The organism is Streptomyces sp. NPDC028711, from assembly GCF_055565415.1.
The window spans coordinates 285,021-369,463 of the sequence record NZ_JBVHUJ010000009.1; the positions used below are offsets into that span (position 1 = coordinate 285,021).

General features: G+C 69.0%; 74 protein-coding genes (1 of these 74 only partly in view). 42 read left to right on the top strand and 32 right to left on the bottom strand.

Annotation, left to right across the window (positions count from 1 at the left end):
- The 7 genes from ACZ4VK_RS26870 to ACZ4VK_RS26900 all read right to left on the bottom strand — a co-directional run.
- Positions 1-1,965: the 5' portion of a B12-binding domain-containing radical SAM protein gene (locus ACZ4VK_RS26870; RefSeq protein ID WP_468357041.1), read on the bottom strand. Its footprint begins 201 nt before the window's first position; only the first 1,965 of its 2,166 coding nucleotides appear in the window; the start codon lies at positions 1,963-1,965; the stop codon falls past the left edge of the window.
- 340 nt (positions 1,966-2,305) lie between these two features.
- Positions 2,306-2,938, bottom strand: coding sequence for an HAD family hydrolase (locus tag ACZ4VK_RS26875; protein WP_468357044.1), 633 nt, complete (start codon positions 2,936-2,938; stop codon positions 2,306-2,308).
- Positions 2,938-4,896 carry a phosphoribosyltransferase gene (locus tag ACZ4VK_RS26880; protein WP_468357047.1) on the bottom strand — a complete coding sequence of 653 codons (1,959 nt, stop codon included), beginning with the start codon at positions 4,894-4,896 and terminating at the stop codon, positions 2,938-2,940. The genes ACZ4VK_RS26875 and ACZ4VK_RS26880 overlap by 1 nt, the downstream gene beginning before the upstream one ends.
- Complete coding sequence (locus ACZ4VK_RS26885) at positions 4,893-5,678, bottom strand: class I SAM-dependent methyltransferase (RefSeq protein ID WP_468357050.1); 786 nt, start codon at positions 5,676-5,678, stop codon at positions 4,893-4,895. The genes ACZ4VK_RS26880 and ACZ4VK_RS26885 overlap by 4 nt, the downstream gene beginning before the upstream one ends.
- Positions 5,675-6,142 (bottom strand): hypothetical protein, encoded by a 468-nt coding sequence (locus ACZ4VK_RS26890; RefSeq protein ID WP_468357053.1) that lies wholly within the window; start codon positions 6,140-6,142, stop codon positions 5,675-5,677. Before ACZ4VK_RS26890 ends, ACZ4VK_RS26885 begins: the two co-directional genes overlap by 4 nt.
- Positions 6,135-7,640: an NAD(P)-dependent oxidoreductase gene (locus tag ACZ4VK_RS26895; RefSeq protein ID WP_468357056.1), complete on the bottom strand. Its 1,506-nt coding sequence runs from the start codon at positions 7,638-7,640 to the stop codon at positions 6,135-6,137. The genes ACZ4VK_RS26890 and ACZ4VK_RS26895 overlap by 8 nt, the downstream gene beginning before the upstream one ends.
- Before the next feature lie 45 nt (positions 7,641-7,685).
- The gene (locus ACZ4VK_RS26900; RefSeq protein WP_468357059.1) at positions 7,686-8,561 is read right to left on the bottom strand and encodes a GNAT family N-acetyltransferase; all 876 of its coding nucleotides are present in this window, start codon (positions 8,559-8,561) and stop codon (positions 7,686-7,688) included.
- Between the two features lie 211 nt (positions 8,562-8,772).
- Here ACZ4VK_RS26900 and ACZ4VK_RS26905 point away from each other — a divergent pair, with 211 nt between their 5' ends.
- Positions 8,773-9,867, top strand: coding sequence for a helix-turn-helix domain-containing protein (locus ACZ4VK_RS26905; protein WP_468357062.1), 1,095 nt, complete (start codon positions 8,773-8,775; stop codon positions 9,865-9,867).
- Between the two features lie 21 nt (positions 9,868-9,888).
- Complete coding sequence (locus ACZ4VK_RS26910; RefSeq protein ID WP_468357065.1) at positions 9,889-10,494, top strand: HD domain-containing protein; 606 nt, start codon at positions 9,889-9,891, stop codon at positions 10,492-10,494.
- A gap of 70 nt (positions 10,495-10,564) precedes the next feature.
- Here the strand turns inward: ACZ4VK_RS26910 and ACZ4VK_RS26915 are convergent, their stop codons facing one another.
- From ACZ4VK_RS26915 to ACZ4VK_RS27000, 18 genes are all read right to left on the bottom strand, one after another.
- Entirely contained in the window at positions 10,565-11,470 is a 906-nt protein-coding gene (locus tag ACZ4VK_RS26915) for an endonuclease/exonuclease/phosphatase family protein (protein WP_468357068.1), read from the bottom strand.
- Positions 11,467-12,375 carry an endonuclease/exonuclease/phosphatase family protein gene (locus tag ACZ4VK_RS26920; RefSeq protein ID WP_468357071.1) on the bottom strand — a complete coding sequence of 303 codons (909 nt, stop codon included), beginning with the start codon at positions 12,373-12,375 and terminating at the stop codon, positions 11,467-11,469. The genes ACZ4VK_RS26915 and ACZ4VK_RS26920 overlap by 4 nt, the downstream gene beginning before the upstream one ends.
- Positions 12,372-12,974: a DUF6624 domain-containing protein gene (locus ACZ4VK_RS26925; protein ID WP_468357074.1), complete on the bottom strand. Its 603-nt coding sequence runs from the start codon at positions 12,972-12,974 to the stop codon at positions 12,372-12,374. Before ACZ4VK_RS26925 ends, ACZ4VK_RS26920 begins: the two co-directional genes overlap by 4 nt.
- Positions 12,971-13,273 (bottom strand): helix-turn-helix domain-containing protein, encoded by a 303-nt coding sequence (locus ACZ4VK_RS26930; RefSeq protein ID WP_468357077.1) that lies wholly within the window; start codon positions 13,271-13,273, stop codon positions 12,971-12,973. Before ACZ4VK_RS26930 ends, ACZ4VK_RS26925 begins: the two co-directional genes overlap by 4 nt.
- A gap of 21 nt (positions 13,274-13,294) precedes the next feature.
- The gene (locus tag ACZ4VK_RS26935; protein ID WP_468357080.1) at positions 13,295-13,720 is read right to left on the bottom strand and encodes a hypothetical protein; all 426 of its coding nucleotides are present in this window, start codon (positions 13,718-13,720) and stop codon (positions 13,295-13,297) included.
- Positions 13,721-13,812: 92 nt separating this feature from the next.
- On the bottom strand, positions 13,813-14,001 hold the full coding sequence (locus ACZ4VK_RS26940; RefSeq protein ID WP_468357083.1) for a hypothetical protein: 189 nt from the start codon (positions 13,999-14,001) through the stop codon (positions 13,813-13,815).
- Complete coding sequence (locus ACZ4VK_RS26945; RefSeq protein WP_468357086.1) at positions 13,998-15,860, bottom strand: glycoside hydrolase family 15 protein; 1,863 nt, start codon at positions 15,858-15,860, stop codon at positions 13,998-14,000. The genes ACZ4VK_RS26940 and ACZ4VK_RS26945 overlap by 4 nt, the downstream gene beginning before the upstream one ends.
- A 60-nt stretch (positions 15,861-15,920) precedes the next feature.
- On the bottom strand, positions 15,921-19,043 hold the full coding sequence (locus tag ACZ4VK_RS26950; RefSeq protein ID WP_468357089.1) for a lantibiotic dehydratase: 3,123 nt from the start codon (positions 19,041-19,043) through the stop codon (positions 15,921-15,923).
- A 60-nt stretch (positions 19,044-19,103) separates the two neighbouring features.
- Positions 19,104-19,301: a hypothetical protein gene (locus ACZ4VK_RS26955; protein ID WP_468357091.1), complete on the bottom strand. Its 198-nt coding sequence runs from the start codon at positions 19,299-19,301 to the stop codon at positions 19,104-19,106.
- A gap of 80 nt (positions 19,302-19,381) precedes the next feature.
- Positions 19,382-20,590 carry an acyl-CoA dehydrogenase family protein gene (locus tag ACZ4VK_RS26960; protein ID WP_468357093.1) on the bottom strand — a complete coding sequence of 403 codons (1,209 nt, stop codon included), beginning with the start codon at positions 20,588-20,590 and terminating at the stop codon, positions 19,382-19,384.
- Between the two features lie 52 nt (positions 20,591-20,642).
- A complete protein-coding gene (locus tag ACZ4VK_RS26965) occupies positions 20,643-21,170 on the bottom strand; it encodes a GAF domain-containing protein (RefSeq protein ID WP_468357096.1) in 528 nt (175 codons plus the stop codon).
- Complete coding sequence (locus tag ACZ4VK_RS26970; protein ID WP_468357098.1) at positions 21,167-21,784, bottom strand: GTP-binding protein; 618 nt, start codon at positions 21,782-21,784, stop codon at positions 21,167-21,169. Before ACZ4VK_RS26970 ends, ACZ4VK_RS26965 begins: the two co-directional genes overlap by 4 nt.
- Entirely contained in the window at positions 21,762-22,127 is a 366-nt protein-coding gene (locus ACZ4VK_RS26975) for a DUF742 domain-containing protein (RefSeq protein WP_468357101.1), read from the bottom strand. Before ACZ4VK_RS26975 ends, ACZ4VK_RS26970 begins: the two co-directional genes overlap by 23 nt.
- A 1-nt stretch (position 22,128) precedes the next feature.
- Positions 22,129-22,590, bottom strand: coding sequence for a roadblock/LC7 domain-containing protein (locus ACZ4VK_RS26980; RefSeq protein WP_468357103.1), 462 nt, complete (start codon positions 22,588-22,590; stop codon positions 22,129-22,131).
- A gap of 36 nt (positions 22,591-22,626) precedes the next feature.
- Positions 22,627-24,084 carry an ATP-binding protein gene (locus ACZ4VK_RS26985; RefSeq protein ID WP_468357106.1) on the bottom strand — a complete coding sequence of 486 codons (1,458 nt, stop codon included), beginning with the start codon at positions 24,082-24,084 and terminating at the stop codon, positions 22,627-22,629.
- Between the two features lie 671 nt (positions 24,085-24,755).
- Positions 24,756-25,268, bottom strand: coding sequence for a DUF6302 family protein (locus ACZ4VK_RS26990; protein ID WP_468357109.1), 513 nt, complete (start codon positions 25,266-25,268; stop codon positions 24,756-24,758).
- Complete coding sequence (locus ACZ4VK_RS26995) at positions 25,265-25,762, bottom strand: DUF5999 family protein (protein ID WP_468357112.1); 498 nt, start codon at positions 25,760-25,762, stop codon at positions 25,265-25,267. Before ACZ4VK_RS26995 ends, ACZ4VK_RS26990 begins: the two co-directional genes overlap by 4 nt.
- An 89-nt stretch (positions 25,763-25,851) precedes the next feature.
- Positions 25,852-26,340: an ATP-binding protein gene (locus ACZ4VK_RS27000; protein ID WP_468357115.1), complete on the bottom strand. Its 489-nt coding sequence runs from the start codon at positions 26,338-26,340 to the stop codon at positions 25,852-25,854.
- 282 nt (positions 26,341-26,622) lie between these two features.
- On the opposite strand from ACZ4VK_RS27000, the gene ACZ4VK_RS27005 reads away from it, so the two are divergent.
- Positions 26,623-28,002, top strand: a complete 1,380-nt coding sequence (locus ACZ4VK_RS27005; RefSeq protein WP_468357118.1) for a Tat pathway signal protein — start codon at positions 26,623-26,625, stop codon at positions 28,000-28,002.
- Positions 28,003-28,200: 198 nt separating this feature from the next.
- Positions 28,201-28,680, top strand: a complete 480-nt coding sequence (locus ACZ4VK_RS27010; protein ID WP_468357122.1) for a TrmO family methyltransferase domain-containing protein — start codon at positions 28,201-28,203, stop codon at positions 28,678-28,680.
- Between the two features lie 59 nt (positions 28,681-28,739).
- Here ACZ4VK_RS27010 and ACZ4VK_RS27015 read toward each other — a convergent pair whose 3' ends face one another.
- The gene (locus ACZ4VK_RS27015) at positions 28,740-29,105 is read right to left on the bottom strand and encodes an ATP-binding protein (protein ID WP_468357125.1); all 366 of its coding nucleotides are present in this window, start codon (positions 29,103-29,105) and stop codon (positions 28,740-28,742) included.
- Positions 29,106-29,682: 577 nt separating this feature from the next.
- Here ACZ4VK_RS27015 and ACZ4VK_RS27020 point away from each other — a divergent pair.
- Positions 29,683-30,543 (top strand): helix-turn-helix domain-containing protein, encoded by an 861-nt coding sequence (locus ACZ4VK_RS27020; protein WP_468357128.1) that lies wholly within the window; start codon positions 29,683-29,685, stop codon positions 30,541-30,543.
- A 20-nt stretch (positions 30,544-30,563) separates the two neighbouring features.
- Complete coding sequence (locus tag ACZ4VK_RS27025) at positions 30,564-30,767, top strand: DUF397 domain-containing protein (protein WP_399453992.1); 204 nt, start codon at positions 30,564-30,566, stop codon at positions 30,765-30,767.
- A 657-nt stretch (positions 30,768-31,424) separates the two neighbouring features.
- Here ACZ4VK_RS27025 and ACZ4VK_RS27030 read toward each other — a convergent pair.
- On the bottom strand, positions 31,425-32,192 hold the full coding sequence (locus tag ACZ4VK_RS27030) for a transposase (protein ID WP_468357131.1): 768 nt from the start codon (positions 32,190-32,192) through the stop codon (positions 31,425-31,427).
- Between the two features lie 870 nt (positions 32,193-33,062).
- Here ACZ4VK_RS27030 and ACZ4VK_RS27035 point away from each other — a divergent pair.
- From ACZ4VK_RS27035 to ACZ4VK_RS27060, 6 genes are all read left to right on the top strand, one after another.
- Positions 33,063-33,761 (top strand): hypothetical protein, encoded by a 699-nt coding sequence (locus ACZ4VK_RS27035; protein ID WP_468357134.1) that lies wholly within the window; start codon positions 33,063-33,065, stop codon positions 33,759-33,761.
- A gap of 1,527 nt (positions 33,762-35,288) precedes the next feature.
- Positions 35,289-49,529 (top strand): hypothetical protein, encoded by a 14,241-nt coding sequence (locus tag ACZ4VK_RS27040; protein ID WP_468357137.1) that lies wholly within the window; start codon positions 35,289-35,291, stop codon positions 49,527-49,529.
- 268 nt (positions 49,530-49,797) lie between these two features.
- A complete protein-coding gene (locus ACZ4VK_RS27045; RefSeq protein ID WP_468357140.1) occupies positions 49,798-50,919 on the top strand; it encodes a hypothetical protein in 1,122 nt (373 codons plus the stop codon).
- Between the two features lie 863 nt (positions 50,920-51,782).
- Entirely contained in the window at positions 51,783-53,861 is a 2,079-nt protein-coding gene (locus ACZ4VK_RS27050) for an ATP-binding protein (RefSeq protein WP_468357143.1), read from the top strand.
- 203 nt (positions 53,862-54,064) lie between these two features.
- Entirely contained in the window at positions 54,065-54,988 is a 924-nt protein-coding gene (locus tag ACZ4VK_RS27055; protein ID WP_468357146.1) for a Mom family adenine methylcarbamoylation protein, read from the top strand.
- Positions 54,989-55,114: 126 nt separating this feature from the next.
- Positions 55,115-56,572 (top strand): hypothetical protein, encoded by a 1,458-nt coding sequence (locus ACZ4VK_RS27060; RefSeq protein WP_468357149.1) that lies wholly within the window; start codon positions 55,115-55,117, stop codon positions 56,570-56,572.
- A gap of 75 nt (positions 56,573-56,647) precedes the next feature.
- Here ACZ4VK_RS27060 and ACZ4VK_RS27065 read toward each other — a convergent pair whose 3' ends face one another.
- Positions 56,648-57,925 carry an MFS transporter gene (locus ACZ4VK_RS27065; protein ID WP_468357152.1) on the bottom strand — a complete coding sequence of 426 codons (1,278 nt, stop codon included), beginning with the start codon at positions 57,923-57,925 and terminating at the stop codon, positions 56,648-56,650.
- Between the two features lie 325 nt (positions 57,926-58,250).
- On the opposite strand from ACZ4VK_RS27065, the gene ACZ4VK_RS27070 reads away from it, so the two are divergent.
- The 4 genes from ACZ4VK_RS27070 (at position 58,251) to ACZ4VK_RS27085 (ending at position 61,169) form a co-directional block, all read left to right on the top strand.
- Positions 58,251-59,357, top strand: a complete 1,107-nt coding sequence (locus ACZ4VK_RS27070; RefSeq protein WP_468357155.1) for an adenine nucleotide alpha hydrolase family protein — start codon at positions 58,251-58,253, stop codon at positions 59,355-59,357.
- A 214-nt stretch (positions 59,358-59,571) separates the two neighbouring features.
- Positions 59,572-60,105, top strand: coding sequence for a hypothetical protein (locus ACZ4VK_RS27075; RefSeq protein ID WP_468357158.1), 534 nt, complete (start codon positions 59,572-59,574; stop codon positions 60,103-60,105).
- Positions 60,106-60,195: 90 nt separating this feature from the next.
- On the top strand, positions 60,196-60,735 hold the full coding sequence (locus ACZ4VK_RS27080) for a hypothetical protein (protein ID WP_468357161.1): 540 nt from the start codon (positions 60,196-60,198) through the stop codon (positions 60,733-60,735).
- Between the two features lie 101 nt (positions 60,736-60,836).
- Positions 60,837-61,169 (top strand): hypothetical protein, encoded by a 333-nt coding sequence (locus ACZ4VK_RS27085; protein WP_468357163.1) that lies wholly within the window; start codon positions 60,837-60,839, stop codon positions 61,167-61,169.
- Here ACZ4VK_RS27085 and ACZ4VK_RS27090 read toward each other — a convergent pair.
- Positions 61,157-61,393 (bottom strand): hypothetical protein, encoded by a 237-nt coding sequence (locus ACZ4VK_RS27090; RefSeq protein ID WP_468357165.1) that lies wholly within the window; start codon positions 61,391-61,393, stop codon positions 61,157-61,159. The two genes, ACZ4VK_RS27085 and ACZ4VK_RS27090, sit on opposite strands and share 13 nt — an antisense overlap.
- Positions 61,394-61,910: 517 nt before the next feature.
- On the opposite strand from ACZ4VK_RS27090, the gene ACZ4VK_RS27095 reads away from it, so the two are divergent.
- Positions 61,911-62,237 carry a hypothetical protein gene (locus ACZ4VK_RS27095; protein ID WP_468357168.1) on the top strand — a complete coding sequence of 109 codons (327 nt, stop codon included), beginning with the start codon at positions 61,911-61,913 and terminating at the stop codon, positions 62,235-62,237.
- Positions 62,238-62,388: 151 nt separating this feature from the next.
- Here the strand turns inward: ACZ4VK_RS27095 and ACZ4VK_RS27100 are convergent, their stop codons facing one another.
- Complete coding sequence (locus ACZ4VK_RS27100; protein WP_468357171.1) at positions 62,389-62,601, bottom strand: hypothetical protein; 213 nt, start codon at positions 62,599-62,601, stop codon at positions 62,389-62,391.
- Positions 62,602-62,770: 169 nt separating this feature from the next.
- On the opposite strand from ACZ4VK_RS27100, the gene ACZ4VK_RS27105 reads away from it, so the two are divergent.
- Both ACZ4VK_RS27105 and ACZ4VK_RS27110 read left to right on the top strand, forming a co-directional pair.
- On the top strand, positions 62,771-63,022 hold the full coding sequence (locus tag ACZ4VK_RS27105) for a hypothetical protein (protein ID WP_468357174.1): 252 nt from the start codon (positions 62,771-62,773) through the stop codon (positions 63,020-63,022).
- Between the two features lie 521 nt (positions 63,023-63,543).
- The gene (locus ACZ4VK_RS27110; protein ID WP_468357177.1) at positions 63,544-63,918 is read left to right on the top strand and encodes a hypothetical protein; all 375 of its coding nucleotides are present in this window, start codon (positions 63,544-63,546) and stop codon (positions 63,916-63,918) included.
- Between the two features lie 40 nt (positions 63,919-63,958).
- Here the strand turns inward: ACZ4VK_RS27110 and ACZ4VK_RS27115 are convergent, their stop codons facing one another.
- Positions 63,959-64,081: a hypothetical protein gene (locus ACZ4VK_RS27115; protein ID WP_468357180.1), complete on the bottom strand. Its 123-nt coding sequence runs from the start codon at positions 64,079-64,081 to the stop codon at positions 63,959-63,961.
- A 331-nt stretch (positions 64,082-64,412) separates the two neighbouring features.
- Here ACZ4VK_RS27115 and ACZ4VK_RS27120 point away from each other — a divergent pair, with 331 nt between their 5' ends.
- The 18 genes from ACZ4VK_RS27120 (at position 64,413) to ACZ4VK_RS27205 (ending at position 79,310) form a co-directional block, all read left to right on the top strand.
- Positions 64,413-65,270 (top strand): hypothetical protein, encoded by an 858-nt coding sequence (locus ACZ4VK_RS27120; RefSeq protein WP_468357183.1) that lies wholly within the window; start codon positions 64,413-64,415, stop codon positions 65,268-65,270.
- 254 nt (positions 65,271-65,524) lie between these two features.
- On the top strand, positions 65,525-66,370 hold the full coding sequence (locus ACZ4VK_RS27125; RefSeq protein ID WP_468357186.1) for a hypothetical protein: 846 nt from the start codon (positions 65,525-65,527) through the stop codon (positions 66,368-66,370).
- Between the two features lie 163 nt (positions 66,371-66,533).
- The gene (locus tag ACZ4VK_RS27130; RefSeq protein ID WP_468357189.1) at positions 66,534-66,944 is read left to right on the top strand and encodes an SsgA family sporulation/cell division regulator; all 411 of its coding nucleotides are present in this window, start codon (positions 66,534-66,536) and stop codon (positions 66,942-66,944) included.
- Positions 66,945-67,547: 603 nt separating this feature from the next.
- Positions 67,548-68,006, top strand: a complete 459-nt coding sequence (locus tag ACZ4VK_RS27135) for a hypothetical protein (protein ID WP_468357192.1) — start codon at positions 67,548-67,550, stop codon at positions 68,004-68,006.
- Between the two features lie 114 nt (positions 68,007-68,120).
- On the top strand, positions 68,121-68,750 hold the full coding sequence (locus ACZ4VK_RS27140) for a hypothetical protein (protein WP_468357195.1): 630 nt from the start codon (positions 68,121-68,123) through the stop codon (positions 68,748-68,750).
- A 556-nt stretch (positions 68,751-69,306) separates the two neighbouring features.
- The gene (locus ACZ4VK_RS27145; protein WP_468357198.1) at positions 69,307-70,365 is read left to right on the top strand and encodes a hypothetical protein; all 1,059 of its coding nucleotides are present in this window, start codon (positions 69,307-69,309) and stop codon (positions 70,363-70,365) included.
- 95 nt (positions 70,366-70,460) lie between these two features.
- A complete protein-coding gene (locus ACZ4VK_RS27150) occupies positions 70,461-70,844 on the top strand; it encodes a hypothetical protein (RefSeq protein ID WP_468357201.1) in 384 nt (127 codons plus the stop codon).
- Positions 70,845-71,583: 739 nt separating this feature from the next.
- The gene (locus tag ACZ4VK_RS27155) at positions 71,584-71,955 is read left to right on the top strand and encodes a hypothetical protein (RefSeq protein WP_468357204.1); all 372 of its coding nucleotides are present in this window, start codon (positions 71,584-71,586) and stop codon (positions 71,953-71,955) included.
- A 281-nt stretch (positions 71,956-72,236) separates the two neighbouring features.
- Positions 72,237-73,046 carry a hypothetical protein gene (locus tag ACZ4VK_RS27160; protein WP_468357207.1) on the top strand — a complete coding sequence of 270 codons (810 nt, stop codon included), beginning with the start codon at positions 72,237-72,239 and terminating at the stop codon, positions 73,044-73,046.
- Positions 73,047-73,192: 146 nt separating this feature from the next.
- Positions 73,193-73,597, top strand: coding sequence for a hypothetical protein (locus ACZ4VK_RS27165; protein WP_468357210.1), 405 nt, complete (start codon positions 73,193-73,195; stop codon positions 73,595-73,597).
- A 656-nt stretch (positions 73,598-74,253) separates the two neighbouring features.
- Positions 74,254-75,096: a hypothetical protein gene (locus ACZ4VK_RS27170; RefSeq protein WP_468357213.1), complete on the top strand. Its 843-nt coding sequence runs from the start codon at positions 74,254-74,256 to the stop codon at positions 75,094-75,096.
- A 376-nt stretch (positions 75,097-75,472) separates the two neighbouring features.
- Complete coding sequence (locus tag ACZ4VK_RS27175; protein WP_468357216.1) at positions 75,473-76,159, top strand: hypothetical protein; 687 nt, start codon at positions 75,473-75,475, stop codon at positions 76,157-76,159.
- Between the two features lie 121 nt (positions 76,160-76,280).
- Entirely contained in the window at positions 76,281-76,739 is a 459-nt protein-coding gene (locus tag ACZ4VK_RS27180; protein ID WP_468357219.1) for a hypothetical protein, read from the top strand.
- Between the two features lie 68 nt (positions 76,740-76,807).
- Positions 76,808-77,386 (top strand): hypothetical protein, encoded by a 579-nt coding sequence (locus ACZ4VK_RS27185; protein ID WP_468357222.1) that lies wholly within the window; start codon positions 76,808-76,810, stop codon positions 77,384-77,386.
- On the top strand, positions 77,386-77,580 hold the full coding sequence (locus ACZ4VK_RS27190; protein WP_468357224.1) for a hypothetical protein: 195 nt from the start codon (positions 77,386-77,388) through the stop codon (positions 77,578-77,580). The genes ACZ4VK_RS27185 and ACZ4VK_RS27190 overlap by 1 nt, the downstream gene beginning before the upstream one ends.
- Positions 77,581-77,650: 70 nt before the next feature.
- Positions 77,651-77,986, top strand: a complete 336-nt coding sequence (locus tag ACZ4VK_RS27195) for a hypothetical protein (RefSeq protein ID WP_468357227.1) — start codon at positions 77,651-77,653, stop codon at positions 77,984-77,986.
- A gap of 107 nt (positions 77,987-78,093) precedes the next feature.
- Positions 78,094-78,651 carry a hypothetical protein gene (locus ACZ4VK_RS27200; protein WP_468357230.1) on the top strand — a complete coding sequence of 186 codons (558 nt, stop codon included), beginning with the start codon at positions 78,094-78,096 and terminating at the stop codon, positions 78,649-78,651.
- Between the two features lie 197 nt (positions 78,652-78,848).
- A complete protein-coding gene (locus ACZ4VK_RS27205; protein WP_468357233.1) occupies positions 78,849-79,310 on the top strand; it encodes a hypothetical protein in 462 nt (153 codons plus the stop codon).
- On the opposite strand, the gene ACZ4VK_RS27210 is transcribed toward ACZ4VK_RS27205, so the two are convergent.
- Positions 79,275-80,834: an ISL3 family transposase gene (locus tag ACZ4VK_RS27210; protein WP_468357236.1), complete on the bottom strand. Its 1,560-nt coding sequence runs from the start codon at positions 80,832-80,834 to the stop codon at positions 79,275-79,277. The two genes, ACZ4VK_RS27205 and ACZ4VK_RS27210, sit on opposite strands and share 36 nt — an antisense overlap.
- A 95-nt stretch (positions 80,835-80,929) precedes the next feature.
- On the opposite strand from ACZ4VK_RS27210, the gene ACZ4VK_RS27215 reads away from it, so the two are divergent.
- The 5 genes from ACZ4VK_RS27215 (at position 80,930) to ACZ4VK_RS27235 (ending at position 84,285) form a co-directional block, all read left to right on the top strand.
- Positions 80,930-81,703: a hypothetical protein gene (locus tag ACZ4VK_RS27215; protein WP_468357239.1), complete on the top strand. Its 774-nt coding sequence runs from the start codon at positions 80,930-80,932 to the stop codon at positions 81,701-81,703.
- 313 nt (positions 81,704-82,016) lie between these two features.
- Entirely contained in the window at positions 82,017-82,304 is a 288-nt protein-coding gene (locus ACZ4VK_RS27220; RefSeq protein WP_468357242.1) for a hypothetical protein, read from the top strand.
- Positions 82,305-82,533: 229 nt separating this feature from the next.
- A complete protein-coding gene (locus tag ACZ4VK_RS27225) occupies positions 82,534-83,289 on the top strand; it encodes a hypothetical protein (RefSeq protein WP_468357245.1) in 756 nt (251 codons plus the stop codon).
- A 129-nt stretch (positions 83,290-83,418) separates the two neighbouring features.
- Positions 83,419-83,853: a hypothetical protein gene (locus ACZ4VK_RS27230; protein ID WP_468357248.1), complete on the top strand. Its 435-nt coding sequence runs from the start codon at positions 83,419-83,421 to the stop codon at positions 83,851-83,853.
- Between the two features lie 186 nt (positions 83,854-84,039).
- Complete coding sequence (locus ACZ4VK_RS27235) at positions 84,040-84,285, top strand: hypothetical protein (protein ID WP_468357251.1); 246 nt, start codon at positions 84,040-84,042, stop codon at positions 84,283-84,285.
- The last annotated feature ends 158 nt before the right edge of the window (positions 84,286-84,443 follow it).

Sequence of the window (84,443 nt, forward strand, 5' to 3'; positions counted from 1 at the left end):
CTGCTCCGGTTGCTCCAGGTCGTGCTGCTCGATCGCGGCGATCAGGTCGCCCAGCACCTGGTAGGCGGCGTCCTTCAGCACGACGCGGGCCCGCCGGACGGCATGCCGGGGTGCGTTGTCGAGGACCTTCTCCAGGCTCTTGAAGGTGTAGTCGAGGGAGAAGTGGCGGTCCACCCAGCGTTGCGCCCAGTTGCTGGCCACACCGATGCGCCAGTCCAGGTACCGGCAGGCGACCCGGCCCATCAGCGGCTCTTCCGCCCCGGTGAGGCCCTCGGCGGCGGCCATCCGGGTGTAGGCGGCGCCGATGAGGGACTCCATGCTGACGAGCATGTAGCTGATCCCGGTGTGCAGCGGCCGGCCGGTGGTGTGCTCGGCGACCCACCCGTCGTCGCGGACTCCGCGCACGATGTCGGCAGCCGGCAGTCCGGGCTGCGGCCGCAGCAGCAGATCGGTGCGGCCCTGGAAGGCGTGCGTCTCCTTCAGCTCCTCCAGCGTCATCAACGGGTCGAAGGTGATGTAGGTGTAGCGGGTGGGCACGTCCAGCGCGGACAGGGTGCGGATCGCGACCGCGTTCTGCTCGGCGGTGTTCTCCTTGTTGAACCGGTCCAGGATGGAGTCCACGCCCGACTCCACGCCGAAGAGCATCCGGCGCAGCCCCAGGTCCATCAGCGTGCGCCACATGGCGACCCGCTCGATGTGCCAGGTCTCGTCCATGTCGGGGTGCGTGACCTGGTCGATGCGGCAGCTCGACTCCCAGCGGAAGCCCGCCCGGTGGAACGCGGCGGCCAGGGCCAGGATGCGGGGCACGACCTGTTCGCCGCGGCCGATGATCTCCTCGTCGACCAGGTACGCGGTCCGTGAGACCTGGGGGAACTCGTCGAAGACGCGGCGGATCCAGGCCAGGATCCAGCAGCCGGCCAGCGGGTCGGGGCCGTTCCAGATGCCCTTGTGCCCCCGCGGGCAGAAGGAGCAGGTGTTGGTGCAGCCCCGGCTCATCTCCAGCTGGGCCACCCCGTGCAGCTGAAGGGTGAGGCGCAGGAGGTCGAGCTCGGGCAGGATGTCGGCGGCGGCGACGGCGGCGCGGAGCTTGGCCGTCCGGCGGGCGGCGATGCCGATTCCGCCTCCGCGTGGGGCGCCGTTGTAGCCGAGCCCGGGTATGTCGGTGAGGGCGATCTCGCCGTGCCAGTAGGCCAGGAGGCCCTGCATGGTGGGCTCGCCGGCCGACCGTGCGATGAGGAGCTTGGGGTACTTCGCCAGGAGCAGGCCCTCGTTGCGGGCCACCAGACTGCCCCCGGCGATCACCAGGGGCGGCTCGGGTAACGCGTAGGCCGCGTCGAGGACTTCTTCGAGGAGGTCGTGCTGGCCGAAGGTAGCGCTGATGCCGAGGATGTCCGGGGGCGCGGCCGCGACCTGCTTGAGGAGGTCCTCCCGGGTGGTGCCCAGCTGCATGTCGACCAGGGAGACGGTGCCGGTCATGGCGGCACGCGCGGCTCGGGCCACGTCGCTGATGCCGAGCGGGAAGCGGGGCAGGGGGAAGTTCTCGGGGTGGTAGAGCGCCGCGAGCAGCACGTTGGGCTTGCTGAGGCGTTCCACCGCGCTCTCGTCGAGCACGGCGGCCGAGAGCCAGGAGTCCGGCTGGTCGATCAGGAGCCGGGAGTCGGTCCACGCCGGCCAGGTCCTGTCGGAGTGCGGCCGGCCGGACAAGTCGGCCAGGGTCCACCCGCCACCGCCGGTCTCCAGAAGCACGAGCCGCCGGTCGAGGGTGCCGGTGGCACGGACCCGCAGGGCGTGCTCGGCGTAGCGGTTCTCGATGAAGGTGCGAAGGTCGTTGGGGGTCAGGAGCAGGAGCTCCAGAGCACCGATCTCCTGGGTGTCGCCGGGGTCGATCGGCGGCGCTGAGGGGAAGGCGTGCTCCAGGACGGTGGCCAACCGTACGGCCTGTTCCCGGACCGGGGAGTCATTCATCAGGAGTGCCCTTCAGAGAGTGCGGATCGTGGGCCGGTGCGCTCAGCTCCAGGTCGGGGGCTGCTTGTCGCGGCGGACCGGAGGGGCTGACGTTGCGGCGCCTGTTTCTCGTTGCGGCGCCGGCCCGGGCAGCGGCCCACGGCGAAGTCGCCGGGCGCGAGGGAGGCTCCGACCGCGTTGGTCAGCGGGCGGCCGCCGGAGGGCGTCGTGGTGAACGGGCAGGCCGGGCGGTTGACGGTGGTTATGACGGCCATGCGCAAGGTCCTTCAGGGCAGGGCCCACTAGCCCCGGGACATCAGGAGATCCCCAGGGGGTGGGCGGGCGCTTTGGGGTATACGGGTCAGGTGGTGCGGGCCTGGCAGAAGGCGGCCAGGTCGCCCGCGGTGGACAGGATCCGGTCCGGTGCGGCGACCGCGAGGTCCTCGCGGCTCGCGTAGCCGTAGGCGACGGCGATCGCCGTCAGGCCGGCGGCGTGGGCGTGGCGGACATCGCTGCCGGTATCACCGACGTACGCGGTGGCTCCGTGCCGGGCGCGCAGGAGACGGAGCTTGTCGGTCTTGCTGCCCGGCTCGTCTCGGGAGAGCAGTATGCGGGGCATCGACTCGGCAGACAGGTCACGGGCGAGCAGGCCATCAACAGTGGTGTGGTGGCTTCCGGTGACCACGGCGTACCCGGGCCCGGCGGCCAGTTCGGCCAGCGGGCCGACCATCTCCCCGATGACGCCGTGCGGCTCGTCGGCGGCGGATCGGGCAGTCAGTTCGGCGTGCCGCTTCCAGAACCGCTCGGCGGTCTCGAAGTCGATCCAGCGGGTCAGCGAGGCGCTCAGCACGCCCTGGTACACGACGGGCAGGTCGTCCGGCCCGGCCAGGTCGGGCAGCTTCCACAGCTCCATCTCCTGTCGGGCGTCCTGGTAGCAGCGCCAGGCCCGGGCGCGGGAGTCGTGCAGGACTCCGTCGAAGTCGAAGGCCAGCATCAGCCCACCTCGCTCAGGGCCACCATGGACACGCCGCACCAGCCCAGCAGCCCGGGCCGGGGCAGCAGCCGGGCAAGCTCCCCCAGCGCCTCCCCGGCGCGCGGCCAGGTGGACGGTGCGCCCAGCGGGGCGAGCAGCAACGTGTTCCCCTCCCGGACCGGGTGGAAGATGCCGCCTTCGGTCCACTGCGTGACGGCTTTCAGCGTCAACTCCGTCTCCTCGCCCGTCGGGCGGGGTTCAAGTGCGGCGGCAGGGGTTCCGCCGAAAGGCAACCGCGGCTCCACCAGCGCGCCGGGCGGCTGCGCCCACCGGTGGACGACACCCGGTGCGGCCGCCTCACGGTCGGCCACCGTGCCGGTCAGCATGTGCTGGACAACGGCGGCGGCCTGGGACATGCCGCGTTGAAGCCGGTACGCCTCCACGGCGGTCTCGGCCGCGCGCTGGGTGTTGTAGGTGCGCGGGAGCTGGCCGCCGCGGGCCGTTCCGTAGCACAGCAGCGCCACCGCGAGCGTCGAGTACCAGAACTGGTGGCCACCGAGCAGGCGCCGGGCGAGGCTCTGGGTGACGGCTTCCAGGCCGCCGCCGAACGCGACGGCGAGAGCCGCCAGGTCGAGCAGCGGGGTGAGCAGCTCGTTGTCGCGTCGGTAGGGGTGAGCGAGGTGACCAGTCTTGCGCAGGCGTCCGCCGTGGTCGAGGAACCACTTCTCCGCCTCGCACCGGTTGTCGGGCAGCGCCGGGGCGAGGACGGCCAGCAGACGGTGCAGCAGCGCGGCGGAGGCTTCCTCGTCCGCTCCGGTCAGGGCCTGGACCACCGTGCGCACGACCGTGGGGATCGGCCTGCCGGGCCGGGCGGGCTCCACCGGGAGCTGCTGGGCGCGGGCGAGAACGTAGTCCATCGCCTCTTCCAGCAGGCGCGGTACCGACTCCGGGCTCAGTGCAGCCGTGGGGAGAAGGTCCTCGCTGACCACCAGCGAGGGGGCCACGGCGAGCGTAGCCGGAGGAAGGGGACTGCTCAGTGCGATGGCCGCGGCGCGGGCCGCATCGCCGAAGATCCCCGGCGGCACCCACCCGGCGACCGCGTGCCGGATGCCGCCGGAGGTGCGCAGCCGGATGGCGGCCCGGGCCGGCGAGCGCCGCCGGACACCCGGCCACGGGATCAAGGCGGAGTTCTCCCGCCCGGGCACGAGGCCGTCCACAACCGGCGCCCCCTCCGCCCTCGGCCAGTCGGCTTCGGCCGTCAGGTAGGCGGAAAGGGCATCGGGCTCCAGTCGGCGAGTGGACTGCCACCCCTCGCGCGGCAGCACGGTGACCGCGATCCCCGCCTGGCGCAGTCCCTCCACGTCCGCGGCGTCGAAGACCGGCACCAGCACCTCGGCCCCAGCCGCTCCCGGAACCTCTCGGGCGAGAGCCAGCAGCGTCCGGCCGGTCAGCGGCGGGTCGTCCACCAGCAGCACCCGCCGCTCGCCGACCTCGGGCTTCTCACCGGGCCGCACGCTCGTCACCCGCACATCCACGCCCGCGGTCTCCAGGCAGGCGGCGACCAGCGGCGCCAGGTACGCCCCGCCGGTCCGCACACCCGCCACGAGGACCGGGCCGGACCAGTCCCGGCTCTCCAGCCACCTCCGGGCCAGCCGGACCGCGTCCTGCCACTCCACTCCCTGGACGGCCAGGGACGCTGGCATCCGCACGAATGACTCGTCCCTCGCCAGCACGCGGGGGATGCGGTCGACCTTGGGCGCGATGAGGGTGTCCTCCCCGGCCGCGAGCCGTCGGCCCGCGCGCAGGGTCGCGTCCCGCAGGGCCCCCGCTCCCGGGAGGCCGGTGTCGCACGAGCGGATCCACAGGGCGGCCAGTGACTCGTAACAGCGCAGGGCCGGCATGGGCTGCCCCGCCCGGGACGCGAGGTCCCGGGCGAGGTGGCCGATCGTCAGCGGCGGGATGGCCGATGGCGTGTTCATGCGGTGGCTTCGCGGCGGGCCACGGCGTGCACCAGGCGGCCCAGCTCCCGGTACGGACTGCGGGTGGACGCGGCCCACTCCGTCTCGAGCGCTGCCTGGTACTCGTTCTCGGTGGGCTTCCAGTCGGTGCGGTGGTCGTGGAAGATCCGCACGCCCTGCCAGGGCAGGGGGGTGAGTCCGTTCGCGCGGGTGAGGTCGTCGAGGTGGTCGGGGTTGTCGCCGCGGGTGGTGATGCCGAGGTTGCCGACGCTGGCGGCCTGCCCGGTCTCGATCTGCGACCGGGCCGCCGTGTAGTCGCCGGAGAGGGCCTCGCGCACGCCCACGGCGAGCTGGTTCTTCGTCAGGACGCTGAGGATGCCGCCGTCGGCGACGAGCCGGGCGAGGTGGGCGACAGGTTCGGCGGAGTCGGGCAGGTACATCACGACGCCGTGGCAGACGACCGCGTCGAAGGAGGCGTCGTCGAACGGCAGGTGGTAGATGTCGCCCTCGGACAAGGTCACCCGCTCGGCAATCCCCGGGTCGGCGGTGATCCGCTTGGCGGCGGCCTCGAGCATGCCGGACGACTTCTCCATGCCGGTCACGTAATGTCCGGCGGCCGCGAGGCGCAGCACCATCTCGCCGTCGCCGCAGCCGACGTCCAGGATGCGGGCGGGGCGCTCGCCGAGCTCGGCGAGGACCCGGCGCGCGGTGATGTCGTGGCGCAGCCGGCCGCGGCCGCCGTTGGAGTACGCGGCGTAGCCGGTGCCGACGGCCGCGAAGTCGGAGGAGGGCGCTGTGTTCATGAGGTGAACTCCTTGTTGAGGGTGGGCCAGTGTTCGACGAGGAAGCGGAACGAGGGGTAACGGCCTCCGGTGGACAAGGCTTCGCCGACTGCTCCGGAGGGGGTGAAGGCGCCGGTGCGGAGGGCCTGGCGGATACGGACCAGGCGCGGGATCCGGGCGGCCAGCTGCGGCACCCGGGCCCGGGCGTCGGCGGCCGGCAGCCAGGCGGTCAGCTGCTGCGGGCGCATCTCCTCCCACACCACGACGTCCGCGATCCCCTCGCCCAGGCGTACGGCGAGGAAGTGCGGCACCGCAGTCGTCCCGGGCGAGGGGCCGCGGTGGCCGAGAGTGGTGACGGGGCCGGGGTAGCCGGTGCGCAGGGCGGTGAGGTGGTTGGCGAACACGGCGCTGAGGTTGCAGGCCAGGCAGCCGCACACCGACCGGACGCCGGTGAGGTCGTCGAGGGTGAAGATCCGCTCATCCACGTGCGCCGCCGCAGGCCGGGCCGTAGAGGCGGTAGTAGTCCTCGACGATGCCTGCCTCGGCGAGGATCGTGTTGGTCGCAGCGACGTTGTGCCCGGGCCGCAGCCGCTCGTCGGCGCGGGCCAGGGCCACCGCGCCGACCGCGAGCCCGGCCAGGACCAGGTCGACGTAGCGGTTGGACAGGGACTCGGCGTAGTGAAAGTTGATCGGCATGCCGTGCCCGAGGACGACGATCTCGGGGCCGCCGGCAAGCTGGTAACCGGTGCCGAGTACGCCCCGGTCCGTCACCGCGGTGCTGCTGGCGCGCAGCTCGTCGAGGTCGAACTCGAAGTTGCGGCTGGTGGTGCTGACCAGATACGACCGCTCAGGCAGAAGCCGGGCCTCGCGCGCGCCGAAGCTGCGGCTGCCGACGCAGCCGATGACCAGCCTCGGCCGGTGCGTACGCACCAGCTGCTCCAGCGACCGGTCGGTGAGGAACCCTTCCTCGTGGGCTGCGACCAGGCGGGTGATGTCGGAGTCGTACACCGCGACCCGCATCCGCCGGTTCTCCAGGACGCGGGCGACCTCGTGGCCGATCCGGCCGAAGCCGAGCACGAGCGCCGCCTGGCCCTCCAGCTTCTCGTCCGGCACCAGCCTCAGGGTGTTGCGGACGGCCGCGTCGGCGATGCCGTACGACTCGATCATGGACTTCATGTCGCTCTCGGCCACGCTGAACAGCGGCAGCGGCAGGTCGAGCCCTTCCACCTTGCGGATGCCGGAGGTGGTCTGCTCCACCAGCCCGACGAAGTGCCCCGCCTGTTCGGGAAGTTCGCGAAGGACGGTGGGCATCACGTAGCCGCCGTCGTCCATGACCACGGTGCGCTTGCCCGCGGCGGTGACCCGTTCGATGTGGTCCTCGATTCCCGCGCGCAGGTCCCGGTAGCGCCATACCGCGATGCCGTGCCGCTGCACCAGGTGCGCGTCCACCCGGTCGGTGTGCGCGTAGGGGTACTCCTTGTCGATCACGGTCATGTGCCCCGGGTCGACGCCGAGGCCGAGCAGGCTGTCGACCAGGACGAGGAAGTCCCGCATGTGGTGGATCGTCAGCAGCACGCCGACGTCGGCCAGCGGCTTGTCGGGCCACCGGTCGGCCAGCCGGCTCGTCAGCGGCAGCTCGGACACGGCCGCAGCGACCTCGGTGGCAGTGAACGGCATCTGCCGTGCGGCCGCGAAGAACGCCTCAGCTACGGCCGGGGTGCCTTGCTCGAAGGTCGCGACGAGCCGGTAGGAGTGCGCGGCGGCTGCGGCCGGGTCCGCAGGGGCGGCCAGCGTCAGCCGGCCACGGCCGCCGTCGGCGAGAGTGCACTGCCACGACGCCGACGCCTCGTCCCAGTGCATGCCCTGCACGCCGGGGCTTACGGCGAGGCGGGCGGCGAGTTCACCGGCCAGATGGCGGGCCTCGGCCTGGGTGGCAACGACGTCGGCCGTGTGCACGAGCGGCGACTTCACGGATGCGGGCATGAATGCCCTCCTGTCAGGCGGTTACGGGTCGGGGAAGTCCGGGGCTTAGCGCGCACCGGGAAGGGTGAAGGTGCGGCAGTGGCCGGTAGGGCGCATGCCGCAGGCAACGAAATCGGCGGGATCCTGCCGGGTCACGGCGCGGACGGTCCCCAGGCGCTGGCGGGCGGCTGCGGTGTGCGCCGCGGTGATCAGCCGTCGGCGGACCTCTGCTTCGGCCGCCCACACCTCCGCCAGCAGAAGTTCACTGCCCGCCGTACTGCGCTGCGCCAGCGCAAGCAGCAGCGACCCGGTCCTGGTGTCCAGCAGCAGATTTCCAGGCCTGAACCGGGCATCGTCCTGCCACCGCCTCAAGGTGGCCTCGGCGAACGACGCCTCGTGCGGGCCGTGCCGCCGTGCTGCCGCCGCAACATAGGCCGCCAGCTCCATCGCTTCTTCGTGGCCTGTGACAACGTCGAATCCGCCCAGGGCAGGGACGCCGTGCAGCACGGTGATGGTGTCCAGCACTTGCCAGCCGGCCCCGGTGAAGAACGCATCGGCGCCGTCGCGGTCGGCCGGCACGTCCGTGGTCACCAGCGGCCCCTGGACCGCGTCAACCACCATCTGCAGCAGCCGCGTTCCCAGCCCCGTCCGGCGGGCCGACGGGGCGACGACCGGTCCCCATACCCGTGCCCGCGTTTCGCCGGGCTCCGGGCGGCGCACAGCACACCAGCCGATCATCACCTCCTGCCCGTCCCGGGCCACGGCCAGCACAGGAGGCGCCCCGGTCAGCGCGTTCGTCAGCCGGGAACGTACCAGCGAAGCGTTGGCCGGCCGGTCGTCACTGAATCCAGCGATACACCGCTGGGCCAGGGCGGCGAGCTCCTGGCACAGGCCCTCCTCCAGAGAGTCCATGAAGCTGATCGTGCGTACACCGTTATCCATGGATGTGCCCCTTATGGGATAGGTGACGCGTAAGGGTGGATACCGACTGCGCGCCTAGCGCCTCTCGGCCGATGCCTTCGAATCGCCACGGGGGTCCGGATCGTCGAACTAGCCTAGAAATTCGGCGTGCTGAAGAAGACTCACTCCCGGTACGGGTTTGCCCGCGCGGCCGGGCACGGTGCACAGCCGGGGTCGACCGGAAGGAACCGCCATGGGGACCGGGAGCCGAAGCCGGGCGGACATCGGCGTGGTCTCGGGGTTCGTCCTGCGAATCCTGAGGGAGAGCATCCCCCGCCCGCAGACCGCCCTGGCCGAGCATCTGGGCATCGACCTCGGTACCCTCCAGGGCTGGGAGAGCGGGCGCCGGCCGCTCGGCAACGTCCGCACGATGGACGTTCTGCATCTGCGCCGGACCTTGGCGCTCCTCGGCGCCGACGGGGCCCTGCTCGGCTGGCTGGATGCTGCGTTGGACGCCGACCGGATCCTCACCGCCGTTCTGCGCCCGCCGGGCGACCCCGCCACCCATCCTCTGGCGGGCTGGGTGCAGTCCCGCGAGACCGCGCACCTCGTCGCCTGGGCGGTGCGCGGCATCACCCCGCCTGCCCTGCAGACACGCGCCGTCCGCTCGCGCCGCGGGCCGGTCCCCGCCGGACCCCAGCTCGCGGCATCCGACCGGACAGACTTCTTCACTCACCTTCGCCGAACCGTGGAGAGCGCGAGCCGAGCAGGGGAGCGCGGACTGCTGCTGCGCCGCCAGAGCCTCTACCTGGCGTCCTACGACCCGGCTCCCGACGCCGAGGCCTGGGCCGAACAGGCGCTGCGTACCATGCGCCCGGCTCTGGCCCTGCGCGCATACACCCCGCGGTGGATCGAGGCCCGCACCGCCGCGACGGTCGCCGCCCGCCAGGGCGACCCCGCACCCCTGCACGATTTCGTCGACGCCCTGGCCGGCGACCAGCACAGCGAGCTCGCCAACCTTGCCTACTGGGGGTACTGGCTGGGCTCCATGCCGCCCAACCAACCCAATGACGGGTACCTCCACCAGCCGGACACGGCCACGTGGAATCCCTTGCACCTGTTCCAGCAGCTGGTCGGCTCGCTCCACGAGGCTCCCGGCACGGTCGATCTCTACGTGCACTCCCTCTACACCCTGCTCCGCCTCCACCCCTGGCTGCCGCTGGCCGACACCGCCGCGGCACAGCATCTGCGGGAGCGGGCCGCCGGGCTTCTCGACACCCGGCTCCTGTCCCCGGTATCGCGGCGCGACCTCGAATCGGTCCACTACCGTCTCCAGCAGACGAACTGACGCACCGCCAGGAGTAGCCACGTGAACGAACAGCCCTCCGTCGCCGCCGAGGTTGCCGCCACGGCCGCCCTCCTCTTCGAGGTCGGCGCCCTGCGGAACCAGCCACGCACCGGCTGGCCCTACGACGGCGTGCCCGTCTCTGCCACCGAGACCGTCGCCGAGCACAGCCACCGCACCACCGTCATCGGCGTCGCACTGGCTGCGATGGAAGGCGCCGACCCCGCCCGCACCGCCCTGCTGTGTGCGCTCCACGACCTGCACGAGACCCGTGTCGGCGACCAGACGCCGGTCACCCGCCGCTATGTCACGACCGCCGACCCGCGCAAAGTGACAGCCGACCAGGTGGCCGGTACGCACCCGGCCGTCGGGAATGCCGTGGCGGCGGCCGTTGAGGAGTTCGAAGCCGGCGAGAGCCCCGAAGCCAGGTGTGCCCGGGACGCAGACAAGCTGGACTGCCTGTACCGGGCTCTGGAGTACCGGACAAGCGGTTACCGCACTGACGGCAAGATCGAAAGATGCAAGGCCGACCTGAGGACCCCCTCCGCACGCAGTCTGGCGGACGCCGCCTCCGCGATGAATCCGGCCCAGTGGCAGCGCACACTGCTTGGCACACCACGCGCACACTGATCCACCCGCAGCCGGCACCGGACCGAGATCGTTGGAACTGCGGCTTAGTCCTTCCGACGCTTGGCGCATATCAAGCACTCATGGAGTGGGCGAGAACATCGCTGAGTAGGTCGCCGTCGAAGGTCAGGCGGAGGATGTGGTGGTCCGAGAGCTCCTCGTCGACCTCGATCACCTCGAACCCGGTCATGGCAGCGAGCAGGTCAGGGGCGAGGTAGGCGCGGTCGACTCGGCTGTCGGGGCCGTGACTCTCACAGCCGTTGACGGTGCGGGTCAGCGCGCTCGGGTCTCCTTGGGGGGCGGTCGCCCAGTACCGCGCGGCATCCTCGAGACCGGCGGTGCGGAAGGCAGCGTCGGGCCGAGTGTCGGGCAGACGTTCGCCGGACGGGCCCGCGTACGAGCGGTGCAGGCGGTGCGGCTCGTTCTTCACCGTGGCGAGGTCCGGCAGCGGAAGGTCACCCGGCGAGGGCGCGGGGTAGGAGTTGTTGTCGCCGGCGAGGATCGCGGGAAGGGTGTCGCGAGACCCGTTGGGCGTGGTCCAGCTCTTGTCGGCCCAGGTGGTCAGCCACTCGGCTTCCAGCAGGCGTTGCTCGGCGCTGGCGTAGTTGAGGTGGTACGAGACCGCGTTGAAGGGCAGGGAGTCGGGCGCGGCGTCCTGGAAGCGGAGCGTGAGAGCGGTCGGTGGGAGGACGAAGTGCGGGCCCCGGCCCTGTGCCCAGTCCCGGACGACGGAGAACCTCCCCGGGTTGTAGAAGACGGCGGTGCAGGACTCTGCGCCGAGTACGCCCTGCAGGCCGAGCGCGCGGGTCTGCTCGTTGAAGATCTGTTGCCCGTGGGCGTCCGCGTCCCAGAGCTCCTGCCGGAGGACGATGTCCGGGGCCAGACGTCGGAGCAGATCGGCGCCGGCGGCCCGGCGGGCAGGATCGCCCTTGCCGTTGTTCTCGAAGTTCCAGCAGGCGACGGTGAGAGAGGTACTCATGCGCGGGGTGCTCCTTCGCGGTGGGTGCTGTCGTCGGTGGGGTGGTACATCGCGGGAGTGGCGTGGAGGACGTCGCGCAGGCGGGCGAGGTCGAAGGTGGCGCGCAGGGGGAGGTGGTCGGACCAGCGGCGCAGCTGCGGGCTGTCGCAGACGACGTAGCTGGTCAGGGCGGGGGCGAGTTCGGCGCTGAGGTAGCCGCGGTCGATGCAGTGCCGGGGCCCGGAGGGCCGGCCGGGGTGGTCGCGGTAGCCGGAGCTGGGGGCCAGGGCCTCGGGATGGCCGAGGTGCTCGGCGGCGTGGCGGGCCATCTCGACGTAGCCGGCCGCCAGCAGTTCACGGTCGGGGCGCACGTCGGTGTGCCGGCGGCCGTCGTACTCGTAGGTGCGGTTGGCGACGAAGGCGTGGTCGGTGTAGTCGTCCCAGCGGATGTCCGTTGTGCCGACGCGGTAGCTGTTCCAGTCGCCGAAGATCATGGCCAGCCATCCGGGCTTGGCGAGCGTGGAGCACCACCGGGCCTCGGTCAGACGGTGCTCGGGTGACCAGTAGCAGGTGTGCATGCTGACGGCGCTGATCTGCCGGGGGCTGAGGGTGCCGTCGGCGGCGCGGAACCGGACGGCGATGTTCGCCGGCGCGTGCCAGGGCGCCCACGCCTGCGGGTACTCCTCCGTGCACACCAGCGGCCCGCCGCAGCGTACGAAGATCGCGTTGTCATTGGAGCTGCCCGGCCGCGGGACGGCGATGTGGCCGTCCATCTCCAGCAGCTCCGACAGCCGGGCGAGCTGGTCGGGCTGTACTTCCTGCTGGAAGAAGAGGTCGGGGCGCTGCTCACGGACCCAGCGGGCGCCATCTTCCAGATTGATGCCCTTCTCCAGGTTCCAGTTCAGGACAGCGATCGTCTTGGTCATGCTGCGAACCTTTCGCGGGTGACCGGTGCCGGGCCGATGGACGCGGTCGCCACCGGGCCAGGGCCGGCGAGGTGGCGCCGCTCCAGCAGAACGGCCTGTTCACGCTGAGGCGGCAGTCCGACGTCCGCCCGCCGTTTGTCCAGGCCGCCGGGGTCGACGACGGGGCACAGCTCGATCCGCCCGTCGCGCAGCCAGTACTGCGTGCCGTACTCCTGCGGGCCGCCGGAGACGAGACACCGGTCGTGCAGGTGAGCCCACTGGGCCGACGTGGCGTCCCCGCGGCGGACGGCCTCGGCGAGCATCGTCAGCAAGGTGGTCTGGAAGGCGGGGTCGTGATCGGCCTGCAGTGCGATGGCGAGGGCCGCTTCGGAGCCCTCGTCGCCCACCAGACGGCGGCCGGGCCAGCCGAACTTGGTGACGAGCCGGCGTAGGGCCTGGGTGTCCGCGAGGCCAGCGTGGTGAGCGGCCTGGATGTCATCCGTCGTGGCTGCCTCGCGGATGTGCGCCGGTGCTCGCCACGTCCGGCGGGCGGCCTCGACCCGGCCGATGAGGTCCTGGGCGATGTCGGACCGGGCGGGGGACATAGTCTCGTCGTTCATGAGGTGCCTGCCGAACCGGCCGGCGTCCTGCGCTGGTAACCCTTGGGCCGCATGGTGACGTGATTGGTCTTCAGCAGGTGGTGGATGGCCCCGTAGGAGCGGCCTGTCTCCTCGCAAATGCTGCGGATGGACCGGGTCTTGTAGGCCGCGATGACGTCCTTGGTGAACCGTTCGGCCTCCTCGCCTGTCAGTTGCTGGCCCCTCGGGATCCGGCGCAAGCCGGGGCCGGCGCTCATCGACGGGTCGGCCGGCTCGACCGCTGGCTGGGCCGCGGCGGCGGCAGTGGTTGGCGTGCTCATGGGTGGCTCCCCCCGGAGTGGTCAGATGCTGGTCTCGTTGCGGGCCAGGGCGAGAAAGCCGCGGCGGGCCCGAAGGATGCTGAGGGTGTGGGCGTAGGCGTCGTGGAAGGGGCTGATGTCGACCTGGGAGACCGCGACGATGCCGTGGATCTCTCCGGCGTCCAGCGCTGCGAAGAGCCGGGCCAGTTGCGGGCGCAGCACCGGGCTGTCCACCTCGGTGGTGTCGAAGGTGGTGATGGCGGTCGTCCAGTGGCGGCGGTGGATCACGGCCTGGGCTTCGGCGAGGCGGTCGGCGGGGTCCTGCCACGGCTCGACCAGGATGTATCGGCCGACCTGTACGTCCGTGCCGGCGTCGGCGAGCCGGGCGAGCGCACGGTGGAGATCGGCCTCTCGCATCGCGCGCAGATCTGCCGAACCGGTCTTGGGTTGTGCGGGTTCCTTGTCCATGAGCACAGGCGGCCGCCTGCCGGTTGCCCGGGGGCCGAGTCGGGGCGGCAACTGATGGCCGGTCGGAGCGAACAGGGTCCGTACAGCGGTCCTCATGCCGCGCCCTCCACCGTGATGAGATCGCCACGAGCGAAGCCGTGTCGGGTGTCGACCCGGGACGGGCCGTGGAAACCGGCGAACGGTCCCGCGTCGGTGAACCCCGGAAGGGGCATGCGGCATGCCACGAGGAGGTGCGCCACCACCATGGATATGCGCAGCAGGAGATTGTTGAGGGCGGTCACAGTTCGCTCCCTGCGGTGTCCAGCGTGAGCGCGCTGTCGCGCGACGGCGGCCTTTCGGTGCTCGCCAGGGCGCGGTCCAGGGCGATGGCCGAGTCGATGAGCGGGACATGGCTGAAGGCCTGCGGGAAGTTCCCGACCTGGCGTTGGAGGCGCGAGTCCCACTCCTCGGCGAGGAGCCCGACGTCGTTGCGAAGGGCGAGCAGCTTCTCGAAGAGCTGGAGGGCCTCGTCGACGCGGCCGATCATCGCCAGGTCGTCGGCGAGCCAGAATGAGCACGCGAGGAAGGCCCCCTCGTCGCCCTGAAGGCCGTCGACGCCCGCCTCGTCGCCTTCGGTGGGGTAGCGCAGGATGAAGCCGTCCTCCGTGGACAGTTCCCGCTGGATCGCCTCGATCGTGCCGATGACCCGCTTGTCGTCTGGCGGCAGGAAGCCCATCTGCGGGATGAGCAGCAGTGAGGCGTCCAGCTCCCGGGAGCCGTACGACTGCGTGAACGTGTTCCGTGTGCGGTCGTAGCCCTGCTCGCACACCTCCCGGTGGATGGTGTCGCGCAGCGCGCGCCACCGCTCCAGGGGCCCGTCCGCCGCCCCGGACTCGATCAGCTTGACCGTCCGGTCAACGGCCACCCACGCCATCACCTTGGAGTGCACGAAGTGCCGGCGTGGCCCGCGGACCTCCCAGATCCCCTCGTCCGGCTCGTGCCAGTGCTCTTCGAGCCACGCGACCAGGTCGATCTGGAGGTCGGCGGCCGTCTCGTCCACCCCGAGGCCGGCCTGTCGGGCCCGGTCGAGGGTCTCGGTGACCTCGCCGTACACGTCCAGCTGGAGCTGGTGCGCGGCCTCGTTGCCGACGCGTACGGGCCGGGAGCCCATATAGCCGGGCAGGTGCCGCAGTTCGGACTCCGGCAGGCGCCGCTTGCCGGTGATCCCGTACATGATCTGCAGCCTGTCGGGGTCTCCAGCGACGGTGCGCAGAAGCCAACCGGCCCATTCGCGTGCTTCCTGCCGGTAGCCGGTGCGCAGCAGCGAGGAGAGGGTGATGGCCGAGTCCCTCAGCCAGCAGTAGCGGTAATCCCAGTTCCGGGCTCCGCCGATGTCCTCGGGCAGTGACGTCGTCGGCGCCGCGACGATCCCGCCGGTGGGCGCGTACGTCAGGGCCTTGAGAGTGATCAGTGAGCGGATCACCGCCTCGCGGTACGCGCCGCGGTAGGTGCACTGGGCCGCCCACTGCTCCCAGTAGGCGAGCGTCCTGGCCAGCGCTGTCTCGGGGGAGATGACGGCGGGGGGCGCCTGGTGGGAGTCGCGGTAGGTGAGGGTGAAGGTGATCCGGTCGCCCTCGGACACGGTGAAGTCTGAGCGAAGGTCGCCGTCGACCACGGCGGTGGGCGCCGTCGTGTCGAGCCACAGGGCGTCCGGGCCGGCGACCAGCACGTAGCGTTCGCCGACGGGCACGATCCGGGGGCGAACGAGGCCGTAGTCGAATCGCGGGCGCAGACGGGAGCGAACGGCGACCCGGCCGCTGACTGCTTCGACGATCCGGACGACGTGCGGGGTGTGGGTCTGGTCCTCGGACGGGGGCATGAGGTCGGTGATCCGCAGGGTGCCGCCGGAGGTGACCCAGGTCGATTCCAGGGCCAGGGTGTCGCCGACGTAGCGGCGGCGGGTCGCCGGTGCGGGTGTGGTTCCGTCGCCGAGCGGGCCGAGTTGCCACGAGCCGTGCGTCTCGTCCCCCAGGATCGCGGCGAATGCTGCGGAGGAGTCGAAGCGCGGGAAACAGCTCCAGTCCAGGGAGCCGGTCCTGCTGATCAGGGCGGCGGTGTGGAGGTCGCCGATGAGGGCGTAGTCCTCGATACGCTGAGACATAAGTGGCAAATCCGTCCGTTTTGGGCGTGGTGCGGCTCGTCGTGCGGATGGTCGGGGTGCTTAGGTCGCCTGGCGGTGGGCCCGCGTGCGGGCCAGGGCGACTGCTCGGGCGAGTCGCCAGGCTGTTCCGTCGGCGGTCTCGCCGACGAGGCGCAGATGTGTGGTCAGGAGCGCGCGCAGTACGGCGTCGGCGTCCGTGTGCGACGCGGTGTCGATCGTGGCGCGGAACTGGCCCAGAGCCGTTCCCCGTGCCGCCCACTGGTTCTCGACCAGGCCTGTTCCGGCGGGGATTCGGCGTAGTCCAGTCCAGTCGCCTTCCGGGGCGGCGAGCATGCGGGCCTGCTGCAGCAGCGGACGGGGCAGTGACACGGCAGCGGCCGGCTTGGGCTGTGCGGCCAGCCACTCCATCCCCTCGGTGACGTCTTGGTGGAAGGCGGCCGTGATGGCGATGACGTTGGCCGCCGCCAGCACCGGTTGAAGGGTCGCGAAGTTCGGGCGAGCCAGCTGGTAGGCGATGACCGCCGTGTCGGCGCTGAACGTGTTCTCCGCGGCGGCCAACGTGTTCCCCCTGCCCCACAGGCCCAGGTGCGGGCGGTACGGGACGAGGGTGATGTCGCCGACGACTCCGGCATCGGTCAGGTAGGCGGTCCACTGCCCGAGCCGGGACAGAGCGTCAGCCGCGTCGGCCGGATGGGGCAGGCGAAGGGTCAACTCGGTGTATGGACGGTCGCCTTCGTCGTGGGCGGTGACCCACCACACGCAGTGGGGAAGGGCGGTGGCAAGTGGAGGGAGGTGATCGGTGAGCAGCGCGCGCCTCACTTGGGGCTGGCAGTGCAGGCGAACGGAGAGGTAACGGGAGGCACCTGGCATATGGGCATCGTCGCGGCGGACGATCGGCGCACCGTGCACGACTGGCGCCGGCCGGGAGGGCGCTGCGGATGCCAGGTACGTGACGAACTCGTGGGGCCGCCCGCCGCACCAGCCGTACGCTTCGTCCGGCTCGGCCTCGGCGAGGGTGAGCTGGCCGAACTGCTTCCGATCCATGTGGGAGCGCAGCAGTGCACGGTGTGCCGGGTGCTCAAGGTCCAGGCGGAGCCGGTGGTCGAAGCGCTCCAGGTAGACGTGGTGTGGCAGCCTCCACTGTTCGCGCAGTGCGGCGAAGGACTCGTCCCATTCGGCGGTCGAGGCGCTCGCGGCGGGGAGGCCAGTGTGGGCCAGGCGCCAGGTGGCCGGGCTCAGGATGCTGCGACCGGCCCGGACGCGCGGCTGGAACGCCAGGTGCTGGGCCGCGCCCCAGTCCCATGCGTCGAGGTTGCCGATGCTGCCGATGAGCCGGCTGCTCTGGCCGCGCTGGAGTTCGTCGAGGAATCGCGCGACTGTGGGTGTCTGGCATTCGAGCTGGAGGGGATGGGGGATCGCGGCCTCCAGCACGCGCCCGCGCGACAGGGAGACGAGGTGCAGCCGCTGCCCGTGGCAGGTCACCGCGAGGTCGCTCAGCGGGATGAGGTCAGGGTCTGCGGGCCGGTACTCGGACAGGGAGATCAGGGGGGCGATCAGGCGGGGTGTGCGCGTGATGTAGGACGCTCTCGGCATCAGCGAGGGGAAAGACACCTGAACGGGCAAGGCGCCATTTACCGCCGTCGGCCGACGGGCCAGCATTCCCAGCAGATCGTTGGGAGAGTCGTCCTCCGCGAGCAGCGCGGCGAGCCGGCCGCCGCTGAAGTGTCCCCACCCGCGGCCGGTGCGGCGCACTGCGAGGCTGAAGTCACCGGCGTCCAGGCTTTCCAGGCTGGCGGCATACACCGAGGCGGTCATCTCCACGTGCGCCGGCACGTCCTGCGCGGCCGTGGGTGCCTGCCCGGTGGTGAGCTGGTGGATGAGGTCCTCGTCGAGGACGAGGTCTTCCCCCGCTGCCCAGGCGCGCTGGGCGAGTGCTATCAGCAGTCGATCACGGTGCTGGGTGTCGGGCTTAGGGGCTCGCGCGGTGCCGTGGAAGTCCTCGGGCAGGCCGATGCCGCGGTTTGGGTCGAGCAGGTCGGTCAGCGCGACCAGCGTGCCTTCCCCGTACCGGTCGCGGAAGCGCTCCCGGTAGCGGATCCACGCCTGTGTCCCGCGCGGCTCAGGGGTGACCCGGGCCAGGACACCGGCGGCCGCCTCCGCCTCCCAGGCCACCGCCCTCGGAAGAACCACCTCCGCGTCCAGGCGGGTGTCCACGGCGAGAGGTGAGGTCTCGTCGGCGATCCGCCGCATCCGGGTGACGATCGCGGTCCGCTGCCGGTCGGCCGTCGCCGACAGCGGGTCGTGGTCGTCGAGTTCACGCATCTGTGCGTGGGTCTCCCGCAGGGCGAGGGCCATCTCCGCAGCCGGGCCGCTGTGCATGGCGCCCACCCGGTCGAGTTCACCGACCACGCACCCCAAGGTGTCCGTCTCGGTGCCCGAAGGCTGCAGGCTGGTCAGCAGTATCCGCTTGGCGATGAGAACGTCCAGCAGCTCCTCGGCACCGCCGGTGCCGAGATCGGGGTGGACGGTACCGAGTTCGCGCACGATCCCCTCGTACGGCACGGGAGTGTGCGCCAGCTGGACCAGCGTTCTGACTGCGGGGGTGTGCCGGACCGACACCTCACGCACGGCCGTGCCCGTCTCCTCCAGCTCGCGTGGCTGCCAGGGCAGGGCCAGTCGCTCGCCGCGTACACGCACCGCGTTGTTGGCGATCAGCCGCAGACGCCGCCGGACCTCGGGAACGGCTTCCAGCTGCTGCACGACCGTGGCGAACCACATCCCGGCGGCCCGGGTGAGGGTCCGGTGCTCGTTCCCCCAGCGGACGCCGGCACGTTCCCCGAAGTGCCCGTCAGTGATGCCGGCGTAGAGGCCGAAAGGGGTGGCCCGGTGGGTGAGACGCAGGACGTAGCTGAGCAGGGTCAGGGCGATGCGCCGCATGGCTTCGGCGTCGGCAGGCGCATCCTTCAGGCTGTCGAGCTCGCGGGAGAGGTCTGGACTCGCGTGCCGGACGGCGGACGCGATCTGCTGGACGTCCCAGATCTCGAGCGCCCAGCACCGCCATGACGCCGTAGCTGCCCGCGTTGCCGTGGACAGGTTCGGCGCCGGGGGGATGGGGAGGTCGTGGAGGAGCACGGACCGCACCATGATGCCGGGCTGGGCGCGGAACAGTGGGCGGGAGCCCATGGCGTCGTGGCCTTCCTGTTGGAGTTAGCTGTCGTAGTGGTCAGGGCCGGGGTGCGGCGGTCAGGCGTCCGGGAAGAAATGCCGCAGCGCGTCCGCGGTGCGGGGGACTTCGCTCTCCTGGAGGTCAAGGGCCTCGGCGAGGTTGGGGCGCGTGGCCTGGTCGTGCGCGTAGGGAGCGGTGAGGAGCAGGGATTCCGACGGACCACGGTCAGCGGCGGGGGGCCTGCGGGTGGCTGCGGGAAGGGCGAGATGCGGCACGTGCTTCTCCTGGAAGACTCGAAGACCACCGGCCGAGGGAATCTCGACTCGACCAGGGCGGCGGATTGCTGCGGGCTCTATCAGGTCAGGGCCGTGGGGGTAGGGCCGGGAGAAAGCACGGCCGAGAGACGCTGCGACCACTGGCCTTTGCTCTGACCGAGCGCGACCTCGGCAAGGCGCAGCAGCTGAATGTCCGAGGTGCCAGCGGGGGCAAAGATGTGGTGGGCGTCGCGCAGGTAGCGGCCGATGGGGACAGCGGCCAGCAGTCCGGCTGCGGCGTGGATTTCCATCGCGGCCCGGGCGGAGTCCAGGGCCAGTTCCACGTTGATGAGCTTGGCGTTCATCAGCTCGGCGTCGCAGGCCACACCGGTGTCCAGGAGGCGAGCGGCGTGATAGGCGGCGAGCCTGGCTGTCATCACGCGCGACTGGATCTGTCCGATCTTGATCTTGATGTTGGGCAGGTGGTGCAGCTGGTTGTCGTAGCGGACGCGTTCGCTGGCGAAGGCCGTGGTCTGCTCCAAGATCGCCTGGTGGATGCCCAGGGCGACCGCGGTGAGGTTGGGGCGCCCGTACAGGACGCTGGAGGAGTAGGCGACATCTCGGCCCTCTCCCTCGCGGCCGAGACGGTTGCCGACCGGTATTCGGCAGTCGTTGAAGTGCAACTCACCGAAGCTGAAGCCGTGGAGCCCAAGGGTCTGGCCCGGTGGGGGCAGGGTCAGGCCGGGGCGGTCCGCTTCGACGAGGAACGCAGTGAGTCCCTGGGAGCCGTCCCCGGTACGGGCGACGACTCCGTGGAGGTGCCCAATGTGAGAGTTGCCGATGTAGATCTTGCGGCCGCTGAGGACGTAGTGACGCCCCTCGCGGCGTGCCGTCATCTGCATGCCCAGCACATGGCTGCCGGCTTCGGGCTCAGTGACGGCGATGGTCGGCAGGCACGACCCGTCGGCGATCTTGGGGAGCCAGTCGCGTTTTTGCCGGTCACTGCCGAAATGGATGATCTTCGCGACGCCGAGCTGGGATGCCTGGACCATGGCTCCCATGGCGCCGCTGATCCTGGACAGCTCCTCGATGATGATGGTCTTGGCCAGATGACCGGCGCCCATGCCACCGTGGGCCTTGTCGATGGTGACGCCGATCCACCCCTGCCGGGCGATGGACGCCGCGAGCTCTGTTTCCACCGCTCCGGTGCGCTCCATGTCCGCCACGCGCGGTGCAACCTTGGATTCCGCGAAGTCGCGTACTTGTGCGCGGAGTTGATGGTGGCGCTCTTCGAGATAGGCATCGGACACTGTGGGCTCCCCCCTGTTGATCGCTCGAGACGTTCGGTGGCGCAGGTGCCTGCTACGGCTGGATGCCAGCGCGCTGGTAGAGGAAGTTCATGACGTCGTCGCGGCGCTGCTTGATCAGGGCGAGGGAATCCCGTCCAGTGCTCAGGTCCCGCTCCACAGGGCCCACGAAGCACACGGTGCCGAGCACCGTGTCGCCGTGGAGAAGGGGAGCGCCGGCGTAGGTGCGAATTCCGATCTGGTCGACGACGGTGTTCCCGGCAAACCGCGGGGACGAGAAGACGTCGGGCAGGACCAGGGCTTTCTTCCGGTCGACGACCTCGGGGCAGAAGCCGTGGTCGAGGGGCATGCTGCGGCCGACGGTCGGCAGCTCGCTGTCGTCGCCGGGCGTGTGGAGTCCGAAGAACTGCTGCTGGTCTCCGAAGATGTTGACCATGGCGTAGGGGACGCCCGCCTCCTGGGCCAGCTGCGCGGCGAAGGCGTCGAGTTCCGGCTCGGGGCCGGTCAGGCCGAAGGCGCGCAGCGCGGCGTCACGCTCGGTCTGCGTCGTGCCCGCGTGGGGGGTGTTGGTGGGGAAGGTCATGCGAGGGCTCCAGGGGTGAGTTGACGGCGGCGCCGGAGGCTGTGTTCGACGAGGCGGATCAGAACGGTCATGGCGGACGTGCGATTGCGGACATCGCAGGTGAGGACCGGGACTTCGGGGCCGAGCTCGAGCGCTTGGCGGACTTCGGAGGGCTCGTAGCGGTACGCGTTGTCGAACTCGTTGACGGCGACGACGAACGGCGTCTTGACTTGCTCGAAGTAGCTGACAGCGGCGAAAGAGTTCTCAAGGCGCCGGGTGTCCGCCAGGACCACTGCACCGACCGCGCCCTCGGAAAGGTCACGCCAGGCGAACCAGAACCGCTCCTGGCCCGGCGTGCCGAACAGGAAAAGAATCATGGGGCGAGGCGGCTCGTCGAACGTGAGCCGGCCGAAGTCCATGGCCACGGTGGTGGTGGTCTTCTCCGTCACGCCGGTCAGGTCGTCGATGTTCCGGCCGGCGTGGGTCAGGACTTCCTCTGTCATCAGCGGCTCTATCTCGCTGACTGTGGCGACCATCGTGGTCTTGCCGACGCCGAAGCCGCCGGCTACCACGATCTTCAGCTCCGCCATGGGGAGCGCCGCGCCCCGGGGTTCAGAGCCGAGTGTGTAGGCCATGAAGAAGTGCCTCCAGTAGGTGTACGTCGGGATCGGCTCCGGCGCCGACGGGGTTGGCCCGGGCCAGCGCGTCGCAGTCGAGAAGGTCCCCGATCAGGACCTTCACCACTTGCACGGGCTGGTGCGTCCGGGCGGCGAGTTCGGCGACGGAGCGAGGGACGCCGCTGCAGTGCAACAGCAGCGCCTCTCCTTCCGGGCTGGGGTGGGCCGTTCCGGGAGCGGCCGGTCGGGTGATCAGGCAGGTGGTGAGTTGCAGCGTGTGGCGTGACTGGGTGCGGCCTCCGGTGATCGCGTAGGGACGAACGTCCGCTAATGAGCTGTCGGCCCATCCGCCGGCCTCCACGTCACACCCCCTGCTGCCCGCTGAACGAGTTGGACCGGGCGGCCACGACGAGGTGCTCGTCCAAGCCCCTGATGAACGACTCCATCTCGTAGCCGACCTGGCCGGGGTCCGCGGTGGGCGCAGCCACGACGGCCAGAACGGAGCCCACGGCCTTGTTGTCGGTGAACCCGGCACCGGCGCTCATCACGAAGAGGCTGCCGCCGTCGTGCTCGACGACGACCTGGCGGATCCCGCCCTGCGAGTTCTTGAACTGCTCGCGGCCAAGGGAGTACAGCCCGGCGATGACGGCCGCGAGACTGTCGGCGTCGTCGACCGGCTGCTCAGTGAAGGCCAGCTTCAGCCCGTCACCCGAGGCGAGGAGGGCGCGGGCCGTCCCGGGCGCCTTGTCGAGGAGCCCGGCGAGCAGTCCGCTCAGCTGGTCTCGGGCCGACGTGACAGGGGTCGGAAAGCCGTCGTTGTGCATGGGTGTCTCCTAGTCAGGGGTGAGGGCAGGGATGTCTCAAACGGCGGGTGGCTGGGACTCGGAAGGTCCTCCAGACGGTCTGCGGGAGCGGAAGTTCGCCATCAGCCCGCTGGTCGCGTGGCCCGCAGGCGCCTGTTGGACCAGAGGCGGGATCCGCGTCTCGGCGTCGCCGCGCCGGGGCAGTTGCGGTCTGCTCCCGTTCTGGTCCGGAGAGGCTGCCGGGGTGCTTTCACCCTGCAGCGCGGGCCGGATGCGCCGGGGCAGCTCCGCGGTGTCGTCCGGGCGAGGCATCGTGTGCTCCCGTCGCGCCGGGCCGGACATGGGCGCGGAAGGACGCGGCCCTTGAGGCAAGTACTTGGGCGAGTGCTGCTGATCGGCGGGTACGAGCAGCTCGTTGGGGAGGACCACGACGGCCTGGGTCCCACCGACGATGTTGGGCCCCAGCTGAATGGTGATTTTGTGTCGCTTCGCGAGAAGGGCAGCGACCAAGAGGCCGATCTTGCCTTCCCGCAGGCGGGCGCGAGGGTCCTCGCTCTCCGGCGCGGCCAGCAGGCGGTTGAGCGACTCCCGCTTCTGCTGCGACATGCCAGCGCCGCGGTCGAGCAGCTCGATGGCTATCCCGCCGGCGGCCTCATGGGTGTGGACCTCCACCCGGTCGCTCGAGAAGCCGGTCGCGTTCTCCATCAGAGCAGCGAGCAGGTGCACCACGTTAGGGCTGACGTATCCCGGCAGTGCGGCAGCCGTGTGCTGGGACGAGGCCACGCGCACGCGGTGATATTCGGGGATCTCTGCGACAGCGCGCCGGATCGCCGTGGCCAGCAACACAGGTGCGCTGTCACGGGCAGGGGTGTTTCCGCCAAGGACAGCGAGGCTCTCGACCGCGCGCCGAATCTGGGTCAGCAGGTGATCGACCCGGAACAGCTCGGCCATCAACTCCGGGTCCTCGATGTCCCTTTCCACCTCGGAGATGACGGTGATGCTGCGGTTGACCAGACTCTGCAAACGCGGCGAGATCGACTTGAAGATCTCGGCGAGCTCCGCCTGCGCGTTGAGATGCTGATGCTGGCGGGTCGCTGCCAGCATCACCGTCTTCCACGCCTCGTCGAAGGCCTCGTCCAACAGGACAACGGCGTCAGCGCACGGGTTTCCGGTGCGTGGCGGGGCAGCGGGCGGCGAGAAGTTGGTGTGTGCGGCGCCCTGCTCAGCTTGCTCCGCTGCCCAGCGGACGTGCTGCCGGCCTTTGCCGATGGCGATGATGACCTCGTGCAGAGCCTGAAGCGCGGCGTCTCGCTCCCCGCCCAGGGCCCGGAGGGCGGCGTCGTGCTCCCCGTGGAGCTTCCCCACCCGGGCCAGGCTGCGGCGCGCGCGGAGCGTCCGTGATCCGCTCCACCACAACGTGCAGGCGGCTGCGGCGACAGCTGTCGCGATGCCGAGGGGCGTGGGCAGCACATCAAATCCATCGAGCAGCCAGCCACCAGCCACCACCACGCCCATGAGAGCGCTCCCCGCAAACGCGGGCGGAAGGGGCACGCTGTCACCGGAGTGAGCGCGGCGACGTCGGCTGGAGGGCATCGTGACTTCTGCGGAGTAATCAGACATGGCACATCTCCCGCGTCCGAAGTCCCATCGGCTGCCGTGCGACGTTCCGCATCCGAGCACGCATCAGACTCAGGCTGCCGTGCAGTACGACTGCGTCAGTGGTCGGATAGGCCAGCGCTTCAGGTGGCGCCACCCAGAAACGGTTGTGGCACAGCGACTGAGGCGGCCCCTGGGGCGAGCACAGGAGTGACGGCCCCGGCTCGCATACCGAGTGCGCGGCCCTCCACACGTGGGCGGTGCCGGAGGAGACCGGAACGAGCAGCCTTCGGTGCGTGATACAGCACAACAGCGGCCCGACCCGGTTCCCGCAGTCGATCATCTCGTCGAGTGCGGCCATGCCGAGACCCATACTCACGCGCACGACATCGAGCTCGAGCGGGAGCATGAAAGGCAGCGGGGCCTCGCCGAATTGCAGCCGCCAAGGGTGGCGAGTGCTCAGAAGGGGAGTCATCAGCTCTCCGGTAAGGACGGGGGTGACCGTCAGGTTGGTGAGGGCCGCCCTGGTGCCGCGCCGTAGCGGGGGAGGCCGGCGCGGCACCAGAACGGGTAGGTGACGTCGCGCGGAGCTAAGGGGGCGTTGCGGCGACGGTCGGAACGGACTCGCGAGGAGGCGGGATGCGGCCGGATACCTGCTCGCCTGAGGGAGGCCAGCGACCCGTCTCTGTTCCGTTCCTCATGTGTCCAGCAGGCGGCATCGAGGGGGTACCAATTTCCGCGGCCGGGTCCATCAGGCCGTAGAACTGGTGGTACTCGTCCGGTCGGCAATGCGCTGGAGGCTGCTCGCCCCATTCGACGAGCGGACCGCTATGTGACAGGTCGGCGAAGCCGGGAAGCCCTTCCAACACGGCCGCAGTTTGGCGAGCGAAGACCTCTTCGACCATGTGCAACTGGCCGCCCCGTCGGGTCGCTCCCGTGGGCACGGCAAGCAGCGGGGCCCGGAAGAGCGCCACCGCCACCGCGTCACGCAACAACTCGGAATCGACTAAGCGCCGTGCCCATGCCTCGTAGTCGTAAGCCCGCTCCGGAGGGAGGAGCCGAGGTGCGGGAACCGCAATAGGGGAGCCCATGCGTGTGCTCATGCGGACAGCACCGCCCCGTCAACCCGAGGCAGTGGCCGGGACGGAGGGCCGAACTCACCGTTCGGCTTGACGTATCCCATGTCCTCGAACAGCACGACACCGTTGCACAATCGGCTGTATCCGGTCGCCAGGCAGCGGAGCACCTGGTGCGCGATGTGAAAGTCTGGTGCGGCTGCGGGCGGGCACTCGGGTTGGTGCACGCACACCAGGCCGGCCGCGCCCATGGCGACGAGCAGGTCCTTCACAGCCGAGGCGGCGCTCTGCAGGTGATCACGCGCCTCGGAAAGATCATCCGACACTGGACTGTCAATCAGTTCACCCGACCTCCGCAGGAGGTCAGTCACTCGCCCTGACGCCTGTCCGGGGGCGGTGGCGTGCGCGCCCTCGCCGAGCTGCTGATGATGGACACGCAGCCTGAACATCAGGTCGCGGGCGTCTTGGTCCGTCGCGGGCACGATGACGGTCTCCTCGAGCACCAGGGCGATGGTCTCCATGGCGGCCGTCGCCACAGAGCGTCCGGGCAGCGGTGGCACCTTGCCCGGTGGGCGGTGGCCGAAGCCTGTACGAACGAGTCCAGGGAGGCTCATGCCGCCTCCCGTCCGGATGCCGGAGTGCAGGACATCTCCATCCACACCGATTTCCCGGTGCCGTCCGACGGTGCTTCCACACCCCAACGGTCCGCGAATGCCTCCACGATGAGCATGCCGCGACCACTCATCTCCTCGTCAGCAGCGGCGCGTACGCGGGGCTGCTCGTCCGAGGGGTCCTGAACCTTAAACCTGATCCGCTGTCCGTCACAGCGCACCGAAACCGCGATCGTGTCTGCGTGAACGCGGCGGCATCCGTGCACCACCGCGTTGGCCATGAGCTCCTGAGCCCCCAACGCGAAGTCATCCGCGAGGTGCCCGAGCCCCGACGCCCGCAGCAAGCACACCAGACCGTGACGAAGACGACCGATCGCCTCACGGTCTGCTGAGAGGGCGGCGGCGAACGCGAACGACCGCAGGACGGGAGCGTCGGAAACTTGCTCGGCTGGCATCTCTCCAGGCGAGTCGTAGGGAACCTCGGTCATCACGCACCCTCCTCGACCTGCTCCAACGTGAAACCGCGGACGCGTCGCCGTGGTTCGAGTCCTGGGGCACACGGTGGGCTCCTTCTCTCGACTGACCGGTGAGCTGTTTTCGGACATAGGCCGAGCTCGAACGCGTGAAGCGACCAGAAGCCCTGCACGGGCGGGGCGTTGGAGGAATATCGTCTTCACGAGAGAACCGTGTCCGCGGGCCGGTGGGTATCCCGGCAGACCGGCGGGCGCGATACACGTGATACAAGATCGTTTCGGGGATTGGGGCGCACCATGGGGCGCACGCGCAATACGCGGCTGGAAGGCGTCATCCAGGAGCTGGGCCTGTCGCAGCGCCAATTGGCCGCTCGTTTCCGGGCGGTAGCCGCCGAGCACGGCGCGACCGAACTCCAGAGCGTGGCCCAGCCCTACATCGCCCGTTGGATCGGCGGGGCGTCGGTGGAGGGCCGTGCACCCTTTATCTTGGCCGAGACGCTCTCCCGTGGCCTCGGTCGCCTCGTCACGCTCGCCGATATCGGGCTGGCGGCGGACACCGGGCCCGAGCCGCAGTCGGCGTGGAGCGACGACACATTGACGACGCTGGTGACGCTCGGGGGCACAGACATGGACATCGACCGCAGGCGACTGCTGGCCACCTCGGTCTACTCGGTAGCCGCCCTGGCTCTGCCCGAGGATCAGTGGTTCGAGCAGGCCGTGGACCGAGCCCGAGCGCGTCGGCCCTTGTCGAATTACGCGGTCACGGCCCAGGACGTCGAGGACGTCCGGGAGATGGCTGCGATCTTTTCCCGCCGTGACCAGAAGCGCGGCGGGCGGGCCGGACGTAGCGCCCTCGTCGCCTACCTCCGTGCCGATGTCGCGGAACTCCTGAGCGGACGATTTCCCTCCGAGGACATCCGACGCGGCATGACGTCCGCAGCAGCCGAGCTCGCCTACCTCGCAGGCTGGACTGCCTTTGACGGGCGCGAACATGCCCTCGCCCAGCACTGGCTGACGATTGCCACGAAACTCGCCGAAGAGGCCGGGGACGCCCCTTTGGCCGGCCACGTACTGCGGGCGATGGCCCACCAGGCCGTCGACCTCGGGAAGCCCGGGCAGGCCGTACGGCTGGCCGAAGCCTCCTTGTCCAGCCGCCGCTACGCCCAGGCCTGTTGGCGGGAGCGTTCGCTCCTTGGCGTCGTACACGCCCGCGGCCTGGCCGCCGCCGGCGAGAAGAAGGCGGCCATCGCCGCACTCCTGCGCGCGGAAGAGGACCTCGGCCGGGCCAGCGAGAGAGACGACGAGCCCACCAGGGTGTTCTTCTTCGCCGAGGCCAGCCTCGCCCACGAGACCGCTGCCGCACTGCGTGACCTCGGCGACCTCCAGGGTGCCGAGACTCAGTTCAGCCGCAGCGTCAGGACGCGGGGTGCCCAGTACGCCCGAACGCACGCGGTCACTCTCGGATACCTCGGTGCCGTCCAGGCGCAGCAAGGCCACATCGACATCGCCTGTGACACCTGGAGCCAGGCACTCGACGCCATGACCGGCGTGCAGTCCGGCCGCGCGAAGGAGTCCGTCGTGCAGATGCGTCGGGCGCTGTCGCCTTTTCGTAACCGGTCCGGAAGCCACGCCGCGGAGCTGGATGCCCGTGCTCGCTCCATGCTGAGTCAGGCGTAATTCGCGGCGCCAGACATCCCGGACGCGCGACGCCCCATCAACTCCGGGGCCGTAATCGCTATTGCGGACGCCCTCATCGGGCGCAGGAGGTGTGCGCCTTGCGACGTAGGCTGTCCGCGTTGAATCGCCAATGACCTTCTGCCGGGGCCGGAACGGCCGACCGCGCAGGTGCTGAAGGGGAGACCAATGCCCGAACCGATGCGGATCGAGATCACGGCCGTCGCGCAGGTCGTCGCTGGCCATGCGGACCCGGTCGACGACTTCCAGGGCGGCGTGGAGTCGATCATCCGCATGAACGAAGGCTTCCCGCTGGAGACCCTCGCGGGCCTCGCGGACTTCTCGCACCTGGAAGTGCTCTGGCACTTCCACCGAGCGAGCCCGAGGGATGTAGCACTGCACGCCCGAAGCCCGCGCAACAACCCGGATTGGCCGGCTACGGGAACCTTCGTCCACCGCAACCACCGACGTCCGAATCAACTCGGCGTGTCCCACCCGAAGCTCGTACGAGTCGACGGACGAGACCTTCACGTCACGGACTTCGACGCGGTCATCGGCACGCCCGTCTTCGATGTATCGCCGTACTTCCCGGTCATGGGTCCCCGCGGGGAGGTTCACGTGCCGACGTGGGTTGATGAGATGCTCGGGCGATACTGGGACACCCCGCACGAGAAGCAGTAATCCGCCTCGCGGGCATGCTGTGCGGGGATAAGACCTGCCCCGGGGAGCCGGTGGTGCCATCACGGTTCCACCACCCCGGCGGTCAGGACAGCCCGGACGGTCTTGCTTTTGAACTCGGGACTGACGAACCAGGTCAGGTCGGTGATCGCTTCACTCCGGACGAACTCGACCAGGAGGCCATCGCCGATTCCGGCTCGCACGTCCTGGAAGTCGGCGAACGTAGGACTGAAGTCCTCCACGTCGACGAGCAACTGCCCCGGTTCTGTGATGCCCAGGCACACCCGCAGAACGGCGTCTGCAGGCTTCGGGGGGCCGCCGTGCTGAAGCGCGTTGTCCACCAGCACGGACAGCACCTGCAGTGCGTCCGGGACGCTCCCGTGCCAGTTCAGCATCGTGAGGCCAACGCGTCCTTTGAAGCGGGCCATCAGCCGTGCTGTCGGGACGGAGAGCTCGACGTGATGCTGCCTGGTGATCGAACTGCCGATCGGAGACAGCTGGGAGGCGGGTGCCAGCCAACCGGCTCCCACACCGTCCCGAGCCAGCGCCCCCGGCCTGTCTGCTGCGTAGCCTCTCGGGCCAGCTGCAACTCGAAGGTCGGTACCTCGCCCCGTGTCACGGGCTAACTGATCGGCCAACGCAGACCGGCAGCCCACAGCGTCCAACGGGACGCCCTTGCGCCGAACGACGCCGGGGGCCTCCCCGTCTTCGGCTCCATCTGACCTCATGGACTCGCCTCTCGAAGCCTCGGCAACACGCCACTGGCAGACCCGCGGGCTCACCGTCGGGCCGGCCAACAGCAAGCACGGCATGGCAGTTCAACGCCACGATGTGGTTGCGCTTCGTGGCCGCCTACTTACGATGGACCTAACTCAGCTCCATCCGCAACCCTCTGAGCTACAAAATGCAGGACTGGCCTCTAATGAAGGACAAGCGCCCCCCTCGTAGCGTTGCAGCCTCGGTGTCCGTCACACTGGCTGGAGACAACGGCAGAGGAGGACGAAGGTGGGACAGCCAGCGCGACGCACGGCTCGCCGGCGCCGGTTGGGCACCGCTCTGCGCGAGTCGCGCGAGAAGGCCGGGATCAGTCCGGAGCAGGCCGCCAAGGCCATCCACGGTGACAAGTCGAAGATCAGTCGCATTGAGACGGGGCGTCACCGCGTCAGCCGTCTCGAGCTGGAAACGCTGATGGACCTCTTCACCGTGACCGACTCGAAGACACGCGCCTGGCTCGTCGCCTTGTCGGCCGAAGGCCAGCGCCGCAGCTGGTGGCGCACACATGGCGACAGGCTCGAGCAGGACTTCAAGGAACTGCTCGCCCTCGAAGAGGACGCCGAGCGAATCGTCGCGTTCCAGCCGCAGGTCCTACCTGGCCTCGTGCAGACGAAGAAGTTCGCTGCTTCGGTCATCAGTTCCAACGATCCGGCCCTGGACGACGAGGAGGTCGAGTTCTTCACGAACGTTCGACTCCGACGTCAGGACGTCTTCAAGAGGGACACGCTCACTAACTACCTCTGCATCGTGACGGAAGGCGTCCTCCGTCAACGTGTAGGCGGAGTAGAGGTGATGAAAGGCCAACTGCGCCACCTTCTGGAGCTTGGCGAAAGGCCCAACATCACAATCCGAGTCGTGCCATTCAGCGAACAGGGCTACACCGGAAGCAGCAGCGGAGCATTCACGCTCTACAGTTACCCAGACCAACTGGATCTCGACGTCGTGCAGGTGGAATACCTGGACGGAGCCCTCTACCTGGAAGAGGAGAAGACTATTCGAAAGTATAGAGACTCGCTGGATCTACTGCGGTCGTCGACGCTATCGACGTCGAAGTCGAACGACCTGATCTCGGAAATCTGCCGAGAGCTGTGACAAACGAAGAAAGTGAAAACATGCGGCACGACCTGCCGGAACATCAGTGGAAAAAGTCGTCCTACAGCGGGGCGCAGCAAGGAGATTGCTTGGAGGTGCAGACGACAGAAGAGGGCCGCATAGCTGCTCGCGACAGCAAGGCGCCTCATCTGGGCGCCTTCGTGTTTGACCCCGACCAATGGGCGGCGTTTGTCGACGATGTGAAGCGCGGCCGCTTCGGATGACCGCCCGGCCGGCAACCTGACGTCTCGGCGCAGGCGTACCCGGCAGATACACATGACAGCGTCCCTCCCCAAGAGTGGTGGGGAGGGACGCTGTATCTACTTTCTACCCTCGGAGCCTAAGCTGCAACCACCTCCCAGTAGCGGAGGTGACAAGTAGGAAATCTCACTGATGGAACTTCAGCGACTTTCGTCACACTTGGGACGCGGTCTCTGTGATCTCGTCGAATCGGCCGGACGAGCTGTCGGGTAATCAATTCGATGCCCAGATGAACTCCCGCGATCCGGCACTGCGAGACCGCCGGCGCTCACTTTCCCTGATTCGCAGCCGTACCCGCCGCGCGAGCCGGACGCAGGCCAACGCAGGCTGATCCGTACACCCCTGGGCGTCGACGGTTCGGGCATGCCGCAAGCCGAGGTGCTCGTGGTACGTGTGTAGATGGCGCCGGACTCGGCCAGAGCACGGGGAAGGGCTTCGTCTTCCGGATCGGCGCACAGGGCGGGGAGATGATGTATCTGACGTCCTCCTGGCCTACTCACTCGGCACCCGCCTCTGGCTCCCTATCACCGCACTCCCACTAAGAACCTTGCTTAAGGCTTGTCCCGTAAATGATCTTTGAGTGGCCCTGGGCAGGGTCGGTCGCGGTGCGATCCGCTGGCCTATCCGGCGAGGGCGAGGTTGTGCATCCGGGCGATGCCGAGCATGGCGTGGTGGACCCCGTCGCCTTTGAGGCGGCAGTCGCGGAGGATTTTCCAGGTCTTCATGCGGGCGAAGACGTGCTCGACGCGGGCGCGGACCTGTTTGTGGGACTTGTTGTGCGCCTGCTTCCAGTCGGGCAGGTCTTCGCCTTTGCGGCGGCGGTGCGGCATGACGAGTCCGGTGCCGGGATAGCCGCCGTCGGCGATCGTGAGTGTCTTGCCGACGGCGGCTTTGGCGCCGGATTCCTCCCATGCCTTGCAGTCGTTGCGGTTTCCGGCAAGCGGCCGGCCGACCACGACGACCAGGCGGGTGTCGGCGTCGATGACGATCTGGTGGTTCGTGGAATATCGGTAGTTCTTGGACTGCTCTGCCACGGCGTGGTCGCGGGTGGGCACCAGGGTGCCGTCCACGATGAGCACGGTGCCCTTGGCGAACCGCTTGCGGGGCTGCAGGGCGAGCATCGGCCCGAGGTGGTCGATGATGCGGTCGGCCGCCGACTTTGAGACCCCGAAGAGCGGAGCGAGCTGGCGCATCGTCAAGTTCGTGCGCCAGTACGCCGCCACCAGCAATGCCCGGTCCTCCAGCGGAAGGCTCCACGGCCGGCCCTTGCGGACCGCGTCCGCGCCCTCGCGCCGCAGCAGGGTCACCAGCTTCCCAAAACAACGCGGGCTCAGCCCGGTGAACGGGGCTATCCAGGACGGCTCCGACGCCGTGATCACACCAGCCACACCAAGATCATCTCACCCGTGACCAGCAGTTACGGGACAGCCCTTAGCCTCGGGGAGGCTGTCGAAGCCACTGCGTAGACGGCAGGACCGGAGGGGGGATGCCCCTGGTACTGCTGACCCCTTCCGCTGTCTCCCCGCCCACAGCCCGTGGGATTGCCCGCTGCCGCTGGTGAATCGCCGTGATGGAGTCTGGCTTCTCCACTTCGCCGATCACGCCCGCCCTGCGGGATGAACGCTGTGCGCCATTCCGCCAGGCGGGAGGGGCTGCAGAGCCAGCCCGCGTCACGGGATCCGAAGCTGGCGACCCGAGCACCTCGGGGACAGTCATGACGGGAACTGCTCAGAACTTCCAGCTCTGAGCTGAGTCCTGCACTCCACGGGTGAGCTATCGCGCCCCGAGACGACAGGGGGGAGACTATGACAGCCGCGAGGCCACGCCACGACCCTTCATGCCCCTCCCACCTCGTCGAGGCCGAGGATGCCCAAGACCTGGCATCTGAGAGAGTGACCCGAGGGCTCGTGAGGGGGGCCGTGGCGCCTGGGCTCCCGCCGTGGTGGGACGGCCCACATCGCGAGATCCCGGTCACCCGGTCGGGTGTGACGCATCGATTCCATGCCGATGCCGAGGCTGTCTTCCATAACGCCGACTCCAAGGAAGGGCAGCAGTATGCTACTGCCGCCACTCGGTGGTTGGAGTCGTGGGGCCCAGACTGGCGCGCGTTCGACGTAGGCGACTGGCAGGCTGCAGCGCGCCAGTGGCACCACGCGACCGGCCTGTCTATTCCCCGCACAGTGCAGGACCGGCTCCATGAACGACACGGCCCGGAGTCTCTGAGCGCGACCAGAGAACTGGACGATCTACTTGAGGCTATGCAGCTTGCCAGCACGCGCTGGAATGGACAGGACCTCGTTGATCTGGCCGCCGTCACCCTCGCAGCCATGGACCATGGCGCAGGCCCGCTGCTGCGCACTGCCGCGTTCGGCTACCTTGAGCAACTCGGCTCGGACCGTCGGCTGTACGGCTTCACAGGACCCAGTCCCGCGGGCGAAAGCGGAACAGCGCCTCAGGTACAGACTGACTCTTGGCTGATCTCAGCTGTCGCTCTCTCCCAGCACGCCGGCATCGACGTCCGAGAACAGGCCAAGACCGACAGCTTTCCCAAACTTACCCTCGCACTGACCGCCAGCCCATCTCTCGAAGACGATGCCCGTGATCTTGTCAAGGCGCGCTCCCTGGGATTGGCAGCGGCAGCGGGCCGCGTGATCAGGGCGCGCTTCGAACGAGATCCGAAGGCCGAGGCTCGGCTGACGGCTGTGGCACGCCGCCGCCTGGAGGATCTGGTCGGCACGCTGGAGGGGCTAAGCACTGTGAGCCCAGCGCGCCGCTCGCCGACGACAACCACGATGACCATCGTCAGCGAATTGATGTACTCCGCGCTCAAGGAAGAACACCAGGCGCACCTTGAACGGCACACACGCCGAAGGATGAGTTCTGCAGGCGCGGCCTCGTCAGCGTGCGCAACCACCACCCCGCGAACCATCGAGGCAGCGGGGGAGTCCCAGACATGAACAGCGAATACGACGGCGAGATCATCTACAGCTTGTCCGGGGAGACCGAGACCCAGTCCCCTCTGGAAGCCGCCCAATGGTGGCTCCGAACAGATCGCCCTACCGGCCCTGCGCCAGCCCTCATGGCTGAGCAGAGATTTGAAGGGCCGCACGCCAACCTCACGATGCTCGCAGACCCACGAAGTCTGCTGGCCATGGCTCGGATCGAGGCAGGCATCAACCCCTGCACCGACTGCGAAGGCACCGGAGAATCTGCACACCATGCGGGTGGAATGGCAGAAGGAAGCACGAAGGACGAAGCGCAAGAGCACTGCGATGAATGTGCCGGACGGGGCTACACGGGCCCGGCCTCAGCCGACCATCCGCTCTTCATCGCCGAGGCGGAATGGATCCTTGCCAGGCTCCCCGGGAGCGAAGTCCCCGACGAAGGACACTGGCAGCGAGCAGCCCGAGCCTGGACGCGTCTCGCGCAACCTGCACTACTGCCCAGTTTCGGAAGGGCCCGGGCACACGCCGGCAACTGGGAAGCATCGCAAGCATTCAGAGCCGAGCTCCAAGCGCTTGCTACGGCTAAGGCAGTCCCCACAGCCATCTCGGTCGCACGCGGTCACGAGCACCTCTTCGCGGACTGGGCAGTCGTGCAGGCCGCGGCCTCTCACGACATAGAGGCTGCAGCCCAGGCCGCTACCCTCCTGCGAGAACTCACTGAACATCTCTTCCCGGCCGCAGCCGCCGAATCGACGGGTCCACTGCGAAGCACCGGGACCAACCCTCGTCTCACCACGGCTCTGACGATATGCGCCCTGGCGAGCCCCAGTACAGGAGCCGCTGAGGCTGCAGAGATTCTGCGCCGCGCTACTCAACCGACCCGATCGTTGGAGCGGACGGCCACCTCCGCAGTTCTCCAGGCCGTAGTGCCTGCCTTGAATCCCGCCGCGGCACCTGGCCAGAACTCCGCGAGCGTGGTGCTCGACCGCCTTGCCGAGACGGTCGCAGCCGCCATCCGCGCTCGTGGCAGCAGCGCGCACCCCCGTCTGCTTCGAGAACAGGATCGTGCCGCGGAGGCGCTGCGAAACGCGCTCCTGGGAAGTGCGGCGGTGCTTCTGTCGCGAGAAAGGAGCCACCAGGTCACAGAGCAGGCCGAAGCCACCGACATGCGCCCAACCGGTCAGGCACCGCGTCATGAACCCCCGGCTCCAGGCACGCCCGGCCCGGGACGCCGGACACCCGGCCGCTGAACCTCGGAGCTGACATGCCGCTGCTCAGGACACTTTCGTCCCCGTCTCACTGCCACTCCCCTGTGCGTGAGCGGGTCAACGCCGGACAGAGGCACGGCGGTGCAACGTGAGTGCCAACACGAGCGCGGGCCACCGCTTGCCACCGGCCGGCACACCAGAACGATCCGAACCCGGCTTCGTTACCCGCGCAACACCACCGGCGTGCACGGCAATCGACCGGTCCTGGTGGATCGGTGCCTACGGGCAGTGGGACACAACCAACGTCGGGCGCAAGGGTGTTCCATCCGCCATGGCCAAGTTCGCGCGTGAGGCGGAGGCGGCCGGATGGTCCGTTGCACTGAGAGCCGGAACCGTCACCGCTGAGGACGACGAATCGTCGCTTGGCGTCTGGGAGTGCGAGGCATCCGGCAGGGCGCACGACAGCCGACAAGGCGGGGAGGCGCTTGCCGTTCTCTCCCTGATGTGGACACAGGAGGAGGGGCGAAAGCGCTGGACGTTCGACACCGAGCGCTCCGGGGCGGAGCTCGGCGGCCGAATCTTGACCGGCTACGTAACGCTGGAGGACTACCGGCGCGCCTTGTCCCAGGCTCGGGTCAGGCAAGTGGACCCCGTGGCAGAGGCAGCGGAGACTGCCGCTCGAGAGGACGCCGAACGCGCGGCGCTTGAAGCTGCGGACGCGGCCCAGCGAGCGGAGTACGCGGCGGGCGCTGCCGAATACGCACGCCAGTGGGAGCACGCGACGGATCAGCAGGCGGAGCGGTTCGGCGACTGGGTGGCAGATAGTGGCGTGCTGTGGCTGGGGGACTATGCGCCAGCGTGGCGGACCTGGTCTGCGACCGAAGCAGAGGCCGCTGAGGCGTACGCGGCAGTCATGGCCGAGTGCCGGGCTCACCGTGAGGTGATCTCTCGGATCTGGTCAGTGGACCGCATGGAGCGTGGGCACGTGCCTCACGGTGGCGCGCTCGCGCGCGAGGTGGCCGAGTCGGCGACGCGTGAAGTCGGGCGACTCATGAGCCGGTCGGCTGAGGCGGAAGGCACCCAGGGCGCCGCTGAAATGATCCGTCGCGAGGTGCTGCCCGCGCTCGTCTCGGCGCGTGAAGCGGTCGAGGAGTATGACGCGCACCGGGCAGAGGAAACACGTCAGCACAGCCTGAGAGCGGCGGACGCCGATCAGGTGGGGCCGGTCATTGCTGGCCCGGATGAGGCGCGGCGTGCGTACGAGCGTGCCGACCAGGGCGACAGGGCGCCGATCGCGGAGTGGGCGGCGTTGGTAGGTCTACACCGTGTGCCGGCGGTGGACAGGGACGTGACGAAGGGGCACACGCCCGTCCCGGGATGTTGTGCGCACTGCATGCGGTCGGACGCTCCCGACATGTGGACCGTGGAGGATGGGCGCCTGTTGTGCGGGCAGTGCGCTGACACGGTGCTGCCGTCAGGGTGGATCCGCGCCGCAGTACGGGCGGAGCAAGGCGCCCCAGTCCCGTACGCAGCTGACGTTGTGTCGGATCCGGGCGGGGTGGATGCGTGGGAATCCGAAGGCGGCCTCCAGGCGGGCGGGGGCCGGCCGCTGCTGATCTGCCACGGCAAGGGGGGCGGCGTATTCCCCATTGCGTTCCGCGGCCCGTATGAGGGAACGGTGCGCCTGTCGCGTGACGTGCGGTTGCGCACGGTGCGCGGGGAGCTTACGGCGGCGCGGGATCGTCTCGAGTCGGCGGAGTTCATCGCAGGGGAGCGTGCCGCCTGGTCGGCGGACATGCAGGAGGTGGATCGGGAGGCGCGCCGTAGCGCGGGTGTGCTCGGGGATCACGTGTGGCTCGGCGCAGAGCACACGGGTGACTGGCGTACGCACGCGTACGACGTGGCGCTTGCCGCAGACCGTGCGGCACGGAACGCGCGGGACGCGGTGCGCGCTCTGGAGCGGGAAGAGTCCGCGATCGTGACGGAGCAGGGGCTAGCGCCGGAACGCGTAGCGGCGGCAGAAGCGCATCTGGCGCGGTTGCATGCGGGGGAGGTCCAGGCCGGTCGTGGTGCGTGGCTGTCCGAGGACGGCGAAGCGGCGATGGTCTTCACGCTGCCGTGGGACGCGTCCCACGACGCAGAGCAGATCCCGGGGGGAGTGCCGGCGGATCAAATCACAGGGTACGCGGCATTCGTCGATGTGCTCGGGGACGCTGTGGCCGCGCGGGACGAGCGGCGCGCCCTGACGGCAAAGGACGTTCCCGGCCGCAACCGCATGGGTGGGTACGGCCCAGGTACGGACCTGCGGCGCGCCATCGTGAACGCGTCCAAAGGGTTGGACGCCAAGCCCTGGAAGGCGCCGAAGGTCCCGGAGGCCGGAACGCCGTTGGATGCCAAGACCCTGGCGACGTGGGACTCGGCGGGGGATGTCCTGGCGGAGACCGAGGCGGCCCCCGGGGTGTGGCTGCCCATGGCTGCCGTAAGCCTCGCGGAAGTGTCCATGGCCAACGGATGGACCGTGGCCATGCAGCGCGACGGGGGCACGGTCGCGGTGCGGGTGGCGGGAACGGCGGACAAAAGAGGTAAGCCGCTGCCGTATGAGCTGCTCGCAGTGTGGGTTGACGGCCTGTGGAGTGAGGACCGCTCGGCGGCGTGGGTGTCCGGGCGGCGGGTGACGGCCAAGAGGACGTTGCTGTGGTCGGCGCCGGTCAAGGTCGGGCGCTCGGGTACTCATCAGGAACCGTCGCTCCTTTCAACAGTGCAGCACAAAGCGGAGCCGGTGACACTCGGGGTGCGCACGCCGGGATGGTCAGCACCTGCTCCCGCCGGGGTGTCGGACCCAGGTGGCATGGAGGGATGGGAGGGCGAAGGGGGCGCCCTGGCCGACGGCGAGATGGCACCCGTGGACGACCCCGGAGTAGATGCGAGTGCCACGGTGGACGACGGGCGACTCATGCCGACCGCGACCGGCCGCAACGAAGAGCTTCCCCCACCGGCAATCCGTGACGAGGCGATCAGCCAGCGGGCGTACTTGTTCAATGCAGGGAAGGCTGGGCTGTGGGTACGTGTCACCGGTCCCCGCGATGAGCACACCAGCGCTGCTGAGCACATGGCGACCAGCGACAGTATCGCCGCGTTCGAGGTTGCCTCTCTGACACCCGAAGCCGCAGATGCCGTCCTGTCCTCGCACGGATGGGAGCGCCGCGGCGCATGGGACTCAGACAACTCCGCACCCGTGACCCCGGCCCACGACCCGGAACTGCGCACGCCCGCCGAGCCAACACCGGGACCAGCACCGGCCCCGACGACACCAACACCCGCACCCACCCCCCCGACCGTCGAAACCACCGCCAGCTCCGGCGACCGCAGCGAAAAGTCGCCGGACAAGATCACGAAGGGAGCCACGGTGGAGCAGTCGACCGGCGGAGAGCCCGCGGCAATGTCCGCTCAGGTGTTGGCAGGCATGCCGCGCAATGCGGGCGTGCTCTTCCATGAGGCGGCCGAACGGGGTTGGGACGTCCATGCGGAGCGGCACTGGACCGGTCGCGCATGGACACGCCGGATCGTGATCACAGGGCTTGTGATGGTCCGAAAAGGCGTGGAGGAGGCAGAGCACATAGCGGTGTGGTCGGAAGACAAGGGCGGCTTCATGTCGTCGGCGTCGTCCGCCGGCTTCAAGGAGGTCCGATCGGCCGTCGCCGCTCAGATGCCCGTGAGCCGTGAGGCGGAGGAATCCGGTCGGACTGTGTGGGGGCGGGATGCCGCCACCTGGGTCCGTGAGCTCAACACGGCGGGTGCGAAGATCACGGCCGGTCTGGGGGACGTCCGCGACGCGTATAACGCTCTGGACGGTACTGGTCCGGTCGGCCGCCGGGCCGTCGAGATCGCGGGGGCCGCCTACCGAGAAGCCGCGGAAGCGGAGCGGCGTGCCAGCGACGCCGTCAAGGCTGCTCGGGCGTGGCTCGCGAACTCCAACGGCGAGGATGCGCGCGGCTGTGCTGCCTGGCGGCGCTTGATCGTTCTCGCTACCAAGTGCGTGACCGACGCGGGCGAGACGGTCGCCGGCGCCGTCGACCGCGCGGAGTGCGAGGAACTCGCCGCTCCCGTGATCGCGGAAGCTCAGGAGCAGCTGAATGCGCAAGAGGCGGCATGGCGTGAGCGTCTTGCGACTGAGGGACGTGAGCCGACGGCGCGTGGGTACGGATCCCTGATCCACATGTTCGAGGACCCGGCGCGCGACTGGGCTGCTTGGTTCGATGGCTACACGGACTACCACGACGTAGCTCACGCCCCCCAGGGTGACGCCTCCCTCTCGATGGTCGCGCAGTACGACGCATGGGGGGCCGAAAAGGCCGCCCGCTCGAACGGCCGTCAAGTGTCGTTCCCGTCGCGGTACACGTCCGCCGCGAACCTGGCGAGCGACCGGCAGGACGCGGTGGCCGTGGCGTTCGCCCTGGCGGTCAGTGAGCACATAGTCGCCCCGGACGATGACGACGTGACTCCAGTGGGCCGAGGCACTCGTGCTCTCCTCGCCGGTATCGCGGCCGTGCGCCGGAACCCGGAGGGCTTCGCCACGGCGAATGAGCGCAAGCACCTTGCCGAGTGGGTCAAGCACCCGCACGGCGACCATTACCGCCCCCGAGCGGCCGGGTTCGCCGAGCATGCGCCGGAGCTGTGGGAGGCGTACGAGACGGCGGCGCGGGCCTACGCAGGTGTGGACCACTTCCGGAGCGCCCTTGTGTGGGATCGGAAGTACGCGGCTGAGCGGGCCGAGAAGATCAAGGAGGCGGACGACGAGGGGCTCGACGGTCTGACGGCAGCGCGAGAGGCGCGTCGGCTGTCTGGACGTGAGGAGGAGGCGTGGGCGGCCGCCGTGGAGCGGTTCACCACGGCACGTGTGCGGGTGCATGAGGCGTCGGTGCTCGCGGCAGGGGATGTGCAGCGGGCCGAAGCGTGCGGGGAGCGCGTACGCGAGTCTGACGCGCTGGCGGAAGACGTGTGGTCGGCCATTGGGTTCTGCCGTGAGGCGTACGACGACGTCCACCGCGCGAAGCGCGACGCCGATCGCTACACGGAGTCGGCGGAGATATACCGGGAAGCCGGACGGCTCGAGGACTACGTGGCCGAGTGCATCCGGATGGAAGACGCGGCGCAGCGCGCCCAGTCTGGGCGCGAGGAGACGTTGAACCTCTACGGGTGCGCCTTCGAGGACGCCACGAGAGCCAAGGAGGCCCGGCAAACGGCATGCACTGCGAACGTCGCCGGGCAGGTCGCCGCCGCCGTCGAGGTGATCTCGTTTCACCAGTCGCCCGGCGTCGTTGGCCGCATCGTCTGCCAGTGCGGCGCCATGCACGCGAAGTACTTCCCGCTGCGCGCCCGCGGCCTCAAGGGTGAGCAGCCGTCTATCATGGCTGACCTGACCGACTGGGACATTGAGGACGCACTGGCCGCCCGCGGCCTGGCCGCCTCAGTCGACCGCGACCAGTGGTCGCGAGGAGTCCTGGTCTCGTCCGAGAGCGGCACGTCCGGATTCGCTACCCGCATCCCGGTGACGATGGACCAGCCGACGGCCGAGGCGTATGAGGCCAGCCGCGCGGAGCGTCAGCAGGCGACGCAGGCCGCGCCCCTCGACAAGGGGATGCCGGAGGACGGGAACGGGCCAAAGGCAGCCAAGGCGGGTGCGCCGACAAGCCTGCCGCCCCAGGACGAGGCGGCCCGGGCGACGGAGCGCGAGCGGACCGCATCCCTGTCCGGCACTGAGATGGTGGCGGAACAAATGGAGCAGGCGAACAACATGGTCCCGACAGAGGCAGACGCCTCAGCGCCGTCGGGTGAGCTGGAGCGGCAGACGGCGGCGGCTGAACTGGCAGCGGCCGGGGCATTCACCAGCCGCGACGACACCCCGCAGGCAGACGCAGAGCCGGACGGCCAAGAGGAGGCCGGGGACGCGGAGACAGACGGGCGCGGGGCGCAACTCCGGGCTGCGCTCATCGAGGGTGAGACGATCGCCCCCGTCACATTCACAGACAAGCGCGAACCGGCGGCCGGTTGGATTCTGACGACACCGGGCGGGCACACTTTCCGGCTGCGGCCCGTGACGTACAACCTTCGGGAAGAGGACCAGTGGGAAGCTGGCCACGACGCTGACGGCTCGTACTGGTGGGCCGCGAACATAGACGACCGGCCCCTCAACAAGGTGCTGGCACGGATCCGTGAGGACTCGTCGACCCGTACACGGTTCGCGTCGCTGTGGGCCCAATACGGGCATCTGACAGCGCAGGCACCCCAGTTCGAGACGACCACGGACCGCGTCCAGCTCGAAGAAGGCGTGCTCTTGGTCCGGCGGTTCGGCCGCATCGGCCTCATTGCGTCGTGCCGGTGGGGCTGGGAGCACCTGACCGACCCGGACGGCGCGCAAGGCCACACCGGCGAGGACTGGTCTCGCAGAGGCCCCGACAACCGGCAGTACGTCGCTGAGTGGGCGATCTGGCACTTGGCCCAGGACGCCATTCCGAACGGGCGGCTGCGCGTCGTGGCCCAGCTCACGGACGACATGGCCGACACGCCGGACGCGTACTGTGATGCGTCGGCGCCGTACGTCGGCAAGTGCAGCGCGAAGCGCTCGGGCGCCAGATACACGGTCGCCGTCGTCACCGACCAAGAGGTCGAACTCGGCCGCTACACCGTGTGCGCGCGATGCCTGTCTCACCGCCTCCTGAACGAGAAGGACGGGCGCATCGGGCACCGCGACGTTCAGAGCCTCGTTCAGGCATTGGCCAAGGGGGACCCGAAGCTGGTCAACCTGCACTGGCAGCAATGGCCCGACCGAATCGCCGAGGTTGCCGGACAAATGCTCTCGGCCGCGCTGGACGCTGGGGAAACAGCCCCGTGGCCCGCTCAGGCTTTGACGGATCAGATCGTCGCCGAGGCGTGCGAAGCCGGGGACGATCGCGCCAAGCGTGAAGCGCGAGCGGAGGTGAAGGCCGCAGGTGGGGACGCGAAGGCACAGAAGCGGGCGGCGGAGGCGGCGGTCGCGGCCCGCCAGGACCGGGCTGCGCTGGTCGCCGGGCAGGGCGCGGCCGGGCGCGCATTCTCGGCTCGGATCCGAGCGGAGTCGGCAGGGAAGGAGACCGTCCGGCAGATGGAGGCGGGAGACCGCGCCAAGGCGGAGGAAGCAGCTGGTGAGGCGTCGGAATGGGCGTCCGTCACCATTGAAGCGGCCGAAGCAGCGATTGCGGCCGGTTACGAGCCGGCGGAGACTTCGGCACGCGCGGACATGGAAGTGGCGAACGGGGCTGCCCGCGCGGCCGTCGCAACCCTCGGGCTCGACGGCTCGGGGGTGGAGGGTAGCGACGCGGCGCCGGAGCATGCTGAGGAGGCGCCCGAGGTCGTCGACGTCAATGCGCTGACTGCCACCCCGCAGGTCCGCAATGGGGAGCCGTCCACGTATCAGTTCGCCGTCATTGGCCCCGGGCTGACCGTCGGCAAGTACGAGATCTCCCACGACTGCCAGGGCAAGGGCGCGCGGGGGATCATCTGGCAGGCGTGGTGGCACGGCGTAGAGCCGTCGGGCCGGTGGGACGTGATCAGCATCGGTTCCGGTGAGGGCAAGGGCGCGGCACTGGCGGCCGTCGCTGAGCATGCTGCCAAGGCCGGCGGGGATTTGGCAGCCGGGTTCGCCGCCGCCCGCCGCATGCAATATGACGCTGGACTGTGGCTCCTCCCCGAGGTCGGGGAGTCGGAGGCGATCCAGTATCACCCTGATGACTCGTGGACGATCACCGCCGAGACCGGCGCGGTGTACACGGTCCGCCGGGAGTGGGAAGGCCGCACCGCCTCCGGTGGCCTGGCGCCGCTCCTGATCGAGGACCAGGCGGGGACCTTGATCGCATCCTGCACCGCCGTCGACAGCTACATGTACGCATGGGCGCCGATGCTCGACCGACTGCGCCTCCACGCCACGGCGGTTGCTGACGAGGTGCCGCACGCGACGGTCGTCACCCCCGGCGGCCCGGGCCGGGACTGGGTCGAGGCGTGGTGTGTGTGCGGCTGGACCGAGCGCACCGACATTGCCAAGTACGCCGACCGCGCCCCCGCCGGTGAGGCACTGGCTCGGGCACACCGCCAGGCCCACCACCAGGAGATGTCCGCAGCCGACGTTGTCGCGATCGCCGAGCTGGACGCCGAACCAGCCCCCGCGGACACGATGCAGCCGCCTGCCGAGGGCCGCGATCACAAGGGCGAACCTCTAAGGCACGCATGGGATCAGCCCGAGGACTTCGTCACCCTAACGATGCCGCGGCCCTTGGTCGACTTCCTCCACGTCGAAGAAACTGCAGCCATGGAGGACCCGGACACCCGGAAGGCCCTCGTCGAGGCCTCGCCGAGCCGTAACGGTGGGCTCAAGGTGACGGGGCCGATCCAGGTCCACCAGGCTCTCCTCAAATGGGCGTGGATGCTGGAGGGCGGCGAAGGGCTGGAGTCCGACCCGGAGGACGCACGGGCCTACCGGAACTACGCGAAACGCATCGAGCAGGCCTCCTCCGAGCTGAGGAATCGCGGCACGGAGCGGGACGCAGCCGCCCCGAGCTCGGTAGCCAGCGGACAAGACAACGACGACACCGCCAACCTCACCCCCGACGAGGTCTCACAGCTTTCCGGCGCCAGGCGAATCCAAGACTCCAAAGCGCCATCAGCCGCGGATGACGGGGAGATCCAAGGCGAGAACACCTCTCCGGTAGAGCCGGAGATGGCGGCCGGCGGCAGTGAGACGAGTGGAGATCGCACCAGCCTGCAGTTCCTCGAGGCAGGGGAAGGCGAGGTCCCCCAGGACACAGGCGAGACGGAACAGCTCGGACTGTTCGGTACAAACCAAGAGGACAGCCTCAAACCACCAGCACCGTCGTTGAGCGAGAGCCGTACCGTCCACCGCGGCACCTTGTGGCCTGGCAGCCTGGTCACATTCACACTGGACGATATCGACGAGCCGCAGCTCGCCGACCAGAAGCTGCCCAGCCCTTTGACGATCACCGGCCACATCTTCCCCGGCTACCAAGCCTCACTGGGGACGAACGGCCGTGCAATCCTCCTCGACGCGGTAGTCCGCGACTCGGCAGGCGACGAAGTCGCCGCAGGAGACATCGCCGTACAGGCCATGCCCGAGCAGGTACTGCTCACCCCCGCCCGCCACCGCAAGGACCTCTACCCGGAACTGCGCGGCATCACGGCTGTCCGGGTCGGCGACCTGGTCGCTGAGGTCGGCGCTAGGGGCGCGGCCGTCACTGCCGTCGCCTACGCCAGTCACCCTCGCGGAGCGACCACGTTCTTCACCCGCGATGTCGTCACCGGCGCCGAGAACAGCTTCACCCGGCTCCACAGCACTGGGCTCTCCGTGGTGCCGAGGGAGCGCCGTCTATCCAAGGACGTAGCCCCGTTGTTCGGCGAGCACACCAGCCACGACACGGTGCTGGCGGACATGCAGACAGTTCTGGAGAGTTACCAGGCCCTTCAGGAGGCTGTGGCACTCCAGTGGCCTGACGAGGGCGGACCGCAGCCCGAGCTTCGGAGTCTGCACACTGTCATGAGTCGTCTCTCCCCTGAGGGCAGGGGAGCGGAGGCATATCGATCCAATGCCGAGGCGATGACCGCGGCCCGGAATGCACTCGTACCGGTCTTCGCCCAGGCCGGTCCCGTCGCCCGCTACCAGGGGCACATCGGACGCCCCCTCCATGACCTTGGCCAGCAGCTCGACATCCAGGCCCAAAGGCTGTCCGCGCTCGCCGCCCACCTGGAGGTACAGGCGGAGGCATCCGGGGGTGACGATGTCTCACCCGTCACGGCCACCGAAGTCACACAGACCGAGACCGCTGAGACCCCGGCCGCTGGAGCGACACGATCCGGCCGCGCGCTGAAGTTGGACGGGACGCCGAAGCGCCAGAAGGAGCAGGGTGCCTTGTTCGACCTTGCTCAGCCGGACGCCCCGAGGCCTGTCACAGCCCCGGACAATGCTTTCGAGCAGGGAGAGACTGCGACAGCAGGCATGGTCGCGGACCGGCTCCTGGCTGACGCAAGCGGCCGCCCCAACGACACGGAGGTCGTAACGCCCGGCGTAGGCGGAGACCGGCCGAATACCGGCGAGGGTGGTTCGTCCGATGCCGATGTCCAGAACAGGGCGATCCGTGATGACAGGAACCTCTCAGCGCTGAATCCTCTCGGAGCTCATGCGAGCGAACCGCTGGTAGTCGAAGACGCAGCCTCGGGACCGAGCCCGCACCCAGCGCCCACCCCTGGAAATGTATCTCCGGCTGTTATCACCGCACCGGTGGAGGACTCCAGGACACCGGTGCCACTCGCACGACCGGCAGACACACTGCTACGTCCCGGCAGGCTGCTTCACGCCGACGGCACGCCTCTGTTCCTGCACCAGTCCTCTCCCGGCAAGGCGGCGTCCTCGCCTCCGGTTACAGCGCACGGAGCGGCGCCCCCTCCCTTCGGGACCGGCGAGTGGCAGGTCGTGCTCGACGAGCAAGGCGGCCGGATGATCATTCATCCGGCACTCATCAGCCGCCAGGACACCCCCCGCTATCCCGGTGTTGAAGACCCCGAGGAGGCGGCGCGCTGGGAAGCTCTGGACAGGTCCGAGGCGATCGGCGAAGACGACGCCGTCCTTCATGCGCGGTACGTGCGCCCCGGTGACCACCTGGCTGTAACCCGCAGTATCAAAGGCCAGGAGAGCATCGAGTACCTCGAGGTCAAAGCCGTCCGCACCACCGGCCCAGGGGCGAGGGCCGGCCGCGAACTGGAATTCACGCTGGCGGGCCCCCGCGGCGGAGCCAGGAAGGTCACACACGAACCAACTGCACACGTCACCATCACACACCCGACAACCCACCCAGCCGTAGCGGTCCCCTCGGATGGCCGCCCCATCACCACGCGCCTGCTCCGAGAGCTCTGGGCCGAGGGACCACAAAGCCGACAGGTACACAACCCGGGCACACTCCAACTGATCGCGGACGGGCAGTTTGCGCTGCACCAGCTGAACGACGGCAGCTGGGAACTCCTCCCCGCCACCACCGCGACCGTCATCTGGCCCAACGAGTACATCTACGGCTTCGACGGTGAGCCGCCATGGCCCCTGGCGGGATTCCCCGATGCCGATCAGGCGAAGGAGTTCGCGGAGCGCCTCACCACCCTCCTTTGCCATGGCGGTCCCGGGACCGTCGACTTCGCATCTCCCGCCTTCCCCGCATCAGCACAGACTTGGCGGGCTGAGGACGGAGGTCCGCTGTACCTCGCCCTTCTCGGCGAACGTGCCGGCTTCGACCGATCCCACGGTCGTGGTGACTCGCACGCGGCCACGGAATATCTCAAGTTCGAGTCAGGTATGCGGCGGCCGCCTGCACCCATCGGCCACCAGTGGGCGGACCAACTGCAGTTCAGTGACCAGGTCCTGCTCGAGATGGACGACGACCTAAGGCCGTTCGACATCCGAAGCCGGACCATCAGCGCGAGCGGACTCGTCACACTCGTCCTCGACACGGACGACACCGTCCTCCTCGCACGCAACGTGACCGTGCCAAGCGACACCACACACCCCATTACCGCCAACGGAGCGGCCTACGCAGACCTTCAGGCCGGCTGGGCCGTCCCCGAGGGCGCCTGGGTGGAACTCGAAGCCACGGACCTAGACCCTGAGCTGCTGCTCTCCCTGGAACATCCACGACTGCACGAACCCGGATCCCGAATCCGAGCCAAGCTCAGCGCACGCGACGACGACACCTACTCGATCCGTCTCAGCCAGATCCGCCTGGTAACAGCAGACCAAGAGCGTCACCCTCTCATCGAGGACCTGGTCATAGAGCAGCCCGATGTATTGGTCCGGCTCCGCCCACCCGCGGCGTCCGCCGAAGAGCCCCCGCACCTGCCAGAGCGACAAACACCCATCCCTGGTCAAGGACCCGCCATCCCCGACCCTGCACCGAAAGCCGCAGGCAACGGGCACATCGACGTGCCCCCCGCAGACCAGCAAGCCGCCACAAATGACAGCGGCGCGGTCCGCTCTGGAGAGGGCACAGCTGCTCCCGAAGCAAGCCAGCCCGCAACCCCACGTAAGGCCGCCGGCCAACAGACCGCGACACCGGCGACTTCCTCGCAACTCCCCGAACCAGACAAGCACCGCCGTGCCCAGGAGATCGCCGACGCCGCTGCCGCCGCTACCCTCCCCGCTCAGGTCAGAGACCTCTGGGAGTCGGCCCGCAGCGCCTCCCTGCCCCCGGACACATGGGTCGACACGCCCGCCGGGGCAAAGCTGCTCCTGCCCTACCTCGAAGGTCGTGGCAAGGACCTGGTGGCACTCACCGCCACGACAGACGCCGCGCCTACCGCGGAACCTCGTGAACCGTTGCCCGACGACACGCCCCCGGCCGCAGGAGAGCGGTCTGAACCTGACAACCCGGATACGAACCAAGCCGATCCGGCTCAAGAAGTCGCTCTGTACGAGCTCGCCGGATCGGCCCTCAGCAGCGAGGACGCGCCCACGGCGCCAACCCGGCTCGCCGACCTCGATGGGATCACCATCTACCACATGGTCAGTGCCGCACCGCCAGGAGTAATCGATCCCCGGAGCGCCTCCCGGTGGCTCTACCTGGGTCTGACCGACGACACCTCCAACCCCTCCATCCCGATCGCGATCGCGGTCATCTCCGACGCGGACCTCTCCCGCATCACCGCTCCAGACTTCGAGCACGCGGTCTCTACCTGGGCACACGCCGCCGAACCCGTACTGGTCAACCTCTCCGGAACGGCAGCACCCGTCAGCGACGACAGTCAGCAGGAGCGGCAGGAGCATGACGTCGCAGCAGCCCCAGCGGAGACGAAGGCCACTGACACCCCCGCGACTCAGGACGAGAAGTCCATCGCTCGCACGGCGCACTCGAAACTGCCGGCGCTTGCCGAGTTGCCACAGCCGCCACAGAGACGCCCGAGCCAGGCTGCGGCGACAAAGGAGCGAAGCGGGCGCGTCCTCCAGCCATACGAGCAGAAGGACGCCGACGGTGAGCGCGCTGCGAGCGCCAGGGGCGACGCAGATGCCGCGGCAGCTCGCCACGACGCACCTGACTACGGCGGAACAGGTGTGTCCGCGGGGACCCGACTAGCCGTCCTCGCAACCGACGTCCCCACCGAAACGGATGACGGCGGCCGCCTTCTGTCTGAACCCCCGAACCGGGAAGACTCGGTTCCCCAGCGCCAGGCGTCAGCGCCAGACCGGCCGGAGCCCGCCCCACCGCATGCGGGCATCCTTCAGCCCGCCCTCGCTGGCACCGAAGAGCCTCAGGCCCGCCGCCAGTCGCCCGTCGAACCCACCCCGAAGTCGCCGCGCACTGAATGGGCTCTCCGTCCAGAGGGGACCAACACGCCACCTGGCAAAAACCTCGGCACCATCCCGGAGGAACAAGACCTCCAAGCCTCGACCCCGACTACCGAGGACCGGGCCGGCAGCTTCCTCGACCGGCCCGAAGGGCACATCAACGCCCTCCGCGAACTGTTCGAAGCCCTGGCTGCTTCGGCAAGCGGCGCCAGCGCCTCCACGGCGATCGTCTCCTCCGGCGCACCCACCGTGCAGGAACCCAAGCCAGTCCGACAGGGCTTGTCCATGGTCCTGACCCGCGCCCGAGCGGACCTCGACACCCACATTGGGGAGATCAATGACTCCCTACGCACCACTCCACAGATTCGCACAGAACTCGGCGCACTCATCGCGCAGATCGACCAGACACTGCCGCAGCTGAGCCGAATCCACGCCAGCCACCGTGCCACGCTCCTGAACAGAGCCCTCGACCTCCTGGTCCGCACAGCGGAACGGCTCAGAGACCTCGCCGCCCGACTGCATGCTCCCGCAGCCAGCCAACGTATTGAGGAGCTCACAGAACGCCTGCGCGGTAGCCGCCCCCAACCTGCCGCGCCTCTCCTCGCCCCCCGCGGCGACCGGCGACTCCAGTCCTACGCCAGCACCCAGCGCCTCATCGAGACCCAACTGGCCACACCCAGCCTCCCCCTGGCGCAGCGACACGCCCTCCAAGAGGAGTGGATCCTCAACCGAGCGCGCTGGCACAATCGCTACAAGGTCCACCATGGAGAACCGCCCGAGGGGCTCATCCCTGACGGGAACCGTATCGCCGGCTACCCCACGACACCTTCCCTGCGGCCCGAAGTCATCCGAGAGCTGGGGGACCACCTCCGCAGGCGGGCCACGGATCTCGCCGCCGTACCAGCGACCCTTGCCCAGGCGGAGCTCTTGCTCAGCGTGGCGGCTGCGTACGAACAGCAATCGCCCCCGAACGTGGCTCCACAGCAGTCACCAACCACCCTCCGCTCGCACCACGTCGCAGACCGCCCAGACGTGTGCGCTGCCGCGCGTCGCCTGGCCGACGAGACGGCCTCGCGAGCCGCACGCACGGCCGGAACCGCACCTCCACCAAGCACCGGCGGTCGCACGGTCACCACACGCTCGGAGCAACAACGAACAATGCAGCCTGCGGCTACGTCCGCAGGACGTAGCCCGTCTCGGACATGACCCTCGCGGCAGGACACCGGCCAACCCGGTAGCCGCGTAGCCGCAGGTCGCGTCCGCGGCACCGAAGCCGCGCCAAGACGCACCGCCGCCACCTTCATTGCACCAGATCCCACTGACAAGCTAGATTGCATCCGAACTGGGCGCGTCCGGGGCAAGGCTCATGGCTCGCCGCAGGACCGGCACCAGCGGCTCCCGAGCGCTGAGCCACCGCCGCCCGAATGGAGCTGCACACCGCTCCAAGACGACGAATCGACACACGGAGCGCACCATGCCCAGCACCCCGAGCTTGAGCGATCAGTTCGCCCGGCGGCTCAGTGCGCTGCCGGAAAACATCACCTTCCAACAGATCGCCGACGTGACGCTTCGAGACGTGGACGCGGTCCGGCGCTGGCGGAAACTGCCCGGCTTCCCCCCAGAGGCCGACCGCAGCGGGCCCCACGGAGCCCGGCGCTTCAACCGTGACCTGTTCGGCGCCTTCTACACCACCGCGAAACTCTCTGCAGACGAAGCCGGCACCGCGCCCGGACCGAAGGCCACCGACGCCCTCGGGAAGATTCCCGACACCCCTGGGCTTCGCCTGACGGCCGGCGAGATTGCGGCCCTACGCAAGGTCAGCGTCGCCGCGGTCCACAAAGCCACCTCCAGCGACGGGTTTCCCACGCCAGTGGGGGTACGCAGCGTATGGCGGACGGTGAAGACCGTCATCGAAGGTAGCCAGTCGGACACGGTTCCGGAGGAGGCGCTGATCGGGCACGACGTCAAGCAACTCACCCTGGAACGTCTCGCCCACGATGGAATGCTCGAGCGCACTCGGGAAGTCCGCTACCGGCTCACGCCGGCGGGCCGGCAGAAGGCGCCTCGCCCCGGGACCAAGCAGCATCTTGCCTGGGAACTGCTCATGAGCTGCTACCCCCACTCGATGCTCATCGACGACATCATGAAGGTCGGGGTCTCGCGCACCAACTTCGCTGCCATGGTCGCTCGAGGTGCTGCAGAACTGGTTCCCCCCAAGGTCACCTACCGTCTGACCGCCAGGGGCCGCGACAACGACCCGGTGGAAGACGGGCACGGCGAAGGCGAGTACGAGTACGACGCACTTGAAGTCGCACGCTTCTACCGGGGTGAGCGCCGGGGGGAGAGTCAGCGCTTGGGCCCCCTCACCACCGGCCACCTTGAACAGTGGGCGCAGACGGTCGGTGATACCTGCATCCGCAGCGAGATCGCCCAAGTGGCGAGGCGCTCCGATGACTGGATTGCCAAACGGTTCAAGCGCGAGGGCGCTCCCGCCCCCTTGGGACGAAGGCAGCTCAAGGTAGGCCGGAGTGCCTACAAGTATGACACCAGCACGGTGGTCGACTGGCTCAAGGATGAGTTCTCCATCAAGGACTAGCCGGGTTTCGAAGGGAAACGAGAGACCACGAGACCGTGTTGCTACGGCCAACTCCTGGCTGTGGTCAGCCCGGACGACTCCCCAGGTTGGCCCCCCGTGGGTCTCCGCAGAGGCGCGGCTGCCCGAAAGCATGTCGGGCCATGGGCCGTAACCGGGAGTAGGAACCTCAGCGAGAAGGGCCGCTTCGTAGCGTGAAACGGTGAACCCGTGATACGAGAAGCCAAGAGAGCCGTGATCGTTCTCTGATATTCAGCGTCCATCGGGACCTTGTCCACCACCGGCGCGGCCACCAGCCACGACCGGATGTCCCTCCCAGCCCCACCTCCGCCCTGGAGACCCCCGGCCCGGAGCCCGGACGCCTGCCCTGCGTCGGATGACGGATAGGTCCGCGCTCCAACAAGGCTTGCGCCCGGAGCCGTACTTCCCACTCCCGGCTGCGGATCACCGCTTTCCCAGCCCCTACGCGCAGCTGCGCGGACACTGATCCTGTGGGGCCCGGACGTTACTGAGGGCAGCAGAGAGGCAGAGTTTGCAGCTCAAGCCTGGACTGCGTCGGCCCGTCTCCTGCTTAACCGCGCCGGCCTCGTCGCCGCCGGGACACCACTGCTGTACGCCGCGGTTCCCCGTCATAGGGCCCCGGGCGTAGCGCAGTCTCGGTCCAAGGAGAGCTGGAACGGAGCACCGGAGCGCACCGCAGCCCCAGCGACGCCCTGCGGGTGAAGCGCCCCCGACTTCCGAGTCGCATCTCAGATTCAAGCCCTCCAGCTATCGAATGGAATGCGCTGAGAACATAGTTTGCAGGTGTCCGAGTTGATCGGACCAGGACCGAATCCGGCTCCTGATCACTCCCACCTGGAGATTCCATGACCACGGCCACGCTCGCCCCTGCACCCGATAAGGCGCGCAAACTCGAATACCCCATGGCGTCTGACTACGTGAAGGACTGGACCGCAAAGCGTGCCCTCAAGGAGCTCGTCTCGAACGCGATCGACGCGTCCCCGACCTACAGTGTCACCTGGTCAGAGGGTCTCCTCACGATCGTGGACGACGGGCCCGGGATTCCCTACGAGGGCCTGTTGTTCGGCGGCTCGACCAAGGACTCCCGCCACATCGGACAGTTCGGCGAAGGCAAGAAACTCGCCTTGCTCGTGCTCGCTCGTGACTCCCGGATCGGCGCGGTCGCAGTGGAGACCGTGGGCTACAGCTTCAGTGCTGAACTGGAGGACAGTGACCTGCTCAAGAACATCGGCGGACCTGGCCGCACAGGCAGCACCCGGGTGCTGACTCTCACGTTCTCGGACAGCCAGCGCGTTCGAGGTACACGCATCACGGTTGAGTGCGACCAGCAGCTCGCCGAGGAACTTCTCTCCGAGATTCGCTACCTGAACGAAGCGAACTACAGCCCGCCCCGGGGCACAGCCTCAATCGTCCTCGACGGCCAGCCGGGACGAATTTGGGTCGGAGGGATCTTGGTCACTACCGACACCCGTCTGATCGCCAGCTACGACCTCCCTCTGGCCACCGCGAAGGGGCACCAGAACCGCGACCGCACGATCGTGAGCAGCCGGGTCCTGGAACAGCACATCCAGGCCACACTCGCCCAGTGCACGGATCCCGGAGTTCTGACGAGGTTCGTCGACCACGCCCTCAACGACGGTGAACTCGCCGGTCCCGAGGCGTTCTTCACGAGCGTCACCTCCTACGAAGTCCGGCAGATGTTCCGCGAAGTCGGTCAGAACCGATGGCCCGACGGACGGGTTTACCACAACGCCCGGGCCCTCGCGCAGGAAGCCGAACTCGGCCTTCAGGACCGGGGATGGAAGTGCGTCACCAGCGGCCTGAATCCCGCCGAGCACCGTGCCCTGATGAACCTGCTTGGCGTGCAGGACCCGCCACAGGCGGAGGCGGCCTCCCGCACTCGCGAAGCTCCCACCCGGACCACCATCTGGACCACGATCGCCAAGCTCAGCCATTCACGCCGCCGGACCTTGGACCTAGCCCGAGGCATCATGGAAGCCACTTTCGAGCGCGGCTGCCTCGGTACCCTTCGAGTCTTCACCCACCACGAGGCGGGGCTGAACGGCTGCTCTGCACGCGGCGCCTACTGGCCCACAACCGACACGGTCGGCATACAGGACCACCTCCTCGACGATCTCACCGACACTCTCCGGACCCTCTTCCACGAGTATGGCCACCGGTACGCAGCCCGCACCCCCGGCTTCCAGAGCTTCTTCGACCGCACCCGGGACTTCGAGAGGGCACTCTGCACCGCCGCGTCGATCGCCCTCGCCCAGCTCGGTAACCGCGAGCACCGGAAGATCCCGCTCGCCGACGCAGACGTCTGGGACGCGGAGGACCTGCCCGCCGGGGCCTACCTCACCACCCCCCATCGGGAAGCCAACCTGGTGAGCACCGCCGTCCTGCGGCGTGAGCACGCCAAGGCACGGGCACCTGAGCCGCGCCGTCTGCTAGCGGACCTCGTGGCCGCGCGTCTGGCGTCCGTTCGCAAGCAGACCGGCAAGACCCTGACCGAACTCATGAAGCCCCTCGCCTTGCAGACGCGTCACCTCGGGCTGATCACCCGCCCGCACCCGGCTGGATACCGACGTGCCCACGGATTCGCCACGCTCCCCGACTACGCCAAGTCCCAAGCACTCGGCCGCCTCCTTGGCATCCACCCGCCCGTCTTCTACCTGGCTCACATCGCCGTGGAGGGCCCCCTGTACAACGTTCGGAGCCAGGATGATCGGAGCTGGCGGGAGCCCCTCTCGACGGGAGCCGCGAGCGCCGTTCGAGACCTACGTGAGCTCGGCGGCGCGTACGCCATGCAGGCTGACGCCATCGAGGCCATGGCCGCCGGTCGAACGCCGTACGACGCCAAGGGCAAGTGGCTCGCACCGGTCACGGCCCTCATCAAGGCGGAGACCGACCGCCTCGCATAACCCCTCGCCACAACCGCGTCGGCGGCCGGGGCTACCGCATAGCCCCGGCCGCCCAGCGGCCCGATCCGTCTGCCGCCGGCTGCGAACTCAGTCGGTATAGGCCCCCGCCCAGATGGCCAGCATCTCTCACGCGGCCCGGGTTCCGCCTTAGCGCTCACTGCACCACCAGCTGGCCCTTCCGATTATTTTCACAGGAGCACGACATGAACCTCGGCATCCGCCAGCTCGCACTGCCGCTCCCAGCCCCCGATGCCTGCCAGCGCTGGAGCCATGGCCGCCATAGCTGGCGTCGAACCAGCGACGGCGGATTCGATCCCAGCGAATTCAGGGTCGTCGCTCTCGCGGGTCAGTCCATGGCGGCCGCTCGCTCTTTTGTGAAAACCCACCACTACAGCAACACTTGGCCATCGGTCAGCCTCTGCTACGGGCTCCTTAACGTCACCTGTGTACTGCCACAGCTCGTCGGTGTTCTCACCCTCGGAGTACCCATGCGGCAGGCTGTGTTGACGGGACCCTTTCCGGACTTGCTCCCGTACCGGCAATCTCTCGAATTGAATCGGCTCGTTCTCCTGGACGAAGTCAAAGCGCCGGCCGAAAGTTGGTTCGCTGCCCGTTCTTTCCGCCGGGCTCACGCACAGGGTATTCGTGGAATTCTGGCTCATAGTGACCCGCAGCCGCGTCTCCGTCAGACGCCCTATGGACCCGAACCGCTCTTTCCCGGGCACGTGGGCACAATTTATCAGGCCCTCAATATGCAATATTTGCAGCGAACGCGAGCCCGCACGTTGACTGTGCTCCCGGATGGATCCGTTCTTGCCGAAAGAACGCTGGCCAAGATCAAGGCCAACCACTCAGGCCACGCTGGCGCGGAAAAGCGTCTCCAGGTGCTTGGCGCCCGTCCACGAAATCCACGAGAGCCGGGAGCTCGCTGGCTGGACGAAATCCTCCCGCAGATCGGTGCGACGGAAATGCGACACTCTGGAAATCACCGATATGCCCTCCGGCTGCGCCCCTCCAAGAGTCAGCGCCCCTTGCTGGAGAACAGCTTCCCTTACCCCAAGCTCGGAGCCCCCGAATGCCCCATTCCCTGGGACCCGAAAGCGGCGGGATGCTGCAAGAAGAGGTGAGGTGCGTGTGGAGAATGGCGCCCTGGCGTGTTCCGTAGATGGTGCTGAACTTATTGAATGGCGATGCCTTGATGAATATATTTTGAGTTGTAAAGGGCTTGCGGGATATTAGAGAGGAATTCGCAAGTGCAGACAGTGCAGACAACCGGGCTCGGAGCGGATAGCTGGGCTATTACGCTCAAGTTTCTCGAAAACCCGGAAAGGTATGGGCTAAAGCCTGATCTCTCGGACTTGGTGCTCGTTCACGCAGTCACCGGCAACGAATTTCCAGACACTCTGGAGACCGCAGAAAAACACCTGATGCCGCGCCTTCGGGAAGCCGGTGTGCGGATGGTTCAGGTTAGTCGAATGAGCTCTTTTGACGGGGATGGGATTGCCGTTCTCTCCGACACGCGGCAGCCGAGGAAGGTATTTCAGCAGGGTCCGTGGCGTTTGTCGGACTGGCTCACTCGGGCCGGAACGGTTCCCCAAGTGGCCAACGGGCGTCGGACCTGCTCGATACGTTCGAAAGGATGGGTACTGGATAACATCCTCGACTACGTTCTTGGTGGGGAGGAATGTCGCCGCGCGATCGGATACAACTACGACGAGATCCCCCGGATGCTCAAGGATACCCAGATTCAAAACCAGGTGAACGAGGCGGCCGGAAGAATCATCTGCACCCCGTACTACCCGCTCATTGATGATGAAATGGGGCGTGTCGACGTAGAGCAGTACGTGTACGAGAATGCAGGGGTAGCAGTCAACAAGTCATATTGCTGGATGTGCCCATTCTCGGGCGTAGCCGCATCCAGAGAGCGCCACGAGGCGAGGCTGCGACAGTACCCGGAATATGCCGCGTACGTCCTTCGGATGGAACAGGCTTCGCTCGCGCTCAACGAGAACTCCTCGCTCTACGCGACCGCCACACTCCTCAGCCGACTGCTGGAGGACCCCGCGAACGAAGCCATCATCGAGACCTACCGCCGTTCTCTTGAAGCGGCGCCGCACGCCGTCTACGAGGTGCGCCGAATCTACGACGCCGCGCGCACAGATGACTGCCGCCAGCACCACGGGAAGAAGTGCGGCACCCCCCGGTGGTGGTGCCACGAGCCCCGCACCGAAGCCTGCCGACGGGACCACCCCCCTCTGGAGCACGTGGTGGGGCACAACGACCAGGACGCCCCGCTCTTGCGGTTCGACCCTCCGTGGTGCGAGGGCCCCGAGCAGTGCCGGGGCCAGGCAAAAAAGGGGATCGCCTGGCGATCGGTGCGGAGCCTCTTCGAAGGCCAGCGGGGAGAAGCAGAAGCCCTGGTTCGGAAGTTCGCGGCTCGCCGCGGAGCCGAACTGGACCGCGGAGCGACCTCTGGCATCGAGCGCGCACACTACCTCCGCCGGGGCAGCAGCTACCCGTGCACCGAGGCGTACCTCGTGGCAGCCCCCGTGGGAGTCGCCGACAAGGAACGGCCGGGGTTCCAGGAGAAGTGGCTGAAGGCCACCGGCCGCCCGGGGCCCTGGTACCCGCCGTTGCGGGACTACGCTCCCACCGCGAGCGAGCGCCTCAACGGGCCCGTCCCGATCGTTCGGCTCGATCTGGCCGCGTAGCCGGACAGGAGATGGCTGGGGCCGGTCCCACGACCGGCCCCAGCCATCCTGCCATCCCAGCGGGGACACCCGCCGTCAGGCCGGTGCGACCGCACTGCGCCGCCGGTCGGACGCAGGAGGCAGCACCGCAGTGGCCGCCGGCCCAGCGGTCACCTGGTCGCGAAGCCGGTTGCGAGCGACGAGCAAGACCAGCGCGGCCGCGGCTGAGGCCCCGAGCGCAACACCGTAGTGACCGTCAGTCCAGCCAGCTGCAGCTGACCCAGCTGCGATCCCCAAGTTGATGGCAGCTATCAGCCAACCGAACGCCTCCGTGGCCGTGCCGGTCGGCGCGACCGAGTTGATGACGAGGCAGACGACACACACCAGGGTCGAGAAACAGACCCCAGGAAGAACCACGAGAACCGCCGATGGTGCCGCCCCAAGCCCCCACAGCATCGGCACCCATGCCACCACGTGGCAGACGGCCAGCAGCACGAGATGGGTCAACGGGCCACCAGGCCAGCCCCGCGCACCATAGACGAGCCCCCCGACCAGGCCTCCGAAAGACATGACGGCTGGCAGGGCGCCGGCGAACCAGGCCACGCCCAGGGCCTCGCCCTGAGCGGCAGCACATACCCGAACCGCGCCGACTGCACCGCCTGCGCACACGAGGGCGCCCAGGAGAATGAGTACGTTCGGGCTGCTCAATGGGCCGAGCCAATGGCGCGCCGCCACGATGAGAGGGCGCAGCTCGCGAGCAGGTCGAGACAGCCCGAGGGAGAGACCTCCGACCAGCCCGACTACCGCGGTCGCCGCCAGCGCCGCCCCAGGAGACAGGGCGGCAAGCAGCGCGGCCACCAAAGGGCCCGCCACGTAGACGGCCTCTTGGGAGCCGTTGTCGAGGGCATAGGCGGCGCGAAGATACTCAGGGCGAGCGGGTAGAACCCTCGGCCAAAGAGTGCGAAGCCCCGACTCCAGAGGCGGGTTCGAGAGACCGGCCACGGCCGCCATCAGCACACTGAGACCGGGGCTGTCAGTGCCTGCGAAGGCCAGCGTCCCGAGGGCGCTGGAGGCGATGATCGCGCCGGCGACGATCGGAAGTGTGGGCCCCTTCCGATCCGCGAAGCGTCCGAGGACTGGTTGCCCGACGGCGAACGCCACCAGATACACGGCAGAGAGCGTGCCACCGAAGGCGAGTGAGCCGTGCTCGGCCTGCGCCGCGAGGAGCAGGCTCACCGGGGCCATTGCATTGGGTAGACGCCCCACCAAGGTAGAGAACAGCAGACGTGCCGTGTATGGCGCACGAAGCAGACGCGCATAGCTGACTTCGGAGGGCCTAGCACTGGAACTCCGATGACGGTCCGGTCTGCTCACGTCAACTCCTTACCTCGGACTGCGACGGGCTGGGCGTGTGCCGCCCTGGACCGGAGGTCGGAGAGCGCGGTAGTCGACGCTCCCCAAACGGGCTCAGCACAACAAGGCCCAGAAGTGGGAAAGCTGGACAGCTCCTGTGAGACGGGAAGGTTCATCGCCCCAGTCCCGTCGTACGGGAAGCACCTCCAAGGCCGATGGGCGGGACGAAGGCTGGGCCAGGCGTGACAGCGTGCCGCAGATATTGAATGGGGTCTCTCACAAACATAGATTGCCGGTATCAAGTCGTTGAGACAGCGACTCCGTCCCATTACATGCAGGAGAACCCGTGACGTTGGAAACGCTCTCCACCCCCAGCTCCGAACAGGGCGGCACCATCACCGATGGCCCTGTCCCTGACCTGACCCAGTACGACGTGATCACGAACAACCTGAGTGGAGGCAAGGACAGCTGGCTCATGGAGTGCCTCGCGATGCAGGCGGCCCGTGAAGCGGGCGTAGAGGACCGCGTCTACAGCTTCCATGCGACGCTTGGAGTTCTCGAATGGCCCTCCGTCCAGGCGGGCAGCGAGACCTTTCCCAGCGTCAGCGCCCTCGCGGCTCTCCAGAGCAGCGCATCAGGGCTGCCGGCGGACCGTCATCTGGAACGCACCAAGATGACTCAGGACGACACGCCTGCGGTTTACGACCTGCTCACCTACGTCGCCGCATATGGCCGCTTCCCTCGCCTCGGCACACGCTTCTGCACCAAGGCATTCAAGGAGCAGCTTGAAGAAGCCGCGATGACTCCGATCATCAACCCCTTGAAGGTGACCCTCGGCCTGGCCTCCACGCCGACTGCCCGCAAAATGGCCCGCCCGATCCGCCGTCTCAAGGTGCTCGGGCTGCGCAGCGATGAGTCCCGTGATCGAGCGCAGCGTCCCGCGTACCGCAACGTCAGCAGCAACTCGATACGACACACCGACGAATGGTGCCCGGCCAAGGACTGGACAACCCAGGACGTCAAGGACTTCCACGCCGCCTCCGGCTTCCAGCACCACTGGACCTACGACTCGTTCCCCGGCGCGGGAGACTGGGCAGGAACCAGCCGCTGCTCCTGCAGCTTCTGCGTTCTGAGCTCGAAGCGCGACCTGATCATCGCAGTCCGACGCCGTCCCAAACTCGCCGACCTCATCGCCCTCGTCGAGGCAGTGCGCGGCGACACCTTCCAAGCTGGGCGCTCCATGCATGACCTCATTGAGCTGTCACAGCAGAAGGGAGGGCCCGACCCAGGGGTCGTCCTCGACGACGAGACCCCCGAGTTCGAACGGATGGAAAAGGCTGTGCGAGCAGCTCTCTCCCACCCGCCCCGCAAAGAGATCGACCGAGCCACCCTGAACCGGCCCCGCCTTCCTCTTCTGACCGAGCAGAGCGCCCCTTGCGACGCCCGCTGCTAGTCACGGCCAGCAGGAGCTCGCCCCCGCCTCAGACCGCGGACGGCGAGCTCCTCGGCGCGCAACCGCCGCCGCCAGCTCGCACCAGGACACGAAGAAGTGGCCGCAGGCTCTTGAATGCGCCTGACCGACTCCATACGTTCACCTCGACCCCCGCTTGCTTCCCCCCTGCTGTATGTGCCGCCGCACCACCAGCCTCACGCAAAGGAACTGCCCCATGGGAAATGAAACCCGCCGCGCCTACCTGCACCTGGCGGCCTGCCCAGCCGACCAACAGCCGCAACTGCACGCACTGCTGACCGGTCGCGGATTCCGCGAGGCCCCCGCCACCTCCATGCCTCCGCAGCTCAGCGACGACTCCCTGTACACCTGCGATTCGTTTCCCGTTGGGACCGACGAGTCCGCGGACGGAGGGAGTCTCACCCACACGAGCATGGTGGCCGGCCTGATGGGCTGTGCGCCTGGAGCGTCCTGGCGCTTCTGGAGCGGCATCGGCTACGCCGACGGACTACAGCTCATGGGTGAGCTCAATCTCCACCATCCGGTCCTCGGGCCATTCCCAGGGCCTCACCTCTCCCTGGACTGTGACGAGGACGGCCGAGTGTGGTTCTCTCCGGCCACCGTCGAGAGTCTGCTCCAACGGTCCGCCACCGGTGAGGCCGTCGACCTGGCTGCCGTCACCGGAAGCCAGTGGGAAACCCTCATCAGCCAAGCGGCACGGGCCCAGGCATCCCCCCGCCTGCACACCTGACCGATCGCACTCCGCGAGCGAAGCAAGCACCCCAAACCCAGAGCCCGGGCGCGAAACCGCAGCGCCCGGGCCCGACCAGAGGAACCACCGATGGACCTGCCCACGCCCACGCTCGGCGCCGCCACCAGCACACTCGGGGAAACCGAACTGCGGCGCCTGGAGGACCGAAGCGACACCGAACTCGCCACCATCAGGGCCTGCGTCACCGAGATACTCGTCGCACGCCGACAGACCGCCGCCGCAAGCGCACTACGTAATCTCCTGCAGCCGCCCCACCCTCCCCAGACTGGCCTGAGACGTGCGCTGGTCCAGCCCGACCGGACCGGACACGTGGTGCTCCACTACGACGACGGACGCGCCCGGGCGCTGACCCTGGACACGGAGCACATCCCGTTGCTCAACGCAGCCATCGCCGGCCTGGTCGAGGTTGGGGCCAAGATGATCGCAGGCCGCCTCGTCATCAGCGTGTCGCCGCTGGCCCCGACAAACCTGCCTTGCGCAGTGTGTGACGCCGCATCCTGCGGGGCGCCCGACAACCTGCCCGACGGCAGGTGCGCCGCCTGTGAAGCACACCTGCACCACGAGCACAGGCTCCTCGGCGTCAACTGCTCGGAGTTCATCCCGTTCTGAGCGCACCACCCGCAGCGCCAAGATCCCCGTATCATCGGCCGCCCCGCAACCCTCGTGAACACCGGGAGCGTCAGTACTCAAGTGATGTTGAAGGAGCAGAAGTGACCACTATTGGATGGCTGCAGGAGAACCTGCAGACGGTCGTTGATGGGTTCGTCGCGAACCCTGACCTGGCGCAGCCCGAGATCGTTACCACGGAAGAGGGAGAGCCCGCGGCAGTTCTCATGCCCTGGCCCATGCTCGTGGCGCTACTCCGTGCCGAACACATCGACAACGCCGACATTGTCGATCTCGCAGGGACGCGAGCCGCTGAAGCAGGGGACGAGGGCGTCAGCCTCGAGCAGCTCACGCGCCTCGTGGCGGCCCACGACTCCGAAAACGCTGCAGAGCTGCTGCGGGATCTTGGCCACGCCGACGGGGATCAGCCCGGCTGACGGAGGCCAGCACGATGCGAGGAGACCGCTACCGAAGCCACCACCTCCCGCAGGTCGGCGCTGACATCGCAGCCCTCCGCGACGTTCACCTGCAGCGAATCGCGCTCATCCGCATCGGACAACTCGTCGCAGAGGAAATTCGCGGAAGACCGCTGAAGAGACTGCCCTCCTGGCCGGCAGAACTCGGCAACTGCTGGAAGCTCTACTTCGACCTCCATGAACACGACCGGCGGGCTCCCAAGTACCGCATTGTCTACCGCTTCCTCCCTCCAACCGATGGCCCGCAGAACACCGACCGACGGCTACGGCTTCAAGTCCTGGCCGTCGGCCCCCGCCAGCAGGCCGAGGCATACGAACGTGCAGCTGCACGGCTCGCTCTTCCCGACGTGAGGATGGAACGGACCATCCAGCCTCAGGAGCGCGCACCCGCGCCTCGGCCAGGCCGTCTCGCACTGGCGTCCGGGGCCGCGCGATTGGCAGCGCTCGCACACGATTCGGCGCAGGCCTCACGTGACCGGACCGCGCACCTCCCCACATCAGTCCCTCCGCCCCCACCGCTTCCGCCACCGCAACGTTCCGGGAGCACTGTTCCACCACCGAGACCCCCGAACCAGCCACAGCAGCCCCCGCCTCGATACCTGGGACCCCCCGTGAGGCCAGGGCTGTGAGCCCCCGGGCTGACTGGTCCTGACCCACCCGAACCACTACCCGCACCGCCCAACGCAACAGAGGAGCTTTCCGATGCCGAACACCAAGCTCGCACGACGCATCCACGCCCACCTGCACGACGACCTCACCGCAACGGAGGACCTGGCCCTAACGACCGTCCGTGAGGCGCGGTCCCTCAACGGCCAGGCCGACAACGGGCATGCCAAGGCCACCGCGCAGCATGCCGGCCAGGCGTTGAGCCTCGATGCGCTCGATGCATCCCAGCTCTTCTCGCCCGGCCTGACACGCGCTGCCACACTCGAAGCCTTCGGCCAACTGGCCAACGGAGCTGAGGCTATCGACTGGGATGCCATCCTCGACCCCTATGGAATGGATACCGCTGTAGTCGCAAGCACCTGAGCGGCGCGCCGGAGCACCCCGAACGGATCGACACGGACAGCGGCGCCCAAGTTCATGATCACCGCTCCTGCAGAGTGAGCATCGGCCACGCGGTGAGCGAAGCCGGCCGCGAGGTCTCCCTCGGCGTCACATGACTCCCGGCCGGGGCCCGCTAGTTGATAGCCACCACCGGCTGGTCCGAGCCCAGAAGACGGACCTGCGGACCGCCCCCGCCCAGCGGATCGCGAGCGAGGAGATGCGCACCGTCCTGCGATCCTGACCGGTCGACGGAACGGCCGAAGCCCGGCAGCCGCCAGTCCTTCACTGCCGGCCGACACAGATCGGCAAGAAGGGCGCGGTGCGCCACGGGCTCTGCTGCGGCCACGCGCCATCCCATGCCGCAGCCTCGGATGTACCGCCGGACCGACGCCGAAGCTCCCCAAAAGTCGTGGGATCCGCAGCGCCGATTTATTGAACGACTGAGCGTGACTGAATAGATTGCAGCTCAGTGAGCAAGTCCGCTCACCCACTCACCCAGCCCCAGAGGAGACCTCATGGCCACCAAGGGAACTACCCAGCCTACGTCCGCTGCCGCGACCTACTCCCTGGCCCTCGAAACCGCTGGCCTCCTCCGCGATGCAATCGACAGGCGCTACGACCGATCCGCCTCCGGCTACGCCGCAGCTCTCACCAGCCTCTGCACCCTGCACCAGCTCCAGCAGGCCAAGGAGTGCGCCAACTGCCAGGGCAGCGGGATCGTCAACGGCAACTCCTGCCCCAACATCGTCGCTCACCCCGCAGCCTGACCATGGCCCACGGGCCCGTTGGGAATCCCCACCGGGCCCACCCAGGGGCAGGCCGCGGCCGGTGCACTCGCCCCTCCCCCTCCGAAATCCACGCGTGAATAGGGCATTGATGACGACCGCCCAAATGCTTCTACTGACCGCTGCGCTCCTCGGCCTGTCCCTCGTGACCTTCGCCGTGTGGGGTCCCAAGTCCGCCCACCGCTGGCTCATTGCCATCTCGGCTGGCTTCACCCTCGTAGGCCTCGCCGGCCTGGCATGTGGACGGCATTCCGCGCTCGAACTGATTGGCGCCTGTCTGTGGTTCCTGCTCGCCGTAGGCACCTGTGACCGTCCTCAGGTCACGGCGAACAGGCAAAGCAATCCACCGACCAAACAGAAGTAGTCCCCCTTCCGCCGCCGGCCAGCACACCCCCGGCCGTCTGCGGGCCCGCTTCGTGCACGAAGCGATCCGACCGGGACTCCTGGTTCAACTGACCCAACCAGTTCGCCGCCGGTCCCCATCCCTACGCCTAGGACAGCCCGTGAATCTCCTCGCGACCCACACCCACACCCCGGCGGGCACCAGCCCCCGTATCTGTACGTGCGCCCGCGCTGCATGCGGAGCAGCTGAGACCGCTCCCGGCACCCGCCGCACTCACTGCACCGCCCACGCCTCCATCGCCGTCCAGCATCACCGTGCCATCAACTGCCCTGCGCTGCCCGCCGATGCCGACCTCTCCAAGCTGTGGCTGATCGCACCCACTTGGACTGCCAGCGGCCCCATCGCTGGGGACCCGCAGGCGTTCACCCGCGCCGCCCTGGACGACCTGCGCCGCGTCCACGCCCTCTGGGACCTGGCCATCGGTGACACCGCCGACCAGGCCGTGAATGCCTGGAGGATGCAAGTCTCCGGCTGATCAGGTTGCCGCAGCCCCCTGGCTCAGCCAGAAGATCCCGCTAAGCCAGGGGGCTGTATCCCACCTCATGGAAGGAACCGACGTGCCCGTACAGCAGTCCCCCCAGCGCCCTGTCGATCGCGACCTCCTGGAAGCGGTACTGACCGACCAGATCGGACGGCATGCCACCGCAGAGGTTATGAGCGCCCTCGATGCCGCAGAGCAGGCGCGCAAGGACCGACGGCGAACTGTCGGCGTGGACCACCCGGAGAACAGCGAAGAGCGATGCCCCTCGTGCCAGTGCAGCGAGAACGAGTTTGCCCCCGACTGCAACTGCCCGAACCATCCCTCTTGCCCCGCCGCCTGCGGCCGGCCATGACTGACCCTTCCACCCGCCCGTCCAATCTATTGAATGACCGGTACCAACAAAATAGATTGCAGTCATATCGCTGCTTCGTCGATCCCGGATTCAAATGCGCAATCCACGGCAGCCACCCCAGAAGGGACTCACCCACATGCAGCCCAACGCTGACCTCGCCCGACAAGTCCGCGACCACATCTTGAACCACCCTGTCAACTACGAAACCGGCGCCGCGATGAACGGCCCCCACGCTCAACTCGCCCCCGGAGAGATGCCCGAAAGCGACCCGGCCGCGGGAATCACTCGGCTCGGCGTAGCAGGATGGGCGGCCTTCCTCGGTGGCCGCACCCTCCTGAACAATCGGTGGGGCGGCTACGCGCAGGTCAGCCAGGCTTCCGTGCTGGCTGAAGACGACCAAGGCGACATCATCGACGCCTACTCAGCCGCCGCCAGCGCGCTCAATCTCGACCACGCACAGGCGAACGCTCTCTTCCGACCCGACCTGTCCACCTACGTCGTACTCGACGCTCTCCACCAGCTCGCCCACGGAGAACCTCGCATCGACTGGAACGCGGTCCTGGATTGGGACGCGGACCGCGACCCAATCCTCGCTCAACTCATCACCGGAAGCGCCTGGACCCACGACCAACTCATGCGCCCGGTACACCATGACGAGGAGATGGGCGGCCACCCTGCCAAGAACACACGCGACGAGCTCACGGCAGGTGCGCTCATACGTGTCACCTACACGGCCCGCGTCAAGAGCAACTACGGCGGCACTATCACGCTGGACAACGGCACCGAGCTGCCGGAACACGACGCCCTGAGCGACCTCACAGTGCTGACCCCAGGCTGGCAGCACGGGGATCTTGCGACCTACGAGGGCAGCACCCTCTTCCGCACGAGGACCCGCGACGGGCACGACATCTGGGTGAACGGCCAGCAGCACCCCATCTGGGACGACCGCATCGATCCTGCCAAGGTCACGCTCACCCCCGTGTCCGCCGGATAACTCAAGGTCCTGCCACGACTGCTCAAGGCAGGGCTAGGCCAGCTCGCCCTCGGTGCCGCCCAGTCGGGCGGCACCGAGGGGACGCATCACCCCACCCGTGCCGAACCTCGGCACCCGAGCCAGCGCGCGATCTTGTCATTGCGAAAACCACGCAGCGCCGCGCCGAGCTGTCCGACCCGTCCCGCAGGCGCCAAGCGAGCGCGGACAAAGCACTGCGCTCCAACCCCGACCCATTCCGCAGCACCGGACATCACATGATGGAGAAGACCGTGACCAACACTGCCGATGACGCCCGCTGGACGGCCGTGGCCGCTGCGCGCGAGGCCCTACTCCGAGCGCACGTCGCCCTCGTCCGGAGCTCCTTTCCCGGCCTGCTCTACCGGCGGGACCGGCCCGTGTACGAAGAAGAGACCTACGTCCTGCTTCGCTACACGCGGCCCGGCACACCCGCCGCCAACGCCAACCGCCAGGACGAAGTCACGTTCCGCCTCTACACCCAGGCCGGCGACTTCCGGGTCGACGTCGACGTGGATGGCCTGGCCACCACGCCACGACGGTTGGCGGAGCTGACACTCCACCGCCCCTTCAGGATCAAAACCCCGAAGGCAATGTTCCTCCAGGCGCCTGCGCCAGGCGAGTACAGGGCCGTCAAGGGGCGCGGACGCCTTCACGTGCACCCTGACGCTACGGCAAGCCTGACCTATAAGCAGATCGGCATACAAGACGCAGTGTGGATGGCCTCGCAACTGCACCGTCACTATGAGGAGTTGGCGCGCGGCGGACGACCCCAACCGCGAGACGTGATCGCGCAGGCGGTGGCCGCCATAGCCGCTAAGGCTGTCGATCTCCTCGGGGAGGGATGGCGTACCACGGTGGCGGACTGGGACGCCCGCGCGGTACTCCACGGCGTGCACGAGACGTTCACCCTCACCGTCGCTAACGTCGATTCGCCGACGCTGTTCCTGGAGCACCCCCTCGGTGCACGCCCCCTGGGCGCCCTCAGCGCGGTCTCGCAGGCCGAGCATGCCCAGCTTGCCGCAACCCGCATACGCGAACTGCTTGGGAGCCCCTCCGGCCGGCAGTCGATGTCCGAGATCTGAGCACCAGGAGAAGCGGCAGGGAGGCGGGGCGCTATCACGCCCGCCCCGCCCCGCCTCGCCCCCCCGCCCGCCCGCCCGCCGCGCGAAGACCACCGAGCCGGACCCCTTAACGCTCATCCGGCGATGCCCCGGCACGCCTAGCCAGCACCCTATGGAGCGCCGAATGGAAACGCAGTTCTACATGCACCTCGACTTCCCGGCACGCGCCCGCGTCGAAGCCCACCTCCGCTATTCGCCGGACACCCCCCTCTCTGTCGAGATCACCTTCGACCTCGGAGCAGGATCCACCCCCGTCGTCTGGATCCTCGGACGGGAGTTGCTGAGGGACGGACTCAGCGGGCCCGCGGGAATGGGTGATGTGCAAATCGACCCCACCGCTCCGGGATCCCGCACGCTCCGGCTTCGCCTCCAATCTCCCGGCGGGATCGCCGAGTTCAGAGTCCCAGGGCAGGCGCTCGAAGACTTCCTCGGGCGTACCGCCAAGGCCGTCCCCTACGGACGCGAGGCGGAAGCAGCCGGGTTTCTCGCAGGCCTGGACCGGGCGCTGGCCAGCATGCTCACCGAACCACGCTGACGCCGGCCCGCACCTGTCGTCCGAACCCTCATGCCCCGGCGCGGCAGATTGCCGGGCCATCACCCCCACGGAATCGAAGGGCACGCCCGATGCACACCGACACGACACCAGCACCACCACGGTTCCCGCCGCCGCGCCGGTGGTCCCGGAGCCCGGCATCGAGTTCGCGTTCCTCGTATCCGGCATAGGCCACGCCGCAGCCGCCCTGCTGCGCGACGGATGGAGTGCCACGGCCCACGACTCGGAGCGGGAAGCGCACGGGCCCGTACGTCACCGAATTCAACCTGCATACCGACCAGGGCCGCGACCTGGCGATCGGCTACACCCGTTACGAGGGCGACGGCCTTCCCTGAGCGGGACGAGCGGGAAACGCCCCCGGGCGGCGCCCAGTGCGGCGGCGGGGTGTACCTGCCGCAGGTTGACTCCGGCGACGGCTTGGACATCGTCGGCCGCTGAACCGCCCCCGGCGGCCCCATGCGGCGGCCGGGCTAACCCCCTTCACAGAGGCTACGGCTTCTATTGAATGACGTTCGTCAGTTGCATAGTTTGCAGCTCGTCGGCGGGTGTCGCTCGCCTTCACCACTCCCGAAGGAAGGTTCCCGCATGCTCATCGAAACCCACGCCGCCCAGAGCCACTCCCGCCCCCAGGACGACGAAGGTGCCACCCCCGCCGGCGTGCACACACCGAGCGGGTTGCCGACGCCCGAGGAAGCCATGCGGTTCCTCAACGGAACCTACTCCTGGGACGCCTTCCCTGGCCGCAATACGATCGAAGGTGCCCTGGCCTGCATGTTCGGGATCACGATCGAGAACGCCGAGATCCTCACTGGCTGGCTCATCGCCGCCGGATACCTGCTCCGCGTCGCCTACGACCCGGCCACCGGGCACGTCTCGCGCGTTCTGCGGGGCTGCACGCAGGTATACACCCAGGGCGTCGACCGGGGCCGCTGGGTGACCGATCGCGGCCGCATCCTTGCGGACCCGCTCGACCGCCCCGACACCGAGGCGCCCCGGACGGGCCTGTACCTGACGGCCTCCGCCGCCGAACGCCACTTCGCCTGACCCAGGCATACACGGGGCGGCCACCGCCCCCACCACTTGCCCACCACCTGTCGATGACAACTGTCCGCCGGGACGGCCCGACCGGGCCGCCCCGGCTCCCGAGGAGCAACCACCGTGCCACCCACCCACGACAGTCCCCAGCCCGCCGACCGCTCCCTGCCGGAGGGCTGGACGATCCGGGCCTGCACCACCCTCGGCCTGACCGGCCTCTCCCTGCACGACGAGGACAGCGACTCCCGGCAGGCCAACTATCACGAGCAGACCGCCTCACCCGCTCACGCCGATGCCCGGGCCGCGGACGAGGAGCTGCCCGACGGCATCACCATCGACCTCGATGCCACCCTCACCCTTACCGTCACCATCCACGCGCGCCACGCCCTCACCTTCCTCGACTGGTTCCGCACAGAGCCCGGTGTCGACGACGACGCCGACACGGAAGGCGGCGACGAGAGTGAGCGCCGTGTCGGAGAGAAGGAGCACGCCGAGGACATGGCAGGACAGCTACGGCGGATCGACGTCGAAGCGGACACCGCGAACACCGGCTCCACCTGCTGGGTAGCCGTGGTGCCCTTCTCCGAGCGGCTCCACCTCGAAGTGTTCCGCCCCCAGGGCGAGGGGTGGAGCTGGACGCTGCATTGCGATGCCGAACAGGTCGATGCGGGCTACTGGCCCGCGACGAACGCGGCAGGGGCGGCGCGCCTGGTCAAGCGCTGGAAGGAATCGCGGGGCGTCACCGTCGCCTGACGTGCTCCCGCGACCTGAGCGCGCCCCGGGAGGGGCGCGTCCGATCCCTCGGGCCTGAGACGGTCCGCACAGAGCAGTAGGGCCGTGACCGCGCGGCCCCTCCCCAGCTACCGCCCGCCAGCCAAGGGGCCGGACGCCCGGGTCACCCGGAGCGCTGCCCGCAAGCCCTTCCATTCGAGCCACAGCGGGACGACCTCAGCCGGGACATCCTCGCCACGCTGAAGGTGAACGGCGCCTCCAGGGAGGCGCAGGGCGCGGAGGCGCCCGTGGTCATCGGGTCCGCAACCTGTCTCGACGGGCGCTTGGAGGAGGCTGCGGGATCACGCGCATCGAGGCAGCCTCCAGATGGACGGTGGCAGCGGAGGGCGGTGTGGCGAATCGCCTCCATGTATTGAATGAAGACAGCCAATTACATAGTTTGCACGTGTCGGGGCGATTGGCGAACTCTCAGCCCGCCCCGACGACTGGCCGCAGAACCGTCCGGCGCAAGCGGCGCTGAATCGTCTGCCGCCCCGCGCACTGTCCCGCACGACTTCCGACCACCAAGGATTCCGCCTTGCCGAACGCCGCCCTCGCCCGCCGTGTCCGCGACCAAATCACTAACGAGCCCGGCACCCACGACCAGAGCGACTGGATGACCGGTCCCGTCCTGCACCTTGACCCCGACCGTGTACCTGGCTGCGACACCACTCTGTGCGCCGCCGGATGGGCTGCTCACTTCAGCGGCCATACCCTTGCCAACGATGCCGAGTCCGGCGTCACCGCACACAAGGACGGACAGATCCGCGACGTCGCCGACGCCGCACGCGACGTCCTCGGAATCACCGACGAGGACGCCACCGGCCTGTTCCACGAGGACACCCTGCCTGAGCAGGTCATTGCCGCACTGGATCAGCTCGCCGACGGTGCGCCGGGCATCGACTGGGAGGTGGCGCACGCGGCCGCCTACAGCCTCGCCGATGGTGACTTTTCCGGGGCCGCTGCCTGGGAGGCCCGTCGAGTGTGGGGCATCACCCACGATCTCTTCGTCAACGGCACCCGCCGCAGCGGCACATGCGGCATCAGTGCCAGCGCGATGCGGTTCATCGTGGCCGGCTGGGACGACGCTCGCGAACCCGGCGAGCCGCGCCGCGTCTGGCGCGACGATCGCGGCGTGTGGACCACCGCAGTAGGCCGCCGCTACGTGCCCCGCCTAGCTGAAGCCGCAGTCGTCTACCCCGGGAATATGCGCGCAGGCGACGAGATCCGACGCATAGTCGGCGCCCTCAACGTCACCCCCGTCGCCCCGTACGGCGACCGGCGCCTGCACCACGTCATTGTTCCTGCGGCCCACCTCCCCGAGCTTGCCGCCTCCCCTCACATCGGCACCACCAGGACCCCCGCCGCCGAGACCATCTACACCTACCTCGGGGTCTCGTGGCCGCCGCTGACCGGCGATGCCTGCCAGCGCTGCGGGAGCGTCGGCTTCCTCGCCCACGCCACCCAGTGGACAGGCCGCCCCGCGTTCTGCACCGACTGTCACGAAACCCTGCACACACGGGAGGCCGAGGCCGGGCACCAGTGCGCCGACGGATGCCCGCAGTCCGTCGACCACACAGGGCTGTGCTTTCCCTGATCGCGTTCCCGGCGCCGCCCCCTGCGGCGCCGGGAGCCTCACCAACACCACCCGCCGCCACGTGGCGGTCCCTCTGGCATATCGAAAGGCCCCTCATGTCCCCGAGCACGAACCACGCCGCCAACGTGCGCACCTACGCCAAGAGCGCTCACGCCGCTTTCACCACTGCCCGCGAACGCCTGGCCGACCTCGCCGCCAACCGGCCCTTCGACCTTGACACCCAGCACCACGATGCGTTCATCGCCACCCGCGCCCTGTACGCCCTGTACCACCGAACCCTGCTCCTCGACGACGACGGCAACAGCTCCTACACCGACGCCCAGGTCGTAGACCGCATCCAGGCCACCCGGACCAGCAAAGAGCGGTGGCTCAAGCAGTCCAAGACCCTCCAGTCCGGCTTGAACCAGGTCGAGGCCCACCACGCGCAGGAAGCCGCCCGCCGGTTCCTCAGCAACACCGCGTTCCTCCCCGAAGCCTGACCACCACGCCGTGCTGTGCGGGCGCCGGCCCCATGTCGGCGCTCGGACGCTGGGTGAAGCCTGGAAGACCGCTGTAGGTGCCTGGGCTGCGCGTCCCTTGTCCAACGAGGTCCTGGCAGCCGGCTTCGCTCCATCAATGGCGGCAGTCTCCAGCTCACGAACGGCGACGGTGTCGTCCTGGCCTGGTCAATAGGTTCGCCAAGGCGCTCGAGGAAGCGTCGGCCCGCCCCGGCGGGCGTCTAGTCCTGGCCGTCCACGCCGACGCCCTGGGCGACGACTTCGAAGACGCCTACGCGTGGAGCTACGGCCCGGCGGTCGGGGACTTCCGGGCCGTGCCTCCGGCCGCTGCGGCCGACCTGTTCCACGAGGACACCCACCTGCTTATCTGCCCCTGGGACACGGTGCTGTGGCCCTCCGTCCCGGCCCTCGCCCCGGACGGCGTCACCGCATAGCCGGACCATCGACCCGCCCCGCTCCGGCCTGCGCCGACCCGCCCCGGCCACGCCGGGCGGGGCGGGGCGCGCGGAGCCCCGGTGGGCGGGTTGCCGGCCTCGTCCCGGTGCGCGCCGGATCGGTTGCCGTCCAGCATTGAATGGTCCCCGCCTGGCTCGTACGTTCGTTTCACTCCAACTCGCTAGGCCCGGCGGCGAATTGCCGTACCGGCCCGGACGCTGCCGGGGAGCTTCCCCGGGAGACCGCCGCGTCGCCCTGCGGCACCTGTACACATCGGAAGGACACCATGCTTCAGAACGTCACCGACGAAGCCGTCACCGCGATCGAGCGGCTCACGGACGCCGCGGACGCCTTCGTCGCGGCCCTGCGGAACGCGGCCAACCAGGACACCGCGAACCGCGGCTACTGGGCCGGATACGTCGCCCAGATCAAGCACGTCACCGAGCACGGCGCCGCAGCTCTCGAGGCGCCGCAGGCGCTCTTCCTCGGCGCACCCGAAGGTAGTGCCGACCGGGGTCGGCTGTTGTTCCTGTTCCAGGCGCAGGAGACGCTGGCCCCGGCCGCAGAGGTCGTGTTCGAGGCGTCCGCTGCGCTCGGCTGGGACGAGGCCAAGGCCATCCGGCGCGGTGCGTCTCTCGCCGCACTCCGCGACGCCTGACCCGTCGCATGCACAGGGCCCGCCCCGGTCAGGGCGGGCCCTGTGCATGCTCACGGCGTAGCCGGATTCCGCTTGCCGCCTGGATTCCGCCTGTCGCCTCACCTGCGCCGGGCGGGGCGCGTGGAACTGACGGGGCGCGCGCTGGGCGCGTGTGTCCCCGAGCGCCCCGGACCGGCTCGCAGCTGAGGCGCTCTGTCAACTCGCTTCCCCTCGCATATTGAATGAATGATCCTGGCTACATAGTTTGCAGGTGTTCCATTGGATTGAGGGAAGGGAATCCCATGACCGAGGTTTTGACGGCTGAGCTCGCGCAGGCTGCGGTGGAGCTGGCAGTCTCCCGCCTTGACGAGACGTACGACCTGGTCTTTGTCGATCGCGGCGACCGCCTGACCGACGAACAGGTCCAGAAGCTGATCGCCGGTGATGAAGAGGTCCTGGACGAGGACTGGTTGAGTGAGAACAAGTGGCACGGCGTGAACGCCGTCCTGGACACCATGCTGGATCAGGACGCCCGCGACTTCCTGGACGAACACGCAGCGCTGGACCAGGTGCGCGAGGCGATCGAAGAGCGCGACACGTCGGATCCGGTGCGCGACCTGATGCGTGGGACCGGATCGAAGCTGTTCCGCTACCGGCTCGACGCACAGGCCGCGTCGGGCGCGTGGCGGTTCTCCGACGAGGAGCTGAGCAGCGCCGCGCGCGTCCTGGCGGCGGCGGCCGGTGTCGACTTCTGGGACAACTGCGTGGCCCTTCGTGAGCTGGTGGCGAACGCCAGCTACGGCGGCGGTCTTCACATCCTGTGGCGCGGCGACATCAAGCCCGTGTACGACGCCGTGTGCAAGGTGCATTGGAACGATCCCGCACCGGAGATCACGCTCCAGTGGACCGATCCGGAGCTGCTTGTGCTCGACCAGTGGAACGGGTCCGGGCACACGGTGCGCGTGCGCGGCACCGTACGTCTGGCCTTCGACCCGGACCGCCTTTGCATCGACACCGCCCGCGGGCCGGGCGGCCACTCCTGGACGGATGTGGTCGGGGGCGGATACCAGCCCGAAGGTGACGAACCCGAGTTCATCGACCCGACTGCGTAAGGGGCGCGCCCGCCGTCCGGCCTACGCCGGGCGGCCGGCGGGAGCGCAGCGCCGCCGACGCCCCTCTTCTTTGCCGGACCTGACACTGTCACCGGCTGCGGCGCGTGCCGCGCCCCGCAGCCCCGCCCGCTTTCCGGAGGAACCCCATGCCCGCCGTACCCCGCGTGTTCGCCTTCTGTGTCCCCCGCGATGACCGCGACCTGCACCACCGCCTGATCGAGGAGCCGCCGCGCTACTCCAACGAATGGGTTCCGCCCGCTGGATCGGAGCTCCGGTGGGCCGACCGGATCGTGTTCGCCAGCACGAACGCGGACAGCCGGACCGGGCCAGGGGGATGGGCGGGGGCCGCGATCCGCTTCCGCGTCTACTCCGTGCTGTCTTTCGACGCGCAGTCACACCCGAGTGGTGTGCCGCTGGTCGGCGGCCACGACGACTTCGAGGCGAAGGGCGCCGAGCTCGGCGAGCTGGCCGAGGAGCTCCGCCTGTCCGTTCGTCACGCGACGCTGCGCCCGCTGCACCTGCCCGCCTGGATCCCGTTCGTCCTGCGCTGACCGCGCGGGGGTGGCGCACGTATTGAATGCAGGTGCGTGCCCACATAGTTTGCAGGTGTCCAGAGCGGGGGAGGCGAGCGGCCTCCCAGTCCGCGGCCGCGGCCGACCCGGCTCCATCGCGGAGTCCCCAGGGGTGCACCCCCGCCGCTCACTCCCACGCCCTGACCATCGAACCCGGCACGCAGGGTGCAGGGCGCAGTCCGCGCCGTCTTGGCCAGGCGCGGCTGAGCGCAGCCCCCGCCCGTGAAGGAGCCCCCTCTCATGCCTGTCTGTCTGGCGAAGCCTGCTGATGAGCCGCCCGTCTTCGACGGTTCGTCGTGCGAGGACTACGGATTCGTCCACCGCTACGGATCGCGCGACGAGATCACCGCCACCCTGTCGTGCCCGGACGAGGAGTGCCGCCGGCGCCGCGAGGCCGCGCGCCGGCCCGACCGCCGACCAGGCCCGTGCCAAGGAGGAGGAGGAGCGGGCGGCCGAGCACGCCGCGGCTTGCCCCGGCCCTAGTGCTGCCCGCCCTTCTGAGACCCATTTCCTGCTACGGCCGGGGGCGGCCCGTCAGCCCCTGATCCGAACCCCTCTGCCGTACCCGCTCGACCGCCCACCCTTGGTGCGCCCGGCCCACTGGCCGGGCGCACCCCACAACCGGAGGAACACCGATGCCCCCTACCACGCAACCCGCCCGGCGCTTCCACATGAGGATCGTCAACGGCGGAACCCCCGAACGCATCGACACCGCCGACGCGCTGCGCGAGATGAGCAACGCCCCGATGAAGCCGGGCAAGCGCGCGGTCCGCGAGGTGTCCGCCAACGGCCCTCATGCCCACATCGTCTACAACGACGTCCGGGGTCAGGTCGTCCTTCGCCCGGCCACCGCCGAGGAGGCCGCGGCCGACATCAAGCCCGAGGCGCAGCGGTTCGCCCCCGGGGACGCTGTCACCGTCCGCCCCGTCGTGTACTGCCACCGCACCCGCACGCACCGCGTGCTGCCGGAGTACGCGGGCACGGTCGTCAACTGGGCGAGTCCGCACTACAACGTGCGCTCTGCCGATGCCGACGAGCACGGCCACAGCGTCCGCCCCTGCCACGTCCACGAACTGCGCCCTGCCGAGGAGTTCACGGGCACCGCGCCGTGGTTCGAAAACCACCAGGGCGTGAGCGAGGCCCTGGCAGCGCTCCGGACGGAGGGCATCCCCCTCGCGTCCCTCAGCACCCAGCGCGGCGGCCCCTGCACGGACGGGGCGTTCGTGACCCCGGAGCCGGGCGAGGGAAACCCGGGCGTGCGGGTGGCGCACCTGCTGAACGGGTGGGCCGAGGAATCCGTCGCGGCCCGCCGCAACGCCACGCTGCGCGCCGAGGAGCGCACCGCCCGGAACACGGCGCTCGACAGCTACGCCGAGGCCTTCCGCGCGGTGGGCTGGAAGGTGATGCACGCCCAGGCGTCGACGACGAGGACCCGGTGCGTGCGCCACCTCGTGATCTGGCCGCCGGTCTCCGGCTGACCCTGCCCGGTGCCGTCCGGCGATCGGCCCGGGCGGTGCCCCTCAACTCCCGGCCGCGCCCGCGCCCCAGGCCGCCGACACGCCGACCCCGGCCGCCGACCGGCCCCCGTTGACCGTCCGCCGCAGGGGCGGAGGAGTAAGACAAAAAGAAGGGCAGCGGGAAGGGGGAGTGGGGGCGTCGGTCCGCTTCCCCCTTTCCCTTTTTCGCCTGTCTCTGTGCCGCTTCCTGGCCCGTGTGGACTGTCGTCCGGGAACGCCTTTCAATGTATTGAATGAGATGCCTCAACATCATAGTTTGCAGGTGTGGCGAGGGGGTGCGGAAAGCCCCCGCAGCGAACCCGCCGCATCACGTCGGGACTACACCGGGAGGCAGCAAATGCCCGTTTCTCTTCTGGGCCGCACGACCACCGTCAAGCCGGGCGACATCGTCCTCATGCGCATTGCCTACTCCGAGGTCGCCGTGCACATGCGCGTCGCGGGGAAGCTGATGCCCGTCCAAATCACCACCGGCGGCCGGTACCCGATGGCGCAGATCCTGGGCGACTACGCCCGCCCGTTCGGTGGCGCGGTCACCCTCGGCGAGGCCGGGCTCTACACCGACAGCGAGGGCGCGATCTACAGCGACGCCATCGTTGCCGCGCACGTCGCATGGGCGCCGACCGCGTCCCCGGGCATGTTCTACGTCTTCACCGACGAGGGCCGTGTCCCCAGCGGGTTCCGTCTCTTCGAGGAGGCCCGCGACACCGCCCGCCGCGTTGGCGGCGAGGTCCGCCACGCCGACAACCGCTACACGCCGCCCTTCTGGACCCGGTTCACGCCGGTCTCCCTGGACGCGGAGATCACCCACCGCTACGAGGCCCAGGGCCGCAACGCCGAGAGCCACGCCACCCTCACGTCCGAGAAGTGCACCGACTTGACCACCGACGAGCAGGCCATCGAAGCCGCCAAGCAGCTCGCCGCCGGATGGGGCTACGCCCAGGCCGCACGGGACGCGCACGTCCTGGACGACACCAGCACCGAGCCCTACCTCTTCGGTGGCCGAAAGATCCTCTGGAAGGGGTGACCCGCCAGGGCGGGGGGTCGGGGCCACTACCCCGGCCCCCCGCCGGACCGCCCCCCGCAGCCGGCCGACACCCACCCGGTATCCCCAGACACCCACGCCCCATGTCCCGGAGGACACATCCATGCCCACGCTCGCCGACACCCGCCTGATGCCGCTCGCGACCGCCGCCGCCGTCTACGAAGCCAACGGCGCGGACACCGATTTCATGCGGCAGTGGATAGGCGCGGGCACCACGCTCCGCCAGGTCGAATGGATGCGGGACTTCCGCGCCGCCGCCGAATCCGTCATGGAAGAGGGCTTCGCCGCCCTGAGCGTCGCCCGCTCGCTCGCCGCGACCCTCGCCGCCGCCACGGAACGTGACGGCGAGACCGAGTTCCCCAGGCTCGCCCGTGTTGCCCTGGACGCCCTGACGGCCATCCACGCCGATCTCACCGCCCCGGACTACGACCCGCACGAGGGGCCGCACCTGGTGCTCCTCCTCGCCCTGGAGGACACGTGCGAGGGGTACGGCGTGATCATCCCGGCAGAGCGCACCACGTGCGCCACGCACCGCGCCCACGCCGTCGAGTGCTGCGCCTGACCCCACCTTGGGGCGCGGCACCCTTGCCGCGCCCCACCCCACCCCCAGCCCCACCGGAAGGAATCCCCATGCCCCGTATTCAGCCCGACCCCGAGCGCGCCGCCGAGTTGGCCGTGGAGTTGTTCGACACCGAAGCCCGCGGCCACACCGGCACCCAGGCCCTGCACTTCATCAACAACGGCGGCCGGTCCCGGCTGACGCTCTTCCTCGGCTTCGACACCAAGGGCCGCGTCACCACCCCGCTCGCGCCGACCATGCACCGCCGCATCAGCGAGGACCTGATCGACGTCGCCCACGACTACGCCCGCGCCGCGTTCGGACGCCGCGCCGACTGGCCCACCCGCTTCACCGTCGCCCGCCCCGTCGTTCCCGCCGCGCCGGGCAGGCCCCAGCCCATGCCCTGCCCCAATACCGAATGCAAGAAGACCGGCACCCTCGCGTTCACCGGACACGGCGCCTACGTCTGCCGGGCCTGCGCGTACGCACTCCTCGACCCGGCCACCGCCTACCCCGACGTGGACCTGTCCGACGGCAAGGCGTTCGTCGCGCTGGAGTACCAGGGAAACGTCCTGCACCTGGTCGTCCCCCGCCGGCGCGAGGCCAGCGCCAACGCCCCGGCCGTCAGCTTCCCGCGCAAGGAGGCGTGATGGCGCGCGAGGCCGCCTACGTCGCCCGGCCCACGCCAGGCGGCGCCACGCACGACCTCCAGCCCGGATGGTCCTACGCGAACATCACCGACGCCCGCACGAAGTGCGGCGTCAAGGGACCGTTCGTCATCGAGTCCCTGCGCAGCGGCAGCCCTCTCTCGGTCACCTGCCCGAAGTGCGCAGCCGCCGGCTGAACCCGCCCCCGCGCCCCAGCTCCCGCCTCGAACACCGCCCTGCCACCTCAGCCATCCGGAAGGACACCCCGTGACCCGCCCGCAGACCGACTCCGAGCGCCCCACCGCCGCGACGTGGTGGTTTGTCGAGACCCGCTCGGGCACACAGATGCTCACCCTCTGCCCGGACAGCTCCTACGCCCCCGTCAACGTCTGGGAGAACGGCTACCTGGTTCCCATCACGTGCCGGGAGCGATGCACCCCTGCCCAGCGTCCCGACATCCGCCGCGAAGTCGTCCCCGACTTCACCGCGTGCGGTGCTTCCTGCCCCGTCCCCGCCCAGCACCGCGTGTGGGATCTGCGGCTGCACCAGGAGGAGGCCCCGGCGCGACGGCAGCCGCGCCCGCTGCGCCTTCTCGCCGCCTGAAGTTCCCATGCACCGCCCCGGCCGCCGGTATGACCGCCTGGCCTGAACCGTTGTGGGGCGCGGCGTCCCTGCCGCGCCCCGCCCCCGCCCAGTGGAAGGACTCTCCTATGACCCGCCCGCACACCGATCCCGCCCGTCCCGCCGACCTCGCGTCATGGGCGAAGATGCTGCGCGCTCAGCGTGCCGCCGCGCAGGGGGTGGCGCGACTCGTCGCCGACACTGTGCTCGTCCACTTCCCCGAGGCCGCCTATCTCGTCCTGTGGATCGACTATGACCGTGATCTCGCCACGGACCTCTTCCCCGAGAGCATCCGTGACGCCCAGGGCCAGATCCTGACGGACTTCGACAGTTCCCGGCTGCCGTCCCTGCCCGCCACGGACCCGCTCCGCGCCCGGTGGGGCAGCTACGACCCCACCGACGTCGTCCAGGTCCGCCACGTCCTGCGGACCCTGCGCTTGAGCGGGGGAGAGTTCGATAACTTCCCCGAGGACCTGCGCCGTGACGGCGACGACGAGGGCTACATCCCGTGCCTGCTGCTGTCCTCCCAGGCCCGCCCCGATCGGTGGGACGGGTGGGACGCCGAGGACGACGACGACCGTGAACGCCTCCTGCGCCCCTACAGCGCGCCGCGCCCGTCCTCCGGCGCCGCCGGCCCGGAGGCGTGAGAGGGCCCGCGCCGCTCCCGGGGTGTGGCCACGCCGCGCTCCGGGAGCGGCGCGGACCCACCCCGGGATTCCCGGCCGTCGGGGAAGGCCTGGCGTCCGGTCGCCGGTCGCGGGGGGTGTGTGGGCCCGTGCGGCTCCCGTCTCTCCGGGCCGGTGGCCCATGGAGAACCGAATGACCGACCAGGAAGGCAGGACCAATGATGGAGATCACCAACGCCACCCGCGCCGCCGACGGCATCGCGGCGGGGGCGAGCGCCGACCCGTACCCGGTGGGCATGGCCTATGGCCCGCACCGCGTCACCAACTCGGGAGAGGATATCGAGCACACCGCCGGGGACGGCAGCGCGTACGGTGTCCGCGCTTTCGTGTGCGGGTGCTGCCACAAACGCGCCGTCCTTGCCGACTTCGCACACGGCCGCGTCACGTGCACTGACGAAGCCGAGGCGGAGTGGTCCCGCGAACGCGCTGATCATCTGCTGGACGACGTGACGTTCAGGGGTGCCACCGCGTACGTGTTCACCTCACCCGATGAGCATGAGAGCGGACAGCGCAAGATCCTTGTAGGCGGACATTTCGGATGGGTCTTGCAAGATTTTCGTGAACGGGTGACAGTCCGTCACGGATCATCCGAAGGCGACGCGTTTGCGGAGGAAGGGTAGGCCGGCGCGGCCGTAGGTCTGCCGTTTCAACATCTTGATTCGGTTGTTCTGGCCCTCGACCTGGCCAGAGCTCCATTCGAGGGTGACCCCGGCGTGGACGGCGGTCAGGTCGCGGGTGAGGCCGTCGGCGAAGGAGGCCAGTTCGGTGATGCCGCTGTCCTGCGCGGTGGCGATCCAGGAGTCAATTTTGTCCGCTCCCATCCGGTTGACCAGGACCTTTGCGAAGTCGGCAATCAGGTCGCCGGTCGCGGCCAGTTCGGGGCAGCGTTCGCGCAGCGCCTTGAGTTGCAGTTGGTCCTGTTCAGTGTGCTTGTCGGGGTGGGTGAGCAGGAGCCCGGCGACCTCGCGGGGCGTGGGGGCTGCCTTCTTGGTGGCTGTGGCTCCGCCTTCGCGCAGTCGGTGGACGAAGCGTCGGACCGTGCGTTCGCTGGTGAGGACGCCTCGGGCTTGGAGTTCGCGGTGGAGTAGGTCGGCGCGCGTGCAGCCCTCGGTGAAGCGACGCACCAGGTAGTCGGCGTGCCGGTCCAAGATGCCGTAGCGGCCGCTCGGGCCGTTGCCGAGCAGGTCCTCGGCGTCGTGGGCCTGCATGTACTTGCGCACTGTCTTGTAGTCCAGGTGCAGTTCGCGGGTGATACCTGTGATGGTCGCCCCGTGGTCCATCAGCGCGTGGACGGCTGCGTGCCGCTCTCGGGTGCGAGTGACCAGCTGAGATTCCGCTGGCGCGGTCAGTGGCGCGGCGCGCTCCTTCGGGGTGGCCGGGGCCGGGGTCCAGCCCCGGCGCAGACGCACGACTGTCTTGTCGACGGCCTGCCCGAGGTTGTGCCACAGGTGCCACCGATCGGCGACCTGCACCGCGTCGGGGGCAGCCTCGCGGGCGGCCTCGGCGTACGACCCACCGCGATCACGGCAAATGATCTCGGCGCCAGGATGGGCGCGCAGCCACTCCTTCACCACCTCCGCGGTCCGTCCGGGCAGCAGATCGATCACTCGGTGGGTCTCCAGATCGACCAGGCAGGTCCCGTAGCGATGACCGCGTCTGGTGGCGAAATCGTCGATCCCCAGCACGCGCGGGCATACCAGTACCGGCTCCGGCAGCATCATGACCAGGGAGATCAGCGCCACCCGGCTGATGGTGACCTGCAGCACCCGAGCCAGCCGAGCGCCGGCGCTGCCGGCCAGGGCCAGACCCACCGAGCCCAGCACGGCCAGCAGACCAGGTGTATAGCGGCCATATCGAACCGTCAGCCCGGCGACCTGCTCGACGAAGGTCCGTCGCGGGCAGGAATCCTCATCGCAAAACAGGCGACGCACCATCAACTCGATCACCACCGGCTGCCCACCGACAGCGCAGTCCTTGACCCGCCGCTGGTAGTGGCTGTGAACCCGAACGCTCTCCGCGCCACAGTCCGGACAGGACACGGAGACACCTTCCCGAGTGCGCGCGGTCACTCGCACCACGCCACCATCCCGCTGCACCCGCCCCACCTCTACCGGGCCAAGCTGCGGAAACACGATATCCAGCAAGTCAGCACACAGTACGGACGATGCCACCGCCGTGACGGACTGTCACCCGTTCACGAAAATCTTGCAAGACCCACCTGAACTGTCCGCTCACCCGGATGTCCCACTGTCCGTGGACAGAGCACGGCCGGCTCAGGACGGACACGTACGACCGTCCGACCTCGCGTGAAGTGCTCGCCCTCTGGCTGCGCGCGGGAGGCACCTTCAACTGGTACACGCGTGAGCTGCGCGTGACGTGCTTCGGTGCCGTGCACAGCGTCGAGCCGAGCGTCGAGGAGCCCCCTGCCGCCCACGGCCGCACGCGCGCCGGCGAACACGTGGCAGTGGGGGAGCTGAGCCCGGGCGACGCGTTCGTCACCCGCTGCGCGTTCACCGTCCTGGCCATTGCCGGGGGCACCTTCACCGCACTCGGCCACGACGGACGGACGATCACCCAGACGGTGCCGCAGGACACTCGCGTCCTACGCACCCGCCGCGCCCCCCAGCCCGGCACCGGATTCCAGCTCCCGGTGCCGGACGGCAGCAGCAGCGGCTACGCCGCGTTTCACGCCTCGGTGTTCGCCGACCCCCGCGTGACGGAGATCGCGATCGAGGCTCGCTACGTCTGCGAGCACAGCAAGGACGGTGGCCGCACCTGGACCAAGGACCCGCACCCCTGTGCGGTGGTGGCCGGTGGGCACGTCCAGGCCGAGGCCGCGTCCGCGCTGCTGTCCGGCTGCCTCGTGATCGCCGGGGGGCCGGTGCGCATCATTCGTGACCCGTACGGAACGCTCGCGCGCTGGGCGCTCGCCGAGGAGTCCGGCGGGGTCGGGAAGTACCCCGTGCGGAGCCGGAATGCGGAGAAGCCCGAGCAGTTTGGCGTGACCGGCTAACCCTGCGGCAGCCGCCCCGCTGACTGTCCGGGCGGGGTGGATGTACTCTCCCGGACTCTCTATTGAATGAATGCTCCGAGAAACATAGTTTGCAGGTGTCGGGCACGGTCGGCGGGTTCCCTCGCCGGCCGCGCCCCGGCACCTGCCCCGTCCAGAAGCAGCAGGTGCCCCGGGTGGTTCACCGCCAGCCCGGAACTCCTCAGGCGGCCCGCCGCGCCCGCACCGGACGCTGCCTCTGGCTCGCGATGCGCTCCTGCCGGTGGTCGCCTCGCTGCGCACGGGCCGCAACCCCATCCCACCGAGAGAGGCATTCATGAACCCAGCCACCCACCTGCCCGGCCTGACAGACGGCCAGGTCGCCCAGTACAACCTGAACGCCCAAGTGCACGGGCAGCAAACCGATTTCGACGGTGACTGGGTCGCGCCCGGCGTAGAGGTCGCTGGCATCATCGTGACCGTCCGCCTCAGCCGCGGAGACGATGGCAAGGCCCGGGTGCGGATCTCGGCCGACATTGACGAGGTGCCGGCCGGGCTGTTCGACGAGGACGGCCTGCTCGCGATGGAGCTGCTGGTCAACGGCGAACTGGAATGGGACCAGTGAGCGCGTTCGCCCCTGAACCGGTTGGGCTTGCCCGGCCCTACGTCCCGCCCCAGCCTGAGCCGCTTTGCTGCCCGCCGGTTGCCCGCTAGCTGCCTGGGCGATGTCTATTGAATAGAATCACTGGAGAACATAGTTTGCATGTATCGGGGCGGTTGGCCGGTTCCCCCGCCGACCGCGCCCCGGCCCCTGTCCCGTCCAGAAGCAGCACCCCGAGCAAGGGAGAGACTTGATGACCGAGACCACCAGCTACACCGCCGACGGGATCGCGGCCGGGAGGAGCACCTACCCGCATCCGAAGCCGGTCCTGGACACGGCATCGCTAGCCGAAGCGATCCGGGTGCAGGCTCGTACCTGGGTGACGGCCGCGTTCGGGCTCACGGTCCCCACCCCCGAGACGGTCGCCGCCGCGCCCGCCGAGACCATCGCCCAGTTCCTCGGCGAGGTGGCCGAACACGTCCACATCTGGGGCGTGGAGGCGGACGGCAACGCCGAACCGTGGGGCATCGCCCACCTGCTCAGCGCCCACGCCGACAGCCTGTACGCCGCTCACGGGCGCGGTGACGGCCACCTGCTGGGGGCCCTGTACTCGCTCATCGCCGCCCGCGCCCACGTGCGGGACGGCCACGAGGGCAAGTTCGCGCTGGACCCCTTCGCCGACGACCGGCGGCCCATCACCGAGACGGCGCTGATCGAAACCATCCGCATGCAGCTCACCACGTGGGTGCCCAACACGGTCGGGACCGTCGTGCAGATCCCCGCACGGTGGGAGATGCGCTGCGCGGCCGACCTGTCCGACATCATCGGGGAAGTGATGGGGGCCGCAGAAGCGAAGTACGGCGACATGGACGACGACGACAGCATCCGGGGCATGGCGCACCTGGCCAACGGCCGCGCCCACGGCCTGAAGGCCGGTTACGGCCACGGCGACGCCTACCTGTTCGCCGCTCTCGGCTCGCTCGTGCTGGCCGCCGTCGCCCTTGCCTGACCCGGACCGCCGATGGGCGTGTGGCCCGGGCGGCGGCGATCACCCCGCCCGGGCCACACGCCCCGGCCGAGCCGGTGCCGAAGCGAGAGCAATCCACCTGTCACCGCACACGAGGAGCACGATCCGATCATGGCCATGCACAGATTCCCCCACTCGTTGACCAGGACGGCCCCCGGCGGCGCCTGGCGTACGGGCGCCCTGTTGATCGAGTCACTGACGCGTCAGGGGCTGCACGTACGCGTCGTCAGGCCCTACAAGACGTCAGCGGAGGAGTACCTGGTCTGTACCGCTCCAGGCCGCGATGGGCGGAGGGTGTGGGTCGACGCGTACGACAGCGACGGACGCGGCGGCCACTACGACATCGGGCGCGACGTGCTGTGGTCCCTGAACGCGACCGTCATGGACGACAGGGGCACCCGGCACGTGTTCTGGGGGGACGACCACCCCCATATGCGGTCCGTGCAGCAGGCGGAGGCATGCGCGGTCGCGGTCGCCACGTTCTTCGGACTGCCCGTGGTCGAGCTCGGTAGCCCAGTCGCCGAACCCGGGGCCGCCACCGGCTGACCCCCGGCAGCGCACGCGACGGGCTCGGACCGCTGGATGCGCGGCCCGCCCCCGCCGCTGCGCCGATCCGGCGCGCTGGCGGGGCCTGAATCCGCTGGACTTCGCCCTGACCCAGACCCGGGAAGCTGCTGCGGCCTGATCCGCTCAACGCCGCGTGAACCGCCCTTCGGATCGGAAAAGAGGACCATGCCTCACTACTTCGTCACCGGCTACAGCGCCGCCGACACCCTGACCCGCACCCGGGTGATCCCGGCCCCCCAGGACCCTGCCGAGCGGGGCAGGCGTTTCGATGCGCTCCTGTACAGCCCGCAGGGCCAAGACGAGGGGATGCTCGCCTTCACCGTCGAGGCGGACGAGGAGGGTGCGGTTCTGGTGGAGGGGCGTAAGCGCCACACCGCGTGGCTCGCTGACTCCCGCCCCGAGCACCGCTGATCCCCCGGGGGGCGCGGCACAGCGCCGCGCTCCCGCCCCCGCCTTGAGGATCTTTGATATGCCGCCGGTGAGGCCGTCCGTCGTCTGTGCCGCGCGGCCATGGGTGAGGAGGTCAGGCCGGGCGACACGGTCACCGACCCCTCCGGGGCACCGGGCCA

What these genes read in the sequence shown, in the direction of transcription:
- ACZ4VK_RS26950 (WP_468357089.1), bottom strand. Translation starts at nt 19,043, where the DNA reads ATGGGCTCCCGCCCACTGTTCCGCGCCCAGCCCGGCATCATGGTGCGG.
- ACZ4VK_RS27225 (WP_468357245.1), top strand. Translation starts at nt 82,534, where the DNA reads ATGACCGAGACCACCAGCTACACCGCCGACGGGATCGCGGCCGGGAGG.
- ACZ4VK_RS27025 (WP_399453992.1), top strand. Translation starts at nt 30,564, where the DNA reads ATGCGGCACGACCTGCCGGAACATCAGTGGAAAAAGTCGTCCTACAGC.
- ACZ4VK_RS26885 (WP_468357050.1), bottom strand. Translation starts at nt 5,678, where the DNA reads ATGAACACAGCGCCCTCCTCCGACTTCGCGGCCGTCGGCACCGGCTAC.
- ACZ4VK_RS27000 (WP_468357115.1), bottom strand. Translation starts at nt 26,340, where the DNA reads ATGACCGAGGTTCCCTACGACTCGCCTGGAGAGATGCCAGCCGAGCAA.
- ACZ4VK_RS27035 (WP_468357134.1), top strand. Translation starts at nt 33,063, where the DNA reads ATGCAGCTTGCCAGCACGCGCTGGAATGGACAGGACCTCGTTGATCTG.
- ACZ4VK_RS27170 (WP_468357213.1), top strand. Translation starts at nt 74,254, where the DNA reads ATGCCCCCTACCACGCAACCCGCCCGGCGCTTCCACATGAGGATCGTC.
- ACZ4VK_RS26905 (WP_468357062.1), top strand. Translation starts at nt 8,773, where the DNA reads ATGGGGACCGGGAGCCGAAGCCGGGCGGACATCGGCGTGGTCTCGGGG.
- ACZ4VK_RS26900 (WP_468357059.1), bottom strand. Translation starts at nt 8,561, where the DNA reads ATGGATAACGGTGTACGCACGATCAGCTTCATGGACTCTCTGGAGGAG.
- ACZ4VK_RS26945 (WP_468357086.1), bottom strand. Translation starts at nt 15,860, where the DNA reads ATGTCTCAGCGTATCGAGGACTACGCCCTCATCGGCGACCTCCACACC.
- ACZ4VK_RS27055 (WP_468357146.1), top strand. Translation starts at nt 54,065, where the DNA reads ATGAACCTCGGCATCCGCCAGCTCGCACTGCCGCTCCCAGCCCCCGAT.
- ACZ4VK_RS27200 (WP_468357230.1), top strand. Translation starts at nt 78,094, where the DNA reads ATGACCCGCCCGCACACCGATCCCGCCCGTCCCGCCGACCTCGCGTCA.
- ACZ4VK_RS27185 (WP_468357222.1), top strand. Translation starts at nt 76,808, where the DNA reads ATGCCCCGTATTCAGCCCGACCCCGAGCGCGCCGCCGAGTTGGCCGTG.
- ACZ4VK_RS27120 (WP_468357183.1), top strand. Translation starts at nt 64,413, where the DNA reads ATGCAGCCCAACGCTGACCTCGCCCGACAAGTCCGCGACCACATCTTG.
- ACZ4VK_RS27115 (WP_468357180.1), bottom strand. Translation starts at nt 64,081, where the DNA reads ATGCCGTCCGATCTGGTCGGTCAGTACCGCTTCCAGGAGGTCGCGATC.
- ACZ4VK_RS27015 (WP_468357125.1), bottom strand. Translation starts at nt 29,105, where the DNA reads ATGGCCCGCTTCAAAGGACGCGTTGGCCTCACGATGCTGAACTGGCAC.
- ACZ4VK_RS26875 (WP_468357044.1), bottom strand. Translation starts at nt 2,938, where the DNA reads ATGCTGGCCTTCGACTTCGACGGAGTCCTGCACGACTCCCGCGCCCGG.
- ACZ4VK_RS27095 (WP_468357168.1), top strand. Translation starts at nt 61,911, where the DNA reads ATGCCGAACACCAAGCTCGCACGACGCATCCACGCCCACCTGCACGAC.
- ACZ4VK_RS27080 (WP_468357161.1), top strand. Translation starts at nt 60,196, where the DNA reads ATGGACCTGCCCACGCCCACGCTCGGCGCCGCCACCAGCACACTCGGG.
- ACZ4VK_RS27075 (WP_468357158.1), top strand. Translation starts at nt 59,572, where the DNA reads ATGGGAAATGAAACCCGCCGCGCCTACCTGCACCTGGCGGCCTGCCCA.
- ACZ4VK_RS26985 (WP_468357106.1), bottom strand. Translation starts at nt 24,084, where the DNA reads ATGGGCGTGGTGGTGGCTGGTGGCTGGCTGCTCGATGGATTTGATGTG.
- ACZ4VK_RS27050 (WP_468357143.1), top strand. Translation starts at nt 51,783, where the DNA reads ATGACCACGGCCACGCTCGCCCCTGCACCCGATAAGGCGCGCAAACTC.
- ACZ4VK_RS26980 (WP_468357103.1), bottom strand. Translation starts at nt 22,590, where the DNA reads ATGCACAACGACGGCTTTCCGACCCCTGTCACGTCGGCCCGAGACCAG.
- ACZ4VK_RS27155 (WP_468357204.1), top strand. Translation starts at nt 71,584, where the DNA reads ATGCTTCAGAACGTCACCGACGAAGCCGTCACCGCGATCGAGCGGCTC.
- ACZ4VK_RS27230 (WP_468357248.1), top strand. Translation starts at nt 83,419, where the DNA reads ATGGCCATGCACAGATTCCCCCACTCGTTGACCAGGACGGCCCCCGGC.
- ACZ4VK_RS27215 (WP_468357239.1), top strand. Translation starts at nt 80,930, where the DNA reads ATGTCCCACTGTCCGTGGACAGAGCACGGCCGGCTCAGGACGGACACG.
- ACZ4VK_RS26880 (WP_468357047.1), bottom strand. Translation starts at nt 4,896, where the DNA reads ATGAACACGCCATCGGCCATCCCGCCGCTGACGATCGGCCACCTCGCC.
- ACZ4VK_RS27125 (WP_468357186.1), top strand. Translation starts at nt 65,525, where the DNA reads ATGATGGAGAAGACCGTGACCAACACTGCCGATGACGCCCGCTGGACG.
- ACZ4VK_RS27180 (WP_468357219.1), top strand. Translation starts at nt 76,281, where the DNA reads ATGCCCACGCTCGCCGACACCCGCCTGATGCCGCTCGCGACCGCCGCC.
- ACZ4VK_RS27235 (WP_468357251.1), top strand. Translation starts at nt 84,040, where the DNA reads ATGCCTCACTACTTCGTCACCGGCTACAGCGCCGCCGACACCCTGACC.
- ACZ4VK_RS27040 (WP_468357137.1), top strand. Translation starts at nt 35,289, where the DNA reads ATGGCCAAGTTCGCGCGTGAGGCGGAGGCGGCCGGATGGTCCGTTGCA.
- ACZ4VK_RS27205 (WP_468357233.1), top strand. Translation starts at nt 78,849, where the DNA reads ATGATGGAGATCACCAACGCCACCCGCGCCGCCGACGGCATCGCGGCG.
- ACZ4VK_RS27130 (WP_468357189.1), top strand. Translation starts at nt 66,534, where the DNA reads ATGGAAACGCAGTTCTACATGCACCTCGACTTCCCGGCACGCGCCCGC.
- ACZ4VK_RS27190 (WP_468357224.1), top strand. Translation starts at nt 77,386, where the DNA reads ATGGCGCGCGAGGCCGCCTACGTCGCCCGGCCCACGCCAGGCGGCGCC.
- ACZ4VK_RS26970 (WP_468357098.1), bottom strand. Translation starts at nt 21,784, where the DNA reads ATGGCCTACACACTCGGCTCTGAACCCCGGGGCGCGGCGCTCCCCATG.
- ACZ4VK_RS26990 (WP_468357109.1), bottom strand. Translation starts at nt 25,268, where the DNA reads ATGAGCACACGCATGGGCTCCCCTATTGCGGTTCCCGCACCTCGGCTC.
- ACZ4VK_RS27220 (WP_468357242.1), top strand. Translation starts at nt 82,017, where the DNA reads ATGAACCCAGCCACCCACCTGCCCGGCCTGACAGACGGCCAGGTCGCC.
- ACZ4VK_RS27150 (WP_468357201.1), top strand. Translation starts at nt 70,461, where the DNA reads ATGTCCCCGAGCACGAACCACGCCGCCAACGTGCGCACCTACGCCAAG.
- ACZ4VK_RS26965 (WP_468357096.1), bottom strand. Translation starts at nt 21,170, where the DNA reads ATGACCTTCCCCACCAACACCCCCCACGCGGGCACGACGCAGACCGAG.
- ACZ4VK_RS27010 (WP_468357122.1), top strand. Translation starts at nt 28,201, where the DNA reads ATGCGGATCGAGATCACGGCCGTCGCGCAGGTCGTCGCTGGCCATGCG.
- ACZ4VK_RS26920 (WP_468357071.1), bottom strand. Translation starts at nt 12,375, where the DNA reads ATGACCAAGACGATCGCTGTCCTGAACTGGAACCTGGAGAAGGGCATC.
- ACZ4VK_RS27045 (WP_468357140.1), top strand. Translation starts at nt 49,798, where the DNA reads ATGCCCAGCACCCCGAGCTTGAGCGATCAGTTCGCCCGGCGGCTCAGT.
- ACZ4VK_RS26935 (WP_468357080.1), bottom strand. Translation starts at nt 13,720, where the DNA reads ATGGACAAGGAACCCGCACAACCCAAGACCGGTTCGGCAGATCTGCGC.
- ACZ4VK_RS27105 (WP_468357174.1), top strand. Translation starts at nt 62,771, where the DNA reads ATGGCCACCAAGGGAACTACCCAGCCTACGTCCGCTGCCGCGACCTAC.
- ACZ4VK_RS27135 (WP_468357192.1), top strand. Translation starts at nt 67,548, where the DNA reads ATGCTCATCGAAACCCACGCCGCCCAGAGCCACTCCCGCCCCCAGGAC.
- ACZ4VK_RS26995 (WP_468357112.1), bottom strand. Translation starts at nt 25,762, where the DNA reads ATGGAGACCATCGCCCTGGTGCTCGAGGAGACCGTCATCGTGCCCGCG.
- ACZ4VK_RS26895 (WP_468357056.1), bottom strand. Translation starts at nt 7,640, where the DNA reads ATGCCCGCATCCGTGAAGTCGCCGCTCGTGCACACGGCCGACGTCGTT.
- ACZ4VK_RS26915 (WP_468357068.1), bottom strand. Translation starts at nt 11,470, where the DNA reads ATGAGTACCTCTCTCACCGTCGCCTGCTGGAACTTCGAGAACAACGGC.
- ACZ4VK_RS26925 (WP_468357074.1), bottom strand. Translation starts at nt 12,974, where the DNA reads ATGAACGACGAGACTATGTCCCCCGCCCGGTCCGACATCGCCCAGGAC.
- ACZ4VK_RS27160 (WP_468357207.1), top strand. Translation starts at nt 72,237, where the DNA reads ATGACCGAGGTTTTGACGGCTGAGCTCGCGCAGGCTGCGGTGGAGCTG.
- ACZ4VK_RS27165 (WP_468357210.1), top strand. Translation starts at nt 73,193, where the DNA reads ATGCCCGCCGTACCCCGCGTGTTCGCCTTCTGTGTCCCCCGCGATGAC.
- ACZ4VK_RS26930 (WP_468357077.1), bottom strand. Translation starts at nt 13,273, where the DNA reads ATGAGCACGCCAACCACTGCCGCCGCCGCGGCCCAGCCAGCGGTCGAG.
- ACZ4VK_RS27005 (WP_468357118.1), top strand. Translation starts at nt 26,623, where the DNA reads ATGGGGCGCACGCGCAATACGCGGCTGGAAGGCGTCATCCAGGAGCTG.
- ACZ4VK_RS27175 (WP_468357216.1), top strand. Translation starts at nt 75,473, where the DNA reads ATGCCCGTTTCTCTTCTGGGCCGCACGACCACCGTCAAGCCGGGCGAC.